Raw genomic sequence first — 114,865 nt, 5'->3', positions numbered from 1 at the left:
CGGCACCGGCGTGCCGAGCCGGGTGCACTACGGCAACAACTACGTCAACGCGTTCTGGGACGGCGCCCAGATGACCTACGGCGACGGCTCGGGCAACGCCCGCCCGCTCGTCTCGCTCGACGTGGCCGCGCACGAGATGAGCCACGGCGTCACCGAGAACGTGGTGCCGGGCGGCCTGACCTACTCCGGTGAGTCCGGCGGCCTCAACGAGGCCACCAGCGACATCTTCGGCAACATGGTCGAGTTCTACGCCAACACCTCGGCCGACCCGGGCGACTACCAGGTCGGTGAGAAGATCAACATCAACGGCAACGGTACGCCGCTGCGCTACATGTACAACCCGTCGCTGGACGGCTCGTCCGACAGCTGCTGGTCCGCCAGCACCAAGAACAAGGACGTGCACTACTCCTCCGGCGTCGCCAACCACTTCTACTTCAACCTGGCCGAGGGCACCGGCGCCACCGCGTACGGCACCTCGCCGGTCTGTGGCTCCGCTCCCGCGGTGACCGGCATCGGCCGGGCCAAGGCGGAGAAGATCTGGTTCCGGGCGTTGGACGTGTACTTCACCTCCAACACCGCCTACGTCAACACCGGCAACCCGGCGAACACCGCCCGCGCGTACAGCCTGAAGGCGGCCACCGACCTGTACGGCACCTGCGGTACCGAGTACAAGGCCGTACAGGCTGCCTGGACCGCGGTGAACGTGGCCGGTAGCGACGCACCCTGCTCGACCGGCAACGACTTCTCGGTGGCGCTCTCGCCGACCGCCGGCTCGGTCAACCCGGGCGGCTCGGTCTCCACCACCGTGTCGACCGCCACCACCAGTGGCTCGGCGCAGACGGTGACGTTCTCCGCGTCCGGCCTGCCCAGCGGGGCGAGCGCGGCGTTCAGCCCGGCCTCGGTGACCTCGGGCGGCTCGTCCACCCTCACCATCAGCACCACGGCGGCCACTCCGCCCGGCACCTACACGATCACCGTGAACGGCGTGGGCGCGGTCACCCGGACCGCGACCTACACGCTGACCGTCAACGGCACCGGCGGTGGCTGCACGTCGCCGGGTCAGAAGTTGGCCAACCCGGGCTTCGAGTCCGGGGCGACCGGCTGGACGGCCAGCGCCGGCGTGATCACCAACTCCAGCGGCCAGGCCGCCCGCACCGGGTCCTGGAAGGCGTGGCTGAACGGGTACGGCACCACCCACACCGACACGCTCGCCCAGTCGGTGAGCCTGCCGTCGGGCTGCTCGTCGTACACGGTCAGCTTCTGGCTGCACATCGACTCGGCCGAGACCACCACCACCGTCGCGTACGACACGCTGCGCGTCCAGGTGCTGAACTCCGGCGGGACGGTGCTGGCCACGCTGGCGACCTACTCCAACCTGAACAAGGCCGCCGGCTACAGCCAGAAGTCCTTCTCACTGGCGGCGTACGCCGGACAGAGCGTGTCGCTGAAGTTCACCGGCGTCGAGGACTCCTCGCTGCAGACGTCCTTCGTGGTCGACGACACGGCGTTGACGGTCTCCTGACCTGACCGATCACCGAGCTGGCCCGACGGCCACCCCCTTCCGGGTGGTCGCCGGGCCAGCGCCCGTCAGCACGCCGGTCTCTGGGCAATCTTGGACACTTACCGTCAGCGCGGAACGGTAACTGTCCAAGATTGCCTCAGCAGGGCGCCTGCGGCGGGTGTTGGCTGACCGATCGTCGTCGGGTCGGCGCCCGTTAGGGTCGCGGCACTGGCGTAGCGTGCCGGCGGGTCGGATCGGCGGCGTTGGACGGCTGGCGTTGGAAGGGGCGGACGTGTCGGACGCGGAGTTGACCGTCGAGGTGACCGGACCGGTGGCCACCGTGGTGATCCACAACCCGGCCCGGCGCAACGCGATGACCGCCGCCATGTGGCGTCAGCTCCCCGAACTGCTCGACCGGCTGGAAACCGATTCCGACGTACGGGCGTTGGTGCTCACCGGCGCGGGGAACGCCTTCTGCGCGGGCGCCGACCTCGGCGACCTGGCGGAGCTGTTGGACGCCGGCGACGCCAGCATCGCGGTGGCCGCCGAGGAACGGCTGGCCCGCTTCGCCAAACCGACGGTGGCGGTGATCCGGGGTGCCTGCGTCGGGGGTGGCGCCCAGCTCGCGGTCGCCTGCGACCTGCGGATCGCCGCGGACGACGCCCGTTTCGGCGTACCTCCGGCACGGCTCGGCCTGGTCTATCCGGCGCCGACGACCCGCCGGCTGGCCCGGCTGGTCGGCCCGTCCGCCGCCAAGCACCTGCTGTTCACCGCCGAGCTGATCGACGCCGGGCGCGCCCTGCGGATCGGTCTGGTCGACGAGGTGCTGCCGGCCGACCGGCTCGCCGAGCGGGTGGACGACCTCGTCGCGACGATCGCCCAGCGGTCGCCGCTGAGCGTCGCGGCCGCCAAGGAGATCATCGACGATCGGGCCGGACCCGCCCGGATCGCCTGGTGGCACCGCAGGGTGGTGTCCACCGGCGAGGCCCGTGAGGGTGTGGCGGCGGTCGCCGAGCGCCGGCTACCCCGCTTCGCCTGGCGGTCACCGGCCGGTGACTGACCGCGCCTGAACCGACCGACCGGGGCCGGCGGGTGCCGCGCCGAGGGCGTACCCCCGACGCGGCCCCCCGTTCCCGCCGACCGGTCCGATCACCGCCCGGCCAGTGCCGACCAGCCCGGGTTGACCGGCTCCCGACGCAGCGGCATGCCCGCCTCCGTCGGCGTCCGGTCGCCCTTGCGCTGGTTGCAGCCGTAGCAGGCGGCGGTGGTGTTTCGCCAGGTGTTCCGGCCGCCCCGCGAGCGCGGCAGGATGTGGTCGATGGTCGACGCGGTGCCGCCGCAGTAGGCGCAGCACCGGTCGTCACGGCGCAGCACCCCCGCCCGGGACCAGGCCGGCCCCGAGCTGAACCGCCAGCGGGTGACCACGTAGCGGACCAGCCGCACCACCCGGGGCATCGGGAAGACCCCGATCACCTGGTCCGGCTCGGCCTCGTGGATCTCGGCCACCCGGCGGCAGAGCATCCGGATGGCGTGTTGAACGGTGACCCGGTGCAGCGGGCCGAGGTCGGCGTTGATGACGAGGACGGCGTCCACCGGGATCTCCCTTCAGGCTGGTGACGGAGGACTGGGGTCCGGACAGCGGAGAGCCGCCCGGTCCGGCTGTTGGACGGGCGGCTCGGCGCGTACGGACACGCGTCAGTCGGGCCGGCCCACCCGGGGACCTTCCGCTCGGCAACCGTCGACGGGCAGCACGAATGGCACGGTGGTGACGTGCGACATCGTCATGATCTGCTCCCGCGGGGTGGTTGACCTTGCGCGATCACGGTAGGTCGACAGGGGAGAGACGAGCAACGTATTTCGATCGGCCGTCCGGCTCCTCCGGCCGGCGCTGCCGGCTCCTGCGGGCGGGGCCCTCGGCCGTCTGTCGGGCGGTGGCCAGCGGGCGGTCCACCCGCACGGCCATCCGCGCGGCGAGTTCACTGTCCAGAAGCGGCCGGTTGACCTCACCGGCGACCGCCAGCGCGGGCCCGGAGATCGACCGCCAGATGGCGGCCAGACCGGCACCGAGGCCCAGCAGGGCGACGGTGGCCCGGGTGGTCGGCGAGCCGGCGGCTGCGGCGGCACTCACGCCCACCACCGCGAAGAGCACCACCAGCAGGGGTACGAGCACCGGCCAGAAGATGCCCCGGGCTGCCTGCGCCACCAGCCGGCGATCCCTGATGATCAGATTCCGGGCGACCACCGCGTAGTCCTCCTCGTCGAGCAGGTCGCGCGGATGCAGCCCTCCGGTGAGTACGCCGCGCCACAGGTCGCCCTGGTTGCGCAACTCCCGGGCCAGCTCGGTCAGGGCCGGTTCGGTCGGGTCGCCCCGGCCCGCCTGTTCGACGGCGGTCGCCCAGCTGGCGAGCGAGCGGCGCACCACCGCGGCGGAGTACGGAGGCAGGACGCTGGCCAGCTCCTCCAGCCACCGGCTGATCTCGATCTGCCGCCCGCCGAAGCGTCGCGCCAGCTGGGCGCCGTCACCGGACCGGACGGTGTCGGCCAGCGACCGGCCCAGCCGGTAGGCCAGCCCGACCCGGTGGTTGGTGGCCATCGCCCAGCGCAGGACCTCCATGTTGAGGTCGTCGAGGGCGATCAGCAGCGGACCCGGGTCGGCGGGGCCGGGTCGGTCCAGGTCGGGTAGCCGTGCCCGGGCTGCCGAGGTGTCCGGTAGCGGCCCGGTGTGCCGGGTGAGGTCGGCGATCTGGCCCAGCGCGACGTCCACCCCGTCGAGGTACATCCGCATCCGCCGGGGCGCGGACATCTCGGTGAAGTTGGAGAGCTTGGCCGGTGGGCCGGGCGCCCGGGTTTCGGCCGGGCCGAGTTCGGCGTGCCGACCGTGGTGGTACGCGTCCGCCATCCACCAGCCCAGTCGCAGGGCGGTGACGATGCAGGCGCGCTCGTCGCGGATCAGCGGGTACGCGTCGTCCCGGCCGATCTCGTCGACCGGTGGCCCGCTCGACGCCCCGGCGCGGTGCAGTGGTGACATTTCCCGCTGCCTCCCGCCCGGTCGGTCGACGGGTGATCAACCGAGCGTACGGGAGTGAATTGTCGCTTATGATGGCTTTCGTATTTTTTGAACGGCGAGGAAGTCAGCGTCGTCCGGCCAGCAGGCCCCGCGGCCGGATCGAGTACACCGGTTCCGCCGCACCACCCTCGGCACGCAGGATGGAGTTCGCGGCGATGATGCCGGTGGCCGCGGACCGTTCCATCAGGGCGCTCGGGAAGTCCGTGGCGATGCCGTCGCCGGCCAGATAGAGGCCACTCGCGTCGGTGCGTACCCCCGGTCGCCAGGCGTGGCTGCCCGGCGTGAACGCCGGCGCCTGCGCCTCCACCCGGGCCCGCAGCTCGCGGACCCGCAGGCCGGCGGCCTCCGGCCAGAGCGCGACCAGCTCGCGGCGCATCCGTTCGGCCAGCTCCTCGGCCGGCACCCCCGGCTCGCAGGCGTACGCGTGCAGCTCGATCACCGAGCCACCCGTCCGTTCCGCCCAGCGCCGTGACTCGTTCTCCAGCCGGTGGTAGAGCGTCACCGAATCCAGGGTGGGCTGCCGGGACACCCCGTTGAACACGGCCCGCTCGGCGGCCACGTCCCCGTCACACCAGTAGCGTGCCACCGCGTACGGCGGGCCGGGCGTGCCGAACGCGGGCATCCGCGCCACCAGCTCCGGTGCCTGTCGAACAAGATCGGGGGAGGCCGCGACCAGGGCGGCGAGGGCCGGCGGGTCGACGGCCAGCACCACGTGGCCCGCCGGGTGGCTGCCGCCGTCGGCGCTCGTCACCCGCCAGCCGCCGCCGTCGCGGTGCACCCCGGTCGCGGCGGCCCGGGTCAGCACCCGGCCGCCGTGCTTCTCCACGTGCCCCCTCAGCGGCTCCCAGATCGCCGTGCCGTAGTCCTCGTCCGGGCAGTCGAAGGCCAACCCCTCCGGGTTGCCGAGCAGATAGAAGTGGAACTGGGCGACCATCTCGGCGGCCGACATCTCCGCCTCGTGGTTGAAGAACGAGTGCGAGAAGACCTCGAACAGCATGGCCCGCGCCCGGTCCGGCAGGCGCAGCGAGGCCAGCAGCTCGTCGGCGGTGGTGTCGTCCAGTTCGGCGTAGGTGCGGACCGGGTCGTAGCTCAGCAGCGGCAGCGCGGCGTCCCGGTCCATCAGCCGCAGGTCGGCCAGGCGCAGGCTCGGGCTGCGCAGCAGCAGCGCGAGCAGGTTCGCCGGCGGTGCGGGCGGCAGCTTGCCGAACTCCTCGGTCGGCCACTGGGCGCTGAGGATCGGGTAGCCCGGAATCGGCTTGAGGAACCCCAGGTCGGGGTCGATCCGGCGCAGGACCGACCGCCAGTTGTAGTACTGCCGGAAGAACGCGTGAAAGCCGTGCTCGTTCTGCTGGGCGCCGTCGGCGAGCGCCTCCGGCCACGCGCCGAGCCGGCCGCCGAGCGTGGGCGCGGCCTCCAGCACCGTCACCGCCACACCCCGCTCCGCCAGCACCACCGCCGCCGACATGCCGGCGATGCCGCCACCGACCACGACCGCCGTGACCGGTCCCGGCACGCGGTCGGCGCCACCGCCGCCCGGGTCCACCTCGTGCTGGCGTACGCCGAGAAGCCGACCCACCACTTGCGACACCGCCACGAGCACCTCCCGGGCTGATCAGAGCCCTCAGTCTGCCGTACCGGCCGCCCGGTCGGGCGTCAGGCAACGGCGGACCCGGTCGGAGGCGGGCCAGACGTACTCCAGATCCGGCGGAACGTCGTCACCGAAGATCGGGCGGTAGTGCGCGGGGTCCTTGCGCAGCAGTGACGAGCGGTGGCTCAGGTGCAGGTCGTCCCGGCCCAGCCAGGGCGGCAGCTCACCGGCCTCGGCCAGCTCGACCTGGGTACGCACGACGCCTGCTCCGCACGCGGCGGCGAGGTCGACGGTCATCGTGGTGGCACAGGTGTCGGCCCGGCCCGGCTCGGTCCAGACCGCGCACATGTCCAGCCCGTAGCGGGTGAGCGCCTCCTCGTACCCGGCCCACATCTTCACCGCCGGGTGGTTGCGCCAGCCGTATCCCGGCCGGGTGAGCCCGCGCAGCACCTGGATGGCCTCCACCCTCTGCTTGCCCAGCCGCTTCTGGTCCAGCGTCCGGGCGCTGGCCAGGAACTCCGGGTACGGGAGGAAGGTCTGCATGCCGTTGCTCTACCCGCAGCCAGGGTCGGCATGCCTGGTCTCCGGTGATCGGAGACGGGGTCGCCCACCGTGGTGGTGCTGGCTACGATCCGGGCATGGCGGAGCCGTGGCGGGACCGGGCGCGACGGGCGGTCGAGTGGAACTGGCGGCTGCGGGCCGTCGGTGACGCCCGGCCGCACTACGTGATCTGCGGGAAGGACGCGCTGGCCTACTACGTGGCCCGTGCCGTGCTCGAATCCGAGCTGCCGGTGGGCGGCGCCCGGGTGACCGTGGTGGTGCCGGAGCGGTACCGCAGCAACGGGCCGGACGTGGCCGGGCTGCGCGGGGTCCGGGTGGTCCGTTCGGACCGGCTGGACGTGCCGACCTTCGAGGCGGCCGGGCTGGCCGGGGCGGCGGGGCTGGCGCTGCTGCACCAGGACGACGTGGGCAACCTGTACGCGGCGTTGTGCGCCCAGGCCGTCGACCAGCGGGTCCGTCAGGTGCTGCGGATGTTCAACGGCACCCTGGCCGACGGCGTACGGAAGCTGCTCAAGGCGCGGGTCGAGGTGCTCTCCGACGCCGAGATGGCGGCGCCCGCGTTCGTTGCCGCCGCGCTCGGCGAGGTCGACCCGAGTTCCTTCCAGCACCGCGACAAGACCTTGCGGGTGGCCCGGCGCGCCGACGTCCGGCCACAGGACGTGGTCTGCGCGTTGGCCGATTTCGGCGCGGAGCAGGGGGTGCGGCTGCTGCCGGCCGAGCAGGCCGAAGCCGACCTGGTGCTCGCCGAGGCGACCGGGCAGCCGCCGGGCACCGAGGTCGCCGCTCGTCGGCTGGTCCGAGCCCGTCGGCGGCGCCGGCCGGTCACGGTGCTGATGGGCGCGGTACGCGGCTTCGCCACCCGCAAGATCGGCATCGCGGTGATGCTGGTGCTCGCGCTGATCGCGGTGCTGGGCGCGCTGATCTCCCGTGCCGAGGACGTCTCCCCGTTGGAGGCGTTGTATCTGACCCTGGTCACCACGCTCAGCGGCGCCGACCCGGACACCAACAAGGCGGCCGACGCGCAGATCATGCAGGTGGTGCTCAACCTGGCCGGCCTGGCGCTGATCCCGCTGATCACTGCGGTCGTGGTGGACGGCATCGTCAACGCCCGGCTGGCGCTGCACACCGGCCGGTTGCAACCCGCCCGGGAGGGTCACTTCGTGGTGGTCGGCCTCGGCAACGTCGGCACCCGGGTGATGGCCCAGCTCCGCGAGTACGACGTCGAGGTCGTGGCGATCGACAAGAACCCGGAGCCGCGCGGCGCCGCCCTGGCCCGCCAGTTGGAGGTGCCGCTGGTGGTCGGCGACGCCGCGCTGCCGGAGACCCTCGCCTCGGCCTCGGTGGCGGACTGCCAGGCGCTGGTGGTGGCGTCCACCGACGACGTGGCCAATCTGGAGGCCGCGTTGGCCGCCCGGGATCTCCGCGACGACCTGCGGGTGGTGCTGCGGCTCTTCGACGGTGACTTCGCCGAACGGGTGGAGGAGACGTTCGCGCTCGGTGTGTCCCGCTCGGTCTCCTACCTGGCCGCGCCGGCCTTCATCGGCGCTCTCACCGAACGGGCGGTGATCACCACCATCCCGGTCGACCGGCATGCGCTCCCGGTCGCCGAGGTGCCGGTCGCCCCAGGCTCCGAGCTGGACGGTCGGCCACTGGACGTGGTCAACCGCGACGGGCAGGTCCGGCTGATCGCCCGTACCCCGGCTGGCGGAGCGAAGACGATCTGGTGGAGGGACCTCGAACCCCGACAGGTGATCTTCCCGGGCGACCGGCTCACCGTGGTCGCCCGTCGGCGCGGCCTGGACTGGCTGACGAAGCAGTGCGCGCCACCGGCCGTGGGAAAGGCGCCCACACCACCCGGCCAGCTCGGCTCGGTGCCCCGGTCGGCGCCGACCTCGCCCGGCGCGGCCCGACCCGTGGGCCCGCCGTCCCTTCCAACCGTGGAGCCCGCCCCGCCCCCGGGGCCAACCGACCAGGAGGTCGCCGCCTCGGCCCCCGGCGCGGCCCATCCGGTGTCGACGCCCATCTCGCCCCCCGTCGCTGCCGTACCGCCGACCCAGGGCGCAGGCGTCGAGCACTGGCCGGGAGAGCAGAGCGGCGACACCGGCGTCCGGGACGAGCCGGACGCCAGCGCGACGCGGTCCGCCTGACCGTTCGACGACGACTCCTCCCTGTAGGGTGCGCCCGTGCTTGGTGGTGGGGTTGGTCGACGAGCCCGAGACGTGCAACGACGCCGACGTGCTCCGGCGATCGTGCGGTGGCTGCGGGCTCGACCACGGTGGTGGCCGGTGGCGGCCGGTCTGGTCGCGGTGGCGGTCCTGGTCTGGGCCCTGTGGCCCGACGGCGAACCCGAGCCGCGCCAGCGCGAGTATCGGGCAGAGACGGCGTGCCTGCTCACCGGCGCGAAGGGAGTCACGGCCCCCGAGGCGCGGCCGGTGTGGGCCGGCATGCAGGAAGCGTCACTCACGACGCGGGTCAAGGTGCAGTTCCTCGAGGTGGATGGTCCCCAGACGGGGGAGAACGCCGAGACGTTCCTCGCCAGCCTGGTGCAGAGCCGTTGTGGGGTGATCCTGGCGGTCGGCGAGGCGCCGGTGCAGGCGGTGCTCCCCACCGCGGCCCGTTATCCCTCCGCCACATTCGTTGCCTTCGGCGCCACGTCTCCGGGGCCGAATGTGTCCGTCGTGGAGGCTGCCGAGCCGGAATCGGTGCAGCGTAAGGCCAGGGACCTGGTCGCCGCGCTGGAGTCCGACCGGGACTGACGCTCCAAGGTTCTTCACAGGTTCAGCCGTTCGGCCATCTTGTGCCAAGATCAGCCAGCCAGCACACTCCGCGTTGGTAATGTCACTTCGCGGGGGAGGGGACCGGCCGTGCGCCGATCCGTTACCAGTGGCACGCGCCGTGCCGCGTTCGTGGTCGCTGTGGTCTTTGGGCTGACGGTCGCCGTGCCGTCCGAGGCGGTACGACCGGGCGGTGAGTTCCCGCTCAGCTGGCTCACCTGGTTCGCGCAGCGTCCGGCCTGGTCGGCCTCGGCGGCATTCGTGGGCCTTCCCAACCAGCAGAAGGGGCAGCCGGTCACGGCCGAGCCGCACGTGCCGGCGTCGGCGACCGACGCTGGCCGGGGCGCCGGGCGTGCGCCGATGCCCGCCCCCGGCACCCTCGAGGCGTACCGGCCACACACGATCGCCACCACGCCCGAGGTGACCGACACGGCCGACCCGGGCTTCGACGCCCGGACCAGCACGCGGGATGCCCGGAAGTCGAGCGCGCGCTCGGACGTGTTCACCAACGCCGACGGATCCTTCACCAAGCGGACGTACAACCGCCCCGTCAACTACCGCCTTGCGGACGGCAGCTGGCAGAAGATCGATTCGAATCTGACCCGTCGCGCCGACGGCCGGCTGCACGTCACGGCGAACCGGCTCGGTGTCTCGGTTGCCGGCGCCGCGCCGGCGCAGACCGGGCGCGCCGCGCCCCCGGCCACGCCGGGCACGCCCGGCATTGACGCCGACCTCGCCCAGCTCACCCTGCCCAGCGGTGAGAGCGTCGGCTACCGGCTCCAGGGCGGCACCATCGGAGCGCCCGAGGTGACCGGGACGACCGCCCGGTACCGGGACGTCCTGCCGGAGATCGACCTGGAGCTGACGACCTTCGACGCCGGTGTCAAGGAGACGCTGGTGCTGCGCTCGCCGCAGGCGGCGTCGAGCTGGGTGTTTCCGCTGCGGCTCACCGGCCTGACCCCGCGGCTCACCGCGACCGGCTCGGTGGAGCTGCTCGACGCGGGCGGCAAGGCGGTGGCCTGGTTCCCGCACGGCTCGATGCAGGACTCGAAGGTCGATCCGAGGTCGGGTGCGCCCGCCGAATCCGCCGCGGTGACTTTCGAGATCATCACCGTGGACGACGCGCCCGCACTGAGGGTCGTCGCTGACGCGGCCTGGCTGCGGGACCCGGCCCGCCAGTACCCGGTGCGGGTGGACCCGACCGCGACCACCGGCACCACCGGCGACGTCTACGTGGACAGCGACACCGAGACCACCAACCACAACGGCGACAACCTGCCTGTCGGGACGTACGACGGCGGTGGGGTGAAGGCTCGCTCGTTCATCCACTTCGACGAGTTCGCCAGTGACGGCTTCGCTGGCAAGCGGTTCAGTGCCGCGAAGCTGAACCTGTACCACACCTGGTCGTTGAACTGCACGGCTCACAAGGCGATCGAGGTGCATCGGGTCACGCAGGCGTGGACCGTCGACAACCTCTCCACCGCGAGCCACCCCGGCCCGACCATCTCCGCGCCGATCGGCTCACTCACGATCGGTGACAACTACCCGGCCTGCACCAACACCGGCGGCAACCGGAGCACCGGCAGGTGGGTCAGCGTGCCGCTGGGCATCGACACGTTGAACGACTGGTCGACCGGTGGCGTGAACGAGGGCCTGGCGCTCACCGCCTCGGAGACCGACTCGGCGGCCTGGAAGCGGTTCACCTCCGCCAACTACTCCGGCGGCAGCTACAAGCCCTACCTGGAGTTGACCTACACCGACAACGTCCCGCCGCAGGTCAACGTCCGCTACCCGACGAACAACGCGGTGGCGCAGACCCTCACACCCGAGCTGCACTCGCGGGCGGTCGACCCGGACAACTGGCCGAACAAGGGCTTCACCTACAACTACGTGGTCTCCGACGCCGCAACCGGTGCTGTCGTGGCCAACTCGGGTTGGGTCGCCACGGCAAGCTGGACCGTCCCGGCCGGCAAGCTGACCTGGAACAAGACCTACCTCTACACCGTCCAGGTCAACGACAAGGCCGGGTCCAGTGCGGTCTACCCGGCGTACGCGTTTACCACCTCGGTGCCGCAGCCGCTGCTCACCGCGAACCTCGCGCAGAACTCCGGCAAGGGGTACGACCCCAGCATCGGCAACTACACCACCTCGGCCACCGACGCCAGCGTCGCCACCGTCGGTCCGTCCCTGTCGGTGACGCGCAGCTACAACAGCCTGGACACCCGGCGCGGTAACGCCTTCGGCGCCGGCTGGTCCAGCATGCTCGACACCCGCGCCACGCAGGTTCGCGACGTGGCGGGCCAGGTGCAGTCCGTCCTCATCACCTATCCGACCGGTCAGGATGTCGCGCTCGGCCGCAACGCCAACGGCACCTTCACCCCGTCCTCCGGGCGGTTCTCGGTGCTGACGGAGAACAAGGACAGCAGCGGTGCCGTCATCGGCTACACCCTGACCGACAAGGACGCCTCCGTCTACGTCTTCGGTCAGCCGGCGGCCACCGGCGTTTTCAAGGTCACGAGTATCGCCGATGCCAACGGCCGGGCGATGACGTTCGGGTACGACGCCAGCTCGAACGCGACGACGGTGACCTCCGCCTCCGGTCGGTCCCTCACTGTCGCCTGGTCCACCCCGGCCGGCTCGGCGCACCCCCACCCGGCGACGGTGTCCACCGATCCGGTGGTCCCCGGCGACCAGAGCACCGTGACGACCTGGCAGTACAGCTACGGCGCCAACGACCAGTTGACAAAGGTCTGCCCCCCGACGAGCACCGCCGCCTGCACCAGTTACCAGCAGGACAGCACCTCGCAGTACGCCAACGCCGTCGCCAACGCCGGGCCGTACTCGTACTGGCGGTTGACCGAGGCGGCCGGCGCCACGACGGCGGCGAGTTCGGTCCTCGGCAACGCGGGAGTGGACAACGCGCGCTACACCGACGTCGCGCTGGGTCAGCCGGCGGCGCTGCCCGGCTCGACGGCCACCACCGCCGGCTTCAACGGCACCAGTTCCTACGTGCAGCTGCCCGGCAACCTGGTCAGCGACGGCCAGTACCAGTCGGTCAGCATGTGGTTCAAGACGACCACCCCGAACGGCGTGCTCTTCAGCTATCAGGGCGAGCCGATCACCAAGGGCACCACCCCGGGCAACTACACCCCGTCCATCTACATCGGTAGTGACGGCAAGCTGCGTGGCTCGTTCTGGAACGGATTCCCGTCCCCGATCAACACGGACGTGACGGTCACCGACGGCGCATGGCACCACGTGGTGTTGGCCGGTGCGGGAGTCACCCAGAAGCTCTACCTCGACGGGGTCGACAGGGGCACCCTCGGCGGCACCATCGCCCAGGTCCCCGGCGGTTCGGCAAACGTCCTGGTCGGTGCTGGTTTCGTTGGTGGTGGCTGGCCCGGTCACGTCAACACCGGCGCTTCGCCCGCCAAGGCCACCTACTTCACCGGATCCATCGCCGAGGTGGCGTTCTTCAACCAGGCGCTCACCGGCACCACGGTGACGGCGCTGCACGGCGCCGGCCAGACGGCACACCCGGTGCTCACCAAGGTGATCCGTCCGTCGGGTGGGGTCACCGCCCAGGTTGGTTACGACAAGACCGCCGGTCGGGTGTCCACCGTCACCGACGAGAACGGCGGTGTCTGGACCATGGGCACGCCGACCGTCTCGGGCAGCAGCGACGTGTACGCCGCTTCGGTGCTCGGCGCGAAACCGGCCGACTACTGGCGGCTCGGCGACATCGCGGCCACTGATGCCGCCAACGAGGTGCAGGGTGGCACCGCCACCTACAGCACCGCCACCCTGGGGGTCGCCGGCCCGTTCAGCGACAGCCGGGCGGCGTCTTTCAACGGGACCACGTCGCATCTTCAACTTCCGGCCGAGGACGCGCCCACCACCGGGCCGAACTCCGTCGAGTTGTGGTTCAAGATGCCGGCCGGCAACACCGCCGGCGGTGTGCTCTACGGCTATCAGGTCAGCCCGCTGTCGGATCCGGCCGTTGCCGGTAACTGGACTCCGTCGCTCTACGTCGGCACGGACGGCAAGCTGCGTGGTGGCTTCTGGACCGGCGGTGCCGCCCAGGTGATCACCAGCGCGGGTGCGGTCAACGACGACAAGTGGCACCACGTCGTGCTCGCTGCCGCCACCAACACCCAGTCGCTCTACCTGGACGGCGCCGCCGTCGGCAAGCTCGACAGTGCGCTGATCCTGGCCCCCGGGCCGAACGTGTACGTCGGGGCCGGCAAGTGGGCCGGCGGATGGCCGATGCACGGCACCCGCGATGTCGGTTACTTCACCGGCTCGATCGCCGAGGTCGCCTTCTACCGCTCACAGCTCTCAGCCGACCAGGTCGCCGCGCACTTCCAGGCGTCGAAGCAGACCGCTCCGGTCGCGGTCACCATGGTCGACGGCGTCGCCAGCGCGATCGCGATGCCCGTCTCCACGGTGGCGGTGACCGGGCCGACAGGCGAGAGGATCTCCTACAGCTACGACCTGGTCAACGGCAACCGGATGATCGCGCAGACCGACGGGCTCGGCAACACGACCAAGTTCGGCTACGACGTGGGCGGCTTCGGCAACCTGACCTACGATCCGCGCGGTGTCTGGACGCAGGAACTCCAGGACGCCCGGGGCAACACCAAGCAAGTCATCACCTGTCAGGACCAGTCGGCCAGCAAGTGCTCGTCGGTCTACTACACCTACTACGCCAACTCGGCCCAACCGCTGAACTGGGCGTCCGCCTCGCTGCCGGTGATGTTCGAGGACTTCAGCGGCGACGGAGCCCCGGACGTGGTCTACCGGGAGGCCGACAACACCATCCAGATGGTGCAGGGCAACGGCACCGGCGGCTGGCTGACCAGCCTGCCGACGCGGATCGGCACCAGCCTGGCGTCCGCGAACATGACGGTGGCCGCCACCGACTTCTCCGGTGACGGTAAGCCCGACCTGCTGTGGCGCAGCGCCGCCGACGGCAACCTCTACATGCTCGCCGGCAACGGCGCGGGCGGCTGGATCAAGGACACCTCGGACAAGATCGGCCCGAATGTCAGCGCGGCGGACCTGATGGTCTACTCGAAGGACTTCAGCGGTGACGGCAAGCCCGACATCATCTTCCGGAGCTCGGTCGACAAGAATCTGTACCTGCTGAAGGGCAATGGAAGCGGCGGCTGGCTGAGCACCACCGCGACCCTCATCGGTCCGAATGTGAGCGCCGCGAACCTGCTCGTCTCGCCGGGTGACTTCGACGGTGACGGCAAGGCCGACGTGATCTACCGCAGTTCCGTCGACAACAACCTCTACCTGCTGCGCGGCAACGGGTCGGGCGGCTGGGTCAGCGGCACCGCCACCCGGATCGGCATCGGGTGGGGCATTGCCAAGAACCTGCTCTCGGCCGGGGACTTCGATGGCGACAAGAAGCCCGACGTCGTCTACCAAAGGACCACCGACAACGACATGTACCTGGTGTCGGGCAACGGGGCCGGTGGTTGGATGACCGGCAGCTCGATCAAGATCGGTGGCGTACCGGACCCGCGCAACGACGTCATCCTCACCATGCGCGACGGCCGGTCGTCGTCGGCCACCGACAACCGGTATCTGACCAGCTACGGCTACGACGGCAAGGGCAACCAGGCCACCATCACCGACCCGCTGGGTCGGGTCACCCGCACCGCCTTCACCGACGGCACCACCGTGGCGGCGAAGAACGGCGGGTTCGCCCCGGCCGGCCTGCCGGCGAGGGTGACCACGGCGGGCGGACAGACCCAGACGATCACCTACTACGCCAGCGGCGATGTCGCGGAGATGCTGGAACCGGGCGGCAAGGTCACCCGCTACGCGTACGACGGGTTGGGCAGGTTACTCACCGAGACCGAGGTGACCGACAGTCACCCCGAGGGGCTCACCACCAGCCACGAGTACGACCGGCTGAGTCGTGAGATCACCGAGACCGAGCCGGGGGTCACCAACCGGGTCACCGGAGCGATCCACACCGCCCGCACCACCACCGTCCACGACGACGACGGCAACGTCAGCGCGGTGACGGTCAGTGACCTGACCGGTGGTGACGCGTCCCGCACCGAGCGACACACCTACAACTCGTACGGGCAGGAGTCGTCCACCACCAACGGCGTCAACCAGACCACCGCCTTCGAGTACGACCGGTACGGCCGGGTGGTCAAGGAGACCGAGCCCGACGCCGGGGTGACCACCAGCACCTACGACGTGGAGGGCAACCTGCTCACCACGACGGTGAAGAGCTACACCGGCGACCCGAACAACCCCTCGGCGGCCCGTGACCTGGTGACCACCACCCGGGCGTACGACCCGGCGGGGCGGCTCGCCAGCGAGACCGACGCGATGCGCTGGACCACCAGCTACACCTACACCGACAACGGGCTGGAGGCGAAGGTCTCCCGGACCGACGGCAGCCGGACGTTCGTGGTGGAGGAGAACGTCTACGACGCCGCCGGCAACGTGGTCAGCGAGGTGACCAACAACGGTTACACCGTCACCACCACGGAGTACGACGCGGCGGGCCGTACGACGGCCTCCGTCGTCGACCCCAACGGGCTCAAGCGCCGCACCGCGCTGACCTACGACACCGACGACAATGTCGTCTCCACCGTCTCGTCCGGGCCGGACGGCACCGTCACCAGCGTCTCCGAGGCGCTCTACGACAGCGCCGGCCGCGCGGTCGCCGAGACCGAGTACCCCTCGGCCGGGCTGACGCCGGTGGGTCGTTGGAAACTCGACGAGACCACCGGAACGAAGGCTGCCGATTCTGCCGGCAACAGCCCGGCGACCACGAGCGGCAACGTCACCTGGTCCACCGAGCGCGGTGGCGCTGCGGTCTTCGACGGCACGAAGGCCTACCTGCAGGCGGGCCCGGTGCTGGACGCGAAGCGGGCATTCACGATCTCCGCCTGGGCGAAGCTCGCCTCCGAGAATCCCGCCCTGGGGAATGCCGAGCAACTCGTCTTCGAGGCCGCGGGCGCGATCGGTGACTCCGCGGCGAAGGTCTTCTACTCACCCGGCAGTGATCGGTGGTACGCCGGCGTGGCGGTCCGCAAGGCGGACGGAGGCAACACATTCCTCCATGGCGGAGGACCGGTCGGCTCCGCGGTGGCGGGCACCTGGACCCACCTGGTACTCACGGCGGATCCGGCCACCAAGACGATGAAGCTCTACGCCGACGGCGCGCTGCTGACGTCACAGACCACGACCGAGGCCTTCAACAACACGGCCACGGGCTTCTCCATCGGGGGTTCGAGCGGCTACGGCTGGTTCCCCGGGTCGGTCAGCGACGTGCAGGTCTACCAGAAGGCCCTCAGCGACGCGGAGATCTCGCAGGTCAAGGCGGGTACCGCCCCGGCTGCGGACGCGCACGTCATCCGTACCTCGCAGGCGCTGGACTCCGACGACCTACCGACCTCGGTCACCGACCCGAGGGGCAACACCACCTACTACGGGTACGACGAGGAGGGGCGGGCGGTGAAGACCACCGCCCCGGCGGCGATGGTCGAGCAGCCCGGCCAGGTCCCCGTCCTGGCCAACGCGGTGAGCTGGGTCGGCTACAACACCTTCGACGAGCCCACCGACACCCGGGACGCGAACGGCAACTGGGCGGTCGTGGAGTACGACGCGGTGGGCCGGGTGGTGTCGGAGAAGGCGCCCGCGTACACCCCGCCAGGTGCGGCGACGCCGATCGTGCCGGAGACGCGGCAGAGCTACGACGAGACCGGTCAGCTGAAGACGGTCACCGATCCGCGCGGCAAGATCAGCCGGTACGAGTACGACCAACTCGGTCGGGTGTCGAAGCAGATCGCACCAAACGACGGCGCGACGACCTACACCTACGACGACACGGGCAACGTGCTGTCGACGACCGACCCGACCGGTGCGGTCAGCACCGCGACCTACGACTACCTGGGTCGCACGCTCACCTCGACGGAGGTGGTGCGGCAGGAGGGCAAGAGCCACACCACCCGCTACACGTACAACGATCAGGGCTGGCCTTCGCAGGTCAGCACGGCCGCCGGCGTGAACAGCGCGACGACGTACAACGCGGTTGGTGATCCGCTGACGGTCACCGACGGCGCCAACAACGTGAGCCGTTACGAGTACGACGCCGAGGGCCGGACCACGAAGACGATCCGCCCGGACGGCTCGTACGCCACCGTCACCTACGACATGGCGGACCGGGCCGGTCGCACGGCCGAGTACAGCCCGACCGGGACGCTGCTGTCGGAGCAGTCGGCCCGATACGACCGGGCGGGCAACCTGGTGGCCAGCACCGACGCGCGCGGCACCACGGTGACCTACGACTACGACGCGACCGGGGTCGTCACCAGGGAGAGCCAGCCGATCTCCGGATCGGACGCCATCGTCACCACGTTCGGGTACGACCTGGAGGGCAACCGCACGCGGTTCACCGACGGCCGCGGTAACGCCTTCCACACCTCGTACAACTCGTGGGGGCTGCCGGAATCGATGATCGAGCCGGCTACCGCGGCACACCCGAATCCAGCGGACCGGACCTTCACCCTCGAGTACGACCGGGCCGGTCAGCCGCTGAAGCAGACCATGCCGGGTGGAGTCACGGTCACCAACGCGTACGACGATCTGGGCCAGCTGGTCCGGCAGTCGGGCACGGGTGCCGAGGTGGCCACCCAGGACCGGACCTTCGGCTATGACGTGGCCGGCCGCATGACCTCGCTGTCCGGCTCGGGTGGCACGAACACCATCGACTACGACGACCGGGGCCTGCCGCGTACGGTGGCCGGCCCGTCGGGGAACTCGACGTTCGGCTACGACCCCGACGGCCGGCTGGCCTCCCGGCAGGACGCCGCCGGCACGACGGGTTACACCTACGACGGCGCGGGAAGGCTCTCGTCGCTGGCCAACTCGTCGGCCGGCGTGCAGATGGCCTACACCTACAACACGCTCTCCCAGGTCTCGAAGATCACCTACGGGTCGAACGGCAACACCCGCGACTTCACCTTCGACCCGCTGCGTCGGCTCACCGGTGACGAGCTGAAATCGTCCGCGGGGGCGTCGCTGGCGAAGATCACGTATGGCTGGGACGCGAACAGCAACATCACCTCGAAGTCGACGACAGGCTTCGCCGGCTCGGCGACGAACACCTACTCGTACGACCTGGCCGACCGGCTGACGTCCTGGAACAACGGCGCCAGCACCACGGCGTACGCCTACGACAAGTCCGGCAACCGGGTGCAGAACGGTTCCAAGCTGTTCACCTACGACCAGCGAAGTCGGCTGCTCACCGCCGACGGCGCGAGCTACACCTACACGGCCCGGGGCACGCTGGCCGCCGCCGGCGGCAACGTCACCCGCACCGACGCCTTCGGGCAGGTGGTGTCGCAACAGTCGGCGGGCGGTACCCAGACCTACACGTACGACGGGTTGGGGCGGGCTGTTCGCCCGGGTCACTCGTACACCGGTCTCGGCAACGACCTGGCGGGGGACGCGAGCGCGACCTACGTGCGGGGGCCGTCCGGCGAGGTGGTCGGGACCACCGGTGGCGGCAGCCAGCGGATGGTCTGGACGGACCTGCACTCCGACGTGGTCGGGCAGTTCAGCCCGACCGGGACGGCGCTGGCCGGCTCGGTGACCTACGACCCGCTGGGCAAGGCGCTCAACACCAGCGGCCTGCTCGGCCAGCTCGGCTACCAGTCGGAGTGGACGGACGCGTTGACCAGCCGGGTCAACATGCACGCCCGCTGGTACAACACCGACACGGGTCAGTTCGACACCCGGGACACGGCGAGCAACAGCCCGCTGCCGGACTCGATCAATGCCAACCGCTACCAGTACGGCGACGCGAACCCGCTGACCGTCACCGACCCGAGCGGACACTTCGGCCTGGGCAGCCTGAAAAAGTCGTTCAACCGCGCGGTCAGCTCGGTCAGCTCGAGCGTCCGGTCGTACGCGTCGTCGGCCTACTCGTATGCCTCCTCCTACGCGTCGTCGGCCTACTCGTACGCGTCGTCTGCCTACAGCGCCGCGAAGACCACCGTGAAAAAGACGGCCTCGCGGGCCAAGGCGGCGGTGCAGAAGAAGTACCACCAGGCCAAGAAGAAGTACAACCAGGTCAAGAAGCAGGTCAAGAAGAAGTACAACCAGGTCAAACGGGCGGTCAAGAAGAAGGTCGACCAGGCCCGTAAAGCCGTCGCGAAGAAAGCGGCGGCGGTCAAGAAACGCGCCAAGCAGGCGGCGGCGAAACTGAAGCAGGCCGGCAAGAAGGTCGCCGCCAAGGCGCAGCGGGTCGTCAAGAAGGCCACCACCGCGGTACGCGACGCGGCGAACTCGACGACCAAGTGGGTGAAGGACCACAAGGACGTCCTGATCGAGATCGCCGCGGTTGGTGGGGCGATCCTGGCGGGTCTGGCCTGCACGGCGGTCACCGCTGGCGCGGGGGCGATCGCCTGTATGGCGGGTACCGCGGCGTTGATCAATCTGGCGAAGGATGCCGCGCAGGGTGACATCCACAGCATCGGTGACGCGTTGGGCTCGCTGGGCACGGGTGCGGTCACCGGCCTGATCGGTGGTGCGGGTGGTGCGGTCGCCGCCCGGGTCGGTGCCGTGGTGGCGAAGAAGGTCGGCACCGGGCTGGTGGGTCGACTCGCGACGGAGGCGGCCGAGAACGGCGTCGAGGACGCGGTCGGGCAGTTGGCCACGTCGGGCACCTACAACCCGCGAGCGGCCGCCGAGAACATGGTGCCGGGGCTTGGGGCGTTGAGCCGCAAGGGCGGCGGTGGCGCGCGCTCCGGTGGGGCTGTCGGCCTTCCCAGCAGTGCCCGTTCGTTCTCTACGCCGAGCACCCGGGGCCAGCCGGGCGGGGTGCCACCCTTTGTGAAGACCTACCCAGCGCCGAGCGGCGATTGGTCGGTAGGTAGCCGATTGAAGGACGCAGAGCGGCATCTGGGTGAGGAGATGCGTGAGAACGCGACCCGCGGCAATCCTACCCAGAAGAAGAACAAGACGTGGACGTCTGGCGTGAACGTAAAAACTGGCCAGGTCGCAGTAGCTTGCTCGGGGAACGGCTACTGCGCAGAGGGCAACGTCGTGAACGCCCTCGGCGGCAACTCGGACGACATCGACTTCACCAAGGCGAGGCAGCGGACCAGTAACCCGGGCGAGACCTATGCGGACAAGGAAAAGCCGATTTGCACGAAGTGTTATCCCGGCGACTATCGGCGAGACCAGTTCCCTTCCGACGCAACCTTCGATGCCGACAATTAGGGTAAAAGGCCCAAAAATTTCCACTTCAGTGACGTAGATATGATGGGGAGATGGACGCAGCGCGAATGGCTAGGGCTCAAGCCTTTGAGAGGGTCCCGTTCGTTCGCGCTGCGGCTTTGTCCCGCGGGGCCGAGTTGCTGGCTGTCGCTGAGGATCCAGGTGTCCTCGTGTGGGATCTGCGCTCGACTGAGCAGCCAGTTAGCTTAGCCGCCCCGCCGAGACGGGTTCGATCTTTGGCCTTCTCCCCCGACGGTAGGAACATTGCTGCGGGAGGCGCTGACGGTGAGGTAGCGGTCTGGTCCACATCTGGTCAGTTGGTCCGACGGTTTGCTTGCGTGCCGGACTCGTATTGGGCGGTTGGATGGAACCCATCAGGCAGGTCCATCGCCGCCGCCGGCGAGAGCGGCACGCTCGCCGGGTGGAACTTCGATGGACAAGAACTCTACCGAATCACGCTGGACGAGCTGGTTCAGGGCGGACGCCCCAGCACTGTACGTGCTCATGCCTTTACCGTTGAGGGCGATCGACTTGTCGTTGCTTCCCACTCGGGAGCGGTCGTCGAATGGGCGTTCTCTAGCACAGAGGCCGTTCGGGTGTTGAGGGCTGGGGAGGGCGGTCGTCCTATCAGAGCATTGGCGGTCGGCGAGTCTGGCATCATTGCCGCTGGCGACAACCGTGGCGTCCTGCACCTTTGGAGAGGCGGCTCAGCTGCCCTCGAATTGGTTGGGCACGTGGGTGCAATTGTGGCCGTTGCCCTCGACCCTGCTGGCCGTCTAGCGGCCACGGGCGGAGACGACCGCGCCGTTCGTGTTTGGGATACCGAGACCGGGCGCCTGCTTAACGTCCTGCGAGGCCTGAACGGTCAGATCCTCAATATCGCATTCTCGTCCGATGGATCGCAAGTCGTCGCCTGCGACGGAGATGCGGTCGTCGCCCGCTGGGTGATCGCGGGAAGTTTGTTGCGTCACCGTGCCCGGTACCGCGGACCCGCGCCGTTGGATGCCTCAGGTGGGCAGGGAGAGCGGGCATGGCAGATCGAAGCGACGCGTCACGACTGGGAGACGATTCGTTGTGGATGCTCCAGGGGCGCGCGCCACGTTCCGGGTAGTTTCAGCGACCTTGTTCGCGCCCGTACGGAGGAAGAGGCGCACGGGCAAGGGCTCACCAACGACGTGGAAATTCAAGGCATGTTATTTGAGGCGGCGGTGCCGGTGACTTCGATGATCATGGCAGCGCTCTCGGAGAAGCATCTATCGGTTCCGGCGAGACGATCCCTCCTCGATCTGTTGGCCACGTTCGTGGACGGCGAGTCGTACCACACCGAGGCGTTGGAGGGGCGTCCATATCTCGAAGAAGCGTGCCGCGAAATTGCGCGCGCAGCACGAGCCGTCCTTCATCGGGAGTTGGAACTCGAACCGGCGCCGGGCACCAGGTCGTTGGTGGCGGAGATTATTGACAGCATCGGCGCGGCCTAGGTATTCGCTCGGTGCAGGGACCGGCCGATGACAACATGTCCAATGCGTTCAGGACTGCCGATAAATCGAGCGACTTACTTCTACCGCAACATCTCGATTCGTATCCGGCCCGGGCGAACAAGAACTAGGGGTACGAGGTGAACGGCCGATCCCATGCGCCTGGCCGGCCGGGTAGTGGCACATCGTCCCAGGGTGCCCGGTGTAGCAGGCGGTCGAGGAGCAGGCCCAGGAGTAGCCCGGCGATCGAGTCGGTCAGCCAGTGCCAGCCCAGGTAGGTGGTGGTGGTGAGGACGACCAGCGGCGGCACGATGCGGATCACGGTGACCAACCGGGCCGGCAACTGTCGGCCGAAGGTGCGCGCCAGTGGGGCGAGCAGCAGCGCGATGACGCCGTACCAGACGATGGCGTTGGCGACGTGGCCCGACGGGTAGGACTGGGCGAAGCGCACCGGCAGGTCGTCGTGGAACAGCGGCAGGGTCTGCTCGGGCGGCAGGAACGGCTCCTTGACGCTGGCGCTCGGTGCGGCTCTGGCGGTCCACACCTTGAGCGGGCCGATGGTCAGGTAGGTCAGCACGAACGCGACCACCGGCGGCAGAACCGGGCGTACCGAGCGCAGTCGGACGGCCAGCAGCACCCCCAGCCCGGCGGCGATCAGGGTTAGTGGGGTGCCCTGGCCGAGCAGATTCAACACCCGGGCAACCCAGTACGCGACCGTCGGCCGGTTCCCGTCGGCCCAGTCGGCGACCGCCCGGTCCAGACCGAACAGGTGGCCCGAGGCGAGCGCGATCGTCAGCCCGACCAGCCCCACCAGCAGGAGGGCGTCGAACCACCAGCCGGCCGGCCGGACCGGCCGGAGCCGCACTCTGTCGCGTACCCCAGTGGTCTCCCGCACGCGACCACGCTACCGGCCGCGTGCGGCGCCGGGGCGACGTGGACGGCGGTGGTTGTGTGCCCAGCCACGAAGGGGAGCATTCCAATGGGGTGAGGCGGCACACTTGTCGCCGTGCGGATCACTTCGGCTCTCGTGGACCCGGCGCTGCTCGACCTGCCCTGGTCGACACCGTTGGAGGAGTGGCCTGCCCAGCACCTGGTGGCTCTGCCGCAGGGCATCTCCCGGCACATCGTCCGCTTTGTCCGGCTCGGTGAGTACGTCTACGCGTTCAAGGAGACCCGCGAACGGATCGCCGAGCGGGAGTACGACCTGCTCCGGGCCCTGGAGCGGATCGACTTTCCGTCCGTGGAGGCGGTGGCGGTCGTCGCCGACCGGCAGACCGACGACGGTGAGGCTCTCGAGTCGGTGCTGATCACCCGGCACCTGCAGTTCTCGCTGCCCTACCGGGCGCTGTTCTCGCACACCCTGCGGCCGGAGACGATGAGCCGGCTGCTCGACGCCCTCGCTGCGCTGATCGTGCGGATGCACCTGACCGGCTTCTTCTGGGGTGACTGCTCGTTGTCCAACACGCTGTTCCGGCGGGATGCCGGCGCGTTCGCCGCGTACCTGGTCGATGCCGAGACGGGCGCGCTGCACAACGCGCTCTCCAACGGCCAGCGCGGCGAGGACCTGGAGATCGCCCGGGTCAACATCTTCGGCGAGGCACTGGACCTGCAGGCCGCCGGCCTGCTGCACGAGTCCATCGACCCGGAGGTGGTCTGCGAGGAGGTCGTGCAGCGCTACGAGCGGCTCTGGCACGAGATCACCTACGAGCAGGCGATCGAGCGGGAGGCCCGGCACGACATCGAGGGCCGGATCCGCCGCCTCAACGACCTGGGCTTCGACGTCGCGGAGGTGGCCATGTCAAGCATCGACGACGGGCGCTACCTGGTCCGGCCGAAGGTGGTCGACGCCGGCTACCACACCCGGCGGCTGCTGCGGCTGACCGGCCTGGACGCCGAGGAGAACCAGGCGCGCAAGCTGCTCAACGACCTTGACGCCTACCGGGCGGAGAGCGACCTGACCGACGAGCAGCAGGCCGCGCACCGGTGGCTCACCGAGGTCTTCGAGCCGGTGGTGCGGGCGGTGCCCGCGCACCTGCGCCGCAAGCTGGAGCCGCAGGAACTGTTCGCGCAGATCATCGAGCACAAGTGGCTGCTCTCCGAGCAGGCCGCCCGGGACGTCGGTATGCGCCACGCGGTCCAGTCCTACCTGGCCGACGTGCTGGTGCACCGCCCCGACGAGCAGGCCGTGCTCGGCGTGGATGTCACCACTGTGGACGTCCCTGCCGTCGGTTGATCCGGCCGGGCTGCCGGTCCTTGCGGGGTCGGGGCTGGTGGTTGGTGCTCCTTTGGAGCTGATGCCGCAAACGAATCGCCGACGGCGGCCGGCGGCTGAAAAATCGCTGCGGGCTGCGGGCTGCGGGCTGCGGGCTGCGGGCTGCGGGCTGCGGGCCGGGGGCCGGGGGCCGGGGGCCGGGGGCCGGGGGCCGGGGGCCGGGGGCCGGGGGCCGGTAGCCCGGCCCACCTTGTGTACGGCGGCGTGATGTCGTAAGCGATTCAGCTCCAAAGGAGCTGCGGAGTGCGGGTCAGACCGGCCGCCGGTCCCGATTCCTGACGCCACAGAACACAGGTCTCACTCCACCCAGGAGCCGCGGCGCAGCACCCGGACCACGGTGAACTCCTCGTCCAGCACCACCAGGTCGGCGCGGAGACCCACCTGGAGGGCACCGACCCGATCGCCGAGGCCGATGGCGCGGGCCGGGGTGGTGGCCACCATCCGGGTGGCGTCGGCGATCGGGATCCCGGCGTCCACGGCGTGCCGCAGTGCCGCGTCCATGGTCAGCGTGCTGCCGGCGATCGCGCCGTCGCGGGCGAGCCGGGCCACTCCGTCGGCAACCGTCACGGCCTGGCCACCAAGCTCGTACTCACCGTCCGGCATCCCGGCGGCGGCCATCGCATCGGTGATCAGCGCGGCCCGGTCCGGGCCGGCGGTCGCGGTGGCGAAGGTCAGCGTGCCATCGTGCAGGTGTACCCCGTCGGCGACCAGTTCGCAGATCACGGTGGGCGCGTCGAGCAGCGCCACCACGGGGCCGGGCTCGCGGTGGTGCACCGGGCGCATGCCGTTGAACAGGTGGGTGCCGACACTGGCGCCGGCGGCGACCGCGGCCCGGGTCTGGTCGTACGTGGCGTCGGTGTGACCCACCGCGGCCACCACCCGCTGTGCGGTGAGCAACTTGATCGCCTCCAGTGCGCCGTCGCGCTCCGGGGCGAGGGTGACCATCCGGACGGCGCCGCCGCCCAGCTCGATCAGCTCGGCCAGCTCGTCGGTCGACGGGTCGCGCAGGAACTCCGGGTTCTGTGCACCGCAGCGGGCGGCGGAGAGGTAGGGCCCCTCGAAGTGGATGCCCGCCAGCACGCCCTCCTCGACCAGAGGCGCGAACGCCCCGGTGGCCGCGCGCATCAGCGGGAAGGGTGCGCTGACCAGACTGGCCAGCAGAGTGGTGGTGCCGTGGCCCAGATGGAACGCCGCAGCCGCACGGGCCGCGTCGGCGTCCCCGGTGGTGAACGTGTGCCCGCCACCGCCGTGGGTGTGCATGTCGACGAAGCCGGGCAGGATCCAGTGCCCGTCGCGCACCGAGGGGTACTCGGCCACGGCGGTGATCCGGTCACCGTCCCACTCGACGCAGCCCTGCCGGATGACACCCGTCGGGGTCACCACTCGGCCGTTCACCCGCACGGTCATCGCTTCTCCTGATGGTCACGGGCGCCAGCGGCGTCCAGGGCGAGCAGGGCCGCGCCGAGGCAACCGGCCTCGTCGCCGAGGGCCGCCGCGACAAGTCGCGGCTCCCGGTGGAAGGTCATCCGCTCGTGCACGGCCGCTCGCAGCGGAACGAGCAGCCGGTCCCCGGCCTGGGCCAGGCCGCCACCGAGCACGATGGTCGTCACGTCGAAGAGGGCCTGCCCGGTGGCCAGGCCGTCAGCGAGCGCCTCGATGGCCTCCTGCCAGACCCGGCCGGCGAGCGGCTCGCCGGCCGCGGCCCGCTCGGCCACCTCGGCCGCCGTGACCGGACCGTCGGCTGCCGTGACCGGACCGTCGGCCGCCGTGACCGGCACCTCGGGCGTCGCACCGGCCAGTTCGGCGTAGCGGCGGCCGATCGCCGCGGCCGAGGCGACAGCCTCCAGGCAGCCGGGTCGGCCGCAGCCGCAGCGCGGGCCATTCGGGCGTACCGAAATGTGGCCGATCTCCCCGGCGGCGCCGTGCGCGCCGACGGCGGCCGTGCCGTCGACCACGTGCGCGGCGGCGATGCCGGTGCCGATGGCCACGAAGAGCACGTGCCCGGCGCCGCGCCCGGCGCCGAGCCGGGCCTCGGCAAGACCACCGACCCGCACGTCGTGGCCGAGCGCCGTGGGCAGGCCGAGCCGCGCCACCGCCAGGTCCCGCAGCGGTACGTCCCGGAAGCCCACGTTCGCCGACCAGACCGCCACTCCGCGAGCCTCGTCCACTACCCCGGGCACGGCGATGCCGAGCGCGACCGGGGTGAGGCCGTCGGCGCGGGCCTTGTCGGCCAGCCCGACGGCGACGTCCAGGATGGTGCCGACGACGGCGGCCGGGCCACGCGCGGCGTCGGTGGGGTGCCGCTCGCTGCGTACCACGACCCCGTCCGGTCGGACCAGGGCGCACTTCATGCCGGTGCCGCCGACGTCCAGTGCGACGACCACCCGGTCGGCGTCGCCACGGCTCACGCCAGCACCACCGACCGGGTCAGGTGCCGGGGCGCGTCCGGGTCGAGGCCGCGGCTGGTCGCCAGCGCCACCGCGAAGCGCTGGGCGAGGATCAGGTCGGCCATCGGGTCGACCGGCGTACGACCGGCGGCCCAGCTGCCCATCACCGTGCGGCAGCCGTGGGTGCGACTGTGCACGAAGGCCGCGCCGGTGGCCGCCACGTCCTCGGGTAGCCCCTCGGGCAGCTCGCCGAACGCCCAGACCAAACGCCCGGGCGCGGCGATCGAGATGGGACCGTGCCGGTAGTCCATCGCCGGGTACGCCTCGGCCCAGAAGGTGGCGGCCTCGCGGCACTTGAGTGCTGCCTCCTGAGCCAGCCCGACCGTCCATCCCCGACCGAGGAAGGTGACCTGCCCGATGGTGGCCGGATCGATCGGCAGTGGGGCACGTACGGCCACTTCGGCGTCGGCGGCGAGCGCGGTCACCGGGTCGCCGAGGTGTGCCCGGAGCAGGGCCAACGCGGTGGTCGCGAAGCGGGTCTGCACCACCGACCGCTCGTCGGCGAAGGGCATTGTCACCGCGGCGCTGGCCAGGTCGACCGCCGGGGACGCCGGGTCGCCGACGAGAACGGTGCACGGCACCAGCCCGCGCAGCGCGGCGAGAAGCTCCAGCACCTCGGTGGTGGTGCCGGAGCGGGTGATCGCGATGAGCCGGTCGTAGCGTCGGCCGACAGGGAACTCGGATGCCTGGAACGCGTCGGTCTCGCCCTGGCCGGCCTGCTCGCGGCGGGCGGCGTACGCCATGGCCATGAACCACGAGGTGCCGCAGCCGACGACGGCGACCCGCTCACCGGGGCGTGGTAGGTCGCCGTGTACGACGCCGGCCAGGTCGACCGCCTCCCGCCAGCAGTCGGGTTGGCTCGCGATCTCCGCGTCCACGTACGCCATGGGAAACTCCTCGCAGGGCCGACCGGTGCGCAATACGGCTCGTTACACCCGTATTTCGCGCGTCATTCTGCGCGAACGCGGGTGGTCGTGGCAACCGACCGGCCGATCGCGCAGTCCAGTCTTTTGCGCGAGCCTAGTTTCGCGCACTAGTGTGCACGCAATCAATCACCGTCCGTGCAGTCACTGGGAGGATCCCCGCGGTGGACCGGTACGCCAGATGGAACGCCCTGCTCGAGATGCTGACCGACAACGGCCGGGTCAGCGTCGAGGCGGCCGCCGAGCGGCTGGACGTCTCCCAGGCCACCATCCGGCGTGACTTCGACCAGCTCGCCCAGCAGCAGATGATCACCAGGACCCGGGGCGGTGCGGTGGCCAACGGGGTTTCCTACGACCTGCCGCTGCGCTACAAGACGGCCAAGCACTCGGCGGAGAAGCAGCGGATCGGCGCCGCCGCCGCGGCACTCGTCACGCCCGGCACGGTGGTCGGCCTGAACGGCGGCACCACCAGCACCGAGGTGGCCCGGGCGCTGGCCGTCCGCCCGGACCTGAACACCAGTGCCGAGGGTGCCCAGCTGACCGTGGTGACCAACGCGCTGAACATCGCCAACGAGCTGCTGGTCCGATCCCGGATGAAGGTGGTGGTGGCCGGCGGGGTGGTACGCCCCAAGTCGTTCGAGCTGGTCGGCCCGCTGGGCGGGGCGCTGCTGCGGGAGGTCACCCTGGACGTCGCGCTGCTCGGCGTGGACGCGATCGACCCGCAGCTCGGTGCCGCCGCCCACCACGAGGGGGAGGCGGCCATGAACAACCTGATGGTGGCCCGCGCCAAGCGAGTGGTGATCATCGCGGACTCCTCCAAGTTGGGGGGTCACGCCTTCGCCCGGATCTGCCCGGTCGAGCGGGTCGAGACGCTGGTGACCGACTCCGGCGCCGACCCGGCGGTGGTGGACGCCTTCCGCGCCGCCGGCGTGCAGGTCGTCTGCGCCTGACCCCGGCACGCCGCGCCTGACCGGTCACTCTGCGTCGATCGATCGCACTTTCCGGCGCGTCTATGCATACCGCGTATTGCGCGCGGCTGCATACCAAGTATGGTGTCGGCTGTCACGCCCATCATCGGGGGAGGTGCAGCTTGCCAGCTGTCCTGGAGATCGAAGGTCTACGTAAGACGTACAAGAGTCGTCGACGCGGCACCCGCAACGCGCTCGACGGTTTCGACATGCGGGTCGACGCAGGGCAGGTGCATGGCTTCCTCGGCCCCAACGGGTCCGGAAAGACCACCACGCTGCGTACCCTGCTCGGCCTGATCCGGCCCGACGGCGGCCGGATGGCGCTGCTCGGGCACGAGGTGCCCGGCGCGCTACCCACCGTCGCCGGTCAGGTCGGCGCGATCGTGGAGAGCCCACAGTTCTTTCCGCACTTCACCGCCCGGGACACGCTGTCCCTGCTGGCCGGCGCCGGCGGGGTGCCGGCTGTCCGGGTCGACGAGGTGCTTGAGCTGGTCGGCCTGCGCGACCGGGCCGGCGAGCGGGTCAAGACGTACTCGCTGGGAATGAAGCAGCGGCTCGCCGTCGCCTCCGCCCTGCTGAAAAACCCGAAGCTGCTCATCCTCGACGAGCCGGCCAACGGCCTCGACCCGGGTGGTATCCGGGAGATGCGCACGCTGATGCGGACGCTCGCCGAATCTGGAATGACCGTGGTGCTGTCCAGCCACATCCTCGCCGAGATCCAGCTGATCTGCGACGCGGTCACCATCATCTCGCTGGGCCGGCGGGTCGCCTTCGGCCCGGTCGACGAGGTGCTCGCCCAGCACTCGTCCAGTGCGGTGCGGGTCCGGCTGGAGGCGGTCACCGATCTGCCGGCGGCCGCCGAGGCCCTCACCCGGGCCGGGATCACGGTCGACGGTCAGCCGGACCACCTCATGTTGGCCGGCGTCGACAAGCCCGCCGTGGTGACCCGGCTCCTCGCCGAAGAGGGCCTCTACGTCAGTGAGCTGGCTCCGATCGCGGTGGATCTGGAGAGTGTCTTCCTCGAACTGACCGCCACGGCACCGGTCCCCGGCCAGCACCGGCAGGTCGACGAGTCCATGAAGATCGGCGGCGCGGGGCAGCCCGGCGTCACCGCGGGAGGGTGGGGCGCGTGAGCCTCTATCGTACGGAGCTGCGCCGGCTGGCGAAGCGGCGCTTCACCCGCTACATGTCGCTGCTCGGCCTGCTGGTGCTGGCCGCGGTGCTGGTCGGCGTCTTCTTCACCAATCAGAAGATCGACGCCAGTCAACTGGCCAAGGCTGAGCGCCAGGCCACGCAGGACTACCAGTCGCAGGTGCGCTACACCGAGCAGGAGCGCGTCAACTGTGAGCAGGCCAAGAAGGCCGGCACGCCGAACGACGGGCGCTTCCCCGACGACTGCGCGGACATCAGCGCGCCGCCCCGCGAGGTGTTCGACGCGAGGAACTACCTGCCCTCGACGTTCGACTTCCGGGAGACGTTCGACCAGACGCTGGTCCCGTTCGCGGCGATCCTCGCCCTGGTCGGGTTCGTGGTCGGCGCGTCGTTCGTCGGTGCGGAGTGGAGCACCGGCGGCATGATGAACCTGCTGCTCTGGCGGCCGAAACGGCTCACCGTCCTGCTGACGAAGCTGGCCGCGCTGCTCACCGGCATCCTGGCGGTGACGCTGCCCGCCGCGGTGGTCTGGTTCGCCGGGTTCTGGGGCGTCGCCACGTTCCGGGGCAGCACCGAGAAGATGACCTCCGGAGCCTGGCAGTCGTTCGCCCTCACCGGACTGCGCGGCGTGGTGCTGGTGCTGGTGCTCACCACGATCGGCTTCGCACTGGCCTCGCTGGGCCGGCACACCGCGATGGCCCTCGGCGGTGTGGTGGCCGTGATGGTGGTCTTCCAGTTCGGTCTGGGCATCCTGCTCGCGATGGCGAGCGTGCGGTGGGCCGAGGCGTGGTTGCTGCCGACGTACCTGCTGGCCTGGATGATGAAGACGGTCACCCTGCAGGACTATCAATCCTGCAACTTCAGCTACTCCGGGGAGTGCACGCCGCAGACCTACGACGTCACCTGGCAGCAGTCGTCCGTACTGCTGTCCGTCGGGGTGGTGGTGATCCTCGGCGCGGCGCTCTGGGCGATCCGTCGGCGCGACATCTCCTGACGCAGGACGACGCGGCCGGCCCGGCCGTCGGGATTCCCGGCGGTGCGGGGCCGGCCGCGCCGCTTGCTGCGACCCTGGTCGACCCTGGTTAGGCTGAGCGTCATGCCCGCCGACGCCGCCCCGGCCGCCCCCGAGCCGTCCACCGACGCTCGCCCGGGCGACGTCTCCACCGGTGGGCCGGCCGTCCCGACACCCCGGCCGGTGCCGGCCGTCGAGACCACCGGCGACTCCACGCCGGGCGCCGGGACCACCGGCGACTCCACGCCGGGCGCCGGAGCGGATGCCGCGCCGGATGCGCCGCCGGTGGGCCTGACCGAGCGTGAACTGGCCATCCTCGTCTTCGAGCAGCAGTGGTGGCGCCATGCCGGCGCCAAGGAGCAGGCCGTCCGGGACACCTTCGGGATCTCCTCGACCCGCTACTACCAGCTGCTCAACGCGCTGCTCGACAATCCGGCGGCGCTCGCCGTCGACCCCGGGTTGGTCGGCCGGCTCCGCCGGCTCCGCTCGTCGCGCGCCCGCAATCGCCGCCGCTGACCGTCGACGGCGTGAAGGTGGTGCCCCGCGTCGGGCACGTCGACCTGAGCGCCCCGTCCCTGGTGCCCGATCCGTCCCTGCCTACGAAAGCATGTCGTCAGGTGCGACGGGTAGGCGGGACGGGTACCGGGCCGCTGACACGCGGCTCCGGGCCGACGGGGGGAGGAGCTATGACGGGTACCAACCCGAGCCGGCCACCGCAGGGTGCGACCGGCACCGGGCAGCAGGCACGGCAGGAGGCGTCCCGGGTCGGGCAGCAGGCCGCGCAGGCCGGCGGCCAGGTTGCCCACGCGGCCGCCGAGCAGGGTGGGCAGGTGGCGAACGAGGCGCGCCAGCAGGCCCGGCAGCTGACCGGAGAGGCCACCAACCAGCTGCGTGAGCAGGCCCGGTCGCAACAGCAACGGGCCGTCGACGGGCTGCGCGACCTGGGGCAGGGGCTCAACTCCATGGCCGAACAGGACGGCGACTCCGGGCTGGCCGGCCAGGCTGTCCGCCGTGCCGGGGACGCCGCCCAGCGCGCCGCCGGTTGGCTGGATGGCCGGGAGCCCGGTGAGGTCCTGGCGGACGTGCGTACGTACGCCCGACAGCATCCTGGGACGTTTCTGGCCGGCGCGGCGGTGGCCGGGTTGCTGCTCGGGCGGCTCACCCGTGGTCTCACCGGCGGTGGCGGGGGCGGAATGTCAGGCGGCGGGATGTCAGGCGGTTCGCCGACCCCGCAGACCCAGGCAACCGGAGTCGGGCCACAGCCGTACGAGCAGCCTGATGAGTCGTACACCGGGGTGGCCCGGGCACAGAACGCCTCGCCGGTCGGCCGTCCGGAGCGGGACCTGCCAGGCGGGGTGGCACCGTGAGCGCCCCGGAGAAGGAGCGGCCCCAGGCTTCGGTCGGCGACCTGCTGGGTGACGTGACCCGGGACCTCTCCACGCTGATGCGCCAGGAGGTCGAGCTGGCCAAGGCCGAGCTCCGCGAGGAGGCGAGCCAGGCCGGCAAGGCCGGTGGCATGTTCGGCGGGGCGGGGCTGGCCGGGTTCCTGGCCATCCTGTTCGTGTCGTACGCGGCGTGGTGGGGGCTGTCCAACGCGATGGACCAGGGCTGGGCGGCGCTGATCGTCGCGGTCGTCTGGGCCGCGGTCGCCGCTGGCCTCTTTCTCAACGCGCGGAGTCAGCTGAAGCAGGCACGTGGGGTGCTGCCCCGGACGAAGCAGACCGCCCGGGAAGTGCCGAACGCCCTACGTGGTCGGTGAACGAGTCGGAGGGAGCGGTCATGTCCAGTGATCCGGATCGGATCCGGCGGGAGATCGAGACCACCCGCAACCATTTGAGCAGTGACGTCGACGCGCTGACCGACAAGGTCAACCCGCGTCGGATCGCCGGCGACCGCGTCGGGCAGGCCCGCGGCGCGTTCAGCCAAGCGAAGGAGAAGGTGATGGGCAGTTCGAGCCACATGGGCCAGGAGGCCAGCCAGCGGATGTCGCACGTCGCCGGCTCGCTACGCGACGAGACCCGGTCGCTCGGGCACCAGTCCCGGGATGCCATGGGCTCGGTGCGGGACGAGGCGCGTTCGCTCGGGCGGCAGTCCCGGGAGCAGGCGCAGGGCAATCCGTTGGCCGCGGGCCTCATCGCCTTCGGCGTCGGGCTGCTGGCCGCCTCGCTGGTCAAGCCGAGTGGGCGGGAACGTCAACTCGCCGGCCGAGCCCGCGACATGGTGACTGAGCACGCCGGTGAGCTGCGCGAGCAGGCGAGCCAGGTCGGGCACCAGATGCAGGACAACCTGCGGGAGCCCGCGCAGCAGGCCGCACAGTCGGTGCGGTCCACCGCCGAGCAGGGATTGTCCGCGGTACGTGACCAGGGTCGGTCGTCCGCCGGTCAGGTACAGGGGCAGGCGCATGCGGCCGCCGATGACCTTCGGCAGCGCTGACCCGAGTCGGCCGGGGCCGGCGCCGATGCGGGTTCGTACCGCGTCCGCGCCGGCTCCCGGCCGTCCGGTGAACGAGGACCTGGTCTTCCAGTTCGGCCCGCTGGTCGGCGTCCTGGACGGCGCCACCGTGCCGGAAGGCTTCGCCACCGGATGCGTGCACGGGCCGGAGTGGTACGTCCGGCACCTGGCCGCCCGGCTCGGCGTGGCCGAGGCGGCGCGGCCGTCGGCCCGGTTGACCAGCAATCTCGCGGCGGCCATCCTCGCCGTACGCGCCGATCACGGCGGGCAGTGCGACCTCGATCATCCCGGTACGCCCTCCAGCACCGTCTGCCTCCTGCGGGACTGCGGCGACCAGGTGGACTATCTGGTGCTCTGCGACAGCCCGCTGGTGCTGGACGCCGGTGGCGAGGTCAGCGTGGTGACCGACGAACGGCTGGACACGGCGATGGCCGAGTTGCGTCGCACGGTGGCCACCGTGCCGGCCGGCGCCTCGGACCCGGTAACCCGGTTCCGGCACGCCGTGGGCGTCCAGCGGGAGCGGATGAACCGGACACACGGCTACTGGGTGGCGGCGGCCGACCCGGATGCGGCCTTCCACGCGGTGACCGGGACGTTGCCGCAGCGGGGGCCGGCGGCGGTGCGCCGGGCGGCGCTGCTGAGCGACGGCGCGTCCAGCGCGGTCGAGCAGTTCGGGCTGACGGACTGGGCCGGACTGCTGGACCTGCTGAGCGCCGACGGGCCGGCCGCGCTGCTCGATCGGGTCCGGATTGCCGAGCGCGACCATCCCGACCGGCTGCGCCGGCACAAGCCCACCGACGATGCCTCGGTGGTGTTCTGCGAGTTCGGGCCGACCGCCTGACCGCGCGCGACCCGGGCGGGTGACGACAGAGCGTGATGTGGAACACCTCGGTCGCCTGACCGGCTGGTACCGGTGACCGGACCGCCAGTGGATGCCCGATGGGGTGGACTTCGGCCGATGGGGGCGGCAGACTGCGGCACGTGGCGGGTGCGGTCCGGCTGGAGCCGGTGGACGAGCGGAACCTGGAGCCGTTGCTCTCCGTAGCGGCTGCCGAGGCCGAGCCGGGCGATGTGATGCCCCCGGTCAACGCTCCCGCCGGCTGGTCGCTCGCCCGTCGGGAGGCGTTCCGGGAATTCCACCGGGCGAGCTTCGGCGGCCTGGCCGGTCCGTCCGGTTCGCAGATGTACGCGATTCTCGTCGGCGGCGAGGTGCTGGGCATGGTCCGGATGACGCGCTGTGACGAGCCGGGCACGGTCGAGACCGGGATGTGGCTCGGTCGGTCGGCGCGCGGGCAGGGAGTCGGCGCGGCCGCCCTGCGGGAGCTGCTGAACGCCGCCGCCGGAGCGGGCATGCGGGCCGTGGTGGCCGAGACGACGTCGGACAATGTCGGCGCGGTCGCCGTGCTGAGGAAGTGCGGCGCGAAACTGCGCGAGGACGATGGCAGGGTGCGCGCGGAGATCTGCCTCGACTCGACGCCGCCGGCCCGCTGACGTTGCCGACCTGATCAGTGTCGGTGGGTCAGGACCGTTCCGCGGCGTACCGGGCCAGCCAGGCGACCTGACTCGGGTCCAGCGATGGGCGGACCCGTTCCCGCGCGGCTGCCACGTGCGCCGCGGTCACCGTGGCGGCGGTCAACGACTCGCGCATCGCGGCGAGCGCCGCCTCCCGGACCAGCGCCGCGCAGTCCGCAGCGGAGAATCCGTCCAGTTCCCCGCCGAGCGCGGGCAGGTCGACGTCCGGTGCCAGCGGCACGTTCCGGGAGGAGGCTCTCAGGATCTCCGCGCGGGCCGCGGCGTCCGGCGGTGGCACGTACACCAGCCGTTCCAGCCGACCCGGCCGCAGCAGTGCCGGGTCGACCAGATCCGGCCGGTTCGTCGCGCCCACCACGACGACGTTGCGCAGCGTCTCCACCCCGTCCAGTTCGGTGAGCAGCGCGGCGACCACCCGGTCCGTGGTGCCCCCGTCGGTGGCCTGTCCACGGATCGGCGCCAATGCGTCCACCTCGTCCAGGAAGATCAGCGTGGGAGCCGCCTCCCGGGCCCGACGGAACAGCTCGCGGACGGCCCGTTCGCTCTCACCCACCCACTTGGAGAGCAGCTCCGCGCCCTTCACCGAGAGCACATTGGCCCGCCCGGACCCGGCCAACGCCGTCACCAGGTACGTCTTTCCGCAGCCCGGCGGCCCGTAGAGCAGCACGCCGCGTGGCGGCTGCACGCCCAGCCGGGCGAACGTGTCCGGGTAGGTCAGCGGCCAGAGCACCGACTCGGTCAACGTCTGCTTGACCTCGACCAGGTCACCCACGTCGTCCAGGGTCACCGAGGCCAGTTCCAGGGTGGACGTCGCCATCGTGGTCGGGCGGACCACCTCCAGGGCGGCGTGGAAGTCGGCCATCGACACCGTCGGCAGCTCCGCCGACTTCTGCCGCAGCGCCGCCCGTACGCCGGCCTCCCGGACCAGCGCCGCCAGGTCCGCCGCGACGAATCCCGGGGTACGCCCGGCCACCTCGTCCAGCCGGACGTCGTCGGCGAGCGGCACCTGCCGGGTCAGCACGGTGAGCTGCTCGCGGCGCAGCACCGGGTCGGGTAGCGGGATGCTGATCCGTAGCGACAGCAGGTCCGGTGCGCGCAGGGCCGGGTCGACGGCCTCCGGCCGGCCGGTGGTGCAGACCACGGCGACCCCGGCCCGGACGGTCTCCGCGAGCACCTGCCGGAACACGGTGGCCACCGGGCCGGGCTCGTCCGCCGGAGCGAGCGCCTCCACGTCGGTGACCAGCAGGACGGCCGGCCCGCCGGCCCGGGCCGCCGTCGCGACGGCGCGCAGCCGGTCGGCGGCGGCCTGATTGGCCAGCGCGGCCACCTCGGGCGCCCACAGCGGGTGTACGCGGGCGCCGACCCGGGCCGCGACCGCCCGGACCAGCGCCGACTTCCCGGAGCCTGCCGGCCCGCCGAGCAGCACTCCCAGCGAGATGGTGGTGCCCAACCGGCCCAGCACCTCCCGGTGGTGGAAGCCGAGGTCCAGCAGCTCGGTCAACTCCTCGGCCTGGGTCCGCAGGCCGGGCAGCTCGTCCACGTCGGGCGCGTCGTCGTTCGTCGGATCGACCACCTCAGCAGTGGACGCGGGGCCAGCCGCGGCCGCCGGCCGGTGCCCGCCGGCATCCGGGAGCGGCCGCTCCGCCGGAGGGAGCCGGCCGGGAGCGGACCCGTGGGTGACCGGACCATGTTCCCAACCGACCAGCGTGTCCATCGTGACCAGCGAGCCGGGGGCCGGCTCGACCATGACGACGGTGAGCAGGGTGCTCGTCCAGGCGAACCCGACGGTGTTGGCGAGGCTGCGCCGGGCCGCCTCGACCAGACCGCGCACCGAGGCGTCCGGCAGCACGTCCTGCGGCAACAGCGACACGTCGTCGCCGACGGTGACCACCTTGCCCAGCAGGGCGAGCCGGAGCATCTCCGGACTGACCGCCGCGAGCACCTCCACCGGCCCGGCCAGGGTGACCCGACTCGCCGGAGTCAGCGGCATCGGGGTCACCCGCACCTGACCCCCGTCGCGGAGGCCGAGGTTGCCCAGGATCAGATCATCGGCGTACAGCAGGGCGGCGCTCGTCCCCGGCTCGGCCGGCGCCACGATCCCGGCCGTCTCCCGGCGACCAGCCAACCGGACCGGATCGCCGGGGCGCAGCCCCAACGCGGTCAGCACCTCCGGGTGCAGCCGCACGATGCCCCGTCGGGCATCCAGCGCCGCCGGCCGCAGGCTCGCCGTCAGAGTCAGGTCAGGTTGCGCCACCGCCCGACCGTACGCGCCGCCGGCCAGCCCTGCGGGGTCAGCGCCGGGGATCGAGCTCGTCCAACAGCGAGGGGTCCCGCCGGATCAGTTCGGCCAGCCGGGCCGCCGGGTCCGGGGTCAGCCCGTCCGGGCCGGGTGCCCAGGCCGGCACCGTCCGGCCGGACAGTGGCCAGGCCGGCGGAGGTTCCACCGGGGCCGCCGAGGGCTCCGGGCCGACCGTGACGTCCGGCCCGACCCAGGAGACCCGCAGCGGGTACGTCCGACCGGCGTACTCGACGCGGACCGTCACCGCCAGCCCCGGATGGGTGCCGACGACCTGACGGACCGCCTCGGCCACCTCCTCGACGAGACCCCACCCGGGGATCTCGGTGGTGTCCCGCCCCGCCTGCCGGGCGTCATGCCGGCCTGGGCCGGCGTTGCGGGCGTCCGTACGGACGCTTCCGGGCGGGACCGGTCCGTCGGCCGGACCCGGTGGTGGTGTGCTGTCGTCACGGTCGTCGGCCCGCCGGCGCAGTGCCTCCTCGCGCCGGGCCAACCGGGCCAGCGTCTCGTCCAGGTCGCCCCTCACCAGATCACCTCTTCCCGCCATCGCCGGAGCCCGTCGGCTCAGGCCCGCCTGTCCCGGGTGGCCCGGTCCAGCGCACGATCCAGGACGACCAGCAGGGCGTCCCGGACCGAAAGCCGGTCCCGGGCGTCGAACTGCACCAGGGGTACATGGTCACCGATGGCCAGTGTCCACCGGATCTCGCCGAGCTCCAGGGCCAGCCGCCCGTCGAAGGCGTTGACCCCGACCACGAAGGGCAGCCCGGCCCGCTCGAAGAAGTCGATCGCCGGGAAGCAGTCGTCCAGTCGGGCGCTGTCCACGACGACCAGGGCGCCGAGCGCGCCGCGGGCCAGGTCGTCCCACATGAAGCCGAACCGGGTCTGCCCCGGCGTTCCGAACAGATAGAGCTTCAGGCTCCGGTCGATGGTCACGCAACCGAAGTCCATCGCCACCGTGGTGGTCGTCTTGGTCGACCGGGCGCCCGGGTCGTCCACGCCGATCCCGGCGCTGGTCATCTCGGCCTCGGTGGTCAGCGGCGCGATCTCGGAGATGGCGCCGACCGTGGTGGTCTTGCCCACCCCGAAGCCGCCGGCTATCAAGATCTTGACCGGGACCGGTGGTGCGATCGGCGGCCGTCCGGCCGGGAACGGCGTCGGCCCGCCACCACCATGCGGCGCGTACGGCGGTGGTGGCGCGGTTGCTGGCTGATCGGTGCGTCCGAGCGCGGGACCGGGAACCGGTGAGGTCCCGTAGCGGGCGGCGGCGCTGTTTCCGGCGAGCCCGCCGAGCGGGGCGACCGGCCATTCAGGAGATCGCACGGAGTCCATCAATCACTCGCAGGATGAGGTCGGGGTCGAACGCGTCGTCGGTGTCGGTGACGTGCACGTCCAGGTGCCCGGCGGCCCGCAGGTCGCCGACCAGGACCCGGGTCACACCGAAGTGCAGCCGGGTGCGGGCGGACAGTTCGGCCACCGAGATCGGTTCGGTGCACAGCGCGATGATCGCCTGCAGCTCCGGGGCCAGCAGGGCGGCGGGCGCGCCGGTCCACCAGCCACTGTCCGGGCGAACGGTCACCTGCGTCTCCAGGCCGATCGCCGGATCCGCGCCGGCCACCCGCCCGGAGGTCAGCACGAACGGGCGGGGACCAGCCAACCCGGCAGCGGCCTGCTCCGGCGGCGCCGGTGCCGCCCCCGCGCCGCCTCCGGTGGTCGCTGAGGTGCGCAGGTAGGGGCGGATCCGGACGCCCGGTTCCGGGTCCGGATCCTCGCCGGCGACGTCGGGGGTCACTGCTGGACGGCGTTCTTCAGCTCGACGATCAACCGGGGGGTGAGCGCGCCGCCGGCCCGTCCGGCGAACAGCGTCATCTCGTACGCGACGGTGCCCAGGTTCGCCGACCGGTCGGCGACCACGCCGAGGACGGACCCGCTGCTGATCGCGCTGATCAGCAGGTAGCCGTCCGCCATGTCGACGATCACCCTGTTCAGGCCGCCGAGCGCGTACCAGCTGGCCGCGCCGCCAGCGAGGCTGGTCATGCCGGAAACCACGGCGGCGAGACGTTCCGCGTTGGACCGGTCCTTGATCGCTGACATGGCCATCAGCAACCCGTCCGAGGAGACCGCGATCGCCTCCAACACCCCGGCGGTGCTGGAGGTGAAGGAGTCCAGCAGCCAGTTGAACGTGCGGGCCTCCGGACTGAGGTCCCCCACGGCGCTGGACTGGCTCTGGTGGTCGACGTTGTCGTGCAGGAAGGGGCTGGTCACCGTGATGATCCTTCTTCGTTGCGACGGTCTGGGCTGACTTCGCGGAGAGCACGGGCGACGCCCGCCTCGAACTCGGTGAGGAGGTCGCGGACCTCCGCCGGGTCGCCGAGGTTCGGGCTGGCCGGTTGGCGGGCCGGGCTGACGGTGAGGTTCGCTCCGGGTACCCGTCGGCTCAGCCGGGGCCGGCCCGGCGTGGCCCCGGCTGAGCCGACGATGCCCGCGACCACGGGACCGAGGCCACCCGGTGTGGCGGGCAGGCCGACAGTCACACTGGGGTCCACCTCCGTTCCGCTCGGCGGTTCGTCGACGGTCCGCATCGACCAGCGCCCGAAGGGGTGGCCGGGCGCTGGCGGCACACTCAGCTCGGCCCGGCGCACACCAGCCTGAAACGCCTCGACGAGCGCGCGGGCGGCGGCCGGGTCAGCGTTTGTGGCGTCCACCGGCCCGACTGGCGCGGCGGCGGCCGGCAGGTTGGCACCGGGCACCCGCTGCCGGACCCGTGGGCCGGTCGACGTCACCGGTGCTGCCGGGCCTTCCGGCACCGGCACGGCGGGGGCCGGGTGGCCGCTGCCGGAACCGGCGATGCTGGGGCCGCCAGCGGTGCCGGGCACGGGCCGGCGGGGCAGGCCCGAGCCGGTTGCGGGAAGGTCGACCGGGGCGGGCGGCGTCACCGTGGAGGCTGCGGCGGCCGCGCTGACCTGCGGCGCGCCGGCGCCGAAGGCGTCCCAGGACTTGCCCGACTCCAGGCTGCGGGTGGCCCGGCTGAGCAGGTCCGACTCGAAGCCGCCGGGAACGGCAGCCGCGAGGGCACGCGTGTCCCGGCCACGGTCGTGGCCGGTCGGCGCGCGGCGGTCCCGGTCCGGCACCACTGCGCGGGCCACGGTGGCTCCGGCGCGGTCGGCACGACGCAGCACCAGCGACGCCGGCGGGATCTCCAAGCGGGCGGTCACCCCGCCGCCGGTGGTGGCGCCCAGGTTCACCGTCCAGCCGTGGCGACGGGCCAGCCGGCCCACCACGAAGAGGCCGAGCACCTCGGTCGGCGTCAGGTCGAGCCGTTCCCGCCGTGTGAGCCGTGCGTTCTCCTCGGCCAGCCGTTGCTCGGTCATGCCGATGCCGCTGTCCACCACCGAGATCCGTGCACCGAGCCCGGACGCCTCACCGACCACCAGCACCCGGGTGTGCGGCGGAGAGAAGACGGTGGCGTTCTCCATCAGCTCCGCCAGCGCGAGGACGAGGTCACCGACGACCGCCGGTGCGGCCGAGATTCCCGCCGGCACCCGCACCTCCACCCGGGTGTAGTCCTCGATCTCGCCGAGCGCCAGCCGGACCACGTCCGCCAGCGGCACCGGTGCGGTGTGCGAGTCGGCTCCGGCCGAACCCGAGAGCACCACCAGGCTGCCGGCGTTACGCCGCAACCGGCTGGAGATGTGGTCGAGCCGGTAGAGGTGCTCCAACCGCCCCGGGTCGGCCTCCTGCTGCTCCAACCGGTCGATCAGCGCGATCTGCCGGCCCACCAGGTTCTGCGTACGCCGCCCGACGTGGCCGAACATCTGCGCCACGTTGCGTCGGCCGGCGACCTGCCGCTCGACCAGCTGGGCCGCTGTGCTCTGCACACGGTCGAAGGCCCGAGCCAGGTCGCCGATCTCGTCGCGGGCGCGAATGTCCACGGGATCCAACCGGACCGGCTGCGCGCTCTCGGTCTCGTCGTCGGCGACCCGGACCAGCTCGGCTTCGGCGACCCGGGCGACCCGGTCCGCGGAGAGGGTGAGCCGGGTCAGGGGGCGGGCCACCGTCCGGGCGACCGCCGAACTGAGCAGCACCACCATCGCCAGGATCAGCGCCGCCGCACCTCCGACCAGGTAGGCGGCGGTCAGTGCCCGCCGCTGCTCGTCGGTCACCTCGGCGAGTACGTCGGCGACCAGCTTCTTCTCCACGAACTGGCCGAGCCGGATCATCGAGCGGACGGACGGAAAGAGCGCGTCCAGCGGCACCTCCCGGATCGCCCCGGCCGGGTCACGGGCGCTGGTGAGGAGGAAGTTGCTACTGGTGCGGGCTGCCACCGCCACGTCGTTGAGCTGCGCCAGCTTCAACTGCTCGGGGGTGATGAGGCTGCGGAACCGCAGGTTCTCGACCTGGAGGGCGGAGATGCAGGAGACGTACGCCGCGCTGGCCTGTGGGGTGCCGGTCGCCTTCACCAGCACGATGAGGGTGGCGCAGGCACCCAGCCCCTCGTCGGTGCGCAGCAACGCGTCCAGGGCGAGCACCTGACGGCCGGGCTGGGTGTCGGTGTCCACGCTGAACGGCAGCCGCAGCGAGTCGATCAGCGCCCGGTCGACCGGGCCGAACCCGTCGATCACCTGGGTCGGGCTGGCGGAGCCGGCCATGACGGAGGTACGCAGGTCGATGAGGCTGCGCACCCCGTTCAGGGCCCGGTCGACCCGGTCGGTCAACGCGCCGCCGCCGTCGGCCCGCAGGTCGGCGACCCGATCGTCCACGTCGGCGGTCTTCTGGACCAGTTCCCCACGCTCGACCCGGCCCAGCAGGTAGCCGACCGAGAGGATGCGTTCCTGTTGGAGATCCTGCACGAGGCTGCCGACCCGGCTGGCGAGCCGGACCCGGTCGGCGATGTCGTCGGCGCGTTGCGCGGCGTGAATGCGGTCGAGGACCACGGGCACGGCCAGCCCGGCCATGCTGAGCAGGGGGATCACCACGAGCAGTGCGAGCTTTCCCCGGATCCGGAGCCTACCGAGCAACATCGAACGGCCCCCACTGGTGCGATTCGGGTGCCGCGCCCACCGGCTCCAAGGGTCGGTGCTCGCCGTGTCGGCCCGCGGACGGCTGCCAGGCTTCGCCGGCCGGCTGCGGGTCGGGGCTCGGGGGGGTGGCGACGACCGTGGCCCGGCGGCGGGCTCGGCGGGCCGCGGCGAGCAGCAGCACACCGATCCAGCCCAGCAGCAGGACGGCGGCCGTCGCCGCACCGACCGCCCACCAGCGGTCCCGGTCCAGCTCGTCGATCCGCTCGGCGAGCAGGGCGTCGAGTTCGCTCAGGATCACCGGTTGAAGCTGCTTGCTGGCGGCCTGCGCGTTGAGCCGGGTCGCGGCCAGCTGACCCGGGTCGATGGTGCCGGTGCCCCTCGCCGGGGCGGAGTACGCGGCGAGTGCCTCGACCGAGCGCTGGTAGGTGTCCAGCGGGGTGAGCACACTCGCCCCCAGGTCGGTGCTCTCCGAGCTGTCGACGGCGGCGCGCAGGTCGTCGACGAGGTCGCTGGCGGGGGCGAGGGCGGCCACCCGCAGGCCGGCGAGTTCGAGCAGGCTCCTGGCCTGTTCGGCGGCCGGCCGGCGGGGGGCCAGCGTCGCCATGTCGGCGAGTCGGCCGGCGGCCACCACCGCCTGCGGCAGGTCCTGACCGGCGCTGTCCTGGAGGAAGAACGAGTCCGGCCCCGGGTCGCGGACCAGCCCGGAGCTGTCCCGGACCTTTCGGTGCAGAGCCAGGAGCAGGTCGCTGACCTCCGTGTACGCGGCGTACGCCGACTCGGGGTCGGTGGGGCTGCGGTCGCGCAGCGCCTCCAGTTTGGCCCTCAGCCCGGCCCAGCGTTCCTGGCTGCGCAGCTCTGCGCCGATCCGGGCGTCGACCGCCGCGGCCTCCTCGACGGCGCGGGTCAGCGCCTCGCTGGAGGCGGGGCGCCCGCTGACCGCGGCGGACTGGGCGTTCACCAGCGCGTCGGTGACCGGGGCCAGGGCGCGCAGGTACTGCACGCCGAGGCGTTCCCGGGTGGCCAGGTTCCGGTCGTCACCGGTCTGCTGCCAGGTCTGCGCGAGGAGCAGACCCACCGGTGCCAGCAGCGCCGCGATGAGCAGCAGCGGCAGCAGTCGACCCACCATGGATGGCCGTCGACGGGCCCGTGGCGCGGGGACTGTCATGTGTGTCTCCTCCGGCATCGGGCGGGGGATCGAGCGGTGTCGGGTTTCGCCGATGAGTCCCGTCCGCCGGACCGGAAAACTAATCGACCCATCCGTTGGTCGAGGACCGTCGACGAGTCAGGTTTGCGTCACTTCGAGCGATGTCACTATTCGTCCGTGTTGCCGGCACGCTGTGTCGCAGCGACGGGCGTGACATGAAGGGATCGAGGTGGATATCCGCCGAAGGCCGGAATTCACGGGATGCGAACTCAACTCACTGGGCCGCGTCGGACCGTGCGCGGTCGCACCCGTCCGGTCGCCGATCGGGGCAACCGGACGAACGTACGGCCGATCTCAGCCAACGCTCAGGCTTTCGCCCGTACCGTGTGCCGCATGAGATCGCCGTCGCCGGCCGCGTGGATCCGGCGTGCCCTGCCCACCCGCCGCCGCGCGATCGCCGCAGCGGCGGTCGTCGTGCTATTGGCGGCCGCCGTGACCTGGGCGGTGTGGCCACGGGGATCGGGCGTTCGCACCGAGAGCGCGATGCTCACCGTCCGGTCCGGACCGGCCGGCGACCAGCCGGTGGACCTGGACACCACCTTCTACCTGCCGGCCGACGCGTCGGCCGGGCGCAAGGTGCCGGCGGTGTTGCTGGCGCACGGTTTCGGCGGCACCAAGGAGTCGGTGCGCTCCGATGCGGAGGAGTTCGCGGGGCGTGGCTACGCGGTGCTCACCTGGACCGCGCGGGGCTTCGGCCGCAGCGGCGGCGAGATCCACCTGGACAGCCCGGACTACGAGGTGCGCGACGCCGAGCGGCTGCTGGACTGGTTGGCCGCCCGACCGGAGGTGCGCACCGACACCGCCGGCGACCCGAAGGTCGGCGTGGTCGGCGGCTCGTACGGCGGTGGGTTGGCGCTGCTGCTGGCCGCCCAGGACCCTCGGGTCGACGCGATCGTTCCCATGATCACGTGGAATGACCTGTCCCGGGCGTTCCTGCCGGAGAGCACCGGCGGGGCGCCGACCGAGGGCGTGTTCAAGAAGGGGTGGGCTGGCCTCTTCTTCGGGGGCGGGGGCAACGTGGGTTCGGGCCCGGCCGGGCTCTCCGGCGGGACCGCCGCCCAGCCGCAGGGCGCACCGGCGTCGGCCGGCCCGCCCAGCCCCGGGCCGGGCAACGGCCCGGGCACCGGTCCCGGTGGCGCCCCGGCCGGTGCCGCCGACCCGTCCTGCGGTCGCTTCGCCGCCGACGTGTGCGCCACGTACCTGCGGATCGCCACCACCGGGCGGGCCGACCAGGCGGCGGTCGACCTGCTGCGCCGTTCGAGCCCGGCGGGCGTGCTGGGTCAGATCAAGGCGCCCACCCTGCTGGTGCAGGGCGAGGCGGACACCCTCTTCCCGCTCGGCGAGGCGGACGCCAACGCGCGGGGCATCGCCGCCACCGGCACTCCAGTGCGGGTCGCCTGGTTCACCGGCGGCCACGACGGTGGCGCGGGTCCCCGCTCGGACTCGGACCGGGTGAAGTTCCTGACCGTCCAGTGGCTCGACCACTACGTCAGGGGCGAGGGCGACGCGCCCGGCGACGACTTCACCTGGTCGCGGATCGCCGGCTTCGACGCGCTCGACCGGGGGCTGGTCGCGACCGGCTTCCGCAGGGCCGACTACCCGGGCCTCACCGGCAACGCCCGCCGGGAGTTCACGGTCGCCGGCCCGGCCCAGCCGATCGCGAACCCCCCGAACGGGAGCCCGGCCGCCATCTCCTCGGTGCCGTTCGCCGGCGCGCTCGGCTCACTCCTCGACGGGGTGGCCGGCGACGTGCCCGGCCAGAACGCCCGATTCGAATCCGCGCCGCTGACCCAGGCGGTGGACGTGGCGGGCGCGCCCACCATCACCCTGCGGGCCGCGTCGCCGACCGGCGAGGCGGTGCTCTTCGTGAAGCTCTACGACGTCGACCCGGACGGCACGGCCACCCTGCCGAACGGGCTGGTCGCCCCGGTCCGGCTCACCGGCCTGCCGCAGCGGGTGCAGGACGCCCGCCCCGTCACCGTGACACTGCCCGGGATCGTCCGGCGGGTCGAGGCCGGGCACCGGCTGCGGCTGGTGGTGGCAACCTCCGATCAGGCGTTCACCACGCCGGCCCAGCCGGGCGTCTACACCGTGGCGGCGGACGGCACGGTCAGCCTGCCCACGATCAGCGGTGAGCCGATTCCCACCGCGGCGACCGTCTGGCGCTGGGTGCTCGCCGGCTTGCTCGTCGCCATCGCGATCGGTCTCGTCGTGGTCGTCGCCGCCCTCCGCCGCCGGCACCGCCGGCAGGACCGCTCGGTGCATCCGGAGTACGCGGACACCCCGTTGGCCGTGCGCTCACTGCGCAAGGAGTACGCGGACGGCTTCGTCGCGGTGTCGAACGTGGACTTCGAGGTGCACCCCGGTCAGGTGGTGGGCCTGCTCGGGCCGAACGGTGCCGGCAAGACCACCACCCTGCGGGTGCTGATGGGGCTGACCCAGCCGACCGCCGGGGAGATCTACGTCTTCGGCCGCCGACTGGTGCCCGGCTCGCCGGTGCTCTCCCGGATCGGGGCGCTGGTGGAGGGGCCCGGTTTCCTGCCGCACCTGTCCGGCCTGGACAACCTGAGGGCGTACTGGCGGGCCACCGGCCGGCCGGCGGCGGACGCCCACTTCGACGCGGCCCTGGAGATCGCCGGGCTCGGCGACTCCGTGCATCGGAAGATCAAGAATTACAGCCACGGGATGCGCCAGCGGCTCGCCATCGCCCAGGCCATGCTCGGCCTGCCGGAGCTGCTGGTCCTCGACGAACCGACCGACGGGCTCGACCCGCCGCAGATCGCCGAGATGCGCCGGGTGCTCCAGCGGTACGCCTCGGACGGCCGTGCCGTGCTGGTCTCCAGTCACCTGCTGGCCGAGGTGGAGCAGACCTGCACGCACGCGGTGGTCGTGAACAAGGGGCGGATCGTGGCGTCCGGGCCGGTGGAGGAGATCGTGGGCGAGTCGCCGAGCGTGCTCTTCGACGTCAGCGACCCGGTGGCGGCGCGGGTGGTGCTGGACCGGCTGCACGGCGTACGGGTGCTGCCGGAGAGCAACGGTGAGTTGGTGGTCGACACGAACGGCACGGCCCGCAGCGAGGTGGTGGCCGAGCTGGTGCGCGCCGGCATCGGGGTGGACCGGGTGGTGCCCCGGCGGCGCCTGGAGGACGCGTTCCTCGCCCTGGTGGGCGACAACTCTCGGGGAAGCGGTGACCGGTGATGGCCGACTCGTCCATGAGGACGCCGGTGGGCGTTCCCGACCGGTCCGGTGCGGCCCGCGGCTACCGGCCGTCGGCCACCATGCCGTTCGGGGCGGAGTTCCGCCGTCAGGCGTCGCGGCGTCGGACCCAACTGGCGCTCGGGTTCATGGTGCTGCTGCCGCTGATCATCCTGGTCGCCTTCCAGTTCAACTCCGGCGGCGACGACGACAACGGCAACAACGAGTTCGCCAGCCTGGTCGACCTGGCCACCTCCGGCGGGCTCAACTTCACCCTGTTCTCCATCTTCGTGTCGGCGTCGTTCCTGCTGGTGGTGGTGGTCGCGCTGTTCTGCGGCGACACGGTGGCCAGCGAGGCGAGCTGGGGCAGCCTGCGGTACCTGCTGGCGATCCCGGTGCCCCGGGCCCGGCTGCTCACCGTGAAGCTGGTCGTCGCGCTCACGTACTCGGCACTGGCCCTGCTGCTGTTGGCCGGCACCGCCCTGGTCGCCGGCACCCTGCGGTACGGCTGGTCGCCGCTGCGCAGCACGGTCGCCGCCGAGCTGGAGCCGGGCGAGGGGCTGCTCCGCCTGCTGGCGGTGCTCGGTTACCTGGCGGTCGTACTCCTGGTGGTGGCCGGCCTGGCGTTCCTGCTGTCGGTCACCACGGACGCCGCGCTGGGCGCGGTCGGTGGTGCTGTTCTGCTCTGGATCCTGTCCAGCATCCTGGACCAGATCACCGCCCTCGGTGCGCTGCGTGACTTCCTGCCCACCCACTTCAGCACCGCCTGGCTGGGCCTGCTGTCCACCCCCGTGCAGACCGACGACGTGGTGCGCGGCTGCATCTCGGCGGTCAGCTACGCCACGATCTTCTGGGGGCTGGCCTTCTGGCGCTTCACCCGCAAGGACATCACGTCGTGACCGGCTCTCGGGCGGGCTGACCGTCGTCGGCGCCGCGCTCGGCGCCGGGGTGGGGAGGCCCGCGTCGGCACCGACGCGGCATCGGATGATGCTCGCCCGTGGGGGCCGTCACCGCCGTTGCTGCCGTCACCGTCGTCGGTTTTCGTCATCGCTCCGACAGTGCTCCTGGCCGCCTTCGGAGCTGAATCGTTCGGGACATCACCCGCCTGGGTTCGCAACTCCGTCTGGCGGTCCGCTGAGCCGGTCGCGGCGCTCGACCTCCCGAAGGTCGGTGAGGTCCTGCTTCTCTGAATCTTGGACCTCACGCCGGACCTGCCGGCCGCTCTCTTCTCCCTTGGCTGGGGCGGCGCCGAGGCGGGTGGGGTCGGCCGACGACTGCCCGGACATTCGCCGATCGGAGGCCGGCATCCGCCCCGGACCTGCTTCAGGTGCTCGCTGTGCCGGCTCCGGACAAACCCTCGGCGTACGACGTAGGCGCCTCCACGGCGCCGTGGAGGCTCTCTGCCATCAGGTCGAGCTCGGCCGGCGGCGTTGATCCGCACACCGAACTGTCCGACCGGCTCGGCGAGAGCGGTGTCGGCGACAAGCAGGACATCGACCAGGCTCGCCGGCCTTCCGAGGGCCCGGGCCTTCTCATCCGAACCCTGGTCGGGCTCGACCAACACGACGCCGACCGCGTGGTCCTGAGCCTTGGTCGATCAGAACAACGCCGTCTCGGCGAGCGAGGTGGCCGTAGCGCGTCGGCAGCCCCTGCGGGCTGTGGCGATGCCGCAAACGATTCAGCTCTGTAGCGTGCGAATGGCCAGTGCTGGCCGCCGGCATCCTGGCCGCCATCCCGATGATCGGCGCGACCCGCAGTTGGCGTACGCCATGATCGTGGCCGCCGTCATCGGTCGCGGTGGTCCACCCGGGCGCGGTGGCCACAACGCCCGGGGTTGCCTAGACTCGACGGCACAACTGCATACCTCATCCAGAGGGGCTGAGGGATACGGCCCGACGACGCCCCGGCAACCACCCCGCGCGCTCACCGCTGAGCGACCCGCGGGGCAGGTGCCAATTCCGTCCCCGCCGCACCGTGCGATGCGGGGAAAGATGAGAGGACCCCTCGACATGACGTCGACGCTCGCCGCCCCCGGTATCGCCACCTCCGCCAGTCCCGCCCGCGCGCTGGTCTGTCGCGCCTGTTCGGCCCGCTACCCGCTCGCCGCCCAGCACGCCTGTTACGAGTGTTTCGGCCCCCTCGAGGTCGACTACGACGCCGCCGCTCTGGCCGCCGTCACCCGCGAGCAGATCGAGGCCGGCCCGAACAACATCTGGCGGTACGCCGCGTTGCTGCCCGCCGGCCAGGACCCGTCCACCCGGGTGACCCTCGACCCGGGGCTCACCCCGCTGGTGGCGGCCCCGCACCTCGCCGCCGAGCTGGGCATCACCGCGCCGCTCTGGGTCAAGGACGACAGCGCCAACCCGACCCACTCGTTCAAGGACCGGGTGGTCTCGGTGGCGCTCACCGCCGCGCGGGCGCTCGGCTTCAGTCGGTTCGCCTGCGCGTCGACCGGCAACCTGGCCAACTCGGTCGCCGCGCACGCCGCCCGCGCCGGCGTGCCCTCGGTGGTCTTCATCCCCAGTGACCTGGAGCAGGGCAAGGTCATCACCACCGCCGTCTACGGCGGCGAACTGGTCGCCATCGACGGCTCGTACGACGACGTCAACCGGCTCTGCGGCGAGCTGGTGGAGACCGACGAGTTCGAGGACACGGCGTTCGTCAACGTGAACGTCCGGCCGTACTACGCGGAGGGCTCGAAGACCCTCGGCTACGAGGTGGCCGAGCAGCTCGGCTGGCGGATCCCGGCCCAGGTGGTCATTCCGATGGCCAGCGGCGAGCTGCTCACCAAGATTGACAAGGCGTTCTCCGAGCTGGTCGAGATCGGTCTGGTCGAGGCCCCGAAGGGTGGCTGGAAGGTCTTCGGCGCCCAGTCGGCCGGCTGCAACCCGATCGCCACGGCCCTGCACGCCGAGACCGACACGATCACCCCGGTCAAGCCCACCGGCATCGCCAAGTCGCTCAACATCGGCGACCCGGCCGCCGGCCTCTACGCGCTGGAGGCGGTCCGACGCACCGACGGGTGGATGGAGTACGCCGACGACGACGAGATCCGCGCCGGCATCCGGCAGTTGGCCCGTACCACAGGCGTCTTCGCCGAGACCGCCGGTGGGGTGACCGTGGCGGTGCTGCGCAAGCTGGTCGAATCCGGTCGTCTCGACTCGGCGGCCGAGACCGTCGTGTTCAACACCGGCGAAGGCCTGAAGACCATCGACGCGGTGGCCGGCCAGGTCGGCCCGACCCACCACATCAAGCCCTCGCTGCGCGCCGCCCGCGACGCCGGGCTCCTCGGCTGAAGCGCCCCACCAGCCACGATGGACCCGACCGGGTGGGGGAGCGGGGATCGCCCGGACGGGGGATCGGGCCGATCCGCCGGGTAACTGGCTTTTCGCTGTGAGTGTGGAAAACCCGCCGGTATGGACTTGACGACAGGAACCGGACGGCGCAAGATGCTCCGTGCGGGAGGGCATTTCGCCGAAGACTTTTGAAGTTCTTACGACCCAACGCCGGAGGCGTTGTGCGAGTGCCCCTCCCGACCACGTTCGATCGGGCCAGCGGATTAATTCGCTGGCCCGATCGCTTTTCCGAGGTGCAGGCTCGACGGCATGAGCATCACCATCGCGGCGTTCGACGGCACCGACCGTGCCACGGTCGACCAGGCGTACCGGATCGGCGCGGCCGCCAACGACGCCGACGTGCCCGACTTCCCGCCGTTCTGCCGTCGGCGCTTCGACGCGTCGTTCCACACGCCGATGCCCGGCACCGAGACGCTGCGGGCGCTGGCCTGGCTGGACGGCTCGCCGGCCGGTTACCTCGAGCTGGAGCTGCCACAGCTCGACAACACCGACAACGCCACCGTCGAGCTGGTGGTGCATCCCGAGCTGCGGCGGCGGGGCGTCGGCCGGGCGCTGCACGAGCACGCGTTACGCCTGCTGCGCGAGCACGGACGCAAGCGGGTCGTCGCGATGACCGTCTCGGCGCTGCCCGGCGGGCCCGCCCGAACGGCAGCGGGCGACGCGTTCGCCGCCGCGACCGGAGCGCACTCCGCGCTGCCCGAGGTGCGTCGCCGGCTGGAGGTCGGCAGCATCGACCGGATGGCGCTGAGGGCCGCGCTGGCCGAGGCGCACGCCCTGGCCGAGGGCTACCAGTCGGTCCGCTGGCAGGGCGCCACCCCGCAGGAGTACGTGGCGGACGTCGCCTACCTGGACGGCCGGCTGCTCATGGACGCACCCATGGGAGACGTGCAGTGGGAACCGGAGCAGGTCGACGCCGAGCGGGTCCGCGGCACCGAACGCGCGCTGGACGCCCGGGGTCGGCGGCGCTACCACCTCGGGGTGCGGCACGAGGCGTCCGGCCGGCTCGTCGCCTGGACGCTGCTGGACGTGGGCGCCTCCGCCGACTGGCACGCGTTCCAGCAGATCACCATCGTCGACCCGGACCACCGCGGGCACCGGCTCGGCCTGCTCGCCAAGATTGAGAACCTGCACCACCTGCTCACCCACGAGCAGGGGGTACGCGTCATCGACACCTTCAACGCTGCCAGCAACAGCTACATGGTGGCGATCAACGAGCGGCTCGGCTTCCGCCCGGTGGACTCCTGGAACAACTGGCAGCTCACCCTCTGACCCGGCCCGTCACCCGTCGGGCCCGCGCAGCCGCGCCGCCAGCTCGCGGACTGCTTCCTGCACGTCGTCGTCGGGGTTGAACGCGTGTCCCCGCACCGGGGGCGGCACGGTGTCGTCGGGTGGGATGAGCAGCCCTTTGGGGTCGCGTACCCGTCGGTCCACCCCGGCCGCCGGGTCGTCGGGCCCGATCGGCGTCGGGTGGAAGATCGGTCCGCCGATCGGGTCGGTGTACCGCCAGAGGTTGATCCACCGCCAGGACAGCGCGTCGCCCACCTCGCGCAGCATGTCGTCGTTGACATAGGCGGGGAACACCCGGGCGTACCCGCTCCCGAGTGGAGATCCGTAGGTGAGCAGCGAGACCCGCTGCTGCCATGCATGTGGCAGCTGGAGCACGGTTGCTGCCGCCAGCACACTGCCGTGGCTCTGCCCGGACAGCACCACCCCGTTCCCGCCGGCGGTGAGTTGCCCGATCCGTCGGGTCAGCTCGGGTACGGCCCGCTCGGCGTAGCAGGGCGGAGCGAGCGGGTGCGCGGCCCGCGGCCAGAAGGTCGCCAGGTCCCAGAGCACCTCTACCAGCCGGATCGCTCGGGAGCGGTAGGCGAACAACCCTGCCGCGGCGAGGAACAGGGCGAACATACCGATCAGCAGGGCGCCCAGGTCGGTCACGAAGATCACCGGACGGGAGAGCGGCTGGCCGCCGATCTCGAGGGCGACGGCACCGGGTCCGCGGCCGGTCACCGAGAGCCCCGCCGCGGTCAGGGTCAGCAACGCCACCAGGGCGTACGCGGTCGCCAGCAGAGGCCCGAGTCGGTACGTCAGCCGGGCCCGCACGATCGCGTCCCGGACCGCCCGGACCCGTTCCGGCGGCACGAGGGGCGCCTCAGGGAACTCCCGCCGGACCAGCTCCTCGGCTGAACGCCGGCGGCGCACCCGATCGATCCGTCGTGCGACGACCGCCCCTCCGATCACCACGAGGACCGCCAGTGAGAAGCCGAGGGTCGCCCAGCGATAGGCGACCGGCGGCGACAGCGGTGGTGCCCCGGGCGGCAGTGGCCGGGCCGGTGTCGGGCTGGAGCCCCGGTCCAGGTACTCGGCCAGCGCGTAGGTGAACCCGGAGGAGTAGGCCACTGCCAGACCGATCGCGATCGACGCCAGCACCGGTGCGCCGATCCCGCTCAACAGGGTGCGTGGGCCCGGCAGCCGGCGGCGTTGCACCAGGGCCACGACTCCCAGCGCCGCGAGCAGCACCACCTGCCCGGCGAAGAGCCCGGCGACCAGCATCCCGTATCCGGGCAGTGTCCCCTCGGCCGACCACGGCGGCCGGGGCGTCAGTGCGTAACCCAGGGTCAACGTGGTGAGCCCGACCCCCGCCCACCACGCCACCCGTACGTTGGCACCGCCTGCTCCGCGACGCTCGATCGCCGGTCGGCACAGCATTGCGGCCGCGCCGACGAGGACCACCACGTTCGCGGCCAACAGCAGCCAGCCGGGCGGTGCGGCGTCGTGCGGGGCCAGGACCAGCAACAACGCGGTGTTCAGTGTGCCCAGTGCCACCGCCACGTGGAGCGAACGGAGCCGGTGCAGCAGTGAGCGGGCATCCCAGAAGGCAGGGGTGTCGAGCCGCTCCGCGCCCACCCCGGGTCGGTCGACGCTGTCTTCGGGAAGCTGTCGGGTCCGGCTGCCGAGCCGCCAGATCACGGTGATCGTGATGATCGGCAGCACGGCCAGCAGAGCGAGTCGCTGGCCCGGTGGAACGCCGCCCATCCAGGAGAACTCCCGGCGCCCCTCAAGGCACCTCGGGTACGCCGCGCACTGCCACGCGATCAGGTCGAGGGAAACCCCGACGGTGGAGAGGACGTACATCGCGGTCATCGTCGCGGCCAGTAGGCGGCACACCGCCCGCGCGGCGGCACCGTCGCGACCGGGGACTGGCAGCATCCACACCGCGATGTTGCTGAGCATGAACGGCAGGAGCAGGACCAGGGAGAACGTCCGTGTCGCGGTGCCGCCGGTGAGCCGGCTCCAGCGGTACGCCTCCAGCGTCGTCCCGTGCGGGCCCTCCGGTTCGCCGACGCCGGGGCGGGGTCGGTAGAAGCCGGCGTCCTCGTCTCCCGCGACGCGTACCACCGCCGGTTGGTCGAGGATCGCCTCCGGGCCCTTGTCGGCCACACCGTGCACCCGGATCTCGATGATCCCCACCCGCGGTCCTTTCCTGTCCCGAGCCCGGCGGATACCCGCCGCCGTGACGACCAATCCCGTGCCGAGCTGACGGGTATCGGCGCTACTGCTTCTCCACGGGGCTCAGGCATGATGGCGGGCATGACGGAGACCCCGCAGCCCCTGTACGACAGGCACGCCGACACCCTCAACCGTGCGCTGACCGCGATCACGGAGCGGGGCTACTGGTCCGCCTATCCCGAGTCCCCCAGCCCCCGCATCTACGGCGAGACCGCGGCCGCCGACGGCAGGGCCGCCTTCGAGGCGTACCTGGGCGGCGACTTCCCCCTCGACCAGCCGGGCACCGGCGAGCGGGTCGCCACCGAGACGAGCCCGTTCGGGGTCCCGCTGGCGGTGCGCTACCCGCATGCGGGCGCCCACCAGCTGGTCAGCGCCGCCCTGGCCGCGCTGCCGACCTGGCGCGACGCCGGCCCGCAGGCCCGGGTGGGGGTCTGTCTGGAAATCCTCGACCGGCTGCACAAGAACATCTTCGAGCTGGCCAACGCGGTGCAGTTCACCAGCGGTCAGGCGTTCGTGATGGCCTTCCAGGCCGGCGGCGCACACGCGCTGGACCGGGCGCTGGAAGCGTTGGCCTACGCGTACGCCGAGATGACCCGGCACCCGGCGACGGCCGGTTGGGAGAAGTCCGCCGGCAAGGGCGACCCGCTGCGGATGACCAAGACGTTCCACGTGGTGCCCCGCGGGGTGGCGCTGGTCATCGGCTGCAACACCTTCCCGACGTGGAACTCGTACCCCGGGCTGTTCGCCTCGCTCGTGACCGGTAACCCGGTGATCGTCAAGCCGCACCCGCGCGCGGTGCTGCCGCTGGCCATCACGGTGAAGTACGCCCGGGAGGTGCTCGCCGAGGCCGGCTTCGACCCGAACCTGATCACGCTGGCGGCCGAGGCGCCCGGCGAGAAGCTGGCCAGCGACCTGGCCCTGCACCGGTCGGTGAAGATCGTCGACTTCACCGGCTCCACCGAGTACGGCGACTGGCTGGAGACGCACGCCCGGCAGGCGGCGGTCTACACCGAGAAGGCCGGGCTGAACACGGTGGTGATCGACTCCACCGACGACTTCGCCGGCATGTGCCGCAACCTCGGCTTCACGCTGACCCTGTACAGCGGCCAGATGTGCACCACCTCGCAGAACATCCTCATCCCGGCCGGTGGCATCGAGACCGACCAGGGGCACCGGAGCTTCGACGAGGTGGCCGGCGGGATCGCCGCGGCGGTCGGCAAGCTGACCGCCGACCCGGCCCGGGGCGTCGAGTTGACCGGCGCCATCGTCAACGACGGGGTGCTGGAGCGGCTGGCCGAGGTGACCAAGGTCGGTGAGCCGGTGCTGGAGTCGCGGGCCGTGACGCACCCGACGTACGCGGACGCGGTGGTGCGTACGCCGACGATCGTGAAGTTGGGTGCGGGCGACACGGAGACGTACGGCCGGGAGTGGTTCGGGCCGATCTCGTTCGCCATCGCCACCGACTCCACGGCCCACAGCCTGGAGCTGCTGCGCCGGACGGTCGGCGAGAAGGGCGCGCTCACCGCGGGGGTGTACTCCACCGACGAGTCGGTGCTGGACGCGACCGAGGCGGTGGCGGTCGAGGTCGGGGTCCACCTGTCCTGCAACCTGACCGGCGGGGTCTTCGTGAACCAGTCGGCGGCCTTCTCCGACTTCCACGGAAGCGGCGCCAACGCGGCGGCCAATTCGGCGCTGACCGACGGGGCGTACGTGGCTAACCGGTTCCGGATCGTGCAGTCTCGGCGTCCGGTCTGATCGTCGGCTGCGGTGGGAATTTCCGGGGCAGCCCGCCCCGCTCCGGGCGGTCAGGCTTGATCCCTGCTCGGGGCGGGCTGCCCCGGAAACCCCATTTTGGCCACTCTGGTCGGCAGCCGCCGGGTCGTGGGCGGTGGATCACCGGGGTTCCGCCTCGGGTCGGGTTTTCCGCCAGCGGGGTGGGTCAGGCTCTGCGGCGCATCTGGAGTTCGGTCAGGGCGGGGACGGTGGGGTGCGGGACGCGTACCCCGGTGTCGGTGAAGCCCAGCCGCTGGTAGGCCCGGCAGGCGCGGTCGTTGCCGACCACCACCTCCAGCAGCAGTTCCGGCCGACCGCAGGCCAGCGACCAGGCGGCCACCTCGTCGATCAGTTCGCCGAGCAGCCCGGTGCCCCGCCGGGCGGGCGTGACGTAGACCGCGTAGATCACGGTCAGCCCCGCCTCTCTCGGCGCGACCGTGCCCCCGGCGTGCCCGACGAACCGACCGCCGGGATCCGCCACGAACTGGGCGGTCTCCCTGCCGCGCGAGGTGTACGCCACCCGGGCGGCGTACTCGGCGTGCGGACGGGCGGCCGCGTCGGCGATGGTCTCCAGGAAGGCCAGTGGGGCGTCGGCGAGCATCTCGAGCCGGAGCGCGCGCATCCGGGCCGCGTCCGCCGGGCGTATCCGCCGGATCGGAACATGTGGCGCCGGATCCACCGCGGTATGAGAGCTGTCGCGACGGCCTGTTGCGCCGTGACCGCTGCCGTCGGCCCGGCTGGGCGCGCTGTTCATGCCGCATACCTATCACAGCGATGGCCGCCGATTCCGCAGGCCCCGTCACGGACCTGGAATTTGCCCGGTTTGTGATCGTGCGCGACCGTCACTCCTCGTGTAGCGTGCGATTTCGATCACCTGATTGCAGCGGTCGTCATCGATCGCCGCGGTGGTGGTCCGAGGGTGCTCGGCCGTGCCGCGCGCCCGGGTAGGGACGCCGCGCAGAGTGAGGAAGTGCACCGTGGCACAGGGCACCGTGAAGTGGTTCAACGCCGAGAAGGGCTACGGCTTCATCGCCGTCGACGGCGGTCAGGACGTGTTCGTCCACTTCTCCGCGATCGAGATGGACGGCTACAAGGCGTTGGACGACGGTCAGCGGGTGGAGTTCGAGATCGCCCAGGGCCAGAAGGGTCCCCAGGCGGAACGGGTACGCGTCGTCGCCTGAGTGGGCCGCCGGTGAACCCCCGCCGACCCGGGGCTGCGCTGCGCGGCGAGACCCTGGAAGATCGTGAACCGTTCCAGCCGTCGCTGAGGAGGGTTCATGTCTGACCAGCCGCCCCCGGCCGCCCCGCCACCGGGCCAGCCTGACCCATCCGGCCCGCCGCCCGGCTGGGACCCGACCGTGCCGCCCGCCTCGGTGCCGCCTTCCGGCGCGCCGCCGCAGGGCTGGGTGTTTCCGCCCACCGGTGGCTATCCGGCCGGGCCCGACCCGTACGGCGCAGCGCCCTGGTATCCGGGGCCGCCAACGGCCGGGGGGTATCCGGGACACCCGCCGGCCGGGTGGTACCCGCCCGGCCTCGACCCGGCCGACCGGCTGGTCACCCCTCCCGGCGTCGGGCTCAGCGGCTGGTTCGACCGGTGCCTCGGCGCGGTGCGACGCGGCTGGCGCCTGCTGCTGCCCATCCTGCTGCTCACCCAGGTGCTACCGGCGGCGGTGCTCTCGGTGCTCCAACTAGGGCTGGACCCGACCGCGCAGTGGGAGGCGACCGCCGAGCCCGACGCGCTGCCCGACACCTTCCTCGCCGACCTCGGCGCCCTGCTGCTGGTGCTCGTCGGCGGCAGCCTGCTGATCGGGCTGGTGCAGGCCGTGGGCTGGGCGGCCGGCACCTGGGTCATCACCCGCCAGGCGGCCGGCGAGCCGGTGAGCCTGGGTGACGCGCTGCGCCACGGGCTGCGCCGGGCCCTCGGTCTCTGGGGCTGGTCGTTGTTGATCGGTCTGATCGTCGGCGTGGGTGTCTGCTTCTGCGTCCTGCCCGGCATCTACCTGGCCTTCGCGCTCAGCATGGCCGGGCCGGTCTACCTGTTCGAGCGGCACAACCCGATCGGTCGGTCGTTCCGGATGTTCCACGACCGGTTGGGGCTGCTGCTCGGTCGGGTGGCGCTGGTGGGGACGGTGGTGATCGTCGTCAGCCTGGTGGCCGTCGTGCTGGAGGGGATCGGCAGTGCCCCGTTCGGCGCCGACCCGCTCGCCAACCCGGGTTCCGCGATCGGCGTGGTGCTGGTGATCGCGATCGGCGCGGTGCTGGCGCTGCCCGCCCATCTCGCGCAACTGGTGGGGCTGGTGGTGACGTACGCCGAGCAGCGGGCTCATGAGGGGCCGGTGAACAGCGCCGGACTGGTCGCGGAACTCGGCTGACGACGGCGTTCGTGCTTGCACTCGGCAGGGGAGAGTGCTAAACAAGGTATTGGCACTCGCGGTATGCGAGTGCCAATGGTCGGGACGGTGGGGCCAGGTTGCACCGGCGTGGAGACGCCGGGGCGGCACATGGCCGGTCGTCGCGGGCTATCCGGCCCGGCCGAAGGACGTCGTCGTCGCCAGGTGGCGACGTCCCAAGGTGCGTACACCAGGCGGCCCATCCGGGGCACACATCTCGGGTGGCCCGTGAGTGTCCAGGAGGACAACGCCGTATGGCCAAGATGATCGCGTTCGACGAAGAGGCGCGCCGCGGCCTCGAGCGGGGCATGAACCAGCTCGCTGACGCCGTAAAGGTGACCCTCGGCCCCAAGGGCCGCAACGTCGTGCTCGAGAAGAAGTGGGGAGCCCCCACCATCACCAACGATGGTGTGAGCATCGCCAAGGAGATCGAGCTCGAGGACCCGTACGAGAAGATCGGCGCTGAGCTGGTCAAGGAGGTCGCCAAGAAGACCGACGACGTTGCCGGTGACGGCACGACGACGGCGACCGTCCTGGCCCAGGCACTCGTTCGCGAGGGCCTGCGCAACGTGGCCGCCGGCGCCAACCCGATGGCCCTGAAGCGGGGCATCGAGGCCGCGGTCGCGAGCGTCTCGGAGGAGCTGTCCAAGCTCGCCAAGGACGTCGAGACCAAGGAGCAGATCGCCTCCACCGCCTCCATCTCTGCTGGTGACAGCACCGTCGGCGAGATCATCGCCGAGGCGATGGACAAGGTCGGCAAGGAAGGCGTCATCACCGTCGAGGAGAGCAACACCTTCGGCCTGGAGCTTGAGCTCACCGAGGGTATGCGCTTCGACAAGGGCTACATCTCGGCCTACTTCATGACCGACCCGGAGCGCATGGAGGCCGTCTTCGACGACCCCTACCTCCTGATCGTCAACAGCAAGATCTCGTCGGTCAAGGACCTGCTCCCGATCCTGGAGAAGGTCATGCAGTCGGGCAAGCCGCTGCTGATCATCTCCGAGGACATCGAGGGCGAGGCTCTGGCCACCCTGGTCGTCAACAAGGTCCGGGGCACCTTCAAGTCCGTCGCCGTGAAGGCGCCGGGCTTCGGTGACCGCCGCAAGGCCATGCTCGCCGACATCGCCATCCTCACCGGTGGTCAGGTCATCAGCGAGGAGGTCGGCCTCAAGCTGGACGCCGTCGCCCTCGACATGCTGGGCCGCGCCCGCAAGGTCGTGGTGACCAAGGACGAGACGACCATCGTCGACGGTGCCGGTGACGCCGACCAGATCCAGGGTCGGGTCAACCAGATCCGGGCCGAGATCGACAAGAGCGACTCCGACTACGACCGCGAGAAGCTGCAGGAGCGGCTGGCCAAGCTGGCCGGCGGCGTTGCGGTGATCAAGGTTGGCGCGGCCACCGAGGTCGAGCTCAAGGAGCGCAAGCACCGCATCGAGGACGCCGTTCGCAACGCGAAGGCGGCCGTCGAGGAGGGCATCGTCCCGGGTGGTGGCGTCGCGCTGGTGCAGGCCGGCAAGACCGCCTTCGACAAGCTGGACCTGGTCGGCGACGAGGCGACCGGTGCCAACATCGTCAAGGTCGCGCTGGACGCCCCGCTGCGGCAGATCGCCGTCAACGCCGGCCTCGAGGGTGGCGTCGTGGTGGAGAAGGTCCGCAACATCGAGGCGGGCCACGGCCTCAACGCCGCCAACGGCGAGTACGTGGACCTGCTGGCCGCGGGCATCATCGACCCGGCCAAGGTGACGCGTTCGGCACTGCAGAACGCCGCTTCCATCGCGGCGCTCTTCCTCACCACCGAGGCCGTTGTCGCGGACAAGCCGGAGAAGACCCCGGCTGCCCCGGCTGGCCCGGGTGGCGGGGACATGGACTTCTGAGTCCAGTTCCGACACCGAACGGGGTGGGCCGCTGACGCGGTCCGCCCCGTTCGTCGTTCAGGTGGGCAGCGGGCGCTGGTTGCGCCGCTTGTGCGCCCGGTCGTACGGCGGGGGCAGTTGGATGGGCGCGTCCACCATCTCCTGTGACTCCTCGACCACCGCCTCGCCCTCGCCGGCCATCTCGGCCAACTGCTCGGCGTCGCCGTAGTCGAGCCGGTGCAACGGCGGTTGGCCGGGGAGTTCGCCGACCGGCTTCCAGGTCACGGGCGGGCTGTCCTCGGTCTGGTCGTCATCCGTGGTCATGCTGCCTCCTCTACCGAAACGGTAGGGGGCATCGATGCCCCACGCGGGCGAATGGATCGAAGTCCTGTTTGCCCCACTATCGCGTCGACAGGGTCCGTCGGTAGAGGAAGAAGACCCGCTCGATCCGGGCTCCCGCGCTGCCCGAATAGAACGACACCGGCCCCACCCAGCCGATCTGCGCCCGGTCCAGCCCCGCCGCCCGCTGGTCACGGAGGCAGCGGCGCAGCAGAACCCCACCGATGCCCGACCCCTCGGCGGCCGGCGCGGTGCCCATCGGCCCGAACCAGCTCGGCCGGGACGAGCCGTAGGCGGCGAAGCCGAGCAGCTCACCGGCCCGCTCCGCCAGGTGACAACCCGCACCCTCGCGACCCACCGACTCGGCCAGCTCACCCTCCCACGCGCCGCCGAAGGTGGACCTCGCGAACGCGGCCAGCGCCGGCAGGTCCGCCGGCTCCGCCCGGCGTACGGCAATGCCCTGCTCGGCCAGCCGCCGCTCCGCCGCCTCGGTGGACCGCAGCGCCGGCGACCCGTCGGAGGACAGGTCCGCGGTCATGTTCCAGGCCGTCCGGTCCTGCTGGTAGCCCAGCGCCGAGGCTGCGCAGACGGCCGGCGTGTACCGCACGTCGATGCCCGGCCAGGCGTAGTACGGCGGGTTTCCGGCCAGCAGCACCTCGGTCACCCCGTGCTCGGCGAGCACCCGCTCGGCCCGCTCCAGTAGCGCGCGGCCGACGCCCCGGCGACGCTGCTGTGGCAGCACCGCGACCAGGTCGACGTGCCCGAGCGTCGGGTCGGCCGACGACACCGAGCAGAGCAGCACCCCGACAAGACCCTCACCCCGGTACGCGCCCAGCCCGACCACCGGGCGGTCGGCGGCAGCGCGGAGCCAGAGCGCGTCCACCACGGGACCCGCCTCGGCGGCGTCCTCCGGCAGGTCGAACGCCTGCTCGCAGAGCCGCACGACGGCGGGAGTCAGGTCGAGGGTCAACTCGGTGATGGTGATCTCGGCGTCCATGGTCGCGACCCTAGATCACCCCTGGGCGGCGCGGACGGCAGCCAGGGCGTCGACCTGACCGGCGCCGGTCACGTTCGCCGGGCCGTCGCAGGCGTCCGCCGGGTTGCGGGAGCGGTAGGTCGGCTCAGCCGGTGTCGCCGTCTCCCGCAGGATCTGCCGGGTCCGGGTCAGGTCGCCGACCAGCGCCGGGTTCGCCGACCACATGAGAGCCACCACCCCGGCCACCTGCGGGGTCGCCATCGACGTGCCGTCGAGAGCGGCGTACCCGCCACCCGGCATGGCGGAGACCACGCCCACGCCCGGTGCCAGTACGTCCGGCTTGCCCACGCCGCCCGGCACCGGCCCACGCGAGGAGAACTCGGCCACCCGTCGCTGCGCGTCCACCGCACCCACGGTCAACACGTCCGGGTACGGCGCGGGTGGGTCGTCGATCGACGCGCACCACGGGCCGGTGTTGCCGGCGGCGGCGACCACGAAGATCCCGGCGGCGTCCAGTGCGGCGGTGGCCGGCCGCAGCACGCCCCGGTCGCAGCCCTCGATCGGCGGGCAGCCCCACGAGTTGGTCAGTACCTGCGGGGCGCGCTCCGGCCGGCCGTCGGTGAACGGGTCACCGCCGGTCGGAAAGGGCGCCAGCATGAACTGTAGACAGTCCAGGTAGTGACCCGGGCTGCCGAGGTTGCGGTCCAGGTTGACGCAGCCCACCCACTGGGCGCCCGGTGCCACCCCGATGCCGCCCCGCCCGACCGCGCTGCCCACCGTGTGGGTGCCGTGCCCGCCCTGGTCGGTCGGGGTCCGGGTGCCGTTCCAGGGGTCGTACCAGGAGTCGTCCCCGCCACGGAATTCGGCCCGCAGCGCCGGATGGGTGCCGTCCACCCCCGAATCCGAGCTGCCCACCACGATGCCCGCGCCGGTCACCCCGAGCTGCGACCAGACCCGGTCGGCGCCGAGCTGGCGGATGTTCCATTCCGGGCCGGTGGGGGCGGGCGCAGTGCCCCGGCTCTGCCCTGCCGGGGCCGGCAGGGGCCGCAGTCGCTGGCTGACCAGGACCCGGGCCACCCCCGGCCGGCTTCCCAGCCAGGCCCGCACCGCCGGCCCACCGTCCACCTCGATCGCGTTGACCAGGTAGTAGGGCACCGGGTCGAGGTGCAGCCGGGTCAACTCCCGACGCAGGTCGGCCTGGCTCCGGTCGGCGGTGCTCACCAGTCGCCGGTACACCTCCGCCGCCCGGGCGTCCCGCCCGGCCCGGCCCGGCACGCCAGTGGGCAGGCCGGTCAGGTCGGCCTGCTCACGCAGCACCACCAGCAGCCGCTCGCCGTGCAGGCCGGGCTGACCGGGCCCGACATCGACGACGCCCACCCCCACCAGCAGCACCATTGCGGTCAGCGCGGCCACCCGCCGGCTGGGCGTACGGGACGAGGGCCGGGCCAGCAGGACCGCGTACCCGATGGCGACCAGAACCGCGACGGCGAGCCCGACGCCGGTGGCGGCCGCCACCCAGAACGGCACGTCGCGGGTGCCGACCAGCAGCAGGCTGATCTCCTCCGGGTCGGTGAAGGCCAGCGGGCCGAGGATGGCCAGACCCACCAGCCAGCCGGTCGCGGTTCGGCCAACGCGTGTCGCGTCCGCCGTGCCGGTGCTCCCGTCGGACGTCGGCCGAGCGGCCGCGGCCCACAGCGCGGCCAGCGCGAAACCCGCCGGAGGCAGGGTCAGCAACGCCGGCAGTTGTGCGCCGGACTGGCCGGTGCCGGCGGCGAGCAGCAGCAGCGCCACCCCGGCGACCAGGCCGCCGACCACCACGAGCCGGGCCGGTCTGGGCGGACGGCCGACCATGAACCGGGACCAGAAGGCGGCGTCCAGCAGCGTCGCGGCCAGCAACCCGAGGGCGGCGGCCGCCAGCACCGCGAGCGCGGTCTCCAGCAGCCCGCCGAGCGCCCCCAGCCACACCCAGGGCAGCAGCAGCGCCAGCCCGGCGGCTACCGCCAGCAGCGTGACCGCTCCCGGCGCGCGCTCGGCGTGCCCGCGCCCGGCCGGTCCGCCGTACGCGGGTCGGCGCACAGACCGGCGCAGAGCGAGCGCGGTGAGCGCCGCCGTGCCGGCCAGCGCGGCGAGGTACGCCTCGTGGTGAACCGGTGGCACGGCCCGCAGCGCGGTGAGTGCTCCCAGTGTGAGCGCCGCGACCGACCAGACCCGACCGGTGGTGCGCACCGCCACCGAGCGGGGCAGCAGGGCCAGCAGCAGTGTGGGCGCGCCTACCAGCACGACGGTGACCAGGCCCAGCACCGGCCACAGCCAGGCCACCCGGTCCCGCCCGAAGCTCAGCAGCACCTGGTCGGCGAGCCAGCCGCCGGCCTGGACGCCCACGGAGACCAGCACGATCCAGCCGCCGGCCAGTGCCGCACCCACCACCGGCCAGGGGCTGGATCCGGGGGCGTCGTCTTCGGTACGAACGGGCTGCGCGCTCATCAGGAGACACTATCGACGTCGAGGAAGTCACTCGTCCGCAGCGCCGGTGCTCGCGTGGGAACGATCAGCGACACGAGGACTCGACCAACGCCGTCGCCGCTCGCGGTCGGTGCGGGGCGGGCGGCCAATGTCGGCACCGTGGCGTCGGCGGCTACGGTGGACAGGTGCGCGACCCCAACATCTCCCGATCCGCCGCCGGGCAGCTCTCGCCGGTCCGCCGAGCCGCCGACCTGCGCCGACTCCGCGCCGAGCGTTTCGACGTGCTGGTCATCGGCGGCGGGGTGACCGGTGCGGGCGCCGCCCTGGACGCCGCCTCCCGTGGTCTCAAGGTGGCCCTGGTCGAGGCGCGCGATTTCGCCTCGGGCACCTCCAGCCGGTCCAGCAAACTCATCCACGGTGGGCTCCGCTACCTGGAGCAGTTGGAGTTCCACCTGGTCCACGAGGCGCTCACCGAGCGTGGCCTGCTGGCCACCCGGCTCGCGCCGCACCTGGTCCGTCCGGTGCCGTTCCTGGTGCCCCTGCCGGCCGGCAGGGGCCTGCGGGACCTGCCCGCCCGGATCTTCCGCCGCTCGTACTACGGCGCCGGCGTGGCCACCTACGACGCCTTCGCCGGTGTCTTCGGCGGTGGCCGGGGCATGCCTCTGCACCGGCACCTCACCCGGGAGGGCGCCCGGCGGATCTTCCCGAGTCTGCGGGCCGACGCGCTGGCCGGCGCGATCCGCTACTACGACGGGCAGGTCGACGACGCACGGCTGGTGGTCACCCTGGCCCGCACCGCGGCCAGCCTCGGCGCCACGGTGGTGAGCAGCGCCCGCGCCGTGGGGCTGATCCGGCAGGCCCGTGAGGTGACCGGCGTCCGGGTCCGCGACCTGGAGGCGGCCCCCGGTTCACCGGACGCGGAGTTCGAGGTGCACGCCCGGACCGTCATCGGTGCCACCGGCGTGTGGAGCGACGACATGTCCCGGATGCTCAACGACGTCGGTCTGCGGCCCGGCATCCGGGTGCGCGCCTCCAAGGGGGTGCACCTGGTGGTGCCCCGCTCGGCGATCACCGGTGAGACCGGGCTCATCCTGCGGACGGCGAGCTCGGTGCTCTTCGTCATCCCCTGGGGCGGGCACTGGATCATCGGCACCACCGACACCGACTGGCAGCTGGACAGGTCCCACCCCGCTGCCTCGGCCCACGACATCGACTACCTGCTGCAGCAGGTCAACGCCGTGCTGGACCGGCCGTTGAGCACCTCGGACATCGAGGGCGTCTACGCCGGGTTGCGCCCGCTGCTGGCCGGCGAGGCCGACTCCACCTCGAAGCTGTCCCGGGAGCACGCGGTCTTCGAACCGATGCTCGGGCTGCTGCTGGTGGCTGGCGGCAAGTACACGACGTACCGGGTGATGGCCTCCGACGTGGTCGACAGGGCTGCCCGCCGGCTGGGTGGCGCCCGCCCGTCGCGCACCGCCGACCTGCCGCTGCTCGGCGCCGACGGGTACCCGGCGATGTGGCGGGACCGGGCCGACCTGGCCCGCCGGCACGGCGTACCGGTGGGCGTGGTGGAGCACCTGCTGGAGCGGTATGGCACCCTCATCCCGGACCTTCTGGCGCTGGTCGATGCCGATCCGTTGCTCGCCTCCCCGCTGGCCGGCGCACCGGAGTACCTGGCCGCCGAGGTCACCTACGCGGCGCGGGCCGAGGGTGCGCTGCACCTGGAGGACGTGCTGACCCGGCGGACCCGGATCTCCTTCGAGACGAGCCACCGAGGGCTGGAGTCGGCGGAGCACACCGCCGAGCTGATGGGCGCGGTACTCGGCTGGGACGCGGCCACCCGGGCACGGGAGGTCGCGCACTACCGGACCCGGGTGGAGGCCGAGCGGCAGTCCCAGTTGATGCCGGACGACGCCGCTGCGGACGCGGCTCGGCTCGGTGCTCCGGACGTCCGGGGTTACGCGGCCGACCGGGGTGGCGACGACGATCAGGCTCGGCTGCGCCCGTCCACTCGGTGACGAAAAGGCACATTACCGAGGGGTAACTATCGATAGTGGCCTGGATGGTGGTTTCGGCCGCTACCTACGGTGGGGTAGGTTTCCGCGCGTGCTTTACCGCGCGCGCTTCCGTCTGCTCAGCCCCCTCCTAGCCGTAGCGCTCGTCAGCGCCCTGACCGGGTGCTCGCTGCTCGACCGGGACGGCGGTGACACACCCGCGGCGGCGCAGTCGGCCGGCGGGCCGGCTTCCGAGGTCCCCACCACCGTCGGCGCCGGACAGGTCAGCCTGCTCCAGCGGCTCGGCACCGACGGCCCGCTGCGGACGTTGAGCGTCGAGCGGGACGGGGCGTGGCAGTGCGTCGACTGCGCCGGTGACGGGGTCACCTCCCGTGGCGCGCTCGCCCCGGAGCAGACCGAGCGGCTCCAGGTGCTGCTGGCCGACCCGACCCTGGCCAAGGAGACCGATCAGATCCGCCAGTACCGGCCGACCTGCATCGACGCGCTGACCTCCAGCCTGCTCACCTCCGCCGGGCTGGTCACCTCTCAGGACTGCCCGGGCGAGGAACGCACGCCGGTCGCCGGAGAGATCCTGTTGCTGCTCACCCAGGCGACCCCGGCCGAGGTCAAGGGCTGACCCGCACAGCAGGCCCCGCCGACCGTCTCCACCAGGTCAGAGCACCTTACCGGGGTTGAGCAGGCCAGCCGGGTCGAGCGCCGACTTGATCGCCTGGTGCACCCGGACCCCGACCGGGCCGATCTCGCGGGCCAGCCAGTCCCGCTTGAGCAGTCCCACCCCGTGCTCGCCCGTGCAGGTGCCGCCCAGTTCCAGGCCGAGCCGCATGATCTCGTCGAACGCCCGCCGACCCCGTTGCACACTTCCCGGGTCGGCCCGGTCGACCACGATGTTCGGGTGCATGTTGCCGTCACCGGCGTGCCCCACCACGCCGATCGGCACATCACAGTCCACCGCGATCCGGGCCACGCCGTCCAGCAGCGCGGCGAGCGAACCGCGTGGCACCGCCACGTCGTCGATCACCAGACCACCGTTGCCGCCCGGGTGGGCGTCGGCCGCGAACTTCTCCATCGCCGGATGGGCCAGACGCCGGGCCTGCAGCAACGCTGCCGCCTCCACCGCGTCGGTGGCCGCGTAGACCTCGTCGGCACCGGCCGCCCCGCACACCTCGGCCAGGGCCGCCAGGTCGTCGGCGGCCCGGCTGCCGGTGTCCGCGGCGGCCAGCAGCAGCGCCTGCGCATCGGTCCGCAGCCCCATCGGCTGGTACGCCTCGATCGCCCGCAGGTGGGTCTGGTCCAGCAGCTCCAGCAGGCTGGGGGTGAGCCCCCGGGCGGCGATCTCCGCCACCGCCGTGCCGGCCGCCGCGGTGGATCCAAAGACCGCCACCAGGGTCAGCGAGTCGGCCGGGGCGGGTCGCAGCGAGACGGTCACCTCGGTGATCACCCCGAGGGTGCCCTCCGAGCCGACGAAGAGCCGCGTCAGGTCGTAACCGGCCACCCCCTTGGCGGTACGCCGGCCGGTGCGCAGCACCTCACCGGAGGCGAGCACCACCTCCAGGCCGAGCACGTACTCGGTTGTCACGCCGTACTTGACGCAGCACATGCCGCCGGCGTTGGTGGCCACGTTGCCGCCGATCGTGGACGACTCCCAGGAACCGGGGTCCGGCGGGTACCACAGCCCCTGTCTGGCCACCGCCGCGGCCAGCGCCGCGTTGACCACCCCCGGCTGGACGACCGCGATCCGGCTCACCGGGTCGATCTCCCGGATCTCGTCCATCGCGACCGTGCTCAGCACCACGGCGCCGTCCACCGCGTTCGCGGCGCCGGCCAGCCCGGTCCGCGCGCCCTGCGGCACCAGCGGTACGCCGTGTCGCGCCGCCGCACGGACCACCGCGACCACCCCCTCGGTGTCGCGCGGGCGGGTCACCACCAGCGGAATCCCGGCGGGGCAGAGGTCGGCCTCGTCCCGCTGGTGCATGCGCAGCAGATCCGGGTCGGTGAGCACGGCGTCTTCGCCCAGCGCGGCACGCAGGTCGTCGAGGAGTGGGTTGGGGGCCATAGCGCCGAGGCTAGATCGCCGGCCGCCGATCATCAACATGATCGACACTGCGGGCTAGCTTGGCACCATGCTCTACCTGGACCGGCCCGCGTGGCCGTGGCGCGGTCGGCTCTGGTCGCACCTGATCAGCGACGTCTCCTACGCGGAGCTGCACGCCTTCGCCGAAACGCTGGGAGCGCCCAGGCGGGGTTTCGACCGGGATCACTACGACATCCCCGCCGAGCGGTTCCCGGCGGCGGTGTGGCTCGGTGCCCAGGTGGTGCCGAGCCGGGAGCTGGTCCGGCTGCTCCGCCACGCGGGTCTTCGGCGTCCGAAGCACCTGGTCAGTCGGCAGCCGTGAGCGTGGCCAGCTCGCGACGCAGGTTGTCCCGGGCCGGCCGCTCCCACCGCTGGCTCAGCGGCGGCAACCGGAACAGGGCGGGCAGTGCCAGCAGGCCGGTGAGCACCGCGGCCCGCCCCACCCGGAAAACCGGCTCCGGCACGTGCGCGTACTCCCGCCGGATGGCCGCGGCGTAGCGGTCGTAGGTCGCCCGCGGGGCCGCCAGCACGGCGAGGTCCGCGTCGCAGAGCAGCCCGCCGTTCCGGTCGCCCCGGGCAACCACGTGCCCGGCGGTGAGCAGCACCAGCCGGCGTACCTCGGCCAGCGCGGACGCGGGCACCCCGAGCTCGGCGAGCACGCTCCCCGCCAGCGTGGCGCTGTCCCGTTCGTTGGCGTCGCCGGCGCCTCGTGGGTCGTAGACCGCGTCGTGGCACCAGGCCGCGAGCCGGACCAGGTCCGCGTGGTCGGCCAGCTCGGCGTGCCGGTCCACCACGTCGAGCACGGCGCGCAGGTGGGCGACTGTGTGGTACTGCCGGTGCGCCTCCCGCCAGCGGGCGAGCAGCCGCTGCCCGGCCGGCACCACGTCGGCGCCGGGGTGCGCCCCGGCGCCCAGGGCCGCCCCCCGCCACCGGTCCAGCAGATCGGCCACCACCCGAGTCTGCCGCATCCGGGCGCCGCGCCGGGCGGCAGGATTCAGCGGGGCCGCGCCGGGTAGTCGCGCCCATGGCTGTGGCGCGGGACAAGCGACCTCCGGTAGTGCGGCGTGCTGCGCTGCGCGATGGGCTGGTGGACGTCGACGGCGCGCGGATCGCCGAGGCCACCGAGCAGCTGCGGCATCGCAGCCGGGCCACCCTGCACGACCGGCTGCACCGGGTACGGATGGCCGGCGGACTGGCCGTGCAGGCCGGGCTGGCCGCCGGGCTGGCGTACCTGGTCTCGCACAAGGTGCTCGGCAACCCGCAGCCGGTCTTCGCGCCGATCTCCGCGGTCGGCACCCTGGCCGCGTCGGTCGGCCAGCGGTTCCGCCGAACCATCGAACTGATCGTCGGGGTGGGGATCGGGGTGGCCATCGGCGACTTTCTGATCTACCTGCTCGGCACCGGGGCGTGGCAGCTCGGCCTGGTGGTCACGGTCGCGATCCTGGTCACGATCTTCGCCGGGGCCAGCGTGGCGATCGTCATCCAGGCGGCGGCCACGGCGGTGCTGATCGTCACGCTGAGCCCGTCGACCCAGAACCTGGAGATCCCGCGCTTCGTCGACGCGTTCCTCGGCGGCGGGATCGCGCTGCTGGTGACGGCGGTCCTGCTGCCGCTGAACCCGCTCCGGGTGATCAATCGTGCCGCCCGGCCGGCGCTGGACCTGCTCGCAGCCCAGCTCGACACCACCGCCGACGGGCTGCGCCACCGCAACCGAGCCACCATCCAGCGGGCGTTGGAGCGGCTGCGCGACAACAAGGAGGAGTTGGCGACCCTGGGCGAGGCGATCGAGGGTGCGAAGGAGACCGCGACCCTCTCCCCGGCCCGCTGGCACCGGCGCGACGAGCTGACCCACTACGCGGAGGCCGCCGACCCGATCGACCGGGCCATGCGCAACAGCGGCACGCTGATCCGCCGGTCCGTCACGCTGATCGAGGACGACGAACCGGTGCCGGACCCGATGCCGGACGGAATCGGTCACCTCGCCGAGTCGGTCCGGCTGCTCAAACACGAGTTCGCCGCGGGCGAGGAGCCGCAGAAGGCCCGGGAACGGTCGTTGCGGGCGGTCAGCGAGGCCAGCCGGGCGTACGGCGCCGGTGTCGGCTTCTCCGGCAGCGTGGTGATCGCCCAGATCCGGACGACGGCGAGTGACCTGCTGGTGGCCTCCGGGATCGAGCAGGAGGAGGCGAACCGATGGATCCGTACCGCCTTCGGGGAGCAGGAGCGGCCGGTCGGTGAACCGGTCGAAGCGGGCGAGGCGCCGAAGCCTCCCACCGCCCCGCCGGTCGGCTGAGCACGACGCGTCGCCCGCTGGCGCGGCCTAGCCCAGCGCGGCGAGCGCGGCCAGCAGCCGGTCCACCTGAGCGGCCGTGCTGCCCAGGCCGATGCTGGCCCGCAGCGCGGTGGGCGGCAGGTCCCGCCGGCCGGTACGCCCCGCCGCCTCGCTGAGCAGCCGCCGGGCCAGTGGGTGGGCACAGAACAGCCCGTCCCGTACGCCGATCCGGTGCTCGGCGGCCAGCCGGGTCGCCACCGCGGCGGAGTCCCACCCGGCGACCACGAACGAGACGATGCCGACCCGGGGCGCGTCCGGGCCGAACGTGTGCAGTTCCACCACGTGTGGCAGGGCGGCGATGCCGGCGCGCAGCCGGGCCAGCAACGCCTGCTCGCGGGCGGCCAACACGGTCCGGTCCGCGTCCGCCAGCGCGGTGCACACCGCGGCGAGCGCCACCGCGCCGACCAGGTTGGGGGTGCCGCCCTCGTGCCGTGCGGGGCCGGTCGCCCAGGTCACGTCGTGGGTGGCCGATCCGACACGGCTGGTGGCACCCCCACCGGCCAGGTACGGCGGGGCGGCGTCCAGCCAGTCGGCCCGGCCGATCAGGACGCCCGCGCCGAACGGCGCGTACAGCTTGTGCCCGGAGACGGCGAGGTAGTCCACGTCCAGCGCGAGCAGATCGACCGGGGCGTGTGGGGCGAGCTGCGCGGCGTCCAGGGCGATCCGTGCCCCGTGCCGGTGGGCCACGCGGGCCAGTTCGCTGACCGGCCACCGCTCGCCGGTCACATTGCTCGCCCCGGTCACGGCGACCAGCACGGGCAGCGCCGGGTTGCTGTCCCGGCGCAGCTCGGTGAGGGCGGCGGCGAGGGCGCGTACCGCCCCGCCGGGGTCGGCGGGCACCGGCAGCCGGACCGACCCGCGCGGCCAGGGCAGCAGGTTGGCGTGGTGCTCACCGGCGAAGGTGACCACGGTGGTGCCGGCGGGCAGCGCCCGGGCCAGCAGGTTGAGCGCGTCCGTCGTGTTGCGGGTGAAGATCACGTGGTCGTCGGCGCGGGCACCGAAGAAGTCACCGACCGTCTGCCGGGCCCGCTCGTAGGCCAGCGTGCAGTGCCGGGACAGCGCGCCCGCGCCGCGGTGCACGCTGGCGTACCAGGGCAGCAGCTCGGCCACCGCGTCGGCGGCGGCCCGCGCGCACGGCGCGCTGGCCGCGTAGTCCAGGTTGATCTCGCCGGGAACGCCGAGCACGTCGAGCGGCGCCGACCGGTCCGGCGCGGGTGCCGCGGCGGACCGGGTGGGAAGCGAGGGTACGAGGGTGACGGACACGCCGGAACCTCCGGGGTCAGGGACCCCGGGTCTGGTGTCGGGACGGGGTCCGCGCTTGCCCAGCACGCCGATCGGGCTGGGCCCGGTCATCACCCGGGGCACCCCACCGCGAACTCGACGAGGGTTGCCGGCCAGCAAGCCGGGGCTTGACGCTGGCGCTCGTGACCTCAGGGCAGCATAGCGGCTACCGATGCGACCGGACCAGCCGGCGGCGGATGGCTACGCTGACCGCATGGCCGACACCCCGCCCGGTGCACCCCCGACGTCGTCGCTGCCCGAGCCCGCGGCTGCGCCCGCCGGCGAGGCGCCCCGGATGCTGCTGCGCCGAGTGGGCTGGCGGCGGTTCGTGGTGCTGGCCGGGGTGGTGCTCTTCATCGCCGCGTGCGCGGTCTTCATGGTCTTCACGCTCGGCCAGTCGCTCGGTGTACGCGCGCTGCTGATCGGGGTGGTCGCCGCCATCCTCCCGGTGCCGGTGCTGGTCGCCTGCTTCCTCTGGCTGGACCGCTACGAGCCGGAGCCGCTGAAATACCTCATCTTCTGCTTCGCCTGGGGGGCGTTCGTCTCGACCGCGGCCGCGCTCACGGTGAACGAGTTCGCCGCCGCCCGGTTCGACGACTGGGGGCTGCCGGCCGCGCTCACCGGCGTGCTGGTGGCGCCGTTCATCGAGGAGCTGACGAAGGCCCTCGGCCCGATCCTGCTCCTGGTGTTCCGCCGCCGCGAGTGGTCCGGGATCACCGACGGCCTGGTCTACTGCGGGCTGTCCGCGGTCGGCTTCGCCATGGTGGAGAACATCCTCTACCTGGGCGGGTACGGCTACGCGAGCGGCGCCGACCGGTACGGCCCGGCGACCGGTACCCAGCAGGTCATCGCCATCTTCATCGTGCGGATCCTGCTGTTCGGGTTCGCCCATCCGCTCTTCACCTCGATGACCGGTGTGGGGTTGGGTGTCGCGGCACGGACGGCCGACCGCCGGGTCCGGGTGCTCGCCCCGATCGCGGGCCTCCTGCTGGCGATGATCCTGCACGGCACCTGGAACCTGCTGCCCACGCTCACCCAGGCCACCGGCGAGACGTTCATCATGTTGTACGGCTTCCTGGGGCTGATGGTGCCGGTCTTCTTCGCCACGGTGGGGCTGGCGGTGTGGCTGCGCGCGTGGGAGGGGCGGCTCACCGAGCGGACACTGCCGGACTACGTACGTGCCGGCTGGCTGAGCCCACCCGAGGTGGCCGCGCTGAGCAGCCTCGGCCGCCGGCACGCGGCCCGTAGCTGGGCTCGCCGGGTGGCCGGGGACGCCGGGGTGCGGGCGATGCGGGGGTACCAGTTCGCCGCCACCCGGCTGGCCCTGCTGCGCGACGGGACGCTGCGCGGCCTGGACAGCAAGCCCGCCGACCGGGAGCGGACGGCCCGTGAGGAGCGGGAGCTGCTGGAGGCGATCACCTCGTACCGGTCGTTCTTCGTCGGTCGGGACCCGCAGGCCCCGGTCGGGGTCTGGGACGGCAGTCGCTACCACCTGCGGTTTCCGGACGGTTCGCAGCGACCGGTGGCCGCGCCGGACGAGCCGGTGGTGCCGATCCCGGTGGTGCTGGGCCCGCCGCCGCCTCCGGTTGGTCACGCCCCGCCCGGCTGGTACGGCGCGCGGCCTCCGGCGCCCTGACCGCCCGGTCAGCCCTGACGCGGCGCGCGGCTCAGGTCGTGACGCGCGGCTCAGGTCGTGACGCGCGGCTCAGGTCATCAGGGTGGTGAGGAAGTCACCGAGGCCCTGGGCCATCGCGACCAGCGCGGCCCCGACGCCCTTGAACAGCTGCGCGGCACCGTCCGGCCGGAACGCCATGAAGTAGATCAGGAACGCGACGCTGCCCCAGGTCAGCAGCTTCTTCACGAATACCGGCATCGTCCCTCCCCAGGGCCACGGTCGCCGGATGGCTTCCCGTCGTGGGGCACGACAAACGGCGCGCGGAGGGGCCGGGTGGCCGGGGAGTTCTCAGAGGTAGAGGCCGGTGGGGTCGTTCTCGATGCGCTCGGCGGCCACGGCGTGCACGTCCCGCTCCCGCAGGAGCACGTACCCGCGGCCGTGCAACTCGACCTCGGAGCGCTCGTCCGGGTCGAAGAGCACCCGGTCTCCGGAGACGATGGCGCGGACGTTCGGCCCCACCCCGACGGCCGTGGCCCAGGCCAGGCGCTTGCCGACGGCGGCGGTGGCCGGGATGACGATGCCGGCGGTGGAGCGGCGCTCGCCCTCGCTGCCCTCCATCCGCACCAGCACACGGTCGTGCAGCAGACGAATCGGGAGGCCGGCGTCGAGATCCTGGTCGGCGGTCACGCCGCAGACGCTACCGTGTCGTCGGCGGCAGGCCGCCGGTGGTTACGCGCGGGGTGTTCGGGGCAATGTACGGCGGAAACTGCTCCACGGTGTCGACAACGGACGTATGCTGTCCGACCTGTCGTCGTGGGCGGGCCGATTCTTCTGCCAGGAGGTGCGCTTGAGCCGCTTCGAGCGGGTACGCGGACGACTGCGCCGCGCCTACCAGTCAGGACGGGAGTCGGTACGCGCCGACCGGAGCGGGTCGGGCGACGACCTGTCGGGTGACTTCCCGGAGCCAGCGCGGGTGGCCTCGCCCGCCGCACCGGGGCCGGCCGCGTCGCCGACGGCCACGGTCGTCGGCGCCGAACCCCCGACGGACCTGCACAGCTCGACGTCCAGCCGGGACGACGCCAACGTCCCGCACGGGCTGCGGATCGCCGCCGCCTGGTGCTGGCGACTGATCGTGATCGGCGTGGTGGCCTGGGCGCTGCTCCGGATCGTCGGCACGATCAGCATCGTGATCATTCCTCTGGCCATCGCGCTGCTGCTCTCGGCGCTGCTGGCGCCGGCGGTGGGTTGGTTGCTGCGGGCTCGACTGCCCCGGTCGCTGGCGACCGCGGTGGTGCTGGTCGGCGGTCTGGTGGCGGTCATCGGCACGTTGACCCTGGTGGTCAACGAGTTCATCCGCGGGGTGCCGGAGCTGAGCGAGAAGTCGTCCGAGGGTGTCCGGCAGATCCAGAACTGGCTGAAGACGGGTCCGCTGCACCTCTCCGACACGCAGCTCGACCGCTACATCGACGAGGCGCAGAACTGGATCAACGGCAACACCTCGAAGTTCACCAGCGGCGCCCTGAGCACCGCTGCCACGCTGGCCGAGGTGCTGACCGGCACGCTGCTGGTGCTCTTCGCCACGTTCTTCTTCCTGCGCGACGGCAGCCGGATCTGGCGCTTCCTGGTGCGGTTGCTGCCGGTGGCCGCCCGGTGGAAGGTCGACGACGCCGGCCGCGCCTCCTGGCAGACGCTGGGCGCCTATGTTCGGGCGACCGTACTGGTCGCCTTCATCGACGCGGTCGGCATCGGCATCTTCCTCGTCATCTTCGACATTCCGTTCGCGTTCCCGTTGGCAGCGCTGGTCTTCCTCGGCGCGTTCATCCCGATCGTCGGCGCGGCGCTCTCCGGCGGCGTGGCGGTGCTGGTGGCGCTGGTCGACAGCGGCCCGGTCACCGCACTGATCATCCTCGGCGTGGTGATCGGTGTGCAGCAGGTCGAGGGCCACCTGCTCCAGCCGCTGATCATGGGCAGGGCGGTGGCTCTGCACCCGCTCGCGGTGATCATCGGTATCGCCGCCGGGGTGGTGCTCGCCGGGATCACCGGCGCACTGGTCTCCGTGCCGCTGATCGCGGTGCTGAACACCGCTGTCCGGCGGCTGTCCGCCCGAACGGTCCCGGATACTCCTCCCGACGCCGTGGTCGTCGCCGCCCAGGCTCCCTGAAAGCCTGGGCGCGGCAGGCGTCAGGAGGTGGCGAGGCGTTCCAGGGCGCCGCGGGCCACCTCGGGACGGGTGGTGTACCAGAACGGCGGCAGGGAGCGACGGAGGAAGGGCCCGTAGCCACGGGCGGTCTCCAACCGGGAGTCGAGCACCGCGACCACCCCGCGATCGCCGGTGGCGCGGATCAGCCGGCCCACTCCCTGCGCCAGCCGGACCGCCGCGATCGGCACGCTGACCGCGGCGAAGCCGGAGCCGCCGCCCGCGTCGACGGCGGCGGCGCGGGCCGCCGCCAGCGGCTCGTCCGGCCGGGGGAAGGGCAGCCGATCGATGACCACGAGCTGGCAGGCCTCGCCCGGCACGTCCACCCCCTGCCAGAGCGACATCACCCCGAACAGGCAGCTGGAACGCTCCTCGCGGAAGCGGCGGACCAGCAGCGGCAGCGCCTCCTCACCCTGCAACAGCACGGGCAGGTCGGTCCGGGCGCGCAGCAGCTCCGCCGCCTGCTGCGCGGCCCGCCGGGAGGAGAAGAGCCCGAGAGTACGCCCACCGAGCGCCTCGACCAGAGCGAGCAGCTCCTCCCCGGCCGCCTCGGGAAGCCCGGAGACGCTGGGCCGGGGCAGGTGCGCGGCGACGTACAGGATGCCCTGCCGGGCGTAGTCGAACGGCGACCCCACGTCCAGCGACCGCCAGCCCGGACCTTCGGTCGCCGGGACGGTGGCACCCGGGCTCGGGTCGGCCAACCGGCGGCCCGGCGTCTCGGCGGCCGGGCGGCCCGGGCCGGTACGCGCCGCCAGCGCGGCGGCGGCCGGGGACGCCGGGACCGGCGGCGCGTCCAGCCCGAGGCCGCGGGCCACCGTGTCGAAACGGCCACCGAGCGCCAGGGTGGCCGAGGTGGCGACCACGGTGCGCTCGTCGTACAGGTGGGTGGCGAGGGTGCCGGCCACCGACAGCGGCGCGACCACCAGTGCCCGACGGCTGCCGCTGTCGTTCTTCTCCACCCAGGCCACGTCGTGGTCGGCCTCCTCCAGCAGCCGCTGCGCGGTCGTGGAGAGCTCGTCCAGCGCAGCCTTGGCCTGCTGCTTGCGGACCGGGTCGGGGTCGTCGGACTTGACGTCGCCGATCGCGTCCAGTGCGGCGCGGGTGGCGGCGTCGAGCAGCGTGCACGCCTCGCGCAACGGCGTCGGTAGCCCGGCGGTGATCCGCCCGGCCGGTGCCTCGGCCAGCCCGACCGCGAGGGCGTCGCCGGCCGCGGTGAGCGCCTCGGCGGTCTCCGGCCGCAGCAGCGTCCGGGCCCGCCGGGTGGACCGGTCGATCAGATCCGGGACCAGCTCGGCCTGCGCCGCCGAGGAGACCCGGTCGGCGAGTTCGTGCGCCTCGTCCACGATGAGCAGCTTGTGCGGCGGCACGATGTGCCGCTCTGCCAGCATGTCGACCGCGAGCAGGCTGTGGTTGGTGACCACGATGTCCGCCTCGCGGGCGCGGGCGCGCGACGCCTCGGCGAAGCACTCCGCCCCGAACGGGCAGCGGGACGCCCCGACACACTCGCGGGACGGCATCGACACCAACCGCCAGGCCTGGTCGTCGACCCCCGGGTCCAGTTCGTCCCGGTCGCCGGTGGCGGTCCGTTCGGCCCAGTCGCGCAACCGCTCGATCTGCTTGCCCAACCGGCCGGCCTCGCCGAGCCACTTCGTCCCGCCGCCGGGGCGGGCGGCCGGGGCGTCGAAGAGGGTGTCCTCCGGCTCGTCCTCGGTGGAGTTGTCCAGTCGCGCCAGGCAGAGGTAGTGGTGGCGGCCCTTGAGCACCGCGAAGGTGGGCCGGCGCCCCAGCAGCGGCTCGACCGCGTCGGCCAACCGGGGCAGGTCGTGGTCGACCAGCTGCGACTGCAGTGCCAGGGTTGCGGTGGAGACCACCACCGGGCCGTCCACGGTGAGCGCCGGCGCGAGGTAGGCCAGTGACTTGCCGGTGCCGGTGCCGGCCTGGACCAGCAGGTGCTCGCCGCTGGTCACGCACTCCTCGATCGCGGTGGTCATCTGCTGCTGGCCGGGGCGCGCCGCGCCGCCGGGCACGGCGCCCACGGCCGCCGCGAGAAGCTCCGTGCCGCTGGGCCGGGCACCCCGTCGCCGGCTCCCGCCACGGGCCGACGGGGTGGCGGGACCGGCGGCGGTGCGGGGTGGAGTCACCGTGCGACGGTACCCGTCGCGCCCGACACCGACCGCGCCCATCCGCCCGCGTGGCGAGCCCGACCGGGTCCGGCCCGCCGTCCGGTTACGGCCACGCTACGACGCGTGGGCAGTATCGGTTAGGGTGCGAATCATGCCGAGCGACGTGGTCCGAGTGATCTACCGCAAGTACGACGGCAGCGCCCACCGTGACTACCCGGCCCGCCGCCTCGCCGAGGACGACCTCGGCATCTGGCTCGGCGTTCCCGCCGGCACCGAGTCGGTCTACCACGGCCGCCCATCGGTGGAGAAGATCCCGTTCGTCCTGCTGGTGCCGCACCACGCATGGTGGACGGGGATGTTCAACCCGCCGCCGCGCACCAGCGAGGTCTACTGCGACATCGCCACCCCGGCCCGGTGGGAGTCCGACGAGACGGTCCATCTGATCGACCTGGACCTGGACGTGGTCCGCCGCCGGGCCACCGGCCTGGTGGAGTTGCTCGACGAGGACGAGTTCGCCGAGCACCGGGCCCGCTACGGCTATCCGGAGGACGTGGTGCGCGAGGCCGAGGCGGCGGCCCGCTGGCTCTTCGGCGCGCTCGGCGACGGCACCGAGCCGTTCGCGACCTCGTACCGGAAGTGGCTGGCCCTGGTGGTCTGAGCCGGCAGGCACCCCCGGCCCGGCTGCCTCACCAGCGGGGCGGCCACTGGTCGTCGTCGTTCAGCGGGGGCACGTCGGTCAGCTTCTCCGGGTTGAGCTGGTTGAACAGGCCGGTGATGCGGCCCTGGTCCACCGCGAACGAGGTCACCATGCGGATCGGCCGGCCGTCGGAGTGGATCGTCTCCAGTTGGAGACCGAGCACGCCGTCGACCAGCACCGGCCGGGCCAGCACCCGGTGGGCGTACCGGCCGGCCCGACCGAACAGGCCGAGCGCGAAGCGGCCCACCTTGTCCGCACCGACCACCGGTTGACGGGCGGCCGGGAAGTGCCCGCCCGAGTCGCCGACGAACACCACGTCCGGCGCGAGCACCCGGAGCAGCGGATCCAGCTCGCCGGACTCCGTGGCGGCGACGAACGCGGCGAGCACCCGGCGCTGTTCGGCCGGGTCGGCGGTGTGCCGGGGCGCATCCGGCGCGGTGACCGCCCGCCGCGCCCGGGAGGCGAGCTGCCGGGCGGCCACCTCGGTGGTGCCGAGCACGTCGGCGACCCGGGCGAACGGCACCGCGAACACGTCGTGCAGCACGAGGGCGACCCGCTGCTCCGGCGCGAGCCGCTCCAGCACCACCAGCAGCGCCGTGCCGACCTGGTCGGTGCGTACCGCCCGTTCGGCGGGGTCCGGGGCGTACCCGCCGGTCGGCGCCCCGGCGTCCAGCGGGCTCACGACCGGCTCCGGCAGCCACTGACCGGGGTACGCCTCGCGGCGAACCCGGGCCGAGCGGAGCACGTCCAGGCAGATCCGGGCGCAGGTGGTGGTGAGCCAGGCGGACAGTTCACGGATCTGGGCGCGGGCCGCCGGGTCGCCGAGCGCGCCGGCGTACCGCAGCCAGGTCTCCTGCACCGCGTCCTCGGCCTCGCTGCGGCTGCCCAGCATCCGGTGGGCCACCGCGAGCAGGCGGCCCCGCTCGGCCTCGAACTCCGTCGCCAGGTCCCGCACGACCCCACCGCCCTCTTCCACCAGTGCCGTTGCGCCTCCATCTTCCTGCCAACCGGGCTCGTCGGCTGCCCTCAGCGTCACGGGCGCCCGACGGAGGCGGCGCTCGGCGGGCGGATGGCCTGCGGGTGGGCGATGATCCGAGGATGAGCGCACCTGAGCAAGCGCAGATCGTGGCGCCAGTCGGCGGCTCCGTGCGGGAGCTGCTGCGGGTCACCGCACCGGTTGATCTCGGCGCGATCGACCCCCGGTCCACGCCGGGACTGCCGGCGACGGAGGAGATCGGAGACCACCGCAAGGCCTGGGCCCGCGAGCAGGTGGAGGTGATCGGCGGCGAGCTGGGCCAGCAGCAGGAGATGCTCTTCGCGATGGCCAAGGCCGGGCAGGACCGCCCGGCGCGCCGGGTGCTGCTGGTGCTCCAGGCGATGGACTGCGGTGGCAAGGACGGCACGATCAAGCGGGTCGCCGGTGCGATGAACCCGCTGGGCCTGCACATCCGCTCGTTCGGTCCGCCGACCCCGCAGGAGCTGCGGCACGACTTCCTCTGGCGGATCCGCCGGGAGCTGCCGCCGCCCGGGTACGTGGGGATGTTCAACCGCTCGCACTACGAGGACGTGCTGATCGCCCGGGTCGGCTCGCTGGTGCCGGAGGCGACCTGGCGCGCCCGCTACGACGAGATCAACGCTTTCGAGCGGGAGTTGACCGACGACGGGGTGACCCTGGTCAAGGTGATGCTGCACATCTCGTACGCCGAGCAGGGCGCGCGGCTGCTGGAGCGGCTCACCGACCCCCGCAAGCACTGGAAGTACAACCCCTCGGATGTCGACTCCCGAGCCAGGTGGGCCGACTACCAGGCCGCGTACGCCGAGGCGCTGAGCCGGTGTGGCACGGACGCCGCGCCCTGGTTCGTGGTGCCGGCGGACCGCAAGTGGTATCGGGACTGGGCGGTCGCCCATGTGCTGCGAGAGACGTTCGACACGCTCGATCTGGGGTATCCGCCTGCCGATTTCGACGTGGCGCACGAGCGGAAGAGGTTACGTGCTGGGGGAGCGGGGGCGGACGGGACGCCTGAGATGAACAACAGGTGAACGACCGATGAATGGGGCCTGGCCAGGGGTGGGCCGAGGAATTCGCCGTTCTGCCGTTTCCTAGCATTCACCGGGCGGGTGCCCCACGGGTGCCGCCACCCTTCCACCGACGCGACGAGGTCTGTGCTGTGAAGTTTTCCTTCCGCCCCACCGAGGGCGCCTTCTACGAGCTCTTCACCAGGGCCGCGCAGAACCTGGTCCGGGGCACCACGCTGCTCAACGAGCTGGCCCTGCCCGGCGTCGACGTGCAGTCGGTCAGCGAGCGGTTGACCGAGGTCGAGCACGACAGCGACCAGATCACGCACGAGCTGTACAAGAAGATCAACTCCACCTTCATCACGCCGTTCGACCGGGAGGACATCTACCGGCTCGGCTCGCTGCTGGACGACGTGATGGACCACCTGGAGGCGGTCGGCGACCTGCTCTACCTGTACGGGCTGACCGAGCTCCCGGCGCTGCCCCGGGAGCTGCACGAGATGGTGAACGTGCTCGACCAGCAGGCCAAGCTGACCGCCGACGCCATGCCGCGGCTGAAGTCGATGAAGGACCTCGAGGACTACTGGATCGAGTGCAACCGGCTGGAGAACGAGGGCGACCGGATCAACCGGCAGCTGCTCGTCCGCCTCTTCTCCGGCGAGTACGACGCGTTGACGGTGCTCAAGATGAAGGAGGTCGCCGACGAGTTGGAGGCCGCCTGCGACGCCTTCGAGCACGTGGCCAACACCGTCGAGACCATCGCCGTCAAGGAGTCCTGAGCCGGTGACTCCCGAACTCATCGCCGTGCTGGCGGTGATCGCGGTAGCCCTGGCGTTCGACTACACCAACGGCTTCCACGACGCCGCCAACGCGATCGCGACAAGCGTCTCCACCCGGGCCCTGACACCCCGGATCGCCCTCGGGCTCGCCGCGGTCGGCAACTTCATCGGCGCCCACTTCGGTGCCGGGGTGGCCAAGACCGTCGGTGACGGCCTGGTCACCCTGCCCACCGGCGTGAGCAGCCTGGGGGTGGTCTTTGCCGGTGTGCTCGGTGCCATCGCCTGGAACCTGATCACCTGGTACTTCGGCCTGCCCTCGTCGTCCTCGCACGCGCTCTTCGGCGGCCTGGTCGGCGCGACCCTGCTCTCCGCTGGCGGCATCGTGCAGTGGGCCAACATCGGCGTGAAGGTCATTCTGCCGATGATCCTCTCGCCGATCGTCGGCCTCACCCTGGGCTACCTGCTGATGCTGGCCATCCTCTGGCTGTTCCGTAGGGGGCAGCCGGGCAAGCTCAACCGGGGCTTCCGCTGGGCGCAGACCGCCTCGGCGGCCGCCATGTCGGTCGGCCACGGCATGCAGGACGCCGCCAAGACCATGGGCATCGTGGTGCTGGCGCTCTACACCGGCGGTTTCCAGGAGAGCAAGACCCACATCCCCGGCTGGGTGTTCTGGACCTCGGCGACCATGCTGGCGCTCGGCACGTACGCCGGCGGTTGGCGGATCATCCGTACCCTCGGTCGCAAGATCATTGACCTCGGGCCGCCGGAGGGCTTCGCCGCCGAGACGGTGGCCAGCGCGGTGCTCTTCTTCAACGCCCTGGTGCTCAAGGCGCCGATCTCCACCACGCACACGATCACCTCGGCGATCATGGGTGTGGGCGCGACCAAGCGGCTCTCCGCGGTGCGCTGGAACGTCGCCGGCAACATCGTGATCGCCTGGATCATCACGTTCCCGGCCGCCGCGCTGATCGCCTGCGTCACCTACCTGCTGGTCCGGCCGCTCTTCGGCTGACCCGACACGTCGACGGCCCCGGCCACCGCGGACGCGGTGACCGGGGCCGCTCGCACGGTCAGGCGTACCGCACGCCGATCTGCTCGCGTACCGCGTCCAGCAGGGCCATCACCTCGAGGGTGACGGTGTGCGGCACCAGCGGGCTCTCGGTCAGCCCGGCGGCCAGGCAGCGCTGCACCTCGATCGCCTCGTACTGGTAGCCGTTGCCGACCGGATCGGCGGCGATCGTCTCCGGCTCGGCACCGTCGCGGTGCAGGGTCAGCGACCCCGGCCGGAAGAACGGCTCGGGCAGGTCGATCCGGCCGGTGCTGCCGGTGATCGAGGCGGACACCCCGCTCGACCCGAGAATGCCGCAACTCAGGGTGGCCAGCGCGCCGGTGTCGTAGCCGAACAGGATGCCGGTGTTCTCGTCGGTCCCCTCCGGGCCGAGCTGTGCCCAGGACCGGATGTGCTGCGGCACGCCGAGCAGCAGGTGGGCCAGGCTGATCGGGTAGACCCCCAGGTCGAGCAGGGCACCCCCGCCCAGCGCCGCGGCCCGCATCCGGTGCTCCGGCGGGAACGGCCCGGACACCCCGAAGTCGGCCCGGACGCTGGTGAGGGCACCGATGGCACCCTCGGTGACCAGTTGCACCGCCCGCAGGATCAGCGGATTCAGTCGCATCCACATGGCCTCCATGAGGAAGACCCCGGCGGCGCGTGCGGTGTCCACCAGCTCGGTGCTGGTGGCCAGGTCGAGGGTGAACGGCTTCTCCAGCAGCACCGCCCGCCCGGCGGTCAGGCAGGTCATCGCCGCCTCGTGGTGCGCGGCGTGCGGCGTGGCCACGTAGATCACGTCGACCTCGGGATCGGATGCCAGCTCGACCCACGAGCCGTACGCCCGCTTCGCGCCGTACGTGTCGGCGAAGCGCTGCGCGCTCTCAACGGCGCGGGAACCGACCGCCACCAGTTCGGCGTCCGGCACCAGCCGGAGGTCTTCGGCGAAACGGCTGGCGATGTTTCCGGTGGCCAGGATGCCCCAACGAGTCATGCTGGGCACGCTAGCCGAGCCACGTGAACCCTCGGCTGCCCGGCCCGCCTCGGGCTTCCCGGCCGAGGCCCTTCGCCGGGCCGGTGCCGCGCCTCGCACCCCACTGAGCGTGATGCCTCTGTGGCATATTGATGCTTGACAGTCATCACGCTCAATGGCGCGACCGCAGCCACCCCTCGCCGTACGGGGCCCCAGCGCGCCCCCGTCGGCCGCGCGACGGGGAACTAGGCTCGCGGCATGACGATCGACAGTGACGGCTTCGCCGCCCCGGCCGCCCTGGTCGAGCACGCCCGCCGGTTCCGGGCCGAGGGCGGCAGCCCGGCGGTGCCGCGGGTCGCGGCCACCGTGCTGCTGCTGCGTCCGACCGACGCCGACTTCGAGGTGTACGTCATCCGCCGGGTCGCTGCGATGACCTTCGGTGGGATGTACGCCTTTCCCGGCGGCGGGGTGGACCGCTCCGACTCCGAGGCACACCTGGACTGGGCCGGCCCCGATCCGGCGCAGTGGGCGGGGCGGCTCGGGGTGACCCCGGACGCCGCCCAGGCGGTGGTCTGCGCCGCCGCCCGGGAGGTCTTCGAGGAGGCCGGCGTGCTGCTCGCCGGACCGGACCGGGCGACCGTGGTGGGCGACGTCAGTGGCGACGACTGGGAGTCGGCCCGACAGGACCTGGAGGGACGCCGGCTGGGCTTCGCGGCGCTGCTCGCCGACCGTCAGCTCACCCTGCGGTCGGACCTGCTGTTGCCGTGGAGCCGGTGGATCACCCCGGAGTTCGAGCCGCGCCGCTTCGACACGTACTTCTTCGTGGCCCTGCTGCCGGAGGGCCAGCGGACCCGCGACGTCTCCGGCGAGGCCGACCACACCCTGTGGATCCGGCCAGCGGACGCGCTGGCCCGGGCCGCGGCGGGGGAGCTAACCATGCTGCCGCCGACCCTGGTCACCCTGGCCCAGGTGGCGGCGGCCGGTGACCTGGCCGGGGTGGCACGGGCGGCCGCCGACCGGGACGCCGCCACTGCGATCACCCCTCGTCTGGACCTGCCGCCGGACGGCGAGCCCCGCTTCGTGCTGAGCTGAACCACCCCGGGCTACGCGAAGGGGCGCCGGTCAGGTCGACCGACGCCCCTTCGCGGACCGGGAACCAGCGGCTCAGCCGAAGCGGCCGGTGATGTAGTCCTCGGTCTTCTTCACGCTCGGGTTGCTGAAGATCTTCTGGGTGTTGTCGTACTCGATCAGCCGACCCGGGTCACCGGTCTTCTCGATCGAGAAGAAGGCGGTCCGGTCCGAGACCCGGGCGGCCTGCTGCATGTTGTGCGTCACGATGATGATCGTGAACTTGTCCTTGAGCTGGAACATCAGGTCCTCGATGGCCAGCGTGGAGATCGGGTCCAGGGCCGAGCAGGGCTCGTCCATCAGCACGACCTGCGGCTCGACCGCGATGGTCCGGGCGATGCAGAGTCGCTGCTGCTGACCGCCGGACAGGCCCGCGCCGGGCTTGCCCAGCCGGTCCTTCACCTCGTCCCACAGGTTCGCCGAGCGCAGCGCCTTCTCGGCCGCGTCCTCCAGGATCGACTTGCGGCGGACGCCGTTGAGCTTGAGCCCGGCCACCACGTTCTCGAAGATGCTCATGGTGGGGAACGGGTTCGGCCGCTGGAAGACCATGCCGATCATGCGCCGGACCGCGGTGACGTCCACGTCCCGGTCGTAGATGTCCTGACCGTCGATGGTCAGGTTGCCCTCGACGCGCGCGGCGGGCAGCACCTCGTGCATCCGGTTGATCGACCGCAGGAAGGTGGACTTGCCGCAGCCGGACGGGCCGATCAGGGCGGTGACGGTCTTCGGCTCGACGGTCAGGTTGATGTTCTCGATCGCCTTGAAGCCGCCGTAGTAGGCGGTGACGTTCGAGGCTTCGACGCGCTTGGCCATGGTGGCGGTACCTCCGGGGTTCATCGGGCGAGCCGGTTGCGACGGGCCAGCAGCTTCGCAGCGATCGTCAGGATCAGCACGAGGGCGACCAGGGTGAGTGCCGCGGTCCACGCCCGTGCCGGCGCGTACTTCGACGCATCACCGGCCTGCTGGTAGACGAAGAGGGACAGCGACGACTGGTTGTTCTCGAAGGGGTTGGTGTTGATCGCGGCGCCGCCGCCGGCGACCAGCAGCACCGGCGCGGTCTCGCCGGCCGCACGGGCGATGGCGAGCATGACGCCGGTGACGATGCCGGGCAGCGCCGTCGGCAGCACCACCCGCAGGATGGTCTTCCACTTGGGTACGCCGAGCGCGTAGGCGCCCTCACGCAGCGGCGCCGGTACGAGGCGGAGCATCTCCTCGGTGGACCGGACGATGGTGGGCAGCATGAGCACGCTCAGCGCGAGCGCGGCGGCGAAGCCGGAGAAGCTCGGCCGACCGTCGTTGAACCACGGCGACACGACCAGCACCCAGAACGCCAGCACGAAGAGGCCGGAGACGATCGACGGGATGCCGGTCATCACGTCCACGAAGAACCGGATCGCGAAGGCGAACTTGCCCCGGCCGTACTCGACGATGTAGATGGCGCAGAGGATGCCGAGCGGCACCGTGATCAGGGTGGCGATGCCGACCTGCTCCAGAGTGCCGAGAATCGCGTGGTACGCGCCGCCGTTGGCGTCGCGGGCACCGATGTTGTTCATCGAGGTCTGGAAGAAGGTGACGTCCAGCCGATCGGCACCCTTACTGACCAGGGTCCAGACCACGGACACCAGCGGCAGCACGGCCAGCACGAACGCGGAGTGGATCAGCGCGCTCCAGGTGCGGTTACGGGCCGAGCGGCGTCCCTCGACCGCGTTGGCCGCGGCGAAGAGCCCGACCAGGTAGAGGATCGCGCCGAGGGCGACCACGAGGACCGGGCCGCCGGTGTCGGTGCCGTAGACGATCACGGCGGAGAGCGTCAGGGCCGCCACGGCGATGGCCGGTGCGGCGTACCAGGGCAGCCGCCGGGCCCGCAGCGAGGTGGGTTGGGCCGGCGGACGGCTGCGGTGGGAGGTGACGGTTGTGGTCATGCGGCCGACTCCGTGAACTCCCGGCGGCGGTAGATGATCGCCCGCGCCGTGATGTTGACGATCAGCGTGATGGTGAACAGCACCAGGCCGGAGGCGATGAGCGCGCCCCGGCCGGTCTCGTTCGCCTCGCCGAACGCGTTGGCGATGTTGGCGGCGATGGTGTTACCACCGTTCTGGATCAGGTTGAACGAGATGCCGAAGGTGATGCCGAGGGTCAGCGCCAGGGCGATGGTCTCGCCGAGCGCCCGGCCGAGGCCGAGCATCATCGCGGCGATGATGCCGGGACGGCCGTAGGGCAGCACCGCGGTGCGGAGCATCTCCCAGCGGGTGGCCCCCAGGGCGAGGGCTGCCTCCTCGTTCGCGGTCGGCGTCTGGAGGAACACCTCGCGGGAGAGCGAGGTGATGATCGGCAGCACCATGATCGCGAGTACCAGGGCGCCCAGCATGATGGACGCGCCGAACGGTCCGTCACCGCCGAAGAGCGGGATCCACCCGAAGTGTTCGTTCAGCCAGACCGAGAAGTCCCGGACCGGGCTGCTGAAGACGTCCCGCCCCCAGAGGCCGAAGACCACGCTCGGCACGGCGGCCAGCAGGTCGACCAGGAAACCGAGCGCGGTGCCCAGCCGGCGGGGTGCGTAGTGCGAGAGGTAGAGCGCGATGCCCAGCGCCACCGGCACCGCCAGGAGCAGCGCCAGCGCCGAGCTGAGCACGGTGCCGAAGGCGAGCGCACCGATGCCGAACTTCGGCTGCGTCTCGTTCGGGGACCAGCCCTCGTAGGACCAGAAGTTCTCGGTGTTGGCGCGCAGGGCCGGCACCGCCTTGGCGACCAGGAAGATCGCGATGGCGGCGATGATGACCAGAACGGCGGTGCCGGCGGCCAGGGTGAGACCGCGGAAGGCCCGCTCGGCGCCGAACTTTCGGCTGCGCGGCAGCGCGCCGCCGCCGCCCAGCCCTGCGCCGCCCGGGTAACGGGTGCTGACTGGTGCCTCGGCCACACGCGCCGAGGCACCGGCGGGCCACTCGTGACTCTGGGTCACGCGCGTCCCGCCGGTGCCGGCGTCGGCCGAGCGGTGAGGGGTTTCACCCATCTGCTCGCTCGATTCGGTTGCGAAGGTGGTGGATCGGGTCAGGAGAGGTTCTTGACCGCGGTCTCGACCTTGGCGCGGACCGTCTCCGGCAGCGGGGCGTAGCCCAGGTCGGTCAGCGAGTTCTGGCCCTCGGCGCTGGCGGCGTAGCCCAGCAGACCCTTGACCAGCTTCAGCTTGTCGGCCGCGAGGCCCTTGCTGCAGACGATCTCGTACGTCGCCAGGACGATCGGGTAGGCCCCGGCCTCCTTGGTGCTGTAGTCGATCGACAGCTTCAGGTCGTCGCCCTCGCCCGCGATCTTGGCGCCGGCGATGGTCTTGCCGGCCGCCTCGGCGGTGAGCGCGGCGAACTCGCCGTTGCCGTTGCCGATCTTGGACGTCTTCAGGCCGGCGTTGTCGGCGAACGACCACTCCATGTAGCCGATGGAGCCGTCAGCGGCCTTGACCTTGCTGGCCACGCCGTCCGAGCCCTTGGCGCCGGTGCCGCCCGGAGCCTTCCAGGCCTTGGCGTTACCCAGCGTCCAGTCCGCCTCGGAGGTCTTCGAGAGGAACTTGGTGAAGTTGTCGGTGGTGCCCGACTCGTCCGAGCGGTGGACGGTCTGGATGGTGGTCGCGGGGAGCTTGGCGTCCGGGTTGTCGGCCTTGATCGCCGCGTCGTCCCACTTGGTCACCTTGCCAGCGAAGATCTTCGCCAGGGTGGCCGGCTTGAGCTGGAGGTTGTCCACGCCGCTGACGTTGTAGGCGACGGCCACCGGGCCGATCACCATCGGCAGGTGGATGGCCTTGCCACCGACGCACTTGGCGTCGGCCTGCGGCTGCTCCTCCGGCTTGAGCGCGGAGTCGGAGCCGGCGAAGTCGGCGGTTCCGGCGATGAACGCCTGGATGCCGGCGCCCGAGCCGGTCGGCTCGTAGTTGACCGTGGTGCCCTGGCACTTCTGCTGGTACGCCTTGATCCACTCGGCCATGGCGTTCTTCTGCGCCGACGAGCCCTGGGCGTTCAGCGTTCCGGTAGCGCAGTCGACCGCGGCGGTCGAGCCCGAAGCGCTGGCGCCGGGGGCGGGCTCGTTGTTGTCCGAGCCGCATGCACTGAGGCCGAGCGTCGCGGCGAGAGCGAGGCAGGCAATAGTGCCGTACCGCTGGAGCTTCACCTGAGGGGTTTCCCTTCGCGTCTGACTTGGCGCCCCGATCCCGGGGCCCGAGGACCGGCACTGACCGGCTGACACGAAAGTTAGAAGTGCCAGGTAGCCGGTTCGCCGGTCGCAAGTGAACGCGAGGTGAACACGTACGGCCCCCGAGGTGACCGCTCGCTGAGGGTGAGTTGTCCGTTAAGTGAACTCGGGTACGCCTGTCGGAAGTATGGGCATATTTCCGGTTGGGTGTTATCGCGCCGACGCACGCGCGTTATCCCTCGGTGACCCGGCGCTCAGCCCAGGTGGTAGTTGATGTGTGCGGACCAGCGGGCGAAGCCCTGCCGCTCGTAGAGCGCCACCGCGGCGGTGTTCGACTCGTCCACGTAGAGCATCACCCGGTCCAGCCCTCGCCGGTCCCGCAGATGGGCCAACCCGGCGATGGTCAGCGCACGGCCGAGCCCGCCGCCGTGCGCGCTCGGCTCCACGCCGAGCACGTAGACCTCGCCGATCCGCGCCGACCCCGGACGCTCGTGCACCTTGGTCCAGTGGAAGCCCAGCAGGCGGCCCGTCGCGGTCTCCTCGGCGAGCAGGAAGCCGGCCGGGTCGAACCACGGCTCGGCGAGGCGGACCCGCAGATCGTCCGAGGTCCATCGACCCTGCTCCGGGTGCTCGGCGAAGGCCCGCGCGTTGAGGGCCAGCCAGGCCGCGTCGTCCGCGCCCGGCCGGAACGCACGCAGCGCAACCCCGTCGGGCAGCCGCGGTTCGGGCAACGGCGCGGCCAGTGGTCGGCGTAGCTGCCAGAGCACCCGGGCCCGGGTGAACCCGAGGTCGACCGCGAGCGCGGCGGCCGACGGGTGGTCGCCGTGCGCCCAGGCCCGCAGTGGCCCGGTCGCCGAGGCGAGTACGCCCCGCGCCAGCGCGCGGCCGGTGCCCCGACGTCGGTACGCGGGGAGCACCACCAGCTCCACCCCGATCCCGCCGACCTGGTCGGTGGTGTCCAGGTGCGCGTATCCGGTGAGGCTGCCGTCGTCAGCTCGGGCGATCAGGTGCACGGCCGGGGCGTCCGGGTCCCGCAGTCGGAGCAGGACGTGCTCGTCGAGCGGGTCCGCGCCGTCGGTCTCGCCCGCTGACCGGGCCAGCGCCAGCACGTCGGCGATCTCCGCCGGGGCCAGTCTGTCGGTCCGGGTCACCTGGTCGCTGGTCGGCTCCGCGCTGCTCATCCCGTCACCGTAGTCGTCGGGGGCGGTGGTCGGCCTGGATCCCCGGCCGGCTCACGTCGGTTCGGTGGGCAGCGCTTCCAGCTCGAACCGTTGGGTCAGGTCGGCCAGGATGGGGCGCAGCGCGTCCACCGTGCCCTGCCGGTCCCCGCCCGCGTCGTGCATCAGCACCACCGAGCCGGGCTCGACCTGGCTGACCACCGTAGCGGTGATCTTGCGGGCGCCGGGCGCCTGCCAGTCCGACGGGTCGACGGACCAGTGCAGCGGGGTCATGCCGAGCTGCCGTGCCACCGACACCACGGAATAGCTCCACGCACCGCCGGGCTGGCGGTACCAGGCGATCGGCGCGCCGGGCACCGCCGCGTGGATGGCGTCGTTCGTGCGCTTCAGGTCGGCGCGGATCGTGTCCGTTGACCGGGTGCCCAGGGTGATGTCGTGGTGCCAGGAGTGGTTGCACAGGGTGTGCCCGTCGGCCACGATCGCCTGGATCAGATCGGGATGGTCCTGGGCGTTCTCGCCGACCACGCAGAACGTGGCCTTGACGTCGAACTCGCGCAGTGTGGCGAGGACCTGCGGGGTGTAGCGCGGGTCCGGCCCGTCGTCGAAGGTCAGCGCGAGTCGTGGCGTGCCGGTGGTGGAGTGCGCACCGAACAGCTTGTCGTCTCCGGCGTCGCGCTTCGATCCGTCCTGACCGGCCTCCGTGGGGCTGCTGCTGGCGCTCGGTGGACCGGTCGGCGCGCTGGTGCTGGGCTGGTCGGCGAAGTACGACGCCTCGGCGTTCGTCCTGATCGCGGTCGCCTGCCCCTGGGGCTGGTCGGGCATGAGGCTGCGGCCCAGCAGGTACGCCGAGCCGAGCAGCGCCGTCACCACCAACACCACGATTCCCGCCGCCCGGGCGGTCGGGTTGCCGCGCATCACGGCTGTTGCCTGGCTGGCCGGTCACGCCGGCCCATGGTCCCCGTGGTCACTGCGCGCACCGTCGCCCCTTTCACCGACAAACCCGGCAGTCAGAATAGGACTGACAAGCTGCGCAAGAAGGGCATATGGGGAATCGTCCGCGCCTGATCGAGGATCAGACGGACAGCGGCGCGTGCTCCGCCTCGGGCAGCGACCGCGACGGCGGTACGACGAACTTGTAACCCACCTGACGGACGGTGCCGATCATCGACTCGTACTCCGAGCCGAGCTTGGCGCGTAGCCGCCGAACGTGCACGTCCACGGTGCGGGTTCCGCCGAAGTAGTCGTAGCCCCACACCTCGCGCAGCAGCTGGTCCCGGGTGAACACCCGGCCCGGGTGCTGGGCCAGGAACTTCAGCAGCTCGAACTCCTTGTAGGTGAGGTCGAGCGGGCGCCCCTTCAGCTTGGCCGCGTAGGTGTCGGGGTCGATGGTCAGCTCGCCGGCCCGGATCGAGCCGCCGGCGCCGGCGGTCGCGTTGCTGAGGCGTCCCACGGCCAGCCGCAGCCGGGCCTCCACCTCGGCGGGGCCGGCCGAGGCAAGGATGACGTCGTCGACGCCCCAGTCCGCGTTCAGAGCGATCAGGCCGGCCTCGGTCACCACCGCGACCAGTGGCACTCCGAGCCCGGTGGCGTGCAGCATCCGGCAGGTCGCCCGGGCCTCGCTGAGCTCCGACCGGGCATCCACCAGGACCGCGTCGGGGCTGGGACCGGCGACCAGCGTGCGGACGTCGCGCGGTGCGGTGCGGACCGAGTGCGGCAGCAGGTCGAGTGCCGGCAGCACAGCCGACGGCTCCCCTGCGCGTGCGGTCACCAGCAACAGGATCTCCACGATCACCTCCGTCCCGGCGGCGCTCGGCCGCGCGCGACCAGACACACTCACGGCGGAGTGCACTGATGAAACTGCGTGGTCCCGGCGTCGCTGACGGGCGGGGTAACGGGCTGAGCCTAACCGATCGCCTCGGCTGCGCCGTCAGGCCATTTCCCGTTTGTCTAGCTTGCCCCTGATCGTGGCGCAGGTTTTAACGTTGCCGAAACCCGTGACCACCGCGCCGGGCGGTCGGTCTGGCACGATCGGGGCGTGTTTCCCTCCACCTCGCCCGACGCCGGCCGCGAATCGTGGCCCGACGGGCCCCGCCCGGGCCCGGCCGCACCCACCCGTGGCCACCCGCCCGCGCCGCGCACCGGCCCGGCGGTCACCGACGGCGACCGCCGCGAGCGGAGTGGACCCCGCCGGGCACGCCGCTCCGGCGAGCCGGCCCGCCGTTCCGAGGACGACGTCGACGAGCCGGAGGAGGAGGTCGCACCTCCGGTCGAGGTACGCCGTCCGCTGGCGCTGACCATCGCGGGCTTCGCCGCCCTGCTCGGTGTCGGTCTGGTGCTCGGCGCGCAGACCTCGGGCCCTGGTCACCGGCTGCCGTTCGCCTTCGTCATCTTCTGCGTGCAACTGCTGTTCGTGCTCGCCTGGACGATGGCCATCCGGCCACCCGCGCTGCTGTTGGTCGCCGGGGTCAGCGCCGCGGTCGCCGCGGCCGCCGACATCGCCGCGGTGCAGACCGACATCGCCGGTCTGGCCCCCCTGGGTTACCTGGCCGCCGGCGGGTTCCTCGCCGCGGTGCTCGGTCAGCTGGTCCGCCGGGTCGACCGGGTCCGGGTCACCGACTCGCTCGGTGCCACGCTGCTCATCGTGGTCGGCGTGGTGGCCTTCGGCACCCTGATCGTGCTCAGCAGGATCCCGGCGGGCACCCAGGCGATCACGGTCTGCCTGACCGCGAGCGGGGTCGCGTTGATCGTCGCCCGGCTCACCGACGCGGTGCTGCCCTGGCCCCGGCTGGCCCCGCAGGTGCCCCGGGGCGCCGCTGGCGTGGTTGCCGGCGCGATGGTCGGCACGCTGGTCAGCGCGGTTCTCGGCAGTTACCTGGTGGCACCCTTCACGCCGACGCGGGCCGCGGTGATCGGCCTGGTAGCGGCGGTCACCGCCGTGCTCTCCGATCTCGCCGTCGGCTACGCGGAGGCGGGCCGGTTGATGGCCGGCGAACCGTCCACCATGTGGTTCGCCCGGCACATGCAGGGCCCGCTCGGCGGCTTCGCCCTGGCCGCCCCGGCCGCGTACGCCATGTGCATGCTCTTCCTCTGAGCCACGGTTGAGTGCGGAGCCTCTCGGGTACCTACGGGTGCGCCGCGCTGCGGCACCGGTACGAACGCCCCGCCCTGTGCGGCGGGCGGAGACAGGAGGCGGCGTGACCGAGTATCCGGCGGACGAGGCTCGGCCCCGACGGCGCGGTCGCAAGCTGCTGATCGGCCTCGTCGTCCTGCTCCTGATCGTGGCAGGGCTGCTCGTGGTCGCGGACCGGGTGGCGGTCGGGGTGGCTGAGCGGGCCATCGCCAAGCGGGTCAGCCAGGAGGTCGACAAGCAGGGCGCGCAGTCCTCCGAGCCCGAGGTGCGGGTCGGTGGAACACCGTTTCTCACCCAGGTGCTCGACGGCCGCTACCAGCGGATCTCCATCAAGCTGCGGGACGTGCGGGCCTCGGTCGAGGGCGACACCGTGCGGTTGCCGGTGCTGAACGTGGACGCCCACAATGTGCGGGCCTCGTTGGACACTCTGCGTACCGGGCGGGGTGACGTCATCGCGGACACCGTCGACGGCACCGGCACGATCAGCTACGACAGTCTCGCGGCGCTGTTGAACCGCCCGGGGCTCACCCTCGGCGAGCAGGGCGGCAAGCTGGCCGTCACCGCCCCCGTCGACATCCTCGGTCAGAAGCTCACCGTCAGCGGCACCGCCGACGTGACCGTCGCCGACAACGGCGCCGTCGCGCTGCGGTTCAACGACCTGGATGCCGCAGGCCTGCCGAACCTCCCGTTGGCCCGCGCCTTCCTGACCAACTACGCCAAGGGCATCTCCATCGACGTGCCCCTGCCCGACCTGCCGTTCCAGCTCGCCGTCCGGGAGGTCCGGCCGCTGCCGGAGGGGCTCGCGGTCACCGCCGACGCGAAGAACGTGCCGATCAACTCCGCCGGCTGAGCGGCCAGCGGGCAGCCCTCGAGCGGGGGTCGGCGGTCCTGGTGTTTCCCGGATGCTGGTCGGCCCAGTGTCAGCACGGTCACTGGCTGGTAGGCTCCCTGCCCATGGGGACCCACCTCACCAAACGGCGCGCGGTCGACCTGTGCCGCGTGGCCACCTGCCTGTGTCGCCCCGTCATCTGACGGCGGGGCTGATTTCGGCCGCCTGACAACGGCGGCCACCGGCACGCAGGGTCCTCGTACCCTCCGGTGATCCCACCGAACGCCCGGCAGCGGCGCCGTCGCACGAACCCGTGATCCCGTCCTTCCACTGGGTCCCGCGCGTGGTGCGACAGTCACATCTATCGATACTCACGCGTTGGCTCACCATCCATCCTCACCAGGGAGTGATTCGATGAGTCGCGACACCGCACTCGTTTCGGCCGAGTGGGCCGAGAAGAACCTCGACGCCGCGGGCGTCGTCTTCGTCGAGGTCGACGAGGACACCTCGGCCTACGACACCGGCCACATCGCCGGCGCCATCAAGATCGACTGGAAGACCGACCTGCAGGACCAGGTCCGCCGGGACTTCGTCAACAAGACCCAGTTCGAGGCGCTGCTCTCCGAGCGGGGCATCGGCAACGACGACACCGTCATCCTCTACGGCGGCAACAACAACTGGTTCGCCGCGTACGCCTACTGGTACTTCAAGCTCTACGGCCACCGTGACGTGAAGCTGCTCGACGGTGGCCGCAAGAAGTGGGAGCTGGACGCCCGCCCGCTGGTGACCGACGCGGTGACCCGCCCGGCCACGCAGTACGTCGCGAGCGAACCGGACACCGCGATCCGGGCGTTCCGCGACGAGGTCGTCGCCGCGATCGGCACCAAGAACCTGGTCGACGTCCGCAGCCCCGACGAGTTCGCCGGCCGGCTGCTCGCCCCCGCCCACCTCCCGCAGGAGCAGGCGCAGCGCGCCGGTCACATCCCGACCGCGATCAGCGTCCCGTGGTCCAAGGCGGCCAACGAGGACGGCACCTTCCGGTCCGACGACGAGCTGCGCAGGATCTACGGCGACGCGGGGCTCGACGACGGCAAGGAGACCATCGCCTACTGCCGGATCGGCGAGCGTTCCTCGCACACCTGGTTCGTGCTCCAGGAGCTGCTGGGTCACCGCAACGTGAAGAACTACGACGGATCCTGGACCGAGTACGGCTCGCTGGTCGGCGTGCCGGTCGCGCTCGGCGACGAGCCCGGGGAGGCCTGACCATGACCGCTCCCACCGCTGCGGGTTGCGCCGCACCGGACCAGGCCGCGCCGCTGCCGGCCAGCCTGGATCTGGAGAAGGAGACCGTCATCACCGGACTCGTCCGGTCCGAGGCGGACGAGGTCGTGGCCGGCGCGTACGTCCGGCTGCTCGACTCGACCGGTGAGTTCACCGCCGAGGTGGTCACGTCGGCCGCCGGCCAGTTCCGGTTCTTCGCCGCGCCGGGTTCCTGGACGCTGCGCGCGCTGTCCCGGCACGGCAACGGCGACACCGCCGTCACCGCTGGCCGGGGCATCAACGAGGTCAGCGTCACCGTCGCCTGACAGCCCGTCCTCTGATCGACCCGTCCTCTGATCGACTCGGAGCCGGTCACCCGCGAGGGTGACCGGCTCCGTCGTCTCCGCGCGGAGCCGGTTCCGGTCGCCCTGGTCCAGGACGAGGCGAGCGCCGGCCGTGGTTCGCCCCCGAAATCCATCGGCGTACGTCACTATCGTCGGGTGAGGGTCACGGTGGAGACGGCTGGTGCCGGCAACGGCTCCGAGCCCGACGAAGATGTTCCGATCGTCGTCTGCGTCAGCGCGGACGTCGCGGTGCGGGAGCGGGTTCTGCGCCAGCTCGACGGGGTCGGTCCGGTGGTGAGCTGCGCCGACCTGACCGAACTGAGGGCGATGCTGTTTCCGTCGGCGCCCGGAGGCTCGGCCCCGGCCGCCGCGCCGATCGGCCCGCCGCCGGGGCCGGTCACCTGGGGCGAGCTGGTCGTCGACCCGGCCGGACACCTGGTCACCTGGCGCGGTGACCCGCTGCCGCTCACCCGCACCGAGCGGGAGTTGCTCGCCCGGCTGATCGGCCCGCCGCTGGTGGTGTGGAGCTACGAGCAGCTCTTCGCCGCCGTCTGGCAGGGTGCGTACCTGGGCGACAGCGCGATCGTGCACTCCGCGGTCAAGCGGCTCCGGCACAAGCTGCGGAGCCTGCCGGGCGGGCCCCGGGTGCACACCGTGCGCGGCGTCGGCTACCGCCTCGACCCGCCACCGCGGCCCAGCTGACCGCCGTCCGCGGCCGGGCTCCCCACCGGCCGCGGACGGCGCCGGTCGCCGCCGGGCCAGCGGCGCGTCCGTGACACCATGGCCGGGTGAGCGGTGCTGTCCGGACGGGGTGGGCCCCGTCGACCGGTCCCGCCGCGCCGGCACCCGCCCGGCGACGGCGGCACTGGCTGCTGGTCGTGACGGCGGTGTGGGCCGTACTGCTGGCCGTGCTCGTCTGGATGTCGGTGCGCGACGATCCACCGACCGTGCGCGAGCAGCGATCCATCGACCAGGCCGGCCCGGTGGTCGACCGCGCGGTCGGCGAACTGGCCCGGGCGGCCGGCGCCGCCGGGCTCCTGGAGCTGAGCCCGGCGCGGGTCGCGTCGGGTTGCCGGGTCACGCCGTTCGCCGACGGTGCCAGGCTGCGCCGGGAGGTCGCCGTGCTGGCACCCGCGGGCACCGAACGCACCGTCCTGACCGGGATCGCGGAGCGCCTTCCGGCCGACTGGCGGGCCGGAGTGGGGTCCGGGCGCGACGGCCCGGTGTTGCGCGCCGACGCCGGGGAGTTCGTCGCCGTCCAGGGACGGCCGACCGGGGACGGCCGGATCTGGTTGACCGTCGACACCGGCTGCCGGCCGGTCGGCTCCGGCTACGTCCCGGCCCCGTCCACCGCCGGCGGCCCCGAGGTCGACGCCGTGACGGCCGCGCTGCGGGCGCTCGGCCGGTCGGCCGACGCCGCGCCGGAGCTGGTCACCGCGCCCTGCCCGGGCGGTGCGCTGGCCCGTACCGCGCGGTCCGCCGCCGGTCCCGGCCCCGCCGCGTCGGCCGGGCTCGCCGCGCTGGCCGGCGGCAACGCCCTGCTGGACGACCCGCCGGTGTACGCGTACCGCACCGGCCCGGTCACCGTGCTGGCCGAGCTCACCCCGGATGCCGCCCGGCTGGCGGCCACCGTCGGCTGCCCCGGCTGAGCCGCGGGTTCAGGTCCTCGGTTGCTCCTCCGGCCCGCGGCTGCGGCCCAGCGCGTCGACCCGTCCCCAGCGACCGGGGATGTCCAACAGCTCGACCCGGCCCATGCCCGGCGGCACGGCCGGATCGATGATCAGGTGTTCGCCCTGCGGCTCCAGCCCCAGCATCACCCGTAGCAGCAGCAGCGGCGTGCCGGTCGACCAGGCCTGCGGGCTGCACGCCGTCGGGTACTCCACCGGATAGTCGGTGAGGTCGCGCGAGTAGCCGGCGAACGCCTCGGGCAGCCGCCCGTCGAAGTAGCGGGACGCGGCCAGCATCGCGTCGCAGATCTGCCCGGCCTCGTCCCGGAAGCCGTACCGCCACAGGCCCCAGGCGATGATCGAGTTGTCGAACGGCCAGACGGTGCCCACGTGGTAGCCGATCGGGTTGTACCGGCTCTGGTCCACGGCGAGGGTCCGTACGCCCCAACCGGAGAACAGCCGCGGGCCGAGCAGGTGCTCGACCACCTTGCCGGCCCGGGACTCGTCGACGATCCCGCTCCACAGCAGGTGACCGATGTTCGACGACAGGGCGTCGACAGGCCTTCCGTCGGCGTCCAGCGCGAGCGCGTAGTACCCGCGGTCGGCGACCCAGAAGTCGTGGTTGAACCGTTGCTTGAGCGCGGCGGCCTCCCGCTCCAGGCGGTCGGCGAAGGCTGGGTCGTTCCAGAACGTCCGGGCCAGCCGGGCGGCGCGGATCTTCGCGTCGTACGCGTAGCCCTGCAGCTCGCAGGTGGCCCGGGGAAAGCCGGGCATCCGGCCGTCGGCGTACGAGATCCCGTCCCAGGAGTCCTTCCAGCACTGGTTCTGCAGGCCGGTCTCCGGGTTGCGGGTCTGGTACCAGAGGTAGCCGGTGCCGAGCAGGTCGCCGTAGGTGTCGATCCACTCCAGCCCCGCGCGCACCTGCGGCTCCAGCCGCCGGACCAGCTCGGAGTCTCCGGTCCACCGCTCGTACTCGTCGAGCAGGATGATGAACAACGGTGTGGAGTCGGCCGACCCGTAGTACGGCGAGTGCGGCTGCTCCTCGAAACCAGCCGTCTCTCCGTACCGCAGCTCGTGCAGGATCTTGCCCGGCTCCTCGTCCCGGAAGTCGTCCACCCGGTGCCCCTGCAGGCCGGCCAGCATGACGATGGTCGGCGGGACCAGTTCCGGGAGGAACGGCAGCACCTGCAACGAGGTGATGATGCTGTCCCGCCCGAACAGGGTCATGAACCAGGGCAGCCCGGCGGCGATCAGCCGTACGCCCAGGGCGATCGACTCGTAGCGCAGCGCGGCCAGGTCGTTGAGGCTGCGCCGGTACGCCCCGGCCAGCGGTTCGCAGTCGCAGCCCAGCTTCGGTGCCCGGTCGATCAGCTCCTGCTGCTCGGCCCGGATGGCGTCGGCGCTGCGGCTGCCGCCGTACGGCAGGGTGGCCCGGATGTCCTCGCCCCGCGCCCCGTAGACCACCGTGGACACGTGCAGCCGGGTGGTCCACCCGCTGTTGCGGGCGATCCGGATCTGGAAGGTCATCCCGACGGCGTCGACCTCGGCCGGCGCTGTCGAGCTGATCACCGTCTCCCGGTGGAAGGCATCCCGCCGGTAGGTCAGTCGCAGCTCGTTGTCGGCCATCTCGACCGTCGTCGAACCGAGCTTCCGCCGTGCGTTCTTGATCTCGAACAGGTCGGCGAAGTCGGCCGCCATCTCGATCCGGACGGTGAAGTCGACGTCCTCGCCGCTGTGGTTCAGCACGGTCAGCTCCTCCTCGAAGCTGCCCACGATGGCCCGGCTGCGGATCACCGACGCCATGGCGTCCAGGTAGTGGGTCGGTTCGCCGGGTGCCAGGAAGAACTTGGTCCGGTACGACTCGGAGGTGTCGATCGACAGGGCGTGCAGCCGCTCGCCGTTCAGGGTGAGCTGCCAGTTGGACAGGAAGCGGGTGTCGAAGGAGAACAATCCGGTCGGGAAGTCGGTGGATGGCTCGATGTCGCCCGTACGGTCGCTGACCAGGAAGGTGTTGCCGTCCAGGATGCTGACGAAATCCTTCATACCCGCCGCCCGGCCTGCTTCCGGGCCACCTCGCGCGGGTCCCGGGTGCCCGGTGGGTTCGGAAAGAACCGCCGGAAGGCCAGGAAGAGCACCACGTTTCCGCTGAACGTGCTCTCGTTGCGCAGCACCGCCGCGAGCCCCTGGGCCTCGCCGGCCACCAACCTGTCGAACAGGGCGGCGCTGCTGTACCAGATGGCGTCGGCCGGCCCGCGGTCGCGGCTGACCTGCACCGTGCCTGGTCGCATCCGCACCAGCCAGTGCTCGGTCGTCTGGTCGTCGGTGCCGAGGTCGATCTGGAGGGTTCCGGCGGACAGGCCGCTGAGGACCTCCGGGCCGCGCGCCGGCAGTGATTCGAAGAACCTCTCCGTCGCCTCGGTCACATCCGAATCGTAGGCAGCCGCCCGAGATGTCGGGTCGGTATCTGAACTCCGCCCACACCGCTCGCGGCAGCCGCCGCCGGATCAGTAGACCAGTGCCTGCGCGCCGTCGGCCAGCGCCTCCTCGACGAAGGCCGCGGCACCCGCGATCCGGACGCCGGGCAGCACGTCGTCCGGGCCGATTCCCCTCCGGGCCGCGCACTGGGTGCAGGCGGTGACCCTGCCACTGGTCAGGATGACGTGCAGCAGCTCGGCGAGCGGCGCGGAGTGCGGCAGCTCGAATTCCTGGGCGCGGCCGGGCAGCACGAACCAGGTCGACTCGCCGGTCAGCCAGAGCGACACGTCCACCCCGGCCGCGACCGCCGTGGCGGCGACCGTGAACGCCTGCGCGCACCGCTCCGGGGCGTCCGCCCCCGCGGTGGCCTTGACGACGAGAGTGCGGGCCATGGGGCCCAGCATAGGATGGTCGGGATGGTTACCGAGATCGGGTTCGTCAGCCTGCTGGTCGCCGGCCTGGGCGGGCTCGCCGGTGGCCTGGTCTACCTCGCCGTACGCATATCGAGAGGACGTTGGTGAGCGTGGGAAGTGAGCGCGAGGAGAACCCGCTGCAGCCTCCCTGGCTGAACGCGCCGCCGGTCGAGGAGTACCCGTTCGAGGAGAGCCACGACCTGCGGGTCGGGCCGAAGCTGCACCCGGCGTTGGATGGCCTGCTGCCCTACGTCGGCCTGTGGCGTGGCCGGGGCAAGGGCGGTTTCCCCACCATCGAGGACTTCGACTACGCCCAGGAGATCCGGATCAGCCACGACGGCCGACCGTTCCTGCACTACGAGTCCCGCGCCTGGATCCTCGACGAGCAGAGCAAGCCGGTCCGCCCCGCCGGGCGTGAGGTCGGCTGGTGGCGGCCGGTGCTCGTGGACGGCCGGGCCACCGACGAGCTGGAGGCTCTGCTGACCACTCCGACGGGGGTGATGGAGCTGCACGTCGGTAAGCGCACCGGCACCCAGGTCGAGTTCGCCACCGACGCGGTGATCCGGACGGCGACCGCCAAGGAGGTCACCGGCGGGCAACGGCTCTTCGGCATCGTCGAGGGCGCACTGCTCTATGCCCAGGAGATGGCCGCGATGGGGCACGGGCTGACCCCGCACCTCTCCGCCCGGCTCGTCCGGGTCGGCGGCTGACGCTCAGGGGACCGGAAAACCCAGCACGGCCTGCAGGGCGTGGGTGCGCGGGCAGCCGGCACGGCGCACCCCGTCCAGAGTGTGGATCTCGGTGAGCCCGCGGACCGAAGAGGTGAACCAGACGCCGTCGGCCGCGTGCAGCTCGGCCGGGGTGACCATCCGCTCGGTGGCGGTCAGGCCCAACTCGCCAACGTTGCCCAGCAGCCAGGCGACCGTCGTGCCGGGCAGGATGCCGGTGGTGGCGGCGGGCACCGTGCAGAGCGTGTCGCCGGTGAGCCACACCACGTTGGCCGTCGGGCCCTCCAGCGCGTACCCGTCGGAGGAGACCCAGAGCACGTCGTCCACCCCGGCCCGGTCGGCCCAGCGGCGGGCGGCGCTGTTGACCGCGTACGACGTGGATTTGATCCCGGCGGGCAGCCAGTCCAGCCCGGTGCGGGCGTCGGCGGGCACCCCCAGCGGCAGGGTGGCCACGCCGATCCCGTTCCGGCGTGCCGCCCGGGACGACGCGGGCACCGGGGTCAGCGTGGCGTAGACGGTCGGCGGTCCGCCGGCCTCGGGCCCACGGGTGCAGACCAGGCGCAGGGCCCCCTCCACCTGCGCCGGCCAGCCCGTCCGCGCGGTGTCGAGGAGTTCGATCAGCGCGGCGGGGGGTGGCAGGGTCAGTTCGACGGCGGCGGCCGCCGCGGCCAGCCGGGCCAGGTGCTCGTCGCGCAGCCACGGACGGCCGTGACGCAGGTGCATGGTCTCGAAGAGGCCGTCACCGCGCAGGACGCCGAGGTCGTCACCGCGGAGCACCGGCTCGCCGCCGGGCACCGGGCCGCGCCCCAGCACCACCATCCGCGCGGTCGGATCGGCCGCGACCTTTCCGACCGACGACATCGCCATGACCGTCGAGCCTAGTGGCGGCCCGTCACGCCGTGGGATCGGCATCGTGGCCGAACTATGATCGGACGGTGTCCGAATCCTCCCTTGCGGAAATGCTCCGGGCCCGTGGGCTGCGGCTGACGGCCCAGCGGCAGCTTGTCCTCCAGGCGGTCCTCGATCTGGGCCACGCCACGCCGGAGCAGGTGCACAACGCGGTCCGTGAGGTCGCCGCCGGCGTCAACATCACCACCATCTACCGCACGCTCGAGCTGCTCGAACGGCTCGGCCTGGTGACCCACACCCACCTCTCGCACGGCTCTCCCACCTATCACGCGGCCGGTGAGCACGAACACGTCCACCTGGTCTGCCGGCAGTGCGGCGCGATCGACGAGATCGATCCGGAGCTGCTGCGCCCGCTCGCCGACCAGTTGGCCGCGCAGCGGGGGTTCCAGGTGGACATCGGGCACGTGTCACTCTTCGGCGTCTGCGAACGCTGCCAGAACGGGGACCAGAAATGATCGACATCGCGGGCGCGGTGGCCGTCGAGCGCATCGACGAGGCCAGCCGAGACCAGCCGGACCCGGCGCACGTCGCGGCCGGGGTGCGGGGGGTGGCCGCGCACTACGGCGACCCGCTGCGCGAGCAACGTGTCCTGGACACCGAGGTCGGCCTGGTCGACCGGTCGCACCGGGGCGTCGTCGCGGTGCCGGGGGAGGAGCGGGCCGGCTGGCTGCACACGATCACCTCGCAGCACCTCGCGACGCTGGCCGCCGACGAGGGCACCGAGCTGCTGGTGCTCTCTCCGCACGGGCACGTCGAGCAGCACGCCGTGGTCGCGGAGGACGGCGAGACGACCTGGCTGGACACCGAGCCGGGCGCGACCGCCGGCCTGCTGTCGTACCTGGAGAAGATGCGGTTCTTCAGCAAGGTCGAGCCGCGCGACGCGACCGTCGAGCGGGCGCTGCTGTCACTGGTCGGGCCGGCGGCGACCGACGCGCTGGGCACGCTCGGCGTGACCGGGCTGGCCGCACCGGACCTGATCGCGGTGCCGGGTCCGAAGTTCGCCGCCGGCGCCGTGCCACCGCGGGCGACCGTTCGGTACGACGTACGGCCGCTGCCGATCGGCGGCTGGGCCCGCCGCGGTCCGCTCGGGGTGGACCTGCTGGTGCCCCGGACCGCCATGGAGCAGGTGGTCGCGGAGCTGCGGGGTGCGGGCGTGCCGGTCGCCGGGCTGTGGGCGTACGAGGCGATCCGGGTGGCCGCCCGGCGGCCCCGGCTCGGGGTGGACACCGACCACCGGACCATTCCGGCCGAGGTGGACCTGATCGGCCCGGCGGTCCACCTGGACAAGGGTTGTTACCGGGGGCAGGAGACGGTGGCCCGGGTGCACAACATGGGTCGGCCGCCACGTCGTCTGGTGCTGCTGCACCTGGACGGGGTGACCACCGACCAGCCACCGACCGCTGGTACGCCGGTGCTGCTCGACGGCCGGGCGGTGGGCTTCGTCGGCACCGCCGTGCTGCACCACGAGCTGGGTCAGATCGCCCTGGCGGTGGTGAAGCGGAACGTTCCGGAGGACGCCACGCTGCTGATCGGCGAGACCGCGGCGGCGATCGACCCGTCCTGACGGGGCCGTCTAGGATCGCCGGCATGACGACAGGGACGTTGATCACGGTGGCCCCGACCGGCGCGGAGTCGGCCAAGGCGGAGGTGCCGGCGCTGCCGGTGACGCTCGACGAGCTGCTGCTCACCGCCAAGGAGTGTGCGGCGCTCGGCGCTGCCGTGATCCACGTCCACATCCGCGACGACGCGGCACGACCCACCCTCGACCCGGCGCGACTGCGCGAGACGGTGGCCGCGCTCCGGGAGAGCACCGACCTGATCGTGCAGCTCTCCTCCGGCGGCGCGGTGACCGACCCGGAGGCGTCCCGGCTGGCCGTGCTCGACGCGCAACCGGACATGGCCTCGTGCACCATGGGCACGGTCAACTTCGGCGACGACGTGTTCCTCAACCGCTGGGAGTTCATCGTCGACCTGCACACCCGGATGCAGGAGCGCGGGATCGTGCCGGAGTACGAGATCTTCGATCTGGGCCACCTGTCCGCGTTGCAGCGCCTGCTCGGCAGGTACGGCCTGCCGGCCGGGGGGCACGTGCACGTCGACTTCGTGATGGGCGTGCCGGGCGGCATGCCGGGCACCACCGAGACGCTGGTCGCGGCGCACCGGATGCTGCGGGACCTGCCGGAGGGCACCACCTTCTCGGCCACCGGCGTCGGTCGCAGCACGATCCCGGTCATGCTGGCCTCGCTGTCGACCGGCGGGCACCTGCGGGTCGGCATGGAGGACACGGTGACGTACGCCAAGGGTCGCCCGGTGGAGTCCAACATGCAGTTGGTCGCCCGCGCGGTCGGGTTCGCCCAGCTCGCCCAGCGTCCGCCGCTGACCACCGCCGAGGCTCGCGAGCTGCTCGGGCTGTAAGGCCGGGCCTCTCCGACGCCCCTGTCACCCGGGCGGTGGACGACCTGGTCACCCCGCCGCAGGCGACCCGGGCGCCGTCGGTACCGTCCAGCACGTGGTCAAGACGTACGAGGGCGGCGCGCCGCTCGCCGAGGTGGTCCGGTCCGGTTTCGTGGAGGGCGCGCACCGCGGCTCGGTGGTGGTGCTGGACGCCGCCGGTCTGCCGGTGGCCGCTGCCGGGGACGTGACCGCACCGATCTTCCCCCGCTCGGCCAGCAAGCCGATGCAGGCGATCGGGATGCTCCGCGCCGGCCTGCCGCTCACCGAGCCGGCCGACCTGGCGCTGGTCTCGGCCAGCCACGCCGGTGAGGACTTCCACCTGGCCCGGGTCGCCGCGCTGCTGGAGCGGGCCGGGCTGGACGCCTCGGCCCTGCACTGCCCTTCGGACCTGCCGGTCGGCGCTGCGGCCCGGGAAGCCGTGCTGCGCTCGGGAGGCGGCCCGACGCGCGTGCAGATGAACTGCTCCGGCAAGCACAGCGGGATGCTGCTGACCTGCCAGGCTGCCGGTTGGCCGTTGGACGGCTACTGGCGGCCGGAGCACCCGTTGCAGCAGCGGTTGCAGGCGACCATCGAGGAGTTCACCGGTGAACAGGCAGCCGCGGTGGGAGTGGACGGCTGCGGTGCGCCGGTGCTCGCGGTGTCGCTGACCGGTCTGGCCGGGGCGTTTCTTCGGCTGGTCGACGCCGAGCCCGGTTCGGTGCCGCGTACGGTGGCCGACGCCATGCGCGCCCACCCGGAGATCGTCGGCGGCACCCGCGCCGACGACACCCGGCTGATGCGCGGCGTTCCGGGCCTGCTGGCGAAGGTTGGTGCCGAGGGCGTGATCGCGGTGGGACTGCCGGGCGTCGGCGCGGTGGCACTGAAGATCGACGATGGGGCGGATCGGGCACGGATGCCGGTGCTGGTCTCCGCGCTGCGCCGGCTCGGCGTGGACGCCCCGGTGCTGGCCGAGTACGCCGAGCTGCCGCTCTTCGGCGGCGGCGTCCCGGTCGGCGCGGTTCGTCCGCTCTGGTGAGCGGCGGATGGTCCCTTCCGTCCGGGACGGCCGCTCGGGAATGAGTCTGATGCCTCAGAGGCATTTTTATGCCGCTGAGGCATCAGACTCGTTAGCCCGACACCCTCGGCGTGCGCTCTGGGGACGCCGGGCGGGTCAGCTCAGGAAGTCGAGCAGGGCGGCGTTGACCGACTCGGGACGCTCCAGCGGCAGCAGGTGCGCGGCGTCCGGCACGTCGGGCAGCCGTACCGCGCCGGGCACCTCGGCGGCGATCCGGTCGGCGAGCCGGCGGATGTCCGGCACGTCCGCGGCGCCGGCGGTGACCAGGACGGGGACTCGCAGCTCGCCGAGGCGGCCGATCGCGGGCGGGGTCAGCTCGCCGACCTCCACCGCGCCCAGGGCCGACTCGGCGGCGAGCGCGCGCTGATCCATCTCCTGTGCGAACGCGAGCAGCGCGGGGTCGACGTCCTCCGGTTGGCGGCCGGGGCCGACCACCCAGAACCGCACCTCCCCGGCCGCCCCGGCGGTGAAGTCGTTCGGGTCCACCTCGCCGACCAGGTCGTCCCAGAGGTCGTTGGCCTCCTCGGACCACTCGTTGCCGGAGACCGCCGTGTCGAACAGGGCGAGCGCGCTGACCCGGTGCGGATGCGCCAGCGCGGTGTCGATGGCCACCGACCCGCCGAAGGAGCAGCCGACCAGGGCGGCTCGCGGCAGGTCGAGCGCGTCCAGCAGGCCGGCCACGTCGTCGTGGTGCGCGAACGGGGTCGAGGGCAGCTCGGAGTCGCCGTAGCCGCGCAGATCCGGAACGATCACCCGGTGTCGGGCGGCGAGCGCGGTGAGCTGCCCACGCCACATCCGGCGGTCGGCGATGCCGGCGTGCAGCAACACGACGGGCGACCCGGTGCCGGCCTCGTCGTACGCGAGAACTGCTCCGTTGACTGTGATCTTGTGCACGGTCGGACGGTACGGATCGGGCGGGCGACGCGCAAACAGGGTGCTGAGACCTTGCTAACTCTGGCTAGCGTTTTGCTTGCAGGAGCTAGCAAGGCGGACTAGCGTCGGCGTCATGGCCACACCGAAGGACCTCTCCGACGTCGGCGGGTTCATCCGCGACCTGCGGCGTAACGCGAAGATCTCGCTGCGGCAGCTCGCCGAGCAGGCGGGGGTCAGCAACCCGTACCTCAGTCAGATCGAGCGTGGCCTTCGCAAGCCCAGCGCCGAGGTGCTCCAGCAACTGGCCAGCGCCCTGCGGGTGTCCACCCCGGCGATGTACCTGCGGGCCGGGCTGCTCGACGACAAGGAGGGCCACGGTGTGCTCGCCGCCATCGCGGTGGACGGCGACCTGACCATGGCCCAGAAGCAGTCGCTCAGCCAGATCTACGAGACCTTCCGCCGGGAGAACGTCCGGTTCGCCGAGGCCCGCGCCGAGGGCGACGGCACCGACATCGCCGACCAGCCGGCCGACGTGGCCAACCTGGCCGCCACCGGCCCCACCACCGCGGGCGGCACCCCGACCGAAGCCGTGCTCGAGTCGGTCGCCGTCACCGAGGCGGGCTCCGCCCCCGCCCCGATCAGCACCAGCACCCCCGAGAAGAAGGCCGCCGGTCCGGCGGTCCGGAAGGCCGCCGAGGCGGCCGAGGAGGAGACGTCATGACCGAGCCGAAGACCAACCGCATCCCCGCTCCGATCTACGCCGCCGCCGGCGCCGGTGAACTGGCCCTCCAGCAGCTGCGCAAGCTGCCGGCCGTGGTCGCCGTCCTCGGCACCCGGGTCGTCGCCGACCTGGGTGGTCGGGCCGTGCTGACCGGCTTCGAGCTGCGACAGAAGGCCACCGAGTTGGATCTGACCAAGCTCCGCGAGTCGGCCGACCTGACCAGGCTCCGTGAGGTCGCCGACCTCGACAGGCTGCGGGCCGCCGCGACTCGCAACGCCGCCGTGGCGGTCGCCGGCGCCCAGGCCGCCCACGAGCGGGCGTACGCCGCGTACGGCGCGCTGGTCGCCCGCGGTGAGCGGGTCGTCGGCGCCGGAGTGCTGGAGGCCGCTGAGACGGTCAACGCCGACATCGAGGCCACCCAGGCCGTGACGCCGGCCACCGCTGCGGCCGCGACCACCACCACGATCACCGCTCCGGCCGTGACCACCGCGACCGAGCCGAGTTCGGCCGAGGTGCCGAGCCCGATCGAGGTCGCCGCGATCGCCGAGGCCAAGCCGGCCGCTGTCAAGAAGGCCGCCCGGGCACCGAAGGCCGCCAAGCCGGCCGCGACCCCGTCGGCGAAGCTGCCCCGGGCCAGCAAGGCAACCCGCCCGGCAGCCGAGTAGTTCGTGCTTCCGACGACCCCGGCGGCGTCCTTGTGGGACGTAGCCGGGGTCGTCGACATAAACTTGCCGGCATGGCCAACGCCGCGCCGATCTTCGCGTTCGAAGTCCGCTCCGTGATCGAGTTGATCCTGCTCGTCTTCGCGCTGATCATCCAGGGTGTCGCGCTGGTGCACGCCGTCACGCAGCGCGCCGACGCCTTCCCCGCCATCGGAACACTGCCCAAGGGTGGCTGGATCGCCATCCTGGCGGTCTGCCTCGTGCTGACCCTGCTCGGTTTCGGTCCACTCAGCCTCTTCGGACTGATCGGCATCGCCGCCGGCCTCATCTACCTGCTCGACGTCCGGGTCGGCCTGCGCGACCTGAGCGACGGCAAAGGGTTCCTGTGAGAGGTTTCCGCTGGCCACCTCCACCCGACGGCGGCCCCCGCACGTGGGGGCCCGGTCCGGGTGGTCCGCGTACCGGGCGGCCGGCCCTGCCGGAACCGGAGACCGAGCTGGTCACCACCCCGCACGGCGTACGGCTGGAGCGGCTGGTCACCGGCACCGGTGATCCGGTCACCGTCTTCGCGCACGGGCTGGGTAACGGCATCGCCACCACCCGCCCGTTCGGCAGCGGGGTGACCGGTCGCAAGGTGTTCTTCCAGTTCCGGGGGCATGGCCGCTCCGACGCGCCGGCCGGGTCGTGGAGCTATCTTGACCTGGCCCGCGATCTGCGCGCCGTCGCGGATCTGGGCGGCGCCAGCCGGGCGTTCGGGGCGAGCCTCGGCGCTGGCGCGCTCTGCCGTCTGCTCGTCGAGAGTCCGGATCGCTTCGAGAAGGTGGTCCTCTTCCTGCCGGCGGTGCTCGACCAGCCGCGTGGCCCGGTCGCCAAGGACCGCGTCACGAACCTGCTGGAGGCGGTGGGAAGTGGTGACGCCTCGGCGGTCGCCGACGTCGTCTCGCTGGAGCTGCCGACGGCGGTCCGCAACACCCCGGCCGGCTGGGCGTACCTGCGGCAGCGGCTCGACCAACTGCTCCGCGACGGTCTGGCCGACGGTCTGGCCACCCTCGCGGAGCAGGCGCCGCTGCGCGACGGCTCAGCCCTGTCGGCGGTCACCGCGCCAGCGCTGGTGATCGGCTGTGCCGGCGACGACCTGCATCCGGTCGAGGTCGCCGAGCAACTCGCCGCCGCGTTGCCCCGGGCAACCCTGCACGTGTACGACCGACCCGGCGTGCTCTGGACCGAACGCGCCGACCTGCGGGAGCGCGTGTCCAGCTTCCTCAACGAGTAACGTGCCCGGTCATGGGCGTCACACAGCACGGCCGAACGCACCGGCTCGACCTCGCCGACCCGACCCTGCGCGAGTGGACCTGCACGGTCCTGCACGCCGACCCGGAGCAGGGCATCGTGCTGGACCGCTCGGCGTTCTACCCGGGTGGCGGCGGGCAGCCACCGGACCACGGAGTGCTGCTCTGGCAGGGCGTTCAGACCCGGATCGTCGGCACCCGCAAGGGTGACGACCCGTACCTGATCCCCGCCGAGGGTGATCCGCTGCCGCCGGTTGGCACCGAGGTGACCGGCGCGGTGGAGGACGAGCGCCGCACCCGCCTGATGCGCACCCACTCGGGCCTGCACGTGCTCTGCGGGGTGGTGTTCCGCGACTTCGGCGCACTCGTCACCGGAAACTCGATGGACGTGGGTGAGGCCAGGATGGACTTCAACCTGCCCGAGGTGCCGACGGACTTCAAGAGCCGGATCGAGGGGCTGGTCAACGCCGAGGTGGCCGCCGACCGTTCGGTCGCCGTCCGGGTGCTGCCCCGCGTCGAGGCGCTGGCCCTGCCGGACATCATCCGCACCCAGTCCAACCTGATCCCGCCGGACGAGCAGGAGGTCCGGATCGTCGACATCGTGGGGCTGGACGTGCAGGCCGACGGTGGCACCCACGTGGCGTCGACCGCCCAGATCGGCAAGGTGCAGGTGGTCAAGGTGGAGAGCAAGGGTCGGGCCAATCGCCGGGTCCGCGTCCGCCTCGTGGACTGAGTGGTGCTGTCGCTCGCTGGGCTAGGCGTCCCGGCGGGCACGCAGTGACCGGGCCTTGTGCCGGTTGCCGCAGCGCTCCATCGTGCACCAGCGGCGTCGCCCGGGGCGCGAGGTGTCCACGAAGACCAGGTAGCAGTTGTGCGCCTCGCACTCCCGGATCCGGTCGGCGTACGGCCCGCTGAACAGGTCGATCGCGTCCCGGGCGATGCAGGCCAGGGCCTGCTGGCCGCTGGCGGGCAGCGCCCAGTGCCGAGTGCCGTCCGGGTCGAGTCGGGGTGCCAGCGGTGCGGCGGCCGCCGCCTCGTTGAGGGTGTCGAGGTCGTCGGGTGTGGCGTCGAAGTCGCTGGGTGTGCTGGCCGGTGGCCGGGTGCCGGTACGGGCGCAGACCAGTCGCCACAGCGCGTCCCGCAGTCGTCGTGCGGTGGCCAGCTCCGTCGGGCCGACATCGACCCGCGCGGCGTCCAGACGCAGCCGGGACCGCGACAGCCATTCGGCGAGATCCGCGGGACGGTGCAGCACCTCGTAGCGAGCGCCGATGCCCGGCCCGCCGGTGGTGAGGAACTCCAGGCAGAGCGCGCCGGGATCGAAGAGGAAACGGGTCCCTCTCAGCGACACCAGGGCGATTCCACTTGCGACGTCGGTCACGTAACCACTATAAACGGTTACAGGACTGATCCGCAGGGCGCGGGTCACCGGGAAAGGTGAGGAGATCCGATGGCCCTGGCATGGAAGCTCGTCGTCGACAGCGCGGAGCCGATCGCGCTGGCCCGGTTCTGGGCGGCTGCGCTCGAATACGAGATCGAGGACAACGGCGCCCTCATCGAGCAGTTGGCCTCGTCCGGCGCGATCGGGCCGGACGCGTACGTCGAGATCGACGGTCGTCGTGCCTTCCGCAATCTCGCGGCGATCCGCCACCCGGAGGACCCGGTCCAGCCGGTCAGCGGCATCGGTCTCGGCCGCCGGCTGCTGTTCCAGGCCGTGCCGGAGCCCAAACAGGTCAAGAACCGGCTGCACGTCGACCTGCACGCCGGCCCGGATCAGCGGGAGGCGACGGTGCGGCGGCTGGTCGGGCTCGGCGCCACCGTGCTGCGCGAGGTCGACGAGCCGGGCAGCGTGTTCACCGCAATGGTCGACCCGGAGGGCAACGAGTTCGACGTGCAGTGACACGTCGGCAGACCTGAGGGACCAGGCCGGTCGGTGAATTCGGACGGCACCTGTCAGGTATTGCTGACACCGTCGCAGGCATGACACCACCGCTGACAGGAAAGATCGCGCTCGTCGCCGGCGCCACCCGGGGCGCCGGTCGGCAGATCGCGGTCCAGCTCGGCGCCGCCGGGGCCACCGTGTACGCCACCGGCCGCAGCAGCCGTGCCGGCCGCTCGGAGATGGGCCGGCCGGAGACCATCGAGGAGACCGCCGAGCTGGTCACGGCAGCGGGCGGCACCGGCATCGCCGTCCAGGTCGATCACCTCGTGCCCGGGCAGGTGCGCGACCTGGTCGCCCGGATCGACACCGAGCAGGGCCGCCTCGACGTGCTGGTCAACGACATCTGGGGTGGCGACCCGCTGGTCACGTGGGACAAGCCGGTCTGGGAGCAGCCGCTGGACGCTGGGTTCCGCACCCTGCGGCTGGCGGTCGACACGCACATCATCACCAGCCACTTCGCGCTGCCGCTGCTGATCCGCAGGCCCGGTGGCCTGGTCGTGGAGATCGGCGACGGCACGAAGGCGTACAACGACGACAACTACCGGATCTCGGTCTTCTACGACCTGGCCAAGACCTCGGTCAACCGGCTGGCGTTCACCCAGGCGCACGAGTTGAAGCCGCACGGGGGCACCGCCGTCGCCCTCAGCCCCGGCTGGCTCCGCTCCGAGGCCATGCTCGAGCACTTCGGCGTGACCGAGGACAACTGGCGCGACGGGGCGGCCACCGACCCGCACTTCCTCATCTCGGAGACGCCGGCCTTCGTCGGCCGCGCGGTCGCCGCGCTCGCCGCCGACGAGGAGAAGGCCCGCTGGAACGGCAGGTCCGTCGATGCCGGCACGCTGTCCAAGGTGTACGGGTTCACCGATGTCGACGGCAGCCAGCCGGAGGCGTTCCGGTACATCGTCGAGGTGGTCGACGCAGGTCGGCCGGCCGACGTCACCGGCTACCGCTGACCCGCGCGGTCGTCACGGACGGGCCGGGCCGGCGTAGCGCGCGGTGGCCCGGCGCGCCGCATCCGCCAGGCGTTCGCGCAGCTCCGGCGGGTGGAGCGCCTCCACCTCGGGACCCAGCGCCAGCAGTTGGGTGTACGCGACCAGCACCGACTCGACCGGGAGCCGGGTCACCACCCAGCCCTGCTCGTCGGGGTGGCCGGCGGCGACCAGCAGCTCCTCGTACACAAAGGGGGCGTCCACCACGTGTCGGAGCTGGCGCAGGCCGGCCGGGCTGAGCCGGACGGTGACCTCCGCGCGCAGCATGTTCCGCAGGAACGAGCCGGCCTGCTCGCGCCAGTAACCGGCCAGGTCGAAGTCCTCGTCCCGGTCGAAGCCCTCCTCGCCCACCTCGACCCCGGTCACCCGGTCCACCCGGTAGATGCGGGTGTCATCGCCGACCCGGCCCACCAGGTACCAGACCCCGTTCTTGAGCACCAGCCCGTATGGCCACAGCCGGCGGGTCACCTCCCCGTCGCCGCGTCGGTAGCGCAGCTGCACCACCCGGTCCCGCCAGACCGCCCGGGCCAACTCGGCCAGCCACGGCGGCGGGCCGGTCTCCCGAAACCAGCCCGGCACGTCCAGGTGGAACCGCTGCCCGGCACGGGCCGGCGCGTCTCGCAGCGCGGGCGGTAGCGCGGCGAGCACCTTCAACTCGGCGGCGGCCACCGCGTCGGCGAGCCCCATGTCGGCGGCCGGCCCGGGGAGGCCGGCGAGGAAGAGCGCCTCCGCCTCGTCCCGGGTCAACCCGGTCAGCCGGGTCCGGTAGCCGCCGAGCAGTCGGTAACCGCCGGCCCGGCCCCGGTCGGCGTAGACCGGCACCCCGGCGGCCGAAAGCGCCACCACGTCCCGGTACACCGTCCGCTCGGAGACCTCCAGCGCCCGGGACAGCTCGCCCGCGGTCATCGACCCGCGCGCCTGCAACAGCAACAGCAACGAGATCAGTCGGGAGGCGCGCACCCGTCCATCCTGCCCGGCCCCGCTCGCCGCGCCGCCCGGCGGTGCTTCGCGGTGATCGCTAGGCTGCTCGATCGTGGACGTCAGCAGAATTGCCAGCCCGGTGACCGGGGTCGTCGGACGCTTCTTCGCGGGGGTCCGGCTGCTTTTGCGCGGGTTCGGGCTGTACGTCCGGAGCCCACGGCTGATGCTGCTCGGCATCGTGCCGGCGCTGATCTCCGGTGTGCTCTTCGTGGGCGCGATCGCCGCCCTGGTGTACTTCGTGGACGACATCGCAGCCCTGGTGACCCCGTTCGCGGACGGCTGGTCGACCACCGCCCGCAGCCTGGTCCGGGTGATCGCCGGGCTGGCCGTCCTGGGGCTCGGTGGCCTGCTCGGCGTGGTCACCTTCACCGCGGTGACCCTGGTGATCGGCGATCCGTTCTACGAGAAGATCTCCGAGCGGGTGGAGGAGCGGCTCGGCGGCACCCCGGGTGCGGTGGAGGTGCCCTTCTGGTCGTCGCTGCGTCGCAGCCTCGCCGACTCGGTACGCCTGGTGGCGCTCTCCGCCCTGGTCGGCATCCCGCTCTTCGTCGCCGGCTTCATCCCGGTGGTCGGCCAGACGGTGGTTCCGGTGATCGGGGCGGCGGTCGGTGGCTGGTTCCTCGCCGTGGAGCTGGTCGGCGCGCCGTTCTACCGGCGCGGTATGCGGCTGCCGCAGCGCCGGTCGATCCTCAAGGCCGACCGGCCCACGGCGTTGGGCTTCGGAGTGGCGGTCTTCCTCTGCTTCCTGATCCCGCTCGGTGCCGTACTGGTCATGCCGGCTGCGGTGGCCGGCGCCACGCTGCTGGCCCGCCGCTCGCTCGGCCAGCCGATCGAGGAGCACTGACATGGAGATAACCCTGGTCGAGGGGGACATCACCTCCCAGCGGGTGGACGCGATCGTGAACGCCGCGAACTCGTCCCTTCTCGGCGGCGGAGGGGTCGACGGCGCCATCCACCGCCGTGGCGGTCCGGCCATCCTGGCCGAGTGCCGGGAGCTGCGGGCGTCCCGGTACGGCCGAGGGCTGCCCACCGGGCAGGCGGTGGCGACCACGGCCGGTGAGCTGCCGGCCCGCTGGGTGATCCACACCGTCGGGCCGGTCTGGTCGGGCACCGAGGACCGGTCGGCGCTGCTGCGCGACTGCTACGCCAACAGCCTGCGGGTGGCCGACGACCTGGGCGCGACCACCGTGGCGTTCCCGCTGATCTCGGCCGGCATCTACGGCTGGCCGATCGACGACGCGGTGCGGCAGGCGCTGTCGGTGCTGCGCTCGGCCACGCCGACCGCCGTCAGCGAAGCGCGCCTGGTGCTCTTCGATGCCGGCACCCACGCCACCGCCCGCCAGGTCTCCGACAACAGCGTGGCGTAGGACCACCGAGTCTCTACGCCGGGTGGGGCTGGCGTCGAGACGGGCCGTACCGAGCGGCCAGGGGCCGGTTACGACCGCTCGGGGAACTCCGCGAGGAAGGCACGCCAGGCTGCCGGCCCGAAGGTCAGGGTTCCGCCGTTACGGTCCTTGGTGTCACGGACCAGCACGACGCCGGGTAGGTTGTCGGCGACCTCGACACAGTTGCCACCGTTCGTCCCGGACTTCGTCGACTTGCGCCAACGGGCGTCGGTCAGGTCCATGTCTTCGCCGCTTCCTTGATCAAATCTAGAGAGGGTCTGCGGGGCAGTGCGTCCCTGAGGACGGCCTCCCACGTCTTTTGGAGCGTAGCAATCTCGCCCCGGCCACTGACGGTCTGCGATCGCACCTGGTAATCGGTATGCCCGAGGACCGTGTCGTCGGGCATCGTGGCGAGGATGAACCCGCCTTGGAGGCCAGGGTAGAGCCCGGCATCGTCCGGCACGACATGAATTTGCACGTGCGGCAGCTCGGCGACGGCCGTGAGGTGTTCGAGCTGTTCACGTATCAGCGCACGGTCGTCGTTCACGGTCCGTCGAAGCACTGCCGCATCAAGCACGATCACCACGTGAGGCGGGTTCTCGCGATCAAGCACCGCTTGCCGGTCCATCCGCGACCGGACTCGACGCGTGGTTTGTTCAGCACTGAGAAGCCCGCCGGCTTGAAGTGTCGCCCGTGCGTAGGTCTCGGTCTGAAGAAGCCCTGGTACGAAGGCTGGCTCGTACCACCTCAGGGCCTTCGCCTGCTCCTCGAAGGTGATCCACTCCCGCAGCCACAAAGGAGCCATGTCGAGTGCGGCAAGCCGTTCGAGTAGCCGCACGAAGATCCCGCCAGTCTTCAGAGCCTTGTCGATAGCTGCTACGTAATCGCTGGTGGGTGGGCGGGTGCCGGTCTCTACGGCACTGACGTGAGTACCGGAGTAGCTGATGAACCTGCCGAAATCGTCCTGATTCATTCCGCGGGCCGTCCGCGCATGGCGCAGCTCGTCGAGCAGGATTTCCGCCGCCGTGATGCTCACGATCCCCAACCCTCCCCCAACCTGTCGACACTGGCCCCTCGCCGCCCCTCACTGGCGGCTCCGTATCCGCCGGTGTCGCTCCACCAGGGCCGATTCGCTATCGAGATTAGGCGGTTACCGAGAAGAGTTCCACGAGCAGGACCGCTTCCGGAGAACTCGCCGGGACGGTCCCCTTTGGATCTGCCCATAGGGAGAACCCATGCCCGAGAATGAGCCAGCGTCCGCGCGGAAGGTGAAGGCCGGCGACGTCCTTTACCTGACCCGCGCCGCGAGTGTGCAGTTTCTCCGGCCGATCTACGTCCGCGTGATCCGGCTTCCGGGCTGGGTGACCTATGACGGCTGGCTCTGGGTTGAGGGCTACGAGCTGAGCCCGAGGGGTGAGGCGATCGTCCGGCGGTCACTCTTCGTCCAGATGGCCGGGCTGATCTGGCAGGACACTCCGGTACCGACCGTCCGGCCGACGACCCGTCGGGCGGTACGACGTGGACCGGTGCGGGTCGGATGAGCGCCCGACCCCGGCCGCACCTGCCGATGCGACCCGCGTGGCTGTGTCGCAACTGCGCCGCACCCTGGCCGTGCGCTCCGGCCCAACTTGACCTTGCGGCAGAGTTCTACGGTCACTCGATCGCGCTGGCGTTCTACCTGGCCTCCTCGATGCAGGAGGCCGTCGACGACGTGTACGGACTGGGAGGTCGCCCGGATCTCGCGGTGATGCACTCCCGATTCCTCGGGTGGCTGTCCCTGGCCCGTC

The 114,865-nt window shown here is 72.0% G+C and carries 103 protein-coding genes and 2 riboswitches (2 of these 105 running past the window's edge); of the genes, 59 read left to right on the top strand and 44 right to left on the bottom strand.

Translation table 11 applies throughout. The annotated features are described in order from the left end of the window. On the top strand, positions 1–1,522 hold the 3' portion of the coding sequence (locus ACLJN9_RS27785; RefSeq protein ID WP_410814564.1) for a M4 family metallopeptidase. It extends 872 nt beyond the left edge of the window; the window shows 1,522 of its 2,394 coding nt (coding positions 873–2,394); its start codon lies beyond the left edge, outside the window; it ends in the stop codon at positions 1,520–1,522. Positions 1,523–1,793: 271 nt separating this feature from the next. Then, a complete protein-coding gene (locus tag ACLJN9_RS27780; RefSeq protein ID WP_410814563.1) occupies positions 1,794–2,561 on the top strand; it encodes an enoyl-CoA hydratase/isomerase family protein in 768 nt (255 codons plus the stop codon). Positions 2,562–2,650: 89 nt separating this feature from the next. On the opposite strand, the gene ACLJN9_RS27775 is transcribed toward ACLJN9_RS27780, so the two are convergent. The 4 genes from ACLJN9_RS27775 to ACLJN9_RS27760 all read right to left on the bottom strand — a co-directional run bounded on the left by ACLJN9_RS27775 (position 2,651) and on the right by ACLJN9_RS27760 (position 6,699). Next, positions 2,651–3,094 carry an HNH endonuclease gene (locus ACLJN9_RS27775; RefSeq protein WP_410814562.1) on the bottom strand — a complete coding sequence of 148 codons (444 nt, stop codon included), beginning with the start codon at positions 3,092–3,094 and terminating at the stop codon, positions 2,651–2,653. Between the two features lie 226 nt (positions 3,095–3,320). After that, complete coding sequence (locus ACLJN9_RS27770) at positions 3,321–4,529, bottom strand: hypothetical protein (RefSeq protein WP_410814561.1); 1,209 nt, start codon at positions 4,527–4,529, stop codon at positions 3,321–3,323. Positions 4,530–4,632: 103 nt separating this feature from the next. Then, on the bottom strand, positions 4,633–6,162 hold the full coding sequence (locus ACLJN9_RS27765) for an FAD-dependent oxidoreductase (RefSeq protein WP_410814560.1): 1,530 nt from the start codon (positions 6,160–6,162) through the stop codon (positions 4,633–4,635). Positions 6,163–6,189: 27 nt separating this feature from the next. Continuing rightward, the gene (locus tag ACLJN9_RS27760; RefSeq protein WP_410814559.1) at positions 6,190–6,699 is read right to left on the bottom strand and encodes an MSMEG_6728 family protein; all 510 of its coding nucleotides are present in this window, start codon (positions 6,697–6,699) and stop codon (positions 6,190–6,192) included. Between the two features lie 95 nt (positions 6,700–6,794). Between ACLJN9_RS27760 and ACLJN9_RS27755 the strand changes: the two genes are divergently transcribed. The 4 genes from ACLJN9_RS27755 to ACLJN9_RS27740 all read left to right on the top strand — a co-directional run bounded on the left by ACLJN9_RS27755 (position 6,795) and on the right by ACLJN9_RS27740 (position 22,228). Then, a complete protein-coding gene (locus tag ACLJN9_RS27755) occupies positions 6,795–8,864 on the top strand; it encodes an NAD-binding protein (protein ID WP_410814558.1) in 2,070 nt (689 codons plus the stop codon). Positions 8,865–9,002: 138 nt separating this feature from the next. Beyond that, entirely contained in the window at positions 9,003–9,473 is a 471-nt protein-coding gene (locus ACLJN9_RS27750; protein WP_410814557.1) for a hypothetical protein, read from the top strand. Between the two features lie 108 nt (positions 9,474–9,581). After that, positions 9,582–20,753 carry a LamG-like jellyroll fold domain-containing protein gene (locus tag ACLJN9_RS27745; protein ID WP_410814556.1) on the top strand — a complete coding sequence of 3,724 codons (11,172 nt, stop codon included), beginning with the start codon at positions 9,582–9,584 and terminating at the stop codon, positions 20,751–20,753. A gap of 50 nt (positions 20,754–20,803) precedes the next feature. Continuing rightward, positions 20,804–22,228, top strand: coding sequence for a WD40 repeat domain-containing protein (locus ACLJN9_RS27740; RefSeq protein WP_410814555.1), 1,425 nt, complete (start codon positions 20,804–20,806; stop codon positions 22,226–22,228). 124 nt (positions 22,229–22,352) lie between these two features. Here ACLJN9_RS27740 and ACLJN9_RS27735 read toward each other — a convergent pair whose 3' ends face one another. Further along, positions 22,353–23,090, bottom strand: coding sequence for a phosphatase PAP2 family protein (locus ACLJN9_RS27735; protein ID WP_410814582.1), 738 nt, complete (start codon positions 23,088–23,090; stop codon positions 22,353–22,355). A 141-nt stretch (positions 23,091–23,231) separates the two neighbouring features. On the opposite strand from ACLJN9_RS27735, the gene ACLJN9_RS27730 reads away from it, so the two are divergent. Continuing rightward, a complete protein-coding gene (locus ACLJN9_RS27730; protein WP_410814554.1) occupies positions 23,232–24,458 on the top strand; it encodes a DUF4032 domain-containing protein in 1,227 nt (408 codons plus the stop codon). 336 nt (positions 24,459–24,794) lie between these two features. On the opposite strand, the gene nagA is transcribed toward ACLJN9_RS27730, so the two are convergent. Genes nagA through ACLJN9_RS27715 form a run of 3 tightly spaced genes read right to left on the bottom strand, consistent with a single transcriptional unit; the run spans position 24,795 to position 27,831 of the window. After that, positions 24,795–25,904, bottom strand: coding sequence for an N-acetylglucosamine-6-phosphate deacetylase (gene nagA, locus ACLJN9_RS27725; RefSeq protein WP_410814553.1), 1,110 nt, complete (start codon positions 25,902–25,904; stop codon positions 24,795–24,797). Beyond that, positions 25,901–26,848 (bottom strand): ROK family protein, encoded by a 948-nt coding sequence (locus ACLJN9_RS27720; RefSeq protein ID WP_410814581.1) that lies wholly within the window; start codon positions 26,846–26,848, stop codon positions 25,901–25,903. The genes nagA and ACLJN9_RS27720 overlap by 4 nt, the downstream gene beginning before the upstream one ends. Positions 26,849–26,901: 53 nt before the next feature. Then, positions 26,902–27,831 carry an SIS domain-containing protein gene (locus tag ACLJN9_RS27715; protein WP_410814552.1) on the bottom strand — a complete coding sequence of 310 codons (930 nt, stop codon included), beginning with the start codon at positions 27,829–27,831 and terminating at the stop codon, positions 26,902–26,904. A 200-nt stretch (positions 27,832–28,031) separates the two neighbouring features. On the opposite strand from ACLJN9_RS27715, the gene ACLJN9_RS27710 reads away from it, so the two are divergent. From ACLJN9_RS27710 to ACLJN9_RS27670, 9 genes are all read left to right on the top strand, one after another. Then, positions 28,032–28,817: a DeoR/GlpR family DNA-binding transcription regulator gene (locus ACLJN9_RS27710; protein WP_410814551.1), complete on the top strand. Its 786-nt coding sequence runs from the start codon at positions 28,032–28,034 to the stop codon at positions 28,815–28,817. A gap of 140 nt (positions 28,818–28,957) precedes the next feature. Continuing rightward, a complete protein-coding gene (locus ACLJN9_RS27705) occupies positions 28,958–29,968 on the top strand; it encodes an ABC transporter ATP-binding protein (RefSeq protein ID WP_410814550.1) in 1,011 nt (336 codons plus the stop codon). After that, positions 29,965–30,981 (top strand): ABC transporter permease subunit, encoded by a 1,017-nt coding sequence (locus ACLJN9_RS27700; protein ID WP_410814549.1) that lies wholly within the window; start codon positions 29,965–29,967, stop codon positions 30,979–30,981. The genes ACLJN9_RS27705 and ACLJN9_RS27700 overlap by 4 nt, the downstream gene beginning before the upstream one ends. Positions 30,982–31,083: 102 nt before the next feature. Then, positions 31,084–31,515: a DUF3263 domain-containing protein gene (locus tag ACLJN9_RS27695; RefSeq protein WP_410814548.1), complete on the top strand. Its 432-nt coding sequence runs from the start codon at positions 31,084–31,086 to the stop codon at positions 31,513–31,515. Positions 31,516–31,685: 170 nt separating this feature from the next. After that, on the top strand, positions 31,686–32,366 hold the full coding sequence (locus tag ACLJN9_RS27690; protein ID WP_410814547.1) for a hypothetical protein: 681 nt from the start codon (positions 31,686–31,688) through the stop codon (positions 32,364–32,366). After that, a complete protein-coding gene (locus ACLJN9_RS27685) occupies positions 32,363–32,758 on the top strand; it encodes a phage holin family protein (protein ID WP_410814546.1) in 396 nt (131 codons plus the stop codon). The genes ACLJN9_RS27690 and ACLJN9_RS27685 overlap by 4 nt, the downstream gene beginning before the upstream one ends. Positions 32,759–32,778: 20 nt before the next feature. Beyond that, positions 32,779–33,432 carry a DUF3618 domain-containing protein gene (locus ACLJN9_RS27680; RefSeq protein WP_410814545.1) on the top strand — a complete coding sequence of 218 codons (654 nt, stop codon included), beginning with the start codon at positions 32,779–32,781 and terminating at the stop codon, positions 33,430–33,432. A 25-nt stretch (positions 33,433–33,457) separates the two neighbouring features. After that, entirely contained in the window at positions 33,458–34,291 is an 834-nt protein-coding gene (locus ACLJN9_RS27675; protein WP_410814544.1) for a hypothetical protein, read from the top strand. Positions 34,292–34,431: 140 nt separating this feature from the next. Further along, positions 34,432–34,941, top strand: a complete 510-nt coding sequence (locus ACLJN9_RS27670; RefSeq protein WP_410814543.1) for a GNAT family N-acetyltransferase — start codon at positions 34,432–34,434, stop codon at positions 34,939–34,941. A gap of 28 nt (positions 34,942–34,969) precedes the next feature. Here the strand turns inward: ACLJN9_RS27670 and ACLJN9_RS27665 are convergent, their stop codons facing one another. The 7 genes from ACLJN9_RS27665 to ACLJN9_RS27635 are packed head-to-tail and all read right to left on the bottom strand — an operon-like array spanning position 34,970 to position 43,459. Beyond that, the gene (locus ACLJN9_RS27665) at positions 34,970–37,234 is read right to left on the bottom strand and encodes an AAA family ATPase (protein ID WP_410814542.1); all 2,265 of its coding nucleotides are present in this window, start codon (positions 37,232–37,234) and stop codon (positions 34,970–34,972) included. A 37-nt stretch (positions 37,235–37,271) separates the two neighbouring features. Continuing rightward, on the bottom strand, positions 37,272–37,802 hold the full coding sequence (locus ACLJN9_RS27660; RefSeq protein ID WP_410814541.1) for a hypothetical protein: 531 nt from the start codon (positions 37,800–37,802) through the stop codon (positions 37,272–37,274). A gap of 38 nt (positions 37,803–37,840) precedes the next feature. Further along, positions 37,841–38,605, bottom strand: coding sequence for a GTP-binding protein (locus ACLJN9_RS27655; RefSeq protein WP_410814540.1), 765 nt, complete (start codon positions 38,603–38,605; stop codon positions 37,841–37,843). Then, complete coding sequence (locus ACLJN9_RS27650) at positions 38,583–39,065, bottom strand: DUF742 domain-containing protein (RefSeq protein ID WP_410814539.1); 483 nt, start codon at positions 39,063–39,065, stop codon at positions 38,583–38,585. Before ACLJN9_RS27650 ends, ACLJN9_RS27655 begins: the two co-directional genes overlap by 23 nt. Then, complete coding sequence (locus ACLJN9_RS27645; RefSeq protein ID WP_410814538.1) at positions 39,062–39,538, bottom strand: roadblock/LC7 domain-containing protein; 477 nt, start codon at positions 39,536–39,538, stop codon at positions 39,062–39,064. The genes ACLJN9_RS27650 and ACLJN9_RS27645 overlap by 4 nt, the downstream gene beginning before the upstream one ends. Continuing rightward, complete coding sequence (locus tag ACLJN9_RS27640) at positions 39,535–42,294, bottom strand: nitrate- and nitrite sensing domain-containing protein (RefSeq protein WP_410814537.1); 2,760 nt, start codon at positions 42,292–42,294, stop codon at positions 39,535–39,537. The genes ACLJN9_RS27645 and ACLJN9_RS27640 overlap by 4 nt, the downstream gene beginning before the upstream one ends. Continuing rightward, positions 42,281–43,459 carry a hypothetical protein gene (locus ACLJN9_RS27635; RefSeq protein WP_410814536.1) on the bottom strand — a complete coding sequence of 393 codons (1,179 nt, stop codon included), beginning with the start codon at positions 43,457–43,459 and terminating at the stop codon, positions 42,281–42,283. The genes ACLJN9_RS27640 and ACLJN9_RS27635 overlap by 14 nt, the downstream gene beginning before the upstream one ends. 372 nt (positions 43,460–43,831) lie before the next feature. On the opposite strand from ACLJN9_RS27635, the gene ACLJN9_RS27630 reads away from it, so the two are divergent. The 4 genes from ACLJN9_RS27630 to ACLJN9_RS27615 all read left to right on the top strand — a co-directional run bounded on the left by ACLJN9_RS27630 (position 43,832) and on the right by ACLJN9_RS27615 (position 51,318). Further along, the gene (locus tag ACLJN9_RS27630) at positions 43,832–46,696 is read left to right on the top strand and encodes an alpha/beta fold hydrolase (protein ID WP_410814535.1); all 2,865 of its coding nucleotides are present in this window, start codon (positions 43,832–43,834) and stop codon (positions 46,694–46,696) included. An 80-nt stretch (positions 46,697–46,776) separates the two neighbouring features. Then, positions 46,777–47,592 (top strand): ABC transporter permease, encoded by an 816-nt coding sequence (locus tag ACLJN9_RS27625; protein WP_410814580.1) that lies wholly within the window; start codon positions 46,777–46,779, stop codon positions 47,590–47,592. A gap of 963 nt (positions 47,593–48,555) precedes the next feature. Beyond that, positions 48,556–48,691, top strand: a riboswitch (SAM riboswitch). Between the two features lie 11 nt (positions 48,692–48,702). Then, the gene (gene thrC / locus ACLJN9_RS27620) at positions 48,703–49,989 is read left to right on the top strand and encodes a threonine synthase (protein WP_410814534.1); all 1,287 of its coding nucleotides are present in this window, start codon (positions 48,703–48,705) and stop codon (positions 49,987–49,989) included. 309 nt (positions 49,990–50,298) lie between these two features. After that, positions 50,299–51,318 carry a GNAT family N-acetyltransferase gene (locus ACLJN9_RS27615; RefSeq protein ID WP_410814533.1) on the top strand — a complete coding sequence of 340 codons (1,020 nt, stop codon included), beginning with the start codon at positions 50,299–50,301 and terminating at the stop codon, positions 51,316–51,318. A gap of 9 nt (positions 51,319–51,327) precedes the next feature. Here ACLJN9_RS27615 and ACLJN9_RS27610 read toward each other — a convergent pair whose 3' ends face one another. Next, positions 51,328–53,517, bottom strand: coding sequence for a hypothetical protein (locus ACLJN9_RS27610; protein ID WP_410814532.1), 2,190 nt, complete (start codon positions 53,515–53,517; stop codon positions 51,328–51,330). A 120-nt stretch (positions 53,518–53,637) separates the two neighbouring features. Between ACLJN9_RS27610 and paaN the strand changes: the two genes are divergently transcribed. Further along, entirely contained in the window at positions 53,638–55,311 is a 1,674-nt protein-coding gene (gene paaN, locus ACLJN9_RS27605) for a phenylacetic acid degradation protein PaaN (protein ID WP_410814531.1), read from the top strand. 184 nt (positions 55,312–55,495) lie between these two features. Here the strand turns inward: paaN and ACLJN9_RS27600 are convergent, their stop codons facing one another. Continuing rightward, positions 55,496–55,951: a GNAT family N-acetyltransferase gene (locus ACLJN9_RS27600; RefSeq protein ID WP_410814579.1), complete on the bottom strand. Its 456-nt coding sequence runs from the start codon at positions 55,949–55,951 to the stop codon at positions 55,496–55,498. A gap of 355 nt (positions 55,952–56,306) precedes the next feature. Here ACLJN9_RS27600 and ACLJN9_RS27595 point away from each other — a divergent pair, with 355 nt between their 5' ends. From ACLJN9_RS27595 to groL, 3 genes are all read left to right on the top strand, one after another. Beyond that, positions 56,307–56,510 carry a cold-shock protein gene (locus tag ACLJN9_RS27595; protein ID WP_007073263.1) on the top strand — a complete coding sequence of 68 codons (204 nt, stop codon included), beginning with the start codon at positions 56,307–56,309 and terminating at the stop codon, positions 56,508–56,510. 96 nt (positions 56,511–56,606) lie between these two features. Then, positions 56,607–57,701 (top strand): hypothetical protein, encoded by a 1,095-nt coding sequence (locus ACLJN9_RS27590; RefSeq protein ID WP_410814530.1) that lies wholly within the window; start codon positions 56,607–56,609, stop codon positions 57,699–57,701. A gap of 272 nt (positions 57,702–57,973) precedes the next feature. Continuing rightward, positions 57,974–59,596, top strand: coding sequence for a chaperonin GroEL (gene groL, locus ACLJN9_RS27585; protein WP_410814529.1), 1,623 nt, complete (start codon positions 57,974–57,976; stop codon positions 59,594–59,596). A gap of 57 nt (positions 59,597–59,653) precedes the next feature. Here groL and ACLJN9_RS27580 read toward each other — a convergent pair whose 3' ends face one another. The 3 genes from ACLJN9_RS27580 to ACLJN9_RS27570 form a co-directional block, all read right to left on the bottom strand. Then, positions 59,654–59,899, bottom strand: coding sequence for a hypothetical protein (locus ACLJN9_RS27580; RefSeq protein WP_410814528.1), 246 nt, complete (start codon positions 59,897–59,899; stop codon positions 59,654–59,656). A gap of 76 nt (positions 59,900–59,975) precedes the next feature. After that, on the bottom strand, positions 59,976–60,911 hold the full coding sequence (locus tag ACLJN9_RS27575) for a GNAT family N-acetyltransferase (RefSeq protein WP_410814527.1): 936 nt from the start codon (positions 60,909–60,911) through the stop codon (positions 59,976–59,978). Between the two features lie 15 nt (positions 60,912–60,926). Next, positions 60,927–63,374: a S8 family serine peptidase gene (locus tag ACLJN9_RS27570; RefSeq protein WP_410814526.1), complete on the bottom strand. Its 2,448-nt coding sequence runs from the start codon at positions 63,372–63,374 to the stop codon at positions 60,927–60,929. 179 nt (positions 63,375–63,553) lie between these two features. On the opposite strand from ACLJN9_RS27570, the gene ACLJN9_RS27565 reads away from it, so the two are divergent. Together ACLJN9_RS27565 and ACLJN9_RS27560 are read left to right on the top strand one after the other, a co-directional pair. Continuing rightward, positions 63,554–65,371 (top strand): glycerol-3-phosphate dehydrogenase/oxidase, encoded by a 1,818-nt coding sequence (locus tag ACLJN9_RS27565; RefSeq protein ID WP_410814578.1) that lies wholly within the window; start codon positions 63,554–63,556, stop codon positions 65,369–65,371. Positions 65,372–65,459: 88 nt separating this feature from the next. Beyond that, positions 65,460–65,984 (top strand): hypothetical protein, encoded by a 525-nt coding sequence (locus ACLJN9_RS27560; protein WP_410814525.1) that lies wholly within the window; start codon positions 65,460–65,462, stop codon positions 65,982–65,984. A 36-nt stretch (positions 65,985–66,020) separates the two neighbouring features. On the opposite strand, the gene ACLJN9_RS27555 is transcribed toward ACLJN9_RS27560, so the two are convergent. Beyond that, a complete protein-coding gene (locus ACLJN9_RS27555; RefSeq protein ID WP_410814524.1) occupies positions 66,021–67,421 on the bottom strand; it encodes an FAD-binding oxidoreductase in 1,401 nt (466 codons plus the stop codon). Positions 67,422–67,488: 67 nt separating this feature from the next. Here ACLJN9_RS27555 and ACLJN9_RS27550 point away from each other — a divergent pair, with 67 nt between their 5' ends. Continuing rightward, on the top strand, positions 67,489–67,761 hold the full coding sequence (locus ACLJN9_RS27550) for a DUF4031 domain-containing protein (protein ID WP_410814523.1): 273 nt from the start codon (positions 67,489–67,491) through the stop codon (positions 67,759–67,761). Here the strand turns inward: ACLJN9_RS27550 and ACLJN9_RS27545 are convergent. Then, entirely contained in the window at positions 67,745–68,389 is a 645-nt protein-coding gene (locus ACLJN9_RS27545; protein ID WP_410814522.1) for a metal-dependent phosphohydrolase, read from the bottom strand. The genes ACLJN9_RS27550 and ACLJN9_RS27545 overlap by 17 nt on opposite strands. Before the next feature lie 137 nt (positions 68,390–68,526). Between ACLJN9_RS27545 and ACLJN9_RS27540 the strand changes: the two genes are divergently transcribed. Beyond that, positions 68,527–69,729 carry an FUSC family protein gene (locus ACLJN9_RS27540; RefSeq protein WP_410814577.1) on the top strand — a complete coding sequence of 401 codons (1,203 nt, stop codon included), beginning with the start codon at positions 68,527–68,529 and terminating at the stop codon, positions 69,727–69,729. Between the two features lie 27 nt (positions 69,730–69,756). Here the strand turns inward: ACLJN9_RS27540 and ACLJN9_RS27535 are convergent, their stop codons facing one another. Beyond that, complete coding sequence (locus ACLJN9_RS27535; protein ID WP_410814521.1) at positions 69,757–71,031, bottom strand: aminotransferase class V-fold PLP-dependent enzyme; 1,275 nt, start codon at positions 71,029–71,031, stop codon at positions 69,757–69,759. A gap of 46 nt (positions 71,032–71,077) precedes the next feature. Next, a riboswitch (SAM riboswitch) is annotated at positions 71,078–71,198 on the bottom strand. Positions 71,199–71,221: 23 nt separating this feature from the next. Here ACLJN9_RS27535 and ACLJN9_RS27530 point away from each other — a divergent pair. Continuing rightward, on the top strand, positions 71,222–72,685 hold the full coding sequence (locus tag ACLJN9_RS27530; RefSeq protein WP_410814520.1) for a PrsW family intramembrane metalloprotease: 1,464 nt from the start codon (positions 71,222–71,224) through the stop codon (positions 72,683–72,685). 69 nt (positions 72,686–72,754) lie between these two features. On the opposite strand, the gene ACLJN9_RS27525 is transcribed toward ACLJN9_RS27530, so the two are convergent. Both ACLJN9_RS27525 and ACLJN9_RS27520 read right to left on the bottom strand, forming a co-directional pair. Beyond that, positions 72,755–72,922: a hypothetical protein gene (locus ACLJN9_RS27525; protein WP_410814519.1), complete on the bottom strand. Its 168-nt coding sequence runs from the start codon at positions 72,920–72,922 to the stop codon at positions 72,755–72,757. Between the two features lie 90 nt (positions 72,923–73,012). Beyond that, a complete protein-coding gene (locus ACLJN9_RS27520) occupies positions 73,013–73,351 on the bottom strand; it encodes a GroES family chaperonin (RefSeq protein WP_410814518.1) in 339 nt (112 codons plus the stop codon). A gap of 106 nt (positions 73,352–73,457) precedes the next feature. On the opposite strand from ACLJN9_RS27520, the gene ACLJN9_RS27515 reads away from it, so the two are divergent. Beyond that, a complete protein-coding gene (locus ACLJN9_RS27515; protein ID WP_410814517.1) occupies positions 73,458–74,825 on the top strand; it encodes an AI-2E family transporter in 1,368 nt (455 codons plus the stop codon). Positions 74,826–74,845: 20 nt separating this feature from the next. On the opposite strand, the gene ACLJN9_RS27510 is transcribed toward ACLJN9_RS27515, so the two are convergent. Continuing rightward, entirely contained in the window at positions 74,846–77,044 is a 2,199-nt protein-coding gene (locus ACLJN9_RS27510) for an ATP-dependent DNA helicase (RefSeq protein WP_410814516.1), read from the bottom strand. Positions 77,045–77,135: 91 nt separating this feature from the next. Between ACLJN9_RS27510 and ACLJN9_RS27505 the strand changes: the two genes are divergently transcribed. Beyond that, positions 77,136–77,642 (top strand): DUF402 domain-containing protein, encoded by a 507-nt coding sequence (locus tag ACLJN9_RS27505; protein ID WP_410814515.1) that lies wholly within the window; start codon positions 77,136–77,138, stop codon positions 77,640–77,642. A gap of 28 nt (positions 77,643–77,670) precedes the next feature. On the opposite strand, the gene sigJ is transcribed toward ACLJN9_RS27505, so the two are convergent. Beyond that, positions 77,671–78,636 (bottom strand): RNA polymerase sigma factor SigJ, encoded by a 966-nt coding sequence (gene sigJ / locus ACLJN9_RS27500; RefSeq protein WP_410814514.1) that lies wholly within the window; start codon positions 78,634–78,636, stop codon positions 77,671–77,673. 143 nt (positions 78,637–78,779) lie between these two features. On the opposite strand from sigJ, the gene ACLJN9_RS27495 reads away from it, so the two are divergent. The 3 genes from ACLJN9_RS27495 (at position 78,780) to ACLJN9_RS27485 (ending at position 81,488) form a co-directional block, all read left to right on the top strand. Further along, entirely contained in the window at positions 78,780–79,721 is a 942-nt protein-coding gene (locus tag ACLJN9_RS27495; RefSeq protein WP_410814513.1) for a PPK2 family polyphosphate kinase, read from the top strand. 128 nt (positions 79,722–79,849) lie between these two features. Continuing rightward, complete coding sequence (locus ACLJN9_RS27490; protein WP_278141922.1) at positions 79,850–80,476, top strand: DUF47 domain-containing protein; 627 nt, start codon at positions 79,850–79,852, stop codon at positions 80,474–80,476. Between the two features lie 4 nt (positions 80,477–80,480). Continuing rightward, positions 80,481–81,488, top strand: a complete 1,008-nt coding sequence (locus ACLJN9_RS27485) for an anion permease (RefSeq protein WP_410814512.1) — start codon at positions 80,481–80,483, stop codon at positions 81,486–81,488. 58 nt (positions 81,489–81,546) lie between these two features. Here ACLJN9_RS27485 and ACLJN9_RS27480 read toward each other — a convergent pair whose 3' ends face one another. Next, a complete protein-coding gene (locus tag ACLJN9_RS27480) occupies positions 81,547–82,515 on the bottom strand; it encodes a Gfo/Idh/MocA family protein (RefSeq protein WP_410814511.1) in 969 nt (322 codons plus the stop codon). A 237-nt stretch (positions 82,516–82,752) separates the two neighbouring features. Here ACLJN9_RS27480 and ACLJN9_RS27475 point away from each other — a divergent pair, with 237 nt between their 5' ends. Then, a complete protein-coding gene (locus ACLJN9_RS27475) occupies positions 82,753–83,586 on the top strand; it encodes an NUDIX hydrolase (protein WP_410814510.1) in 834 nt (277 codons plus the stop codon). A gap of 72 nt (positions 83,587–83,658) precedes the next feature. Here ACLJN9_RS27475 and pstB read toward each other — a convergent pair whose 3' ends face one another. From pstB to ACLJN9_RS27440, 7 genes are all read right to left on the bottom strand, one after another. Next, positions 83,659–84,435 (bottom strand): phosphate ABC transporter ATP-binding protein PstB, encoded by a 777-nt coding sequence (pstB, locus tag ACLJN9_RS27470; RefSeq protein WP_410814509.1) that lies wholly within the window; start codon positions 84,433–84,435, stop codon positions 83,659–83,661. Positions 84,436–84,455: 20 nt separating this feature from the next. After that, positions 84,456–85,544: a phosphate ABC transporter permease PstA gene (pstA, locus tag ACLJN9_RS27465; protein ID WP_410814508.1), complete on the bottom strand. Its 1,089-nt coding sequence runs from the start codon at positions 85,542–85,544 to the stop codon at positions 84,456–84,458. Further along, a complete protein-coding gene (gene pstC / locus ACLJN9_RS27460; protein ID WP_410814507.1) occupies positions 85,541–86,632 on the bottom strand; it encodes a phosphate ABC transporter permease subunit PstC in 1,092 nt (363 codons plus the stop codon). The genes pstA and pstC overlap by 4 nt, the downstream gene beginning before the upstream one ends. Before the next feature lie 38 nt (positions 86,633–86,670). Next, positions 86,671–87,777, bottom strand: coding sequence for a phosphate ABC transporter substrate-binding protein PstS (gene pstS / locus ACLJN9_RS27455; RefSeq protein ID WP_410814506.1), 1,107 nt, complete (start codon positions 87,775–87,777; stop codon positions 86,671–86,673). Positions 87,778–88,052: 275 nt separating this feature from the next. Next, positions 88,053–88,979 carry a mycothiol synthase gene (mshD, locus tag ACLJN9_RS27450; protein ID WP_410814505.1) on the bottom strand — a complete coding sequence of 309 codons (927 nt, stop codon included), beginning with the start codon at positions 88,977–88,979 and terminating at the stop codon, positions 88,053–88,055. 51 nt (positions 88,980–89,030) lie between these two features. Continuing rightward, complete coding sequence (locus tag ACLJN9_RS27445) at positions 89,031–89,891, bottom strand: polysaccharide deacetylase family protein (RefSeq protein ID WP_410814576.1); 861 nt, start codon at positions 89,889–89,891, stop codon at positions 89,031–89,033. Between the two features lie 157 nt (positions 89,892–90,048). Continuing rightward, the gene (locus ACLJN9_RS27440; RefSeq protein WP_410814575.1) at positions 90,049–90,768 is read right to left on the bottom strand and encodes a winged-helix domain-containing protein; all 720 of its coding nucleotides are present in this window, start codon (positions 90,766–90,768) and stop codon (positions 90,049–90,051) included. 243 nt (positions 90,769–91,011) lie between these two features. Here ACLJN9_RS27440 and ACLJN9_RS27435 point away from each other — a divergent pair, with 243 nt between their 5' ends. From ACLJN9_RS27435 to ACLJN9_RS27405, 7 genes are all read left to right on the top strand, one after another. Continuing rightward, a complete protein-coding gene (locus tag ACLJN9_RS27435; protein WP_410814504.1) occupies positions 91,012–92,067 on the top strand; it encodes a hypothetical protein in 1,056 nt (351 codons plus the stop codon). Positions 92,068–92,170: 103 nt separating this feature from the next. Beyond that, the gene (locus ACLJN9_RS27430; protein WP_410814503.1) at positions 92,171–92,956 is read left to right on the top strand and encodes a DUF2993 domain-containing protein; all 786 of its coding nucleotides are present in this window, start codon (positions 92,171–92,173) and stop codon (positions 92,954–92,956) included. Positions 92,957–93,060: 104 nt separating this feature from the next. Continuing rightward, positions 93,061–93,138, top strand: a complete 78-nt coding sequence (locus ACLJN9_RS27425) for an Ms5788A family Cys-rich leader peptide (protein WP_310503780.1) — start codon at positions 93,061–93,063, stop codon at positions 93,136–93,138. A gap of 211 nt (positions 93,139–93,349) precedes the next feature. Continuing rightward, complete coding sequence (locus tag ACLJN9_RS27420) at positions 93,350–94,198, top strand: sulfurtransferase (RefSeq protein WP_410814502.1); 849 nt, start codon at positions 93,350–93,352, stop codon at positions 94,196–94,198. Between the two features lie 2 nt (positions 94,199–94,200). Then, complete coding sequence (locus ACLJN9_RS27415; protein WP_410814501.1) at positions 94,201–94,521, top strand: DUF1416 domain-containing protein; 321 nt, start codon at positions 94,201–94,203, stop codon at positions 94,519–94,521. A 237-nt stretch (positions 94,522–94,758) separates the two neighbouring features. Further along, positions 94,759–95,241: a winged helix-turn-helix domain-containing protein gene (locus ACLJN9_RS27410; RefSeq protein WP_410814574.1), complete on the top strand. Its 483-nt coding sequence runs from the start codon at positions 94,759–94,761 to the stop codon at positions 95,239–95,241. A gap of 86 nt (positions 95,242–95,327) precedes the next feature. After that, complete coding sequence (locus ACLJN9_RS27405; RefSeq protein ID WP_410814500.1) at positions 95,328–96,188, top strand: hypothetical protein; 861 nt, start codon at positions 95,328–95,330, stop codon at positions 96,186–96,188. Between the two features lie 9 nt (positions 96,189–96,197). Here ACLJN9_RS27405 and ACLJN9_RS27400 read toward each other — a convergent pair whose 3' ends face one another. The 3 genes from ACLJN9_RS27400 to ACLJN9_RS27390 form a co-directional block, all read right to left on the bottom strand. Then, positions 96,198–98,249, bottom strand: coding sequence for a glycogen debranching N-terminal domain-containing protein (locus ACLJN9_RS27400; RefSeq protein ID WP_410814499.1), 2,052 nt, complete (start codon positions 98,247–98,249; stop codon positions 96,198–96,200). Further along, positions 98,246–98,629, bottom strand: a complete 384-nt coding sequence (locus tag ACLJN9_RS27395) for an SCP2 sterol-binding domain-containing protein (RefSeq protein WP_410814498.1) — start codon at positions 98,627–98,629, stop codon at positions 98,246–98,248. The genes ACLJN9_RS27400 and ACLJN9_RS27395 overlap by 4 nt, the downstream gene beginning before the upstream one ends. An 81-nt stretch (positions 98,630–98,710) precedes the next feature. Continuing rightward, complete coding sequence (locus tag ACLJN9_RS27390; protein ID WP_410814497.1) at positions 98,711–99,085, bottom strand: DsrE family protein; 375 nt, start codon at positions 99,083–99,085, stop codon at positions 98,711–98,713. A 12-nt stretch (positions 99,086–99,097) separates the two neighbouring features. Here ACLJN9_RS27390 and mtfM point away from each other — a divergent pair, with 12 nt between their 5' ends. Continuing rightward, a complete protein-coding gene (mtfM, locus tag ACLJN9_RS27385) occupies positions 99,098–99,202 on the top strand; it encodes a small membrane protein MtfM (protein WP_030327764.1) in 105 nt (34 codons plus the stop codon). Between the two features lie 2 nt (positions 99,203–99,204). Continuing rightward, entirely contained in the window at positions 99,205–99,804 is a 600-nt protein-coding gene (locus ACLJN9_RS27380; RefSeq protein WP_410814573.1) for an FABP family protein, read from the top strand. A gap of 3 nt (positions 99,805–99,807) precedes the next feature. Here the strand turns inward: ACLJN9_RS27380 and ACLJN9_RS27375 are convergent, their stop codons facing one another. Further along, on the bottom strand, positions 99,808–100,683 hold the full coding sequence (locus ACLJN9_RS27375; protein WP_410814572.1) for an aminotransferase class IV: 876 nt from the start codon (positions 100,681–100,683) through the stop codon (positions 99,808–99,810). Between the two features lie 74 nt (positions 100,684–100,757). Here ACLJN9_RS27375 and ACLJN9_RS27370 point away from each other — a divergent pair, with 74 nt between their 5' ends. The 4 genes from ACLJN9_RS27370 to ACLJN9_RS27355 all read left to right on the top strand — a co-directional run bounded on the left by ACLJN9_RS27370 (position 100,758) and on the right by ACLJN9_RS27355 (position 104,200). Beyond that, positions 100,758–101,186, top strand: a complete 429-nt coding sequence (locus tag ACLJN9_RS27370) for a Fur family transcriptional regulator (protein WP_410814496.1) — start codon at positions 100,758–100,760, stop codon at positions 101,184–101,186. Then, positions 101,183–102,295 (top strand): YgfZ/GcvT domain-containing protein, encoded by a 1,113-nt coding sequence (locus ACLJN9_RS27365; protein ID WP_410814495.1) that lies wholly within the window; start codon positions 101,183–101,185, stop codon positions 102,293–102,295. Before ACLJN9_RS27370 ends, ACLJN9_RS27365 begins: the two co-directional genes overlap by 4 nt. Positions 102,296–102,318: 23 nt before the next feature. Then, entirely contained in the window at positions 102,319–103,146 is an 828-nt protein-coding gene (locus ACLJN9_RS27360) for a 3-keto-5-aminohexanoate cleavage protein (RefSeq protein WP_410814494.1), read from the top strand. 94 nt (positions 103,147–103,240) lie between these two features. Further along, positions 103,241–104,200, top strand: a complete 960-nt coding sequence (locus ACLJN9_RS27355; RefSeq protein ID WP_410814493.1) for an asparaginase — start codon at positions 103,241–103,243, stop codon at positions 104,198–104,200. A 135-nt stretch (positions 104,201–104,335) separates the two neighbouring features. Here the strand turns inward: ACLJN9_RS27355 and ACLJN9_RS27350 are convergent, their stop codons facing one another. Continuing rightward, the gene (locus tag ACLJN9_RS27350) at positions 104,336–105,133 is read right to left on the bottom strand and encodes an alpha/beta fold hydrolase (RefSeq protein ID WP_410814492.1); all 798 of its coding nucleotides are present in this window, start codon (positions 105,131–105,133) and stop codon (positions 104,336–104,338) included. Between the two features lie 112 nt (positions 105,134–105,245). Here ACLJN9_RS27350 and ACLJN9_RS27345 point away from each other — a divergent pair, with 112 nt between their 5' ends. From ACLJN9_RS27345 to ACLJN9_RS27325, 5 genes are all read left to right on the top strand, one after another. Further along, positions 105,246–105,833 carry a helix-turn-helix domain-containing protein gene (locus ACLJN9_RS27345; protein ID WP_410814491.1) on the top strand — a complete coding sequence of 196 codons (588 nt, stop codon included), beginning with the start codon at positions 105,246–105,248 and terminating at the stop codon, positions 105,831–105,833. Next, entirely contained in the window at positions 105,830–106,498 is a 669-nt protein-coding gene (locus ACLJN9_RS27340; RefSeq protein ID WP_410814490.1) for a hypothetical protein, read from the top strand. The genes ACLJN9_RS27345 and ACLJN9_RS27340 overlap by 4 nt, the downstream gene beginning before the upstream one ends. Positions 106,499–106,569: 71 nt before the next feature. Further along, complete coding sequence (locus ACLJN9_RS27335) at positions 106,570–106,884, top strand: DUF2516 family protein (RefSeq protein WP_410814489.1); 315 nt, start codon at positions 106,570–106,572, stop codon at positions 106,882–106,884. After that, a complete protein-coding gene (locus ACLJN9_RS27330; protein ID WP_410814488.1) occupies positions 106,881–107,768 on the top strand; it encodes an alpha/beta fold hydrolase in 888 nt (295 codons plus the stop codon). Before ACLJN9_RS27335 ends, ACLJN9_RS27330 begins: the two co-directional genes overlap by 4 nt. 11 nt (positions 107,769–107,779) lie before the next feature. Further along, positions 107,780–108,517, top strand: coding sequence for an alanyl-tRNA editing protein (locus ACLJN9_RS27325; protein ID WP_410814487.1), 738 nt, complete (start codon positions 107,780–107,782; stop codon positions 108,515–108,517). Positions 108,518–108,538: 21 nt separating this feature from the next. Here ACLJN9_RS27325 and ACLJN9_RS27320 read toward each other — a convergent pair whose 3' ends face one another. Continuing rightward, positions 108,539–109,162 (bottom strand): CGNR zinc finger domain-containing protein, encoded by a 624-nt coding sequence (locus ACLJN9_RS27320; RefSeq protein ID WP_410814486.1) that lies wholly within the window; start codon positions 109,160–109,162, stop codon positions 108,539–108,541. Positions 109,163–109,231: 69 nt separating this feature from the next. Here ACLJN9_RS27320 and ACLJN9_RS27315 point away from each other — a divergent pair, with 69 nt between their 5' ends. Both ACLJN9_RS27315 and ACLJN9_RS27310 read left to right on the top strand, forming a co-directional pair. Next, positions 109,232–109,681 (top strand): VOC family protein, encoded by a 450-nt coding sequence (locus ACLJN9_RS27315; protein WP_410814485.1) that lies wholly within the window; start codon positions 109,232–109,234, stop codon positions 109,679–109,681. Between the two features lie 80 nt (positions 109,682–109,761). Further along, positions 109,762–110,676, top strand: coding sequence for an SDR family oxidoreductase (locus tag ACLJN9_RS27310; protein ID WP_410814484.1), 915 nt, complete (start codon positions 109,762–109,764; stop codon positions 110,674–110,676). 12 nt (positions 110,677–110,688) lie between these two features. On the opposite strand, the gene ACLJN9_RS27305 is transcribed toward ACLJN9_RS27310, so the two are convergent. Further along, complete coding sequence (locus ACLJN9_RS27305) at positions 110,689–111,672, bottom strand: helix-turn-helix transcriptional regulator (RefSeq protein ID WP_410814483.1); 984 nt, start codon at positions 111,670–111,672, stop codon at positions 110,689–110,691. Positions 111,673–111,745: 73 nt separating this feature from the next. Here ACLJN9_RS27305 and ACLJN9_RS27300 point away from each other — a divergent pair, with 73 nt between their 5' ends. Then, the gene (locus tag ACLJN9_RS27300) at positions 111,746–112,537 is read left to right on the top strand and encodes an EI24 domain-containing protein (RefSeq protein ID WP_410814482.1); all 792 of its coding nucleotides are present in this window, start codon (positions 111,746–111,748) and stop codon (positions 112,535–112,537) included. A gap of 1 nt (position 112,538) precedes the next feature. Then, complete coding sequence (locus tag ACLJN9_RS27295) at positions 112,539–113,060, top strand: O-acetyl-ADP-ribose deacetylase (protein WP_410814481.1); 522 nt, start codon at positions 112,539–112,541, stop codon at positions 113,058–113,060. A 68-nt stretch (positions 113,061–113,128) separates the two neighbouring features. On the opposite strand, the gene ACLJN9_RS27290 is transcribed toward ACLJN9_RS27295, so the two are convergent. Beyond that, positions 113,129–113,320 carry a DUF397 domain-containing protein gene (locus tag ACLJN9_RS27290; RefSeq protein ID WP_410814480.1) on the bottom strand — a complete coding sequence of 64 codons (192 nt, stop codon included), beginning with the start codon at positions 113,318–113,320 and terminating at the stop codon, positions 113,129–113,131. Next, entirely contained in the window at positions 113,311–114,114 is an 804-nt protein-coding gene (locus ACLJN9_RS27285; RefSeq protein ID WP_410814479.1) for a helix-turn-helix domain-containing protein, read from the bottom strand. The genes ACLJN9_RS27290 and ACLJN9_RS27285 overlap by 10 nt, the downstream gene beginning before the upstream one ends. 199 nt (positions 114,115–114,313) lie before the next feature. On the opposite strand from ACLJN9_RS27285, the gene ACLJN9_RS27280 reads away from it, so the two are divergent. Next, positions 114,314–114,619, top strand: coding sequence for a hypothetical protein (locus tag ACLJN9_RS27280; protein WP_410814478.1), 306 nt, complete (start codon positions 114,314–114,316; stop codon positions 114,617–114,619). Then, positions 114,616–114,865: the 5' portion of a hypothetical protein gene (locus ACLJN9_RS27275; protein WP_410814477.1), read on the top strand. It continues 23 nt past the right edge of the window; the window shows 250 of its 273 coding nt (coding positions 1–250); it begins with the start codon at positions 114,616–114,618; its stop codon lies beyond the right edge, outside the window. Before ACLJN9_RS27280 ends, ACLJN9_RS27275 begins: the two co-directional genes overlap by 4 nt.

The sequence above is a fragment of the Micromonospora sp. 067-2 genome (assembly GCF_046549295.1).
Lineage (GTDB): Bacteria > Actinomycetota > Actinomycetes > Mycobacteriales > Micromonosporaceae > Micromonospora.
The sequence above is the reverse complement of the archived record's forward strand: the minus strand, read 5'-3'. Positions and strand labels throughout refer to the sequence as shown.

Bases quoted from the DNA above. Each gene is read 5' to 3' on its own strand.
- ACLJN9_RS27445 (WP_410814576.1), bottom strand. From the start codon at position 89,891: ATGCGCGGCAACCCGACCGCCCGGGCGGCGGGAATCGTGGTGTTGGTG.
- ACLJN9_RS27280 (WP_410814478.1), top strand. From the start codon at position 114,314: ATGCCCGAGAATGAGCCAGCGTCCGCGCGGAAGGTGAAGGCCGGCGAC.
- ACLJN9_RS27515 (WP_410814517.1), top strand. From the start codon at position 73,458: ATGCTGTCCGACCTGTCGTCGTGGGCGGGCCGATTCTTCTGCCAGGAG.
- ACLJN9_RS27690 (WP_410814547.1), top strand. From the start codon at position 31,686: ATGACGGGTACCAACCCGAGCCGGCCACCGCAGGGTGCGACCGGCACC.
- ACLJN9_RS27310 (WP_410814484.1), top strand. From the start codon at position 109,762: ATGACACCACCGCTGACAGGAAAGATCGCGCTCGTCGCCGGCGCCACC.
- ACLJN9_RS27740 (WP_410814555.1), top strand. From the start codon at position 20,804: ATGGACGCAGCGCGAATGGCTAGGGCTCAAGCCTTTGAGAGGGTCCCG.
- groL (WP_410814529.1), top strand. From the start codon at position 57,974: ATGGCCAAGATGATCGCGTTCGACGAAGAGGCGCGCCGCGGCCTCGAG.
- ACLJN9_RS27630 (WP_410814535.1), top strand. From the start codon at position 43,832: ATGAGATCGCCGTCGCCGGCCGCGTGGATCCGGCGTGCCCTGCCCACC.
- ACLJN9_RS27325 (WP_410814487.1), top strand. From the start codon at position 107,780: ATGGGCGTCACACAGCACGGCCGAACGCACCGGCTCGACCTCGCCGAC.
- ACLJN9_RS27615 (WP_410814533.1), top strand. From the start codon at position 50,299: ATGAGCATCACCATCGCGGCGTTCGACGGCACCGACCGTGCCACGGTC.
- ACLJN9_RS27505 (WP_410814515.1), top strand. From the start codon at position 77,136: ATGCCGAGCGACGTGGTCCGAGTGATCTACCGCAAGTACGACGGCAGC.
- ACLJN9_RS27555 (WP_410814524.1), bottom strand. From the start codon at position 67,421: ATGGCCCCCAACCCACTCCTCGACGACCTGCGTGCCGCGCTGGGCGAA.
- ACLJN9_RS27570 (WP_410814526.1), bottom strand. From the start codon at position 63,374: ATGAGCGCGCAGCCCGTTCGTACCGAAGACGACGCCCCCGGATCCAGC.
- pstC (WP_410814507.1), bottom strand. From the start codon at position 86,632: ATGGGTGAAACCCCTCACCGCTCGGCCGACGCCGGCACCGGCGGGACG.
- pstA (WP_410814508.1), bottom strand. From the start codon at position 85,544: ATGACCACAACCGTCACCTCCCACCGCAGCCGTCCGCCGGCCCAACCC.
- ACLJN9_RS27675 (WP_410814544.1), top strand. From the start codon at position 33,458: ATGCGGGTTCGTACCGCGTCCGCGCCGGCTCCCGGCCGTCCGGTGAAC.
- ACLJN9_RS27715 (WP_410814552.1), bottom strand. From the start codon at position 27,831: ATGGCGTACGTGGACGCGGAGATCGCGAGCCAACCCGACTGCTGGCGG.
- ACLJN9_RS27580 (WP_410814528.1), bottom strand. From the start codon at position 59,899: ATGACCACGGATGACGACCAGACCGAGGACAGCCCGCCCGTGACCTGG.
- ACLJN9_RS27415 (WP_410814501.1), top strand. From the start codon at position 94,201: ATGACCGCTCCCACCGCTGCGGGTTGCGCCGCACCGGACCAGGCCGCG.
- ACLJN9_RS27475 (WP_410814510.1), top strand. From the start codon at position 82,753: ATGACGATCGACAGTGACGGCTTCGCCGCCCCGGCCGCCCTGGTCGAG.
- ACLJN9_RS27480 (WP_410814511.1), bottom strand. From the start codon at position 82,515: ATGACTCGTTGGGGCATCCTGGCCACCGGAAACATCGCCAGCCGTTTC.
- ACLJN9_RS27290 (WP_410814480.1), bottom strand. From the start codon at position 113,320: ATGGACCTGACCGACGCCCGTTGGCGCAAGTCGACGAAGTCCGGGACG.
- ACLJN9_RS27400 (WP_410814499.1), bottom strand. From the start codon at position 98,249: ATGAAGGATTTCGTCAGCATCCTGGACGGCAACACCTTCCTGGTCAGC.
- ACLJN9_RS27360 (WP_410814494.1), top strand. From the start codon at position 102,319: ATGACGACAGGGACGTTGATCACGGTGGCCCCGACCGGCGCGGAGTCG.
- ACLJN9_RS27590 (WP_410814530.1), top strand. From the start codon at position 56,607: ATGTCTGACCAGCCGCCCCCGGCCGCCCCGCCACCGGGCCAGCCTGAC.
- ACLJN9_RS27760 (WP_410814559.1), bottom strand. From the start codon at position 6,699: ATGCAGACCTTCCTCCCGTACCCGGAGTTCCTGGCCAGCGCCCGGACG.
- ACLJN9_RS27625 (WP_410814580.1), top strand. From the start codon at position 46,777: ATGCCGTTCGGGGCGGAGTTCCGCCGTCAGGCGTCGCGGCGTCGGACC.
- ACLJN9_RS27345 (WP_410814491.1), top strand. From the start codon at position 105,246: ATGGCCACACCGAAGGACCTCTCCGACGTCGGCGGGTTCATCCGCGAC.
- ACLJN9_RS27695 (WP_410814548.1), top strand. From the start codon at position 31,084: ATGCCCGCCGACGCCGCCCCGGCCGCCCCCGAGCCGTCCACCGACGCT.
- nagA (WP_410814553.1), bottom strand. From the start codon at position 25,904: ATGACCGTGCGGGTGAACGGCCGAGTGGTGACCCCGACGGGTGTCATC.
- ACLJN9_RS27770 (WP_410814561.1), bottom strand. From the start codon at position 4,529: ATGTCACCACTGCACCGCGCCGGGGCGTCGAGCGGGCCACCGGTCGAC.
- ACLJN9_RS27655 (WP_410814540.1), bottom strand. From the start codon at position 38,605: ATGGACTCCGTGCGATCTCCTGAATGGCCGGTCGCCCCGCTCGGCGGG.
- ACLJN9_RS27295 (WP_410814481.1), top strand. From the start codon at position 112,539: ATGGAGATAACCCTGGTCGAGGGGGACATCACCTCCCAGCGGGTGGAC.
- ACLJN9_RS27510 (WP_410814516.1), bottom strand. From the start codon at position 77,044: ATGGGCGCGGTCGGTGTCGGGCGCGACGGGTACCGTCGCACGGTGACT.
- ACLJN9_RS27495 (WP_410814513.1), top strand. From the start codon at position 78,780: ATGAGCGCACCTGAGCAAGCGCAGATCGTGGCGCCAGTCGGCGGCTCC.
- ACLJN9_RS27335 (WP_410814489.1), top strand. From the start codon at position 106,570: ATGGCCAACGCCGCGCCGATCTTCGCGTTCGAAGTCCGCTCCGTGATC.
- pstB (WP_410814509.1), bottom strand. From the start codon at position 84,435: ATGGCCAAGCGCGTCGAAGCCTCGAACGTCACCGCCTACTACGGCGGC.
- paaN (WP_410814531.1), top strand. From the start codon at position 53,638: ATGACGGAGACCCCGCAGCCCCTGTACGACAGGCACGCCGACACCCTC.
- ACLJN9_RS27600 (WP_410814579.1), bottom strand. From the start codon at position 55,951: ATGCGCGCGCTCCGGCTCGAGATGCTCGCCGACGCCCCACTGGCCTTC.
- ACLJN9_RS27755 (WP_410814558.1), top strand. From the start codon at position 6,795: ATGGCGGAGCCGTGGCGGGACCGGGCGCGACGGGCGGTCGAGTGGAAC.
- ACLJN9_RS27635 (WP_410814536.1), bottom strand. From the start codon at position 43,459: ATGACAGTCCCCGCGCCACGGGCCCGTCGACGGCCATCCATGGTGGGT.
- ACLJN9_RS27420 (WP_410814502.1), top strand. From the start codon at position 93,350: ATGAGTCGCGACACCGCACTCGTTTCGGCCGAGTGGGCCGAGAAGAAC.
- ACLJN9_RS27365 (WP_410814495.1), top strand. From the start codon at position 101,183: ATGATCGACATCGCGGGCGCGGTGGCCGTCGAGCGCATCGACGAGGCC.
- mshD (WP_410814505.1), bottom strand. From the start codon at position 88,979: ATGAGCAGCGCGGAGCCGACCAGCGACCAGGTGACCCGGACCGACAGA.
- ACLJN9_RS27575 (WP_410814527.1), bottom strand. From the start codon at position 60,911: ATGGACGCCGAGATCACCATCACCGAGTTGACCCTCGACCTGACTCCC.
- ACLJN9_RS27390 (WP_410814497.1), bottom strand. From the start codon at position 99,085: ATGCTGGGCCCCATGGCCCGCACTCTCGTCGTCAAGGCCACCGCGGGG.
- thrC (WP_410814534.1), top strand. From the start codon at position 48,703: ATGACGTCGACGCTCGCCGCCCCCGGTATCGCCACCTCCGCCAGTCCC.
- ACLJN9_RS27530 (WP_410814520.1), top strand. From the start codon at position 71,222: ATGCGACCGGACCAGCCGGCGGCGGATGGCTACGCTGACCGCATGGCC.
- ACLJN9_RS27525 (WP_410814519.1), bottom strand. From the start codon at position 72,922: ATGCCGGTATTCGTGAAGAAGCTGCTGACCTGGGGCAGCGTCGCGTTC.
- ACLJN9_RS27425 (WP_310503780.1), top strand. From the start codon at position 93,061: ATGGGGACCCACCTCACCAAACGGCGCGCGGTCGACCTGTGCCGCGTG.
- ACLJN9_RS27375 (WP_410814572.1), bottom strand. From the start codon at position 100,683: ATGTCGTCGGTCGGAAAGGTCGCGGCCGATCCGACCGCGCGGATGGTG.
- ACLJN9_RS27720 (WP_410814581.1), bottom strand. From the start codon at position 26,848: ATGAAGTGCGCCCTGGTCCGACCGGACGGGGTCGTGGTACGCAGCGAG.
- ACLJN9_RS27340 (WP_410814490.1), top strand. From the start codon at position 105,830: ATGACCGAGCCGAAGACCAACCGCATCCCCGCTCCGATCTACGCCGCC.
- ACLJN9_RS27680 (WP_410814545.1), top strand. From the start codon at position 32,779: ATGTCCAGTGATCCGGATCGGATCCGGCGGGAGATCGAGACCACCCGC.
- ACLJN9_RS27315 (WP_410814485.1), top strand. From the start codon at position 109,232: ATGGCCCTGGCATGGAAGCTCGTCGTCGACAGCGCGGAGCCGATCGCG.
- mtfM (WP_030327764.1), top strand. From the start codon at position 99,098: ATGGTTACCGAGATCGGGTTCGTCAGCCTGCTGGTCGCCGGCCTGGGC.
- ACLJN9_RS27640 (WP_410814537.1), bottom strand. From the start codon at position 42,294: ATGTTGCTCGGTAGGCTCCGGATCCGGGGAAAGCTCGCACTGCTCGTG.
- ACLJN9_RS27550 (WP_410814523.1), top strand. From the start codon at position 67,489: ATGCTCTACCTGGACCGGCCCGCGTGGCCGTGGCGCGGTCGGCTCTGG.